Below are 114992 nucleotides of genomic sequence, written 5' to 3'. Positions count from 1 at the left end.
CAGTCACTCCATTCCTGGGAACTCGTTAAATGCCTTTGTGAAATTATTCACTAGAGGCTTCATAAGAAAAGGGCCCATTGGGGCCCCCTCGGTCATCTGGATTAAGCGTGTCATGTTAACGCTGTGTAAACAAGGGGTAATAGAGGCCAAGATGCCTCGAGACCGTGAGCGATGCATCACATTCAGTGGCGGCGTCCTCACATCTAGACGACTATGTCCGGTAGTGTGCCAGTGTGTCAAGGCCCCCTGTGAACCCTGAAGATCCCCGTGAAAATGCCGGCGAAAACCCCGGTGAGAATCCCCGCGAAAACCCCGGTGAGAGTCTCCCTGAAAATGCCGGCGGGCCTCCCGAAGCAAATTCGCTGCCGAATCCGGGCGAAGCCCCTGGCAGTGGCCTTGTGCGGCCTCGGGGAATTGTTGTCATCGCTGTGGTCGTGGCACTGGAAGCCACGGCGCTGCTCGTGGCTGCCGTCTGGTACGGGACCCAGCTTCTGACCGGGGCGCCGGTACTCTCTTTTTGGGGTGCCGTCTTTACGCTCTGCCTGCTGCTGGCCTTCTCCGTGTGGCTCTTTGCCGTCGCACGCTTCCTGCTGCGGGGGTTCCGCTGGCCGCGGGCCGGTGCCCTGGTGGCCCAAATCTTTGTGCTGACCATTGGCTTCCCCACCCTGACCGGCGGCTATCCGTTGGCCGGACTGGCCATGCTGATCCCCGCTGTGACGGCGATCGTGCTTCTGTTCGACAAGCGGGTCATAGCGTTCGCCTCACGGGCTGCCGGAGCCCCTCCCGCCCTGTAGAGGTCCGTCCCGTGCGGCGTGCCGCCCGGGGGAGATGTGGTCCGGGCCGCCGGCGGCGCGGAGGAGTGCCGCCCGGCCGGCCGGGCGGAGCGCAGCCAGCTGGACGGGCGTCGCGCGGCCGTCGGAAATGACGACGGCGCGTCCCGGCGGAGGACTGTGCTCCGGTTCGAACCGGACCCCGAACGGCTCACTGTCCATGAGCCCGCGCGGACGTATCAGGACCGCCCGCCCCTGGCCGCGCGCGATGGCAGCGAGATCCACCCGTTGCCCAAAGCCCGGGCCAAATCCCGCGGTGAGGATCACCCTCCAGCCCAGGCTGTTCAGGGACGCCAAGGCCCTGTTGGCCTCGGGTGAGAGCAGATCGGCGTCATCTGCGAGCGCAATCGCTGTCCGGTCCAAGGTGCCCGCGAGCGCGCTGGCGTGGAGCCCGGACCAGTACTGGCCGGAAGCGGTTCCCGGCCGCGGCGCGAGCCAGGCGCAAGCAGGGTTCATCCCCGGCAGCGCAGCCAGCAGCGTGCTTTTGCCCGAGCCGGGGCCGCCGAGGACCGCGAGAACGCCGCCGGAGGGCAACTGGATCCCCTGCGGGCGCAGTTCGTCGCCGCCGACCCCGAGGACCAAAGCAACCGCCGGGACCGGGACATCAGCCGGGCCGGGCATGGCGCCGGGCGCGGCAGCAGGCGCCGGAATCCTCTGCCCTGGACCGGAGCCGCACCGGGCCAGCACCTCGTCCACGGTCACCGACCCGGGCAGCGCGTCCACCCGGAAGGGCCTCGTCGAGACGGCCCCACTCGTGGGACGCAGCCCGTCCGCGGCCGCTGGTTCGAACAGCTGGGCCGCATGCCCGGTCGCCACAGGCGCGGGAACAAAAGCGCCGAACACGGCCACGCGGCCGGGGAGAGGCTCCAGCGCGGGAAGCCGCGGCCATGCAAGGCGGCCTTCGTCGGTAGAGCCTAAAGGGAAGAAAATCCGGTTGGGCAGGCCAGCGAAGAACCTCGCGGTCACGAGCTCAAGCCCGCCGGAGACGAGGACAGTGATCCCTGCCCGGGAACCGTCCCGCACGATGTCATGAACGAGGTCTTCTGCCCAGGCCAGCGGCCCGGACCGGAATGCCGAAACCCAGGCGCCCCAGCCGCTGACCACCAGGACCAGCCCGGGCCGCGGCCGGCCGGCAGGCGCACCGAGCCGTGACGTGGCTTCTTCGGCAATCCGCCGCAGCACCCTGGCAGCCCGGCGCACTTCGTGCAGGCCGGCTACGGCGCCGACCCGGGATTCCGCTGCGGCGCCGCTGAAAGCGCCGGCGGCGTCAAGTATGTACAGGTGCGACTCCACCCTGCCGGCCAGAAGCTGATCAACCGCGAGGGCCAATACTCGGTCCCCGGCACCTGCTTCAGCGCCGACAAGGCCCAGATGCCCATGCCCGGCGGGACTCCAGCCCAGCTCCGTGACGCGTTGGAGCTCCGGCAGGTCCACCCGCCCCAGCCGGACCATGTCCCGCCCGGCGTGCCCGGAACCTGGGTGCGGCAGCAGGGCCGGCAGCGGATCTGCCACCGGCCGGCGGGGCCTTCGTGTGCCGAGACCCTGCCACACGGCCGCAGCGGCGTCGATCAACGCCGCCGCCCCCTGCGCCGGAGTCAAGGCCGGAGCCAGCGCCGGAGCCGGAACCGGTGCCAGGGCCGCGCCGTCGTCTGCTTCGCGTCCGGCGGAGCCGTCGGCCCGGAAACCGGCGGCTGCCGGTGGCCGGGTCAGCTCGTCCGTGGCCGTGCGAACCGCGACCGTCCCGTCTGACCGCGGGTCGGCCCGGGGCGTCAGGGTGGCTGTCTGGAATTTCTCCGGAGCTTGTGCACCGCGGACCAGGAACGCCCGCCCGGGGCGTGCGATGGGAATCGCGGCCGCGAGCCCGGAGCCCATAACGTCGAAGGATTCGGGGCCGGACTGGACCCGGAGCGCGATGCAGGTGGTGACATTGGCCCTGATGTCGGCGTTCAGGGCTCCCTGCGGGCGCTGGGTGGCCATGATGAGGTGGATCCCCAGTGACCGGCCGATGGCGGCAATCCTCATAAGTTCGGTGAGGGCGCCGGGCGCTTCGTCCACCAGGATCCTGAACTCGTCAACGATGATGACCAGAGAGGGGACGGGCGGTCCGGCGGCCGGTGACGCCTCGTAGGCCGCGAGATCCGGGGCATTGGCCCGGGCGAGCAGTTCCTCCCTCCGGCGGACCTCGGCCCGCAGGGAAACCAATGTGCGCTCCACCTGCGCAGCGCTCAGATCGGTCAGCATGCCGACGCAGTGTGGGAGGCCGGTGAGCGGACCCAAGCCGGAGCCGCCCTTGAAATCTATGAAGAGCAAGTTGACCCGGTCCGGCGGATGGCTGGCCGCGAGGCCGGCAGCAAGAGTCCGCAAAAACTCCGACTTTCCGGAACCCGTGGTCCCCGCGACCAGGAAGTGCGGACCGTCAGCCTTCAGGTCGATCCGCACGGCACCCCGGGCCGCCACGCCGACGGGCGTACCCAGCCCGGCCTCCGCGCCGCTCCGGGACCAGCGCCGGGAGATGTCCTCTGCCGCGAGGGGAAGGACGTCGGCCAGGCTGCAATGCCGGGGGATAGCCGGCGGGGGAGCCGGCGGCGTACGCCGTGCGGCGCTGAACCCACGGCAAAAGCGGTCAAAGACCTCGGCCGGGACCAGATCCGGCACGAAGTCCACGGGCGGGGACCCAACCCTGATCAGGGCGCCGCGCCGGCCGAGGACAATGCCGGGGTGTACGCCGGGACCGGGCTCCGGCGAGCACTCGATCACCCTCCACCCATGCGCCGCCGCCATTGCCCTGAATGCCGGGCCGACGCCAGCAGCGCCTGGACCGGGCGCGGCGCCTGACTGCGCCGGAGTGTCCCAAAGAATGAGGACGCCGCGGTCAAATCCCCCGCCATGACCCGGAGGACCGCCGGGACCGCCTGGACCGCCGGGGCCGCCGGGGCGGCCGGGACCGCCTGGACCGCCTGGACCGCCTGGACCGTCGGGAGCGCCTGGACCGTCGGGAGCGGCGGAACCGGCGGCCAGCACGGCCGCAGTGGTGGCGTCATTCGCGGACAGTGTGACGCCGGGCAGGAAGCGCGCCGGCAACGGCACCGTGTCCGCAGGGCCATGCAGCAGCAGTCGGGTGCTGTCCGCCAGGGGATAGGCGGCCAATTGCAGGATGAACGAGCGCATCAGTCCGGCCGTCGCGGGCGCGGGGCCGTGGACGGTCACCACCGCCGGGACCGGGTCCAAGGTCAGGGGCACCTGGCCGAGCGACGGTGGCCGAAAGCCGGCGTCGGGTGGTTCGGGCCGGATATTCGCGCTCTGTTCCGCCAGCCCGAGCCGCAGGCAGATGTCCGGCGGCTCCCCGCCAGGCGCACGGGCTGCCGGGGGCACCGCAGCCGCGCAACCAATGGTCAGGTCAGCCGCGGAAGGTGCGGCGTGCCGGCGTCGTTCCCTGTCCTGCAGGGCGGCCTCCGCCACAGCGGCCTGGAACTCGCGGCGCTGGCGGCGGCCCGAGAGGAACGGGACCAGGACGGACACGCCAGAGACTGCGGTGAAGGCCAGGAACATCCACATGCCGGTGAGAAATGCCATGCCGACGCCGACCAGGAGCGGCAGCACCGCGGCCAGCGCCATGGCGGCCCGGTGGCCTTGGGCGGCGGTGCCGCGGACAACCAGCGGCGCGGCAACGCTGGAGCCTGCCAGCACCGTCACGGCGTCCGGGGCAGCACGGGGCACGCCCGATGGCCCGAGCCGGAGCGAGATAGTGGAATCGCCGCAGCGGATCGAGGACGCCGTGGTCACCGGGGCCGTTCGCACGCTCCGGCCATCGACGCTGGTGCCGTTCGCACTGCCGAGGTCCATGATCGTGACGTCCGAGTCCCCGACGTCCAGGCGCGCGTGCTCCCGGGAGAGCGCGGCATCAGGTATCACGACCTCGGTGCCCCCGCGTCCGATCCGGAAGCTTCCCCGCCGCAGGGCGACCAGCGTGCCCGCGCCGGGACCGCTGTCCACGGCGAGCAGCAACGTGGCAGTGTGCCGTCGGCCCGGCCCGGAGCTGAATCCCGCCCCCGATCCCGGCACGAGCCCAGCACCCTCAACCGGCACAGCACCCTCAACCAGCACAGCACCCTGGACCAGGGGAGGCATGCCAACGGTCATGGCGGCGACCGGCGCTCCGCGGACCGACAGCTCACCGGTCCCGTAGCACCGGGCGACGGCAGCCTCCAGGTCCGCGCCCGGGCACGGGTCGGGGACCTCGACGGACAGCTCAATGAGCTGCCCGTCCGGCGTCGTACCTGCTGCGGGGGCGCTCTGCATCAGGCTGCTGGGCGCGAGAGTGCAGTGGTAAATCATCCGCGGCATCCTTTCCGAGCGGCCGTCCTGTTCCACGGGTCCTGTTCCCCGGGTCCGGTTCCAGAGTAGGGAGGCTCCGGCCCGGCAGCGCCGGGGAAAATGATCCATGTGGAAAACGCTTCGCAGCGGCGCCGCTGCCCCCGCCATGCGGGGCTCCCGGACCCGTGACGGGGGTGCCATCTGATCGCGGGGGCAGCCGCGATTCGCCGGTACCCACAGGGTCTCAGGTAGGCTAGACCAGCAGACAATGCACAACATTGCGCTGCCCGCATTCGAACCAGGAGAGTTTGTGACCGCTGACCTCGTCATCGTAGGGTCGGGCTTTTTCGGCCTGACAATCGCAGAACAGGCCGCCACTGAGCTGGGCTTGAAGGTAGTCGTCATCGACCGCCGGCACCACATTGGCGGCAACGCCTACAGCGAAAAGGAAGAGCAGACCGGCATTGAGGTGCACCGCTACGGTGCCCACCTCTTCCACACGTCCAACGACCGCGTGTGGGAGTACGTAAACCGCTTCACGACGTTCACGAACTACGTCCACAAGGTCTACGGCGTGCACAAGGGCGAGGTCTACTCCCTGCCCATCAACCTGGCCACGATCAACCAGTTCTTCCGGGCCAATCTCACCCCCGGGCAGGCCCAGGAACTGATCAAGGAGCAGGCCGGCGAACTGGCCGGCACCGATCCGCAGAACCTGAACGACAAGGGCATCCAGCTGATCGGCCGCCCGCTCTACGAGGCGTTCATCAAGCACTACACCGGCAAGCAGTGGCAGACGGATCCGAAGGACCTGCCCGCGGGCATCATCTCCCGCCTTCCGGTGCGCTACAACTACGACAACCGGTACTTCAACGACAAGTACGAGGGCCTTCCGACCAACGGCTACACGGCGTGGATCGAGAAGATGGCCGAACACCCCAACATCGAGGTGCGGCTCAACACGGACTTCTTCGATGAGTCCCACGAGTACAGCAAGGGCAAGGTGGTCGGCAACATCCCGGTCGTCTACACCGGACCTGTAGACCGCTACTTCGACTACGCCGAAGGCGATCTGTCCTGGCGCACCATCGACTTCGAAGAAGAAGTGCTCGACGTCGGGGACTTCCAGGGCACGTCGGTAGTGAACTACAACGACGAAGACGTTGCGTACACCCGCATTATCGAGCCGCGCCACTTCCACCCGGAGCGCGACTACCAGACGGAGAAGACGGTCGTTATGCGCGAGTTCTCCCGTGCCGCGGAGAAGGGCGACGAGCCCTACTACCCGATCAACACGCCCACGGACCGCGATCGGCTCCTGAAGTACCGCGACCTGGCCGCGGCCGAGCAGGATGTCCTCTTCGGCGGCCGCCTCGGTACCTATAAGTACCTGGACATGCACATGGCGATCGGCTCGGCCCTGACCATGTTCGACAACAAGATCCGCCCGCACTTCGAAGGCGGCGCAAAGATTGAAAGCGGAGGAGTGGACGCATGAGCGCCGCAACCGACACCCAGGTAGATTCCGCCCAGCAGTGGGACACCCTGCAGCGGGTCATCCTGCCCAACGCCAGCCAGATGGACACGGTTCCCCTGTACATGGACATGGGTACCGCGACCGGCATCCAGCTTCCTACGGTCGGCAGCGGCGACGGCAAGAAGGCCCGGGCACAGTCCTTCAGCAGCTCCACCAAGGAAGCCCACGTTGAAGACTTCCTGTCCCGCAGCTCCACCAAGGTCCGTTCGGGGGAGCGGGTATCGTTCGGCAGCTACTTCAACGCCTTCCCGGCGAGCTACTGGCGGCGCTGGACATCGGTGGACAAGGTCCGGCTTCAGGTCCGCACCCAGGGCGCCGGATCCGTCATCGTCTACAAGTCCAACGCCCGCGGATCCCTGCAGCGCGTCGACACGCGGCGCGTCGAGGGTTCGGCGGAGAACACCTTTGAGCTGTCCCTTGCGCCCTTCGGCGACGGCGGCTGGTACTGGTTCGACCTCGTGGCGGGCTCCGAACCGCTTGTCATGGTCGACGCCGAATGGCAGGGCCCCGCTGTTGAGAGCACGCCCGGGTCTGTCACCCTGCAGATCACGACGCTGAACAAGACGGACTTCTGCCTCAACAATCTTCGGCTGCTGGCCGAGAACCCGGATGCCCTCAAGCATGTCCAGGAGATCCTGCTGGTTGACCAGGGCACGCAGAAGGTCGAGGACGCGGACGGCTTCGCCGAAGTCCGTGAATCTCTTGGCGGCAAGCTGCGGATCATCAACCAGTCGAACCTCGGCGGCTCCGGCGGCTTTGCCCGGGGCATGTTCGAGGCCGTCGAAAACGGCAGTGACTACGTCCTGCTCATGGACGACGACATCGTGGTTGAGCCTGAAAGCATCATCCGCCTGCTCACGTTCGCGGACCGCTGCAAGACGCCGACGATCGTCGGCGGCCACATGTTCGACCTCTACAACCGGACGGTTCTCCACACGTTCGGCGAGGTGGTCAACCCCTACCGCTTCCAGCCGTCATTGCCGAGCGAGGACATGGTCCTTGGACATGATTTCCTGTCCTCGAACCTGCGCCAGACCTCCTGGCTGCATCGCCGCTGCGATGTGGACTACAACGGCTGGTGGATGTGTCTGATCCCGACTTCGGTTATCCGGGAAATCGGCCTCTCGCTTCCGCTCTTCATCAAGTGGGACGACTCGGAATACGGGCTGCGCGCCAAGGCGCACGGCTTCCCCACAGTTTCCCTGCCGGGTTCGGCCGTATGGCATGTGTCATGGATCGACAAAGACGACCTCGTGGGCTGGCAGGCCTACTTCCACGCCCGCAACCGGATCGTGGCGGCGCTGCTCCACAGCCCCTACGAGCACGGCGGCCGCGTGGTGCGCGAATCGCAGTATGCGGACATCAAGCACCTCGTGTCGATGCAGTATGCGACCGCGCACGGCCGTGGCTGGGCGCTTGAGGATGTTCTCAAGGGCCCGACCGACCTGCCGGACCTGCTGCCCTCGAAGCTGCCCGAGATCCGGAAGATGATGGCCGGCTACTCGGACTCGATTTTCCAGGCCGACGCGGACGATTTCCCGACGCCGAAGATGGACAAGCCGCCGCGCCGCGGGCACGGCGTGTCGCAGCCGTCCAGGGTCACCCTCCTTCCCTGGGCTGCCAAGACGGTCGCACGCCAGTTGTTCCGCCCGGTCACCAAGACGAGTGCGGAACGTCCGCAGACCAACATTGCGCACCAGGACAACCGCTGGTGGCGGATCGCGCAGTTCGACAGCGCCATCGTCTCCAACGCTGAAGGAACCGGCGCTTCCTGGTACAAGCGGGACCCCAAGCGCGTGCGGGAAATGCTCACCGAGAGCAGCCGCCTGCACGCTGCCCTGCTCAAGGACTGGCAGTCGCTGAGCAAGCAGTACAAGGCGGCGATGCCGGAACTTACGTCCCTGGATTCCTGGAAGAAAATCTTCGAAGAACACACCCAGAGCGAAGTGAAATAGCGTGACAACCACGATTTCCGGGGAATTGACCCGCCCGGGTCTCGGTGGTGGATTTCGGGATCTTCGCCAGTCCAGTTTTCTGCTGAAACTGCTGGTCCGCAAGGAACTGAAAGTCCGCTACCGCGGCTCCGTTCTGGGTCTCCTTTGGTCCTATGTGAAGCCCGCTGTGCAGTTTCTCGTGTTCTATGTGGCCTTGGGCGTCTTCCTGGGCCTGGAACGCAGTGCACGGAACCCGGACGGCCTCTCGAACTATGCCGTGTATCTCTTCTCCGGAATCGTGCTGATCAACTTCTTCTCCGAAGCCCTCGGGAACTCCGCGCGATCGATCGTGAACAACGGCAACCTGATTAAGAAGATCTATCTTCCCCGGGAGCTGTTTCCGGTGGCGTCGGTCTGGGTATCGGCCGTGCATTTCTTCCCCCAACTCGTTGTCCTGGTAATCGGATGCGTCGTCGCCGGGTGGCACCCGGACGCGTTCCAGCTCCTGGCGGCGGTAGGCGGATTCGCCATTGTGGGCTTCCTGGCCACCGGGCTCGGGCTGTTGTTCGGGGCCGCCAACGTGTATTTCCGTGATTCGGAAAACCTCGTTGACATGCTCCTGATGGTGGCGACCTGGGCATCGCCCGTCATGTACTCCTGGACCATGGTGGAATCAAAGCTGGGACCCGGGCTCTTCGCCCTCTACCAGGCAAACCCCATCACGGTCGGCGTCGAGTTGTTCCACTATGCCTTCTGGTACCCCACAACTGACGGTTCTGCCGCGATGCCGCCGAACCTGTTCAGCCTGTGGCTGCCGGTCGGCATGATCATTTCGCTGGTGGTCCTGGCACTGGGACAGCTAACTTTTCGGCGGCTTGAAGGCCGTTTTGCCCAGGAGCTCTAGATGGCAAACGCGATTGAAGTTTCCAATGTCAGCAAGGAGTTCGTGCTCCGCCACACGCGTTCCATCAAAGAGGCGGTTGTCTGGCTCGTGAAGGGCCGCAAGGGGGATCTTTCCAAGAAGTTCCACGCCCTGAAGGACGTCTCCCTGATGGTGGAAACGGGGGAGACCGTGGCGCTGCTCGGCCTCAACGGCTCCGGCAAGTCCACGCTGCTCAAGCACATCTCCGGCGTGATGCTCCCGGATTCCGGCAGTGTCTATACACGCGGCCGCGTGGCCGGGCTGATCGAGGTCGGGGCGGGTTTCCATCCTGACCTGTCCGGCCGCGACAACGTTTACCTCAATGGAGCGATCCTGGGGATGACAGAAAAGCAAATCAACGAACGCTTCGACGCGATCATCGAATTCTCCGAGATCGGCGAATTCATCGACACGGAAGTCAAGTTCTATTCGTCCGGCATGTACCTGCGCCTGGCGTTTTCCGTGGCAGTCCACACCGACCCCGAGGTCTTCCTGATCGACGAAATCCTCGCCGTCGGAGATGAGCCGTTCCAGCGCAAGTGCATAGCCAAGATTCAGGAACTGGCCCAGCAGGGCAAGACTCTGGTGGTTGTCAGCCACGACCTTGACCTGGTGTCGCGGATCTGTTCCCGGGGTGTCTATCTCGAGCATGGCAACGTATTATTCGACGGACCTATTCATGAGGCCGTTGCCCGCCTCCGGGCCTAGGCAGTGCCGCAGCCGGTAACAGCAGCGCATCTGTTGGGACCATGTCCACTGGACATGGTCCCAACAGGTTCCAGGCAAGCGCACACAGCGCAAAATACCGATGACGTTGTTTGAAAACCGAAAGAGAACTGTGACCTCTGTGCCGTCGGCGGCTGTCCTGACCCAGCCCCAGGGCTCCCCCGAGCGGGCCAGGGCCGCCAGCAACACGGGCACTTCCAGGGCGGGAAGGAACGGCCGGCGACTGGACATCCAGGGGCTGCGCACCCTGGCCGTGGGCATGGTGATCATCTATCACGTCTGGCCCGGCATTCTCCCCGGCGGTTTTGTCGGGGTCGACGTCTTTTTCGTCATCTCCGGCTTCCTGATCGTGGGATCGCTCGTCCAGGAACTGGCGCGTACCGGACACATCCGGCTCTCTACCTTCTACGCGAAACGGATCAGGCGCCTGCTGCCGGCTGCCACCACGGTTCTGCTGGCGACCATGCTGGGCGCCGTGGTCCTGCTGCCGCAGAACCGCTGGCAATCCATTTCCCTGGACGTCATCATGTCCGCCCTGCAAGTGCAGAACTGGAACCAGGCCTTCAGCGTGGACAGTTACGCCGCGGCGACCGCCCTGGTGTCCCCGGTGCAGCACTTCTGGTCCCTGGCCGTGGAAGAGCAGTTCTACCTGATCATTCCCGTCATCCTGCTGGCGGGAGTGGCCGTCACCGTGAAACGGCGCCTCCGGATCGAAACCGTCTCCTTATGGATCCTGGCGGTGGTGTCACTGGCGTCGTTCGTCCACAGCGTCGCCTTCTCGTCCTCCCAGCACGACATCGCCTACTTTGCGACCACCACGCGGATCTGGGAGCTGGGCGCCGGGGGCATCGGCGCCCTGCTGATTCCCAAATTGCGCCTGGGCCCGGTGCGGGCCTGGCTTTCGGGCTGGATCGGCCTGGGCGTGATCGTCTATTCCGCGATGGCACTCTCCGTTGCGATGGACTTCCCGGGCAGCATCGCCCTCCTGCCCGTCGCGGGGACATTGCTGCTGCTCACCGCGGGTTCGCCGGCGGCCGAACCGGCCACTCCGGGCAGCCCTGCCGGTTACTCGGCAAGCCGGGTCCTCAGCCTGCGGCCAGTGACCTACATCGGCGATCTCTCATATTCCCTCTACCTGTGGCATTGGCCCGTCGTCGTGATCTACGTCTTCCACCTCGGGCGGGCTCCGGGCGTCATCCAGGGAACCGCCATGGTGGCCATCAGCCTGGCCCTGGCGGCCGCCTCCTACCACCTCGTCGAGCAGAAGTTCCGGCACGGAACCCCAGCCGCCCAAGGATCGACGCCCGGACGGTGGGGATTGCTGCGCCGGAATGCCTTCGTCCTGGCAGCAGGACTGATCGTGGCGTCGACGGTGGCAGCGGCGGTGCCGTGGGGCGTCGTGGAAGCCAAGTCGCAGCAGCTGAACGCGGCCATGAACCTGCGCGACTATCCCGGCGCCACGGCATTTGATCCCGTCCGGCCCGCCGCCGTCCCCGACGACGTGCCCGTCCGGCCCGATCCCGCCGTCGCCATGAAGGATGTGCCACTGACCTGGACGGAGACGTGCGGGAAGTTCAACCCGGCCGTCACCGGGGTTGACCAATGCGTTTTCGGCGCGCCGGAGGCCACCCAGACGGTGGTCGTCGTCGGGGACTCACACGCCGCGCAGTACGTGGACCCGCTCGTGATTGCCGGCGCAGACGGGGGCTGGAAGGTGCAGGCCATGGTCCGGAACGGATGCCCCTTCACGGCAGCGCCGGCCGCCAATGGCACCACGGTGTACCGCAGTTGCTCCGAACAGAACAAGGCCACATTGCAGCGCATCCTGACGCTGCGTCCACAGTTGGTGGTGGTATCGGGAATGGCGCCGGCCGGCTACCGCGAAGCCCTCAACTGGACGTGGGGCAGCCCGGAAGAACTCGTCAACGGCTATGTCCAGCTCCTGAAGCCGCTCCGGGAAGCCGGGATCCGCGTGGCCGTCGTGCCCGACACGCCGTATCCGGAATTTTCGGCACCGGACTGCGTCCAGGCCAATGGACCAGGCTCGCCCGCGTGCCAGTTCAGCGCATCCGACGCCGGCACCGCCGCAGACCCCCTGCAGCTGGCCGGAGCACGCGTGGCCGGCGTCGAGGTTCTGGATATGTCCGCCTATTTTTGCCGGCAGGGGATCTGCCCGGCCGTGATCGGCAACGTGCTCGTGTACCGGGACAACCACATGACCAACACCTTTGCCAAGACGCTGGCACCGGCACTGGCCCGGCAACTCAGTTTCTAGGCAGCGGGGTTCAGTTCCCGCAGGCCGTGACCTTGTAGAGCTTCGCCTCGCCCTGGCTGTCAATGAGCTGCACGCCGGGGTTCGCTGCGAGATTCCGCAGCCCGGCGGGAGTGTGGTCTCCGCCGTGGACTTCGACCGGGCCGAAGTCCAGGATGTAGTAGGCATTCGCCGCCCGGACTGCCTGGCACACGCTGGCGTCCGTCGTCACGTTGCCCATCGAATCGTAGATCCGCTGAACATCCGGGGAGACGTAGCTCATGACATGCAGCTGGGCGGACTTGCGCTCGCCCAGCGCGTAGGACAGCGCCGCGCCGGTGTAGGGGTTGTCGATCAACAGGGCATTTTCGGGAACAGTCTGGGGCAGGCGCTTCATGAGCTGGAGCTCGTCGGTGGAGACCAGCGGGGAATCGGCGGCGAGCCTGTAGTTTCTCGAGCCCTGTTCGACCTCCAGCTCCAGGCCGCCCTGTTGTCCCAGGGCGGTGGCGGCCAGCACGACGACGGTGACGGCCACGGTCCGGTAGGCCACGGTTCCGGCGCGCCCCCAGCGCGGAGAGCCGTCCAGAGCCAGCTCGAGGGCCTTGGACCGGCCGCGCATCGCCAGGATGCGGCGCCCTGCCCAGTCAACGCCGACGGCGACCAGCAGCACCGCGACCAGCGGCAGCAAGGCGGCAATCCGGTAGCTGTCGTTGTACCAGACGCCGGTCAGGAAGTCCCGGGTGTCTGACTTGGTAAAACCGGAGACCACAACGAACAGGTAGGTGAACAGTGCGAAGACGGCGGCTATCCACACCCGCTGCCAGCGGTCCTGGAAGCACGCCCAGAGGCCGAGGAATACCAGCGGGGCCACGAGCCAGGCCAGTGCCAGGCCATCGGGGGAGATGGTGACGGCTTCGCCAATGGCCTTCGGAATGCTCTGGTACGGGCCCCAGAACGAAGCCTCCAAGGGCGGGCGCAGATTGGTCCACAGCAGGTCGAAGGCGACGGCGTACCCGGCGACCGGCAACGCCAGCCTCAAGACGTACGAGCGGGCGCGGGCCTGCTTCCGACGAAGGGCAGCCGCAGAGCGCCACACCAGCGTCACCACCATGGGCAGTGTCCACGTCAGCCAGGCCATGAACGTCGTGGGATGGGCGACAATCAGGCCGGTGAGCGCCAGCAGCAGGGCAAGTATCGAGGCGAGATCGCGGCGGACAAGTCCGGGCGTCAACCCGGCACACGCCGCCGCCAGGGCGACGCTGGAGGGCAACACGCTAATGGCCAGCAGGTTGGGATACAGGACCCCAAAGTCCATCATGAGCAGCGGGAAGGCACCCAGCGACGCCGCCGCAATGCCTGCGGCGACCAGCGCGGCCGGGCGTCCCCCCACCACGGAACGCGCCAACAGAAGACATCCCAACGGCCAGAACACGGCCGCAAGGACGATGCTGGTGATATTGACGGCGAGCGGGACGCTCGCGCCCGTTGCCATGGCGACGAGGGTGGCTACAGCGTTCCAGCCGGCCGGGTAGGCGCCGCCGCCGGTCATCGCACCCAGGGTCAACGACGACGCCTGGCCGGTATCCAGGGCAAACCTGACCGAATTCAGGTGGAAGACGGCGTCATACGTCTGGGAAATGGCCTGCGGGCTGCCGATGAGATGGACGGTGTGGACGGCGAGGAGCCCGCCGGCGATGACGGCTCCGGCCAGCGCCGCGAGGTCGCCGCGGACGTCCGGCACCCTCAACGGATTCAGGCCGGTTGCGGCCGGGCCGGAGGGACGGAACCGCGCCGCCCACAAACCGAGCAGGGACAGAGCCGCCGCCACCACTGCCACGGGGAGCAGCCCGAACCTCACCTTCAGGAACGGGGCCAACGTGGACGTGATGACCACAACACCCACGGTCAACGCGGGGGCAAGCGCCAAGGCGCTGAATCCCCTGAATCGCAGGGCAACGGAGATGATCAGCCCGGGCAGGACCAGGACAGCGCAGGCGATCAGGACCTGCGGTAAGACAGACATCCACATGAAGGATTACGGCTCCAGGAGTCCGAGGAGGTAGGCACCGTACCCGCTCTTGACCAGCGGCTCGGCGCGCTGGCGGAGTTCATCGTCGTTCAGGAAGCCCTGGCGCCAGGCGATCTCCTCCGGGGCGCCGATCTTCAGGCCCTGACGGTTCTCGACCGTCCGGATGAAGTTCGACGCGTCGTTGAGGTCATCGAAGGTTCCGGTGTCCAGCCAGGCCGTGCCGCGGGGCAGGATTTCGACGCGGAGCTTGCCCATCTCGAGGTAGGTCCGGTTGACGTCGGTGATTTCCAGCTCGCCGCGGGGCGAGGGCTTCAGGTCCTTGGCGATCCCGACGACGTCGTTGTCGTAGAAGTACAGTCCGGGCACGGCGTAGTGGGACTTGGGCCGCTCCGGCTTTTCCTCCAGCGAGACGGCCTGGCCGGCGTCATCGAACTCCACGACACCGTAGGCCTTGGGGTTCTTGACCCAGTAGCCGAAAACAGCACCGCCGTCGATGTCTTCATGCTTGCGCAGCTGGGTTCCCATCCCCTGGCCGTAGAAGATGTTGTCACCCAGCACCAGGGCAACAGTCTGGTTGCCGATGTGCTCTTCGCCGAGGATGAAGGCCTGGGCCAGTCCGTCGGGGGAGGCCTGCTGTACATAGCTGAGGTTGATGCCGAACTGCGAACCGTCGCCGAGGAGGCGCTTGAACTGCTCGGCGTCATGCGGGGTGGTGATGATCAGGATGTCCCGGATGCCGGCCAGGATCAGCGTCGACAGTGGGTAGTAAATCATCGGCTTGTCGTATACCGGGACGAGCTGCTTGCTGATGCCGTGGGTGATGGGATGGAGACGAGAGCCGGTCCCGCCGGCAAGAATTATTCCGCGCATGGTATACATCCTCTCCTACGGGTCTGCACTCGGCCAAACCCGTGAGGCCCTGCTGGCCCGCGTGCCCGGTGGTGTCAGGCCGAATGACGGCGCCCGGTGCGACCGCGGAGGCCGTCGGCCGTGCCGCGGAGTGCCGAGCCGAGCCGGGCGGTGCGGCCGGGCGCCAACAGGGTCACGATCAGCAGGTGCCGCAGATCGCCCCACATCCCGCCGGCCACCCAGGCGGGATACCGGACCGCATACCGGCGGCCCGTGACCAGGCGGTTCCTGAAGATGTAGTAGTAGCGCCAGGTCGCGGCGGTGCGCACCTGCAGCGGGCGGCCGCCCGCCGGGACGGGCCGGCCAAACACCTTGGCCTCCACCATCGTTCCCAGTGAGTGGTCGAACTCCGCCGCCGCTAGGACGGTGGGCAGGCCCGCGGCGAGTGCGCGGTAATAGTACTCGGTGTCGACCAGGTCGATGAAGAGCTCTTCCCAGAACCCGCCAAGGACGTCGAGCGTGCCGGCCGGGATCAGGAGGCCCGACTGGATCGGCTCCCGGCCCAGGGCGACGCCGTTCCGGGTCCCGGCGCGCAGCACCGGGTTTCCGTGGATTCTGATTGGGGAGATGAGGCCGGGCTCGACGCCGGCGCCCCGGGCGTCCGCGGCGGCACGGCGCAGCGCCTGCACATAACCCGCGGGCAGCAGGGAGTCCTGGTCCACGGTCAGGATGTAGTCCGGGTTGCCGTGCCGGCGTGCCGTGCGGATGCCGGCGTTTAAGGCGGCGCCGATGCCGGCGTTCTCCGGGAGGCGCACGACTTCGGCGCCGGCCGCGGCCAGCGCGGCGAAGACCGGCTCGAAGCCGGGACCGCCGCCGTCGTCAACCACCACGACGGCGTCCACCTGCTCCCGCAGCGATTCGACATTGCCGATCAGCGCCGCCGTCGGCCGGAACGCGGTGACGACGCCGGTGACGCCGGTGGCAGGGACGGGGGACTCGCCGGTCACGTGGGGGTCGCTCACTTTCCGAAGGAATGCCGCAGGAGGATGCCGAGCGTCCCGGAGGCACTTTGCCGGAGCGTGCCGGCGAGGATCAGGAGTGCGTGCGCACGGGACGTGAGCCGCAGCCGGGCGGCGCGGGCCGCCTTGCGCCAGCCCTTTGCCGTGCACAGCGCCGCGGCCAGGTCGAAGAAGTCGCGCTCACCGACGAAGCGGGACCCGTCGACGAGTTTCGCGGACGACGCGCTGTGAGTGTGCCGGCGGTATTCGAAGCAGATATCCGGGACGATCAGCAGCTCTGCCCCGCCAAGCACCATGTCCATGACGAGGGCGAGATCCTGGATGACGGGGAATCCGTCACGGAAGTCGTAGTCCCGGATCCGGTCGAGGCGGAAGGCCAGGGACGGCCAGTAGAGCCAGTCGCCGTGCAGGAGGCTGACCGCCAGCCGCTCGCCGCCCACGAGCCGGGACCCGGTGCCGCGCGGTTTGACCAGCCGCTGCTTGACGATGTCCGCCAGGGGAACGGAGGGTTTGCCGTCCTCGTCGATGATCTGGACGCCGGGCTGGATAATCCAGGCGTCGGGGAATTCGGCGTGGGCGCGGAGCACGACGTCCACGAAGTTCGGCAGCAGAAGGTCGTCGCATCCCATGACCACCAGGACGTCCTGGCTGGCCAGCGAGACGCAGCTCCTGAAGTTCTCGGTGATGCCCTCGTTCTTATCCTTGCGGATATACGTGATCCGGGGATCGTCCGCGGCCTCGACGTAGCGTCTGACGTCGTCGCCCGGGTAAGCGTCGTCAACCACCGTCAGGCGCCAGTCCGGGCTGGTCTGGGCCAGGACGCTGTCGACGGCCAGTTTCATGTAGTTAACGTCGCCCCAGTAGGGGATAAAGATGTCCAGTGCCACCGGGGCCTCCTACTTCGTCGTCGGCGTCGCCGGAGCGTCGCCGTCCCGGGAGGACATGTCCTCGACCATGGTCCGGAGGATGGCCACTTCCTCCGCGAGGGTGCGGGTCTCGTCCTCGACCACGGACAGCTCCCAGGACAAGTGCAGGCAGACACCGAGCAGCAGCAGGATGCTGATGATGAACAGCAGATTGGACGGCAGCTGGACGCCGACGTGTTCGGCCACGATCGTCAGCAGGCTCGGAAACGCGGCCAGAACCAGCGTGCCGATGCCCACGAAGAGCCAGAGGGCTGCGTATTTCTCGCGAAGCTTCTTCCGGCGGAGCATCTCGAAGACGACGCCGACGATCGCCAGGGCAAGGAAAAAGGCGGGCCAGTTGCCCATTAGACGGCTCCTTTGGCGGCCAGCGCGGGGTCGGAAATGGTGGACCGCTTGCGGGTCAGCGCGAACATGAGGGCGAAGACGGACCGGCCGAGGTAGACGGCGGACTTGACGGGGTTGTGGCTGGGAGTCCCCCCTTGGCGCGGGCGCATTTCCACCGGGACCTGGGTGACCCGGCAGCCGGAGCGGATCGCCACCACCAGGGAGTCGATGGTGTCACCCAGATACTCCGCAGGGTAGTGGTCCAGGTACTGGTTGATGGCGCGCCCGTTCGCGGCCCGGAAGCCGCTGGTCACGTCCGTGAGCCGGGTCTTGGCCAGTCCTGAGATGACCTTGGCGAGGAGCTGCATGGCCCACTTGCGGGGCCCGCTGACCGAATAGTCGCCGCGGTCGGCAAAGCGGGCACCGATGGAGATGTCCGCGTGCTCCAGGCCGGCCAGGACCTCGTGGATATTGCGGGGATCGTGCTGTCCGTCGGCGTCCACCTGGATCACGCGCTGGTAACCGAGGCGCTGGGCGTACTTGAAACCGGCCCTCATGGCACCGCCGACGCCCAGGTTGAACGGCAGCGTCAGGACGGTGGCGCCAGCGTCTTTCGCGACCGTCGCGGTGGCATCCGCAGAGCCATCATTGACCACCAGGACATCGTAGGGCCGGCCGACGCTGAGCACTTCCCGGACGGTATTCCCCACGGACTCGGCTTCGTTCCACGCCGGCATTATGACCAGCACACGGGTCGAGTCAAGAATTTTCATAGTTCTCCAATATATCAACGGCCCGGAGGCGGCTGACGGAGTGGGCGGCATCCGGCTCGGGATTCGTGATCACCCGGGGGAATGCAGCGTTGACGGCGGCGACCGGCCGCGGGCATCCGGCGATCACGCTGCTGATCCTACCTTCCGGCCCCGGCCGCGGGCGCCCGCTGGCAGGATCCGGAGGGAAGGGCGCAGCAGGCCCAGGAACAGGAGGGCCTCGCTCACTGCCATGCCCAGGGCGATGCCGGGAACGTTGGCCGCCAGCCCGGCCGCCACCATGAGCAGCACGCCGACGACGGCGGAAACCGCGGTCCACATCAGCACCGACTTCTGGCGCTGGGCGGGGATCAGCACATTCCGGATCAGGGGCGTCGATGAGGAGATGAAGAAGAAGGACACCCCGTAGAACAGGCAGGTCAGGGTGTCCGCGCGGACAGCTTCGCCGAACATCACGCCGGAGACCCACGGGCCGAACAGTGTGAGGAAGATCCCGCCCGCGAGCCCCAGGGCCGCGTGGGAGGCCATGGCCGCGAAGTGGCGGCGGCGCGGGTCCGCGGCATCGTGCTCCAGGGTCCAGCCCTGGAACGTGTTGCCGAGCGCCACGATCGTGAAGAGCCCCAGGCGGTAGATGGCGTCCGCCGAGGCGAAACCGGCCGTGGCAGCGGCCGACGGCACCGTCGCGGTGGCGATCGGAACCGGGGACGAGCCGTAGGCGCTTCCCGTGAAGTTGATGCCGGCCGTGCCCGCGGTGGGCAGGATCTCCCGCACGACGTTCCGCGGGTTCCGGGGCAGCCAGGTCCGGGGTTCGCCGAACCGGCGGTGGAATGCGATCAATGCCACGAGCGTCGTAAGGGCCGAGACCAGCCCGTAGGTCCAGACTTGTCCGGTGAGCAGGATGACCGGGGCGCTGATGATGGCCGCGAAGAAGCGGGGGAGGGTGTCGTAGACGGCGAGGATCCGGGGCTGGCCGGTGCCGATGCCGTACCACGCGGGTGAGAAACCGGTTAGCGCCGTGGCCCAGGCCATGGTGATGGCATCGAGGCGGAAACCCTCCCGGGCCACGAGCGCGACGATCACGCTCATGACGGGCAGCACGACGACCGCGAGCAGGATCCGCGAACGGACGCTCCTGGAATAAAGTGCCGCCCGCAGCGGGAAGGCGCCGGCCCGGGCAATCTCGACCGGGCCGGAGATGTTCCAGCTCCAGAGAATGATGGTCGACGCAAAGATGCCAATGGCCTGGCCGGAGGTGATGCTGGACCAGCCGGCGGCCCCCACGACGCGCGAAACGACCGGGAGGAGCAGGAACGGCAGGACCAGCGCCAGCAGCGGCAACAGGGTGAAGCCTGCAAGCCTGAACAGAACGGGTCTCATGCGGTACGGTCCTCGTGCTGGGGGGGGCTTGACCTAACGATGATACGCGATTGCCCCGCTCCGGCCCCTGGCCCGGGAGTCGCCTAGAGTGGTTCGCATGAACGACGAGAATGGCCCCGGCGTGCCGAAGATCAGGGCCAGCGTGTGCATGGCCACCTACAAGGGTGCGGCCTTTGTCCGGGAGCAGATAGCGTCCATCCTCGCCGAGTTGGGTCCCGACGACGAGCTCGTCGTGGTCGATGATGCGTCCCCCGACGAGACTGCCGCGATCGTGGAGGGGATCGATGATCCGCGGATCCGCCTCGTCCGCTCGCCTGTCAACCGGGGGTACGTGCGCAGCTTCGAGGAAGCGATCCGGCTGAGCCGGGGGGAGTACGTGTTCCTGTCCGACCAGGACGATGTCTGGATTCCGGGCCGGCTGGAGCTGATGCTCGCTGCCTTGTCCGGTTCTATGGTGGTCGCCAGCAATTTCGACATGCTGGGCGGCGGGAGCCGGCCCTGGATTCCGCGGCTGAAGTCCGTGGACTCGCGGCGGCACGTGGCAAACTTGTTCGCCATCCTGATCGGGTACCGGGCGTACTACGGCTGCGGCATGGCCTTCCGCCGGGAGGCTGACCGCTACTTCACCCCGATTCCCGCTTACGTCCGGGAATCACACGATCTCTGGCTGGCCATCTGCGGCAATGTCGCCGGATCGATAACCCACCTTGACGAGTCGACCATTTACCGCCGGATCCACGAATCGAACCAGACGCCTGCCGGCCTGCGGTCGCTGCCCAAGATCGTCGTGGCCCGCGTGATGCTGGTCCGGCTTATGGTCGAAGCCCTCCGGAGGACCCGCCGGCGGGTCTGAGCCGGCGACGGCCTTTCGGTAAGCTGGCCTCATGCAGAAACTTCTCGTCACCGGCGGCGCCGGCTTCATCGGCTCCAATTTCGTCCACTACGTACTGGAGAACACCGACCACCACGTCACGGTCCTCGACAAGCTCACCTACGCGGGCAATGTGGAGTCGCTGGCGGGCCTGCCTGCAGACCGGTTCACGCTGGTGCAGGGCGACATCTGCGACGCCGCCGTGGTGGAGCGCCTGGTTGCCGGGTCCGACGTCGTGGTGCACTACGCCGCGGAATCCCACAACGACAACTCGCTGCACGATCCGCGCCCGTTCCTGGACACCAACATCATCGGGACCTACACCCTGATCGAGGCCGCGCGGAAGCACAACAAGCGCTTCCACCACATTTCCACCGACGAGGTCTACGGCGATCTCGAGCTCGATGACCCGGAGCGGTTCACCGAGAGCACGCCCTACAACCCCTCCAGCCCGTATTCCTCCACCAAAGCGGGCTCGGATCTGCTGGTCCGCGCCTGGGTGCGGTCCTTCGGCCTGCAGGCAACCATCAGCAACTGCTCCAACAACTACGGTCCGTACCAGCATGTGGAGAAGTTCATCCCGCGCCAGATCACCAACGTGATCGACGGCATCCGTCCCAAGCTGTACGGCAAGGGCGAGAACGTCCGTGACTGGATCCACGCCAACGACCACTCGTCCGCCGTCCTGGCGATCATCGCCGGGGGCCGGATCGGGGAGACCTACCTGATCGGCGCCGACGGCGAGAAGAACAACAAGGACGTCGTCGAACTGATCCTCAAGCACATGGGCCAGGCGCCGGACGCGTACGAGCACGTGGTGGACCGGCCCGGCCACGACATGCGGTACGCCATCGACTCCTCCAAGCTGCGCGAGGAACTCGGCTGGAAGCCGCAGTTCTCCAACTTCGAGGCCGGCATCGAAGACACCATCGCCTGGTACCGGAACAACGAGGACTGGTGGCGGCCCCAGAAGGCCGCCACGGAAGCGAAGTACAAGGAACAAGGCCAGTAGATTATGTCGATCGAGTTCTCGAAAAAGCTCACAGCGCACGAAACCCCGATCCCCGGCGTCGTCCTCTACGACCTTCCGGTCCACGGTGACAACCGGGGCTGGTTCAAGGAGAACTGGCAGCGGGAAAAGATGGTGGCGCTTGGCCTGCCCGACTTCCGTCCGGTGCAGAACAACATCTCGTTCAACGAATCCGCCGGCACTACCCGCGGCATCCATGCCGAGCCGTGGGACAAGTTCATCTCCGTGGCCACCGGCAGGATTTTCGGCGCCTGGGTGGACCTGCGCGAAGGCCCGACCTTCGGCGCCGTGTTCACCGCCGAGATGGACCCCAGCCAGGCCATCTTCATTCCCCGCGGGGTCGGGAACGCCTTCCAGACGCTGGAGGACAACACCGCCTACACCTACCTCGTCAACGACCACTGGTCCGCCGACGCCCAGGGCCAGTACACGTTCCTGAACCTCGCCGACGAGACCGCGGCCATCAGCTGGCCGGTGCCGCTGGGCCAGGCCGAGCTTTCGGACAAGGACAAGGCGCACCCGCGCCTGGCGGACGTCACGCCGATGCCGCCGAAGAAGGTCCTCGTGGTCGGCGCCAACGGCCAGCTCGGCAAGGCGCTGCGCCGGCAGTACGACGGCGACCCGTCCGTTGAGTTTGCCGGCCGGGACGATTTTGACCTCGGCAGCGAGGACGCCTTCGCCGGACGGAACTGGAAGAACTACTCCACGATCATCAACGCCGCGGCCTACACCGCCGTGGATGCCGCCGAGTCGGCCGAGGGCCGCGCGGCCGCCTGGGCAGTCAACGTCACGGCCGTGGCGCGCCTGGCCCGCACCGCCGTCGAACACGACCTCACCCTGGTGCACGTGTCCTCGGACTATGTCTTCGACGGCACGCGCGCCACGCACGACGAATCGGAGCCGGTGGCGCCGCTGGGCGTCTACGGCCAGACCAAAGCCGCGGGCGACGCCGTCGTCAGTGTGGTGCCCCGGCACTACATTGTGCGCACCAGCTGGGTGATCGGTGAGGGCAACAACTTTGTCCGCACCATGGCCTCGCTGGCCGAGCGCGGCATCGAACCGTCGGTGGTCGATGACCAGATCGGGCGGCTGAGCTTCACCGAAGACATCGCCGCCGGCATCCGGCACCTGCTGGAATCGGGCGCCGGGTACGGTGTCTACAACCTCAGCAACGACGGCGAGCAGCAGTCCTGGGCGGATATCGCCGCGGACGTCTACGAACTCTCCGGCAAGCCGCGGGAGGCCGTGACCGGTGTGAGCACCGAGGAGTACTTCAAGGGCAAGGCCGTCTCGCCGCGGCCGCTGAACAGCGCCCTGAACCTGGACAAGATCAAGGCGACCGGGTTCACCGTTCCTTCCGCGGCGGAGCGGCTGAGCGACTACCTCGGTTCCTGATTTAACGGTCTTCAACGGTCAGCCCCAGGCACCACAACGCAGACCGGCCCCCGCATGTGCGGGGGCCGGTCTGCGTTGTGCGTGGTGCGGCGTCAGCCAGGACCGCTAATAGGTGAGCGTTTGGCACCCCAGCAGGGAGTTGTTCAGGCTCAGCATCGAGACCGCGACGCCGTAGGCGCACACCCGGTACTGGCCGCGCTGGGTGATGGGGACCGATGACGTGAAGCCGTGGTTTCCGACCGTGTCGAGGGCCCGGTTGACGTCCGGGCGCTTCTGGTCGGCCATGAAGGCGTACCCCTTCCGGATGCCGTCAGGCGAGGTCACGTAGACGTGGTCCGGGATCGATGAGGCCGGGAAGGACGGATCCAGGGTCCAGCCGGATGCCTTGATGGAGGCTTTGCCGCTGGCGACCTGGATCGAGGCCGCATCCAGGTAACCCATGGTGGCGGGGGTCGGGGCCGCGCTGATGGACTTGCAGCCCAGCAGGGTGTTGCCGGCCGTGAGCGGGGCGATGCCGATGGCATAGGCGCACACGGTGTACTTCCCGGCACGGGTTAGCGGGACCGAGACCTGGAAACCGTGGTCACCGACCGTCTGCAGCGCGGCGTTGACGTCCGGACGCGGGCGGTTCGCGGTGAAGGCGTAGCCGGGATTGGTTCCGTTGGGCGACTGGACGTAGACGTGCACGGGCACGCTCTTGCCTGGCTGCACCGGATCCAGTGCCCATCCGCTCACCTGGAAGTTCGCGGCGTTGGGCGCCTGGGTGAGGGACACCGAATCGTAGGAGCCGAAGGGTGCGGGGTTGGCCTCGACGTTTGTGGTCTTGCAGGACAGCAGCACGTTGGCGTTTCGCCCGATCCCGTAGACGCACGCACGGTACGATCCCGGAACGGTGGCTTTGACCTGGTAGTCGAAGCCATGGGCCAGCCCCAGGCCGGTCGCGTCCGCGACATCCTTCCGGGCGACGTTGGCGCTCATCCGGTACCCTGTGGTTTTCCCGGCCGGGTCGGTGACGTAGGCGTCGGCGTAGCTGGAAGCCGAGGGGTTGGCGAGGTCGGCTGCCCAGCCCTTGAGCTGCAGCGTGACCTTGTCGGCCGTGCGGACCTGGCCGAAGCTGTCGAAGGACCCCGTCGGTGCCTCCACCCCGGTGGCCCGGAGCGACTTGCAGTCCAGGAGTGTGTTGCCGAAGGACCCGATGGCGTAGGCACAGACCTTGTACGTGCCCGAAGCCGTGATCCGGACCGTGCCGTCGAAGCCGTGCAACGGACCGTAACCGAGGGCCTGGTCAACATCGGGCCGGGGCTGGTTGGCCTGCCAGGCATAGCCCTTGGTGGTCCCGGACGGATCAGTCACGTAAATGTGGGTCTGGATCGAGGACGATGTTCTGGCCAGGTCTGCCGACCAGCCCCGGGCGCGCAGGGAGACCGCGGCGCCGTCGCGGGTTACGGAGAGGTCGTCGAAGGACCCGGTGGGCAGCGGCGTCCCGGCGAAGCGCTGGAGTGAGGCATAGTCGCCGTTCCAGATATTGGAGTCACCCACGAACGGCCCGGTGCTGCTGTATTGCCACATGCTGAAAACGCTCCAGCTGGAGGGGACGGGCCCGGCGTTGTCCGTGGCGGAGAGCGGGTAGGACGCGACCCACAGCGGGTAGTCGCCGAAACCCGCCGCGTTGGCCGTGCACTGGTTCCACCACGACGTGTTGGTGTAGATGACGGGAAGGCGGCCCGTGAGGGCCCGCATGGTGTTCCCGAAGTCGCGCACCCATGACGTCAGCTGCGAGGGGGACATGCCGTAGCAGGTGTTGCCGAAGTAGAAGCCGTTGATGGTGCGGCCGGCGTAGGGGTTGAATTCGAAGTCGAGGACCGGGGGCATGGTCCGGCCGTCGGCACTCCAGCCGCCGCCGTTCTGGACGAAGAAGCGTGCCTGGTCGGCTCCCGATGACCAGTTCGGGATCGCGAAGTGGTAGGCGCCCCGGATCATCCCGACGCTGCGGGCGCCGTCGTACTGGGCGCCGAAGGAATCATTGGTGAAGTAGTTGCCTTCGCTGGCCTTGACGTAGGCGAAGCGGGCCCCCATGTTCCACTGGCTTTGCCAGTTCACGCTGGTCTGGTGGCCGCTGACGTCCAGGCCTTTGACCCCGTACGACGGCGACCACGTGCCCTGCGTGGTGAGCGATTCAATGGCGGCGGACTCGGTGGTCGCCTTCAGAAGTGGTGACGGAGCGTTGACCCGGGCGGAGCGCTGGCCCATCTCGGCGCCACCGGGGCCGACCGCCGCGGCCATGGCCGCCCGGTCCTTGACGCCGCCCGGCGCCGCCGCGGACTGTGCGGCTGCCTGCGTTGTGGTCGGTGCCGGTGACGGGGCCTGCGTTGGGGTCGGTGCCGGGGCGGCCGGGCGGGCCGTTGCGGATGGCGCCGCCGCGGTGCTCGTGACCGTCGGCGACGGGCTGGCAGACGGCGTGGCAGACGCCGGGGGCGTGGCCGGCTGCTCGACGGCGGTTGCCGGCGACGGAACGCCGGTGATGGCCAGCAGGGTGGCGGCGAGGAGAATGGCCCCTGCCCGACGGCATCGGTGGCTGGTGGGGGGATATAGGGTGCGCTTCATGTTCCGCTCCGGGGCAATGGCACGCTGTGGGAGCCGCGCCACACGGTCTCGCGCCCGAGGGGCTACGAAGAGAGCTGGCCGGGCTGAGAGAATGTCTGACTTAACGCGCTCACCCTAACATCGGCCGACATCTGAGACCAGTGATTCAAGTGTTACCAAAGTGAAAGTTGTCATGTTGAAACCAGGCGGTTATCCACATGCACCCACGGCACCCCTTGCCGGGCCGGTTGCCCGCCCCTAGTTTTAACCCCATCGCGCCGGCACAGGGGCGGCAGTCATATGGGGGTCCAGGTGGAGGCTGTACGCATTGTTGAGGACGAGGTCCGTGAGCTGATCCGCCGGCGGGGCCTTGACCCCCTGCGGGAGTCCGGCGAAGTCCGGCGCCTGGTCGAAGCGGCTGTCAGCGACTACGACGAACGGGCCCTCCTGGCGCCGCTGCCCCCGCTGGGCCCGTTGGAGTCAGCCCGGAGATTCGTCTTCGACGCTGTGGCGGGCTTTGGTGCGCTCCAGCCGCTCCTGGACGATCCGGGCATCGAGGAAATCTGGCTCAACGCGCCGAATGAAATCTACGTGGCGCGCAACGGCGAATCGGAACTGACCTCCGTTTCGCTGACGGACCAGCAGGTCCGGGACCTTGTGGAACGGATGCTGAAGAGCTCAGGCCGGCGCCTGGACATGTCCTCGCCGTTCGTGGATGCGGCGCTCCCGGACGGCTCCAGGCTGCACGTCGTGATCCCGGACGTCACCCGGCGTCACTGGGCCATCAACATCCGCAAGTTCGTCGTCAAAGCCAGCCGGCTCGAGCACCTGGTGGAGCTGGGAACGCTCACCCCGCAGGCGGCCAGGTTCCTCGGCGCGGCCGTCGCCAGCGGCCTCAACATCCTGGTCTCGGGCGCCACGCAGGCGGGCAAAACCACTATGCTCAACTGCCTCGCCGCCAGCATCGGCACCCGCGAACGGGTCATCACGGTGGAGGAAATCTTTGAACTGCAGCTGCCGCTCCGCGACGTCGTCGGTCTTCAGTGCCGTCAGCCGAACCTGGAGGGGCAGGGGGAGATTCCGCTGCGCCGCCTGGTCAAGGAGGCCCTGCGCATGCGGCCGGACCGGCTGGTGGTCGGGGAAGTCCGGGAGGCCGAGAGCCTGGACATGCTCATCGCTTTGAATTCCGGGCTTCCCGGGATGTGCACCGTGCATGCGAACTCCGCCCATGATGCCGTGACAAAAATCTGCACGCTGCCGCTGCTCGCCGGCGACAACATCTCCAGCGCGTTCGTAGTGCCCACCGTCGCGTCCTGCATCGATCTGGTGGTCCATTGCAGCAGGCACGCCAGCGGGCGCCGACAGGTCACCGAGATCCTGTCCCTGGGCCGCCGGGTGGAAAACGGGATCATCGAGTCATCCATGGTGTTCACGATGTCGGACGGGCAGCTTCTGCCCAAGGCCAACTCCATGCCCGCCGCGGAAAAGTTTGCCCGCTCCGGGTACGACGTCGCGGCGCTGCTGGAGCAGCGGTGATGGCGCCGCTGGTCGGGATGGTGGGCGGCGCCGGCCTCCTGCTGATCTGGTGGTCCGCATGGGAGACGCCTGAGAGCGTGCGGCGCGGGCCCCGGACCAGCCGGCTTGAGGACCTCCTGCGGTCGGCGGGCATCGAAAAGGTCAGCGCGGCAGGGCTGCTCGCCTCGTGCCTTGGACTCGGGGCCTTCACAACGCTCGCGTTCTTCGCAGTTACCGGGTCTTGGCCGATCTCGGCATGTTTTGGCCTGTTCGGCGGCTGGCTGCCGATGGCGATGGTCCGGTGGCGTGCCAGAAAGCGCACGGCTGTCCTCCGCCAGCTCTGGCCCGACGTCGTTGACCATTTGCGCTCAGCCATCAGGGCCGGCCTGTCGCTGCCGGAGGCCCTTATCCAGCTGGGCGACAAGGGCCCCGTGGAGCTTCGCCACGTGTTTGTGGACTTTGGCTCCGACTACCGGTCGGGAGGCCAATTCGATCCCTCACTCACCCGGCTCAAGGACCGTCTGGCCGATCCCGTGGCGGACCGGATCGTCGAGGCCCTCCGGCTCACCCGGGAGGTGGGCGGTTCGGACCTCGGGAGGCTGCTGGGAACCCTCGCGGAGTTCCTGCGGGAAAGTGCCAGGACCCGGAGTGAGCTGGAGGCAAGGCAATCCTGGACCGTCAACGCCGCACGCCTGGCCGTCGCTGCGCCCTGGATTGTCCTGGTGTTGCTGGCCAGCCGTCCTGAGGCTGTGATGGCGTACAACACCCCGCTCGGCGCTGCCGTCCTTTTGGGCGGCCTTGCCGTCTCCCTGCTGTCCTACGCCATCATGCTGCGTATCGGGGCGCTGCCGGAAGAACAGCGGGTCCTCCGGTGACCGGCCTGATGGCCGGCGCCACGGTGTGCGGGGCCATGCTCGGGGCGGGCCTGTGGCTGTTCCTCGTCCGGCTCCCCTTCATGCGCCCAACGACGTTCGTCGAACGTATCGAACCGCAGCTGAGAACCCACAGCCTCGAATCCCGGCTTTTGCGCACCGCCCCGCGGAACGTCACACCGTTTGGGCCGCTCGAACGGATCCTCCGCCCGGCGTTCCGGGACGGTGCCAGGTCCCTGGGCCGGATCAACCTTGGCGCGACGGCGTTAAACCGCAGGCTCGCCCGCGCCGGCAGCGCCAAAACAGCCGTGGACTTCCGGGCTGAGCAACTCCTCTGGGCGGCCGGCGGATTCGTCCTCGCCGTCGGCGTCGTGGCGCTCGCCGGTTCGATCGGCCGCTTCAGCCCGTTCGTCGCCGTCGTGGCCGTCGTGGGCAGCGCCGTCGGCGGGTTCCTGCTCCGGGACTACCTGTTGGGCGCGCACATCAAGAAACGGGAGACGCGGATGATGGCGGAGTTTCCGAGCATCGCCGAACTCATGGCCCTGGCCGTCAGCGCCGGCGAAAGTGCCACCGGTGCCCTGGACAGGGTCTGCCGCAGCGCGCGGGGTGAGCTCTCGCAGGAATTCGGCCGTGTCCTCGCCGAGACCCGGTCCGGCAAGCCCCTCGTGGAAGCCCTCCACGAGTTCTCGTCCAGGACGGATCAAGGGCCGCTGCTCCGTTTCGTGGACGGGATGATCGTGGCCGTCGAACGTGGAACACCCCTCGCCGACGTCCTCCGGGCGCAGGCACAGGATGTCCGGGACACAGCCAAGAGGGAGCTCATGGAGTCCGCCGGCAAGAAGGAAATCGGCATGATGGTGCCGCTTGTCTTTGGCGTCCTGCCGCTCACGGTCTTCTTCGCCGTCTTCCCCGGTCTGGCCGCCATCAGTCTCGGACTCTAGGAACCTGGCGAACGACGACGACGGACAGCCGACGACGGACAGCCGGCGGCTGCCCACCGGCCGGCCCGGGCAGGACTCAAGAAAAGTCATACGAGGAGGGAACAGGATACGAAGGACGCCCTGCAGCTGGCCGGCCAGCCTGGGGCACACGGTGCACGATCTGCCGGCGACACGTCACGAACCATCAGATCCAAAAACAGGACTCCGGAAAAAAAGAAAACCAGAAAACAGAAAACCAGAGAACCAGGAAAGAGGACACGGTGAAGAACTTCGGAACCCGGGCGGCATTGGCGGCCTGCGCGCTCAGCATGTTGACCTGGTGGTCTGCTCCGTCGCAAGCGCGGGCGGGGGACCACTCTGACGTGGGAACCGCCCATCCCCAGCGCGGGGACGTCCCCGGCTGGGTCATGATCACCCTCATGTCGGCAGTCCTCGTGGCCGCCCTGCTCGCCCTCGCCGGTCCTGCGCTTGAGGGACTCTTCAACCAGGCCATGGACAAGGTCGGACAGTAGGCGATGGCAGCCCAGGGCGGGGGGACCGGGCGCCAGATCGAAAGCGGGGAAAACCGCAAGGGCGTAGAGCGGGGCGCTGCAGTGGTGGACTTCGTGCTGATCGGTGCGTTGCTCACCTTGCTCTTCCTCGCGATCGTCCAGCTCACCCTGGTACTTCACGTCCGGAATACGCTGATCGACGCCGCCGCCTCGGGCGCCAGATACGGCACGTTGGCCGACCGCAACGACGGGGACGCCAAGGAACGGACTGTCCAGCTGATCACCGCGGCGCTCAACCCGGATTTCGCGCGGGACGTGGGGACAAGCGAATCGACGTTCCAGGGCATCCGCACACTCGAGGTGACCGTCCGGGCACCCCTGCCGGTCATCGGCTTCATCGGTCCCCGGGCGCTCTTGGAGGTGAAGGGCCATGCGGCCATCCAGCGGTGAACGGCCGGAGCACGGCGCCTCACCGGAACAGGGGAGTGCCGTGGTCGAGTTCGTCTTCCTGTCCGCGCTGCTGATGGTGCCCCTGGTGTACTTCATCATCACCGTGGGCCAGATCCAGGGCGGCTCGTTCGCAGTCGTGGGCGCCGCCGACCAGGCCGCCAAGGTCTACGTGGCCCAGCCGGACGCGGCCAGCGGCCGGGCAGCGGCAGAGCAAGCCGTGCTGCTGGCGCTCGCCGATTACGGCCAGCCGGCGGAAAACGCCACCGTCGACACCCGCTGCGAACCTGCCGACTGCCTGGCTCCCGGCTCGGCGGTGACAGTCACCGTCCGCCTCACCGTGCCCCTGCCGTTTGTGCCGTTCAGCGACGCACTGCATCTGAACGCGAGCCAGCTCAGCGCGTCGGCAACCCAGCTGGTGGGCAGGTTCCGGTGAGGGGCCGGCCCGGGCCCCGCCCGCAGGAGGGGCAGGTGCTGGTGCTGAGCATCGGCTTCGTGCTGATTGCCCTGCTGGTCGCCACCGTCGTGATGGCGGCCTCCAGCGTCTACCTCGAACACAAGAAGCTGCTCTCCCTCGCGGACGGTGCCTCGGTGGCCGCCGCGGACAGTTTCACCCTCGGCCAGCTGGGCAACTCCGGCGGCACACCGTCCGCCGTCCTCAGCGGGGCGAGGGTTCGCAGCGCCGCCCTCGACTATCTGGGCCGCAACGGCGCGTTCGACCGCTTCAGCGCACTAAGCGTGGCGCCCTCCACGGGCAGCCCGGACGGCGCCACCGCCGTCGTGGTGTTGAGTGCAGCCGTCCACCCGCCGGTGGTGAACTTCCTGGTGCCGGACGGCATCCGGATCGAGGCGACGTCCACGGCGCGGTCCCGCCTCAGCCGCTGAGTTGCTGGCCCACCACTCCGGTTGCCCTGTCAGTAGATGCTGCCAACCAGGCCGTCGGGCAACCCAAAGTGACAGGGCAACCATCTATCGGGCAACCCGAAGTGATAGGGAAACCGGCAGGGTCGGGCGGCTAGGACACATAGCGTAGGCTTAAAAAACCATGGCAAACATTGATTTTCCCGCTGAAATCCGCGCACTGCGGGCCACCTACACGTCCATCGAGAACGTCTCGAACGTCGAGGCGCTCAAGGAAGACATCGCCGAGCTCAGCGAGCGGGCCGGTGAACCCAATCTTTGGGACGACCCCGCCGCGGCGCAGGTCATCACCTCGAAGCTCTCGCACAAGCAGACCGAGCTTGAGCGGCTCAACAAGCTCGTGGCCAGGATCGACGACCTCGAGGTCCTCGTGGAGCTCGGCCAGGACGAGGACGACGCCGACTCCATGGCCGACGCCGCCGCGGAACTCGAATCGGTCCGCAAGGCGCTGGCCGACCTTGAAGTCGTCACCCTGCTCTCCGGCGAGTTCGACGAGCGCGAAGCCGTGGTGACCATCCGCGCGGGCGCCGGTGGCGTGGACGCGGCGGACTTCGCCGAAATGCTGCTGCGCATGTACCTGCGCTGGGCCGAACGCCATGGCTACCCGACCACCATCATGGATACCTCCTATGCCGAAGAAGCCGGGCTGAAGTCCGCCACGTTCGAGGTCAAGGCGCCGTACGCCTTCGGCACCCTCAGCGTCGAGGCCGGCACCCACCGCCTGGTCCGGATCAGCCCGTTCGACAACCAGGGCCGCCGCCAGACATCATTCGCGGCCGTGGAAGTGATCCCGCTGATCGAGCAGACGGACTCGATCGACATCCCGGACAACGAGATCCGCGTGGACGTCTTCCGTTCCTCCGGCCCCGGCGGCCAGTCGGTCAACACCACCGACTCCGCGGTGCGCCTGACCCACATCCCCACCGGCACCGTGGTGTCGATGCAGAATGAAAAATCGCAGCTGCAGAACCGCGCCGCCGCCCTGCGCGTGCTGCAGTCCCGGCTCCTGCTGCTGAAGAAGGAACAGGAGGACGCCGAGAAGAAGGCGTTCGCCGGCGACGTCAAAGCCTCATGGGGCGACCAGATGCGCTCCTACGTCCTGAACCCGTACCAGATGGTCAAGGACCTCCGCACCGAGCACGAGGTCGGCAACACCTCGGCCGTGTTCGACGGCGAAATCGACGACTTCATCGACGCCGGCATCCGCTGGCGGACGGACAACCGCAACGCCGAGAAGTAGGCCCGGCGCCCGGCCGGGCACCTCCACTGGGAGGTCGCTGACAATCGTGCGACACGCCCCGCCGTTCCGGCGGTTCCGCCGTTACCCGTGCGTATAGTCGAGGGGCCGGAGCTCTACTTCCCCCAAACGAAAGCCCTTGCGCCGGCAGCAGAACCGGGCCCTCGCGGCCATGTCCTGCAGGGTACTAAGGGCCATGATCCGTTTCGAAAATGTCACCAAGGTCTATGACCAGAAGGCGCGCCCGGCGCTGGATTCGATCAACCTTGAGATCGACCGTGGCGAATTCGCCTTCCTCGTCGGCGCCTCCGGCTCCGGCAAATCGACCTTCCTGCGCCTGGTCCTCAAAGAGGACCGCGCCTCCTCCGGCGCCGTCTACGTGGCCGGCCAGAACGTCGCGAACATCTCCAGCTGGCGCGTGCCGCGCCTGCGCCGCGGAATCGGCGTCGTCTTCCAGGACTTCCGCCTGTTGCCGCAGAAGACCGTCTTCGCCAACGTCGCCTTCGCCATGCAGGTCATCGGCAAGAGCCGCAGCGTCATCCGCGACACCGTCCCCGAGGTCCTGAAGACCGTCGGCCTGGAAGGCAAAGAAAACCGTCTCCCGCACGAACTCTCCGGCGGCGAGCAGCAGCGCGTGGCGATCGCCCGCGCCGTCGTGAACCGCCCCGGCATCCTGCTGGCCGACGAGCCGACCGGAAACCTGGACCCCACCACCTCGATGGGCATCATGGGCGTGCTGGACAAGATCAACCAGAACGGCACCACCGTGGTGATGGCCACGCACGACGACGACATCGTCAACGAAATGCGCAAACGGGTGGTGGAACTGAAGAACGGGGTTGTGATCCGCGACGAGGCCAAGGCCCTCTACACCTCCATGATTCCCGTCGTGGGCCAGTCGCGCCGCCTGCGCGACGCCAGCGGACGGGACGAACAGCCGCAAGTTATCCCGCCCCGGGCCGGCTCGCGTGCCGAAGCCCGCGCCGAGTTCCGCACCGCAGGGGAGGGCCAGGCGTGAGGCTTGCATTCGTCCTGGGCGAGATCGGCAGCGGCCTGCGCCGCAACCTGTCCATGGTGATCTCCGTGATCCTGGTGACCTTCGTGTCGCTGACCTTCGTCGGCGCCGCCGGCATGCTGCAGCTGCAGATCAACCAGATGAAGGGCTACTGGTACGACAAAGTCCAGGTGGCCATCTTCCTCTGCAGTGACGGTTCGACGGCGCCCGGCTGCGCCACCGGTCCGGCGACGCCGGAGCAGGAGGACAACCTGCGCACGCTGCTGAAATCGCCCGCGGTGGCGCAGTACGTCAACGACTTCCAGTACGAGTCCAAGGACGACGCCTACAAGCACTTCAAGGAACAGTTCTCCAATTCCCCGATCGTTGACTCCGTGACCCCGGACCAGCTGCCGGCGTCCTTCCGGATCAACATGAAGGACCCGGAGAAGTACGAAATCATCAGCGAGACCTTCTCCTCCCAGGCCGGGGTGGAAACCGTGATCGACCAGCGGCAGCTGTTGGAGCGGCTGTTCTCGGCCATGAACGCCGCGTCCCTGGTGGCCGTGAGCATTGCCGGCGTCATGATCATCTGCGCCATCCTGCTGATCGCAACCACCATCCGGCTCTCCGCGTTCAGCCGCCGCCGGGAAACAGGCATCATGCGCCTGGTGGGCGCGTCCAAGATGGTCATCCAGCTCCCGTTCATCCTCGAAGGCGTGATCGCCGCGGTGATCGGTGCCGCCCTGGCGTCCGGCACCCTGTGGGCCGTGGCCCGCTTCTTCCTCGAAGGCGTCCTGTCCAAGCAGTATCCGGACACCGCGTTTATCTCGCCCGGGCAGACCCTGATCCTGGTACCTGCCCTGATTGGCCTGGGCGTTGTCCTGGCCGGAATTTCCTCCCTGCTGACCCTCCGCCGGTACTTGCGGGTCTAGCTTTGCGCAACGAAAAGGGAATGCTTATGACACCGATGGCCCGCCGCCCCCTCCGGCAATCCCTCCGGCTCCGCCTGGTGGGGCGCCGCAGCCGGATGATCAGCGCCACCCTGGCGCTGGTCCTGGCCGGGACCATGGGGGCCTCGAGTCCGGCGGCATTCGCCGACGACCTTGAGGACCAGCAGGCCGCGCTGCGCGAGGAGGCGGCCCGGGTCCAGCACTCCCTCGAATTCGTGGACGGCAAGATCGCCCAGGCTGCGGCAGACCTGGTCCTGTACCAGGGCCAGCTCCCCGGCGCCCAGCAGGCGCTCACGGACGCCCAGGGCCGGGTGGCCGGAGCGGTCCAGGAAGTGCAGGCCCTCGCGGCCCGCGTGGACCTGGCGCAGCAGAACAAGGCAAAAATCACGCAGCAGCTGGAAGCCGACAAACAGAAGATCGCGGACACCCGGAAACTGATCGGGCAGATCGCCACGCAGGCCTACAAGTCCGGCGGCGTCCCGTCCAATCTGTCCCTGTTCTTCGGCTCGAACCAGGGCAGCAGCCTGACGGACACCATCGACCTCGCGGACCAGGCCCTGCGCAGCCAGAACTCCGCGATGGACAAGCTCACCCAGCAGAGCGCCACCAACGTCAACGCGCAGGCCCGGCTGGCCGCCGTCGAGGCTGAAATCACCGACCTCAAGGCCAAAGCCGACGCCGCACTGGCCCGGGAAAAGGCCGCCCGGGACGAGGCCGCAGCCAAGAAGGCCGCCGTGGACAAGCTGATCGCCGACACCACCCGGCTCGACGCCCAACTCCAGGCCGCCAAGCCCGGCATCCAGAACCAGCTCGCCCAGGTCAAGGCCCAACAGGACGCCGTCGCCGCCGAGATCGCCGAACGCGACCGGAAGCTGCGTGAGGCCTGGCTGGCCGAGCAGCGGCGCATTGCCGAGGCCGCGGCGGCCGCCGCCCGGGCGCAGGGACAGGCGGTCCAGCCATATGTCCCGCCGGCCCAGGGCTCGCCGTCGGCCTTCGGGCTGCAGCACCCGTTCCCCGGCAATATTCCGATCACCTCCGGGTTCGGCTGGCGGGCGACGCCGCCGGGCACCATCGACTTCTACGGCCAGGGCGGCTACATGCACACCGGCATCGATTTCGGTGCCGCCTGCGGCACGCCCGTCTACGCCGCGGCTGCCGGCACCGTCTTCTCGGCCGGCTGGGCCAACGACGGCGGCGGCAACAACGTGAAGATCTCCCACGGGGTGGTCCAGGGCAACTCGCTGACCACGATTTACTACCACAACACTTCCGTGGCGGTCTCGGTCGGCCAGCACGTCAACCAGGGGCAGCTGATCGCCTATTCAGGCACCACCGGCAACTCCACCGGCTGCCACTCGCACTTCGAGACCTGGCTCAACGGCCGGGCCGTGGACCCGATGAACCTGCTGTAGTCCGGCCCGGGCCATCCGCTGAGGCGGGCGCACTGCCGTAAACTGGAAAGACTCCGCACCACCTGGCCGGAGTGAACCACCAACAAACCGAGGAGTCCTACCGTGCCCAAAGAAAGTGGCCGTAAGGTAGTGGCCACCAACCGCAAGGCCCGGCACGACTATCACGTCCTTGACACCTATGAGGCCGGCATCGCGCTGATGGGCACGGAAGTGAAGTCCCTGCGCGAGGGCCATGCCTCGATGGTGGACGGCTTCTGCACGTTCTACAACGACGAGCTGTGGATGGAGGGCATCCACATCCCCGAGTATCACCAGGGGAGCTGGACGAACCACGCCGCACGCCGCCGCCGCAAGCTGCTGCTGCACCGCGAAGAGCTCACGAAGATCTCGCACAAAATCCGCGAGTCGGGCTTCACGATCGTGCCGCTGCAGCTGTACTTCGTGGACGGCCGCGCGAAGGTCGAAATCGGCGTCGCCCGCGGCAAGAAGGAATACGACAAGCGCCAGACGCTGCGCGAACAGCAGGACAAGCGCGAGGCCCAGCGCGTCATGCGCGAACGCAACCGCCGCTAGCGCGTCGCAGGCTGTCACGGTCCCCGGGAATGTTTCCCGGAGGCGGTGCGTTATGATTGGTAGTCCGGGAAGGATCCGAAAGTATCCGGTCCGGGTTTGATAAAAAAATACGGGGATGATCGGTTTCGACGATGTTAGTCGCGACAGGTGAAGCGGGCCGAGGATGCAGAATTATCTCGTAAACGCTGTCTGCAAACCAATAAGTGCCGAATCAAAACGCACTGACTTCGCTCTCGCTGCCTAAGCAGTAAGACAGTCCGTCAGCCCGAGGTTGCTATTGCCCCGGATCCTGGCGTCATTTAGATAGCCACTGCTGTTTACCTCCGTCATCGGGGTAAACGGGACTCTTAGATGACTGGGCCCGGATCAGCCAGCTGTTTGCAGCATGGCTGGGGCCGAGAAAATCCGACGCAAACTGCGCCCGGAGAAGCCCTGACAACACGACATCGGACGGGGGTTCAATTCCCCCCATCTCCACATAGGGGCCCGGCAACGGCGCTCCACCCCGTATTGGGTTCACGAAACTCCCCGCCGGCTTCTGTCGGCGGGGAGTTTTGTGCTTAAGGCCAAAGAGGAGGGAAGCGTCTTCCGACACTTCCCTCCTCCTTCCAGTTGTTTGGCACTACATGCCGAGGACCTTCGCCTTCTGGGCCGCAAACTCCTCTTCGGTGAGGATTCCTTGCTCCTTCAGCGCCCCGAGCTGCTTGAGCTGTTCGAGGGCTTCGTTTGAGATGCCGCCGGCAGCCGGGGGAGGGGGTGGTGGCTGCTGGTAGACCGGCTGCTGGTAGGCCTGCGGCGGTGGTTCCTGCTGGGCCATCTGCGAATCGTAGGCCTCCTGCTGCTTGGCCGCGGTCGCGGCGTCCTTCTCGGCAAACTTGTTGGCCTGGCGGCGCTGGACGCGGCCGCTGACTGCACTAGCCGTTCCGGCAACGACTGCCGTCCGTGCCACACCCCTAAGAAGTCCCATAATTCTCTTCCTCTCACATCTCTTGTTCTGCGTCAGGTCTCAGGCGTCGGCAACCGGAGGTGCGGCGGCGTCAAGTGCATCAAGTGCTTCCATCACGTCCGGAGCAGGGATCCGCGTGCTCGCGATGAGTTCGCCCCCGCTGTCCCGAACGGCCGCCACGAACGGTGCCGCCCAGGTGTTCTCGTAGACGATCAGCGCGGCCACCGTCCCGGGGAGCAGCGCGGCCGAGGCCTCGGCGATGTCATCGTCGCCCAAAAGCCCGGTCCGGGCCCCCTCGAAGTAGGAGAACCCCGCCGCGGGACCGCCTGGGTCGGTGAGTTCGAGCACCTCGACAGATCCGTCGTCATTCTTCATGACGACGAGGAGATCGAAGAGGCGGATCACGCCCTGCTCGACGAGCTTAACGAGTTCCTCACTCGCCCGTCCCGTCAGTCCCGATACGGGGAACTCCAGGAGTACGAAGTCGACCGGCCCGTGGGCCTCAGTCTCCGGTGTGGTTGTCACTGGTATTCCTCCGGTCTGTGTCGAGCACGCTGTCTGGCGCACTGGTCTTAGTGTGGGCGGTCCCCCCCCGGGCCGTCACCACCCGCGTCGAATGATTCCGATGGGCCCCGCGCCGCTCAACGGTTGGAACTGCGTCGCGGACATGCCCCGGAATAGGACCTCTCGGTCGGATCCCAAGACCACTCAACCGCCAACGTGAGATTGTCACATCATCCATTTCGGGTGAGCCACCAGCCCGCCGGGACGTGTCAGGGCAACACGACAAGAGGCCGGAAGCAACGGCTTCCGGCCTCTCGATTTTTCAGCGCTTCTTGATGTGTGCCACTGGGTCGGTGTGGGCATCAACGATGTGTTTCGCCTTTTTCTCTGCCCGTTTTTCCTTGATGGTTTTAACCGACTTCTTCGACACGCTCTGGTGCGGCGTCTTGTCAGGCATGGTGCTCTCCCTCACGGCAGGGGCCAGGGGTAGCCCCGTCTTTTAAGCTACGCCTCGGGAACGGCGGCGTCCACGATCCCTGCGAAACGGCTGCCGACGCCGTCGTACACACTGCGCACGAGCCCGGGCCCGAGCACCGGGATCTCGCGTGCCTCGTGGTGCACGCAGCAGACGTAAGTGAACTCTGGCCACCATTTTTTGGGCCGGGCCGCTTCGGAGAATCCGCAGACGGCACAGGTGAGCTGGACCCAGACGGGCCGCTTGCCGGTGCGGTTTGCCTTGGACTGGACCAGCCACGCCGGCGGGTTGTCCAGCAGCTCGCCCAGCTCGGCCTCGGACAGCCGGGGCGGGATGCCGTGACGGTGCGCCATTTCCAGGGGAATGTCGAGGGTCTGGGCTGCTTCACGTCGGGTAACCATCCTTCAACGATACGGGAACGACGGCGGCCCGAAGCCACCAGGGCGCCCCGGTGTTACCCTCGACACACCGGCGGCGGGCTAAGGTTTTCAGCCCGCGAGGGCAAGCCCAAGCGCGGCGGCCGCGAGCCCCACGAGCAGGTTCGCGCCGATGGTGAGCGCCGCCGCCCGGTACCGCTCTTCGCTGACCAGGCGGACTGTCGCGGTGGTCCATGAGCTGAAGGTGGTCAGGCCGCCGGCGAGACCGGTTGCGATCGCGGCGTGCCAGTCGGTGCCCAGCTCCAGGTGGCCGGTCAGGCCGACGGACCAACCGATGATAAAGGATCCGGCGACGTTGACCGTGAACGTCGCCCAGGGCCAGTGCGGTCGGGAGCCCTGATGGTGCGCAAACCAGGAGTCGACGGCGAACCGCAGGAGTGCTCCCGCCACCCCGCACGCCCCGACCACGAGCGCGGTCATCATTGGGCACCGCCGCGGAGGTCTGCAATCGCCTTGCCGGTTTTCCAGCCGGCCGCCGCCGCCCCGAGGCCCAGGACCAGCGAGAGCCCGAGGTAGGCCAGCCACGTGGCATGGAAGCCGCCGCGGATCTGCTGGTCAATGGCGATCACCAGCGCCGAAAAGGTGGTGAAGGACCCCAGGAGGCCGGGGCCGATGCCGGCCCGCAGCCAGAAAGCCGTCTGCGGCCGCGCGATCCAGAGAGTGGTCAGGGTGGCCAGAACGAAACTCCCGGAGACATTGATCGCCAACGTGGTCCACGGCACCGCGCCGGTGCTTTCGGGAAAAATCAGGCCGGCGCCGAAACGCAGCTCGGTTCCGATCAGCCCGCCGACGGCGACGGCGGACCAGGCCTTCCACCCCGGCACGCCGGGGCGCGGCACGGCCCGGCGCTCGTCCAGCGCACCCTTCACTCAGCTCTCCGTGACGCTGCAGCCGGCGTGCCCGGCATCGCTGTGGACCCAGAGGGCCGAGGCGACCTCGTCGGCGAAATCGAATTCGCGCGGTGCCGCGGCGGAACCGATCCGCACTACCATGGGGCCACCGAAGGGACGCCGGCCCACCACCTCCACTTCGGCGTCGAGGTCGATGTCCTCTGCGGCGAGATAGCGCAGGAGCTCCGGGTTCTCGTCGCTGATCCGGGTGATCCGGCCGGTGTGGCCGTCGTCGAGTTCGCTCAGGCGGTGGGCGGCGGGCATCAGCACCGAGCCGTCGGCTGCCGGAATGGGATCGCCGTGCGGGTCCCGGGTGGGGTTCCCCAGCTTGGCCGCCATGCGTTCAATAAAGGTGTCCGAGACGGCGTGTTCCAGGAGTTCGGCTTCGTCATGGACCTCGTCCCAGCGGTACCCCAGCTCGCGGACGAGGAAAGTCTCGATCAGCCGGTGCCGCCGGACCATGGACAGGGCGAGCCGGACTCCATCGCTGGTGAGCGTGACGGCGCTGTAGGGCTTGTGGTCCACGAGGCCCTGGTCCTTGAGCTTGCGGACCATTTCCGAAACCGAGGAGTTGGCGACGCCCAGGCGCTGCGCCAGCTGCGTGGAGGTGATGGGCTTGCGCTGCCACTCGGTGAACGAATAGATGACCTTGACGTAGTCCTCGATCGAGGAGGAGGGCGTACTGGTCTTCACAGACCTAAGCCTACCGTCAGCTGCTTCCGGAGAAAGTGAGCCACAGCAGCACCAGGTTGAGAGCCACGACGAGCACCACGCTGATGATGGCGGCGACTCGGAGGGCCGGGCCGTCGGCGAACCGGCCCATCAGGGCTTTGTTGCTGGTCAGCACCACCAGCGGGACCAGGACAAAGGGAATCCCGAAGCTGAGGACCACCTGGCTCAGGACGAGCGCCCAGGTGGGGTCGAAGCCCACCGCCAGCAGCACGACGGCGGGGATGAGGGTCACGACGCGCCGGGCCATGACGGGGATCCGGATCTTGAGCAGGCCCTGCATGATGGTGCCGCCGGCATAGCAGCCCACCGAGGTCGATGCCAGGCCGGAGGCGAGCAGCCCGACCGCGAAGATCACGCCGACGATCGGGCCGAGATTGGCGGTGATGGCGGCGTGCGCGCCCTCGATCGTGTCCGTGCCTTCTTCGCCGCCGAGGGTGGAGGCGGCCAGGAGCAGCATGCCGATGTTGACCAGTCCGGCGATCGCGAGGGCGGCCACGACGTCGAACCGGGTGGCCCGGACCAGGCGCGCGATGGCCGCCGGGGGAACATGCAGGTGTTCGTCCGGCCGGTGCCGGTCCCGGGACAGGGCCGAGTGGACGTAGATGGCGTGCGGCATGACGGTGGCCCCGAGCATGCTGGCGGCCAACAGGACGGTGTCCGGGCCCTGGAAGCCGGGCATGAGCCCGGCCAGGGCGGCCCCCGGATCGGGCGGGCTGATGAACAGCCCGGCCAGGAAGCCGACTGTGATGATGCCGAGCAGGAACATGATGATGAATTCGAACGGCCGCTGTTTCTGCCGGGCCTGGACCGCGAGCAGGAGCATTGACACGGCGCCGACAATCACGGCGCCAAGGGGGAGGGGCAGGCCGAAAAGCAGGTACAGGGCGATTGCGCCGCCCACCACCTCCGCGAGATCGGTGGCGGCGGCGACAACTTCGGCCTGCACCCAGAAGGCGCGGCGCCAGAACGGCTTGAGCCGTTCACCAAGGATTTCGGGAAGGCTCTTGCCCGTGACGATCCCGAGCTTGGCGGACTGGTACTGGACGAGGACGGCCATGACGTTGGCGGCCACGAGGACCCACACCAGCAGATAGCCGTACTGCGCTCCGGCGGTCAGGTTGGCGGCCACGTTTCCGGGGTCCACGTAGGCGATCGACGCCACGAAGGCCGGTCCCAACAGGCCGATCAGCGCCCTCCGGGCCCCCGGGTGTTTGTAAGTGGGGGCGTCCTGCGCCGGTTGCCCGTGTCCCGTTAGCTCCAGCACTGCCAGCTCCTGTGATTGGCGCGTCGGCGTTGACGCGATGATCGGCGCCGGCCGGAAAACAGCCGGTGTCAAAGTTTCGTGTGCCTATAAGAATTTATTAGGCATACCGAAACAATAAGCCCGGCGGGCGCTGCGTGCAATCCGGGGGAATCCGGGGTGAGCGTGCATCAGGCCCGGAAGGCCCGCCACGTCTGGGTCAGGTAGGGCAGCCGGAGCACCTCGCTAGGGATGTGTCCCAGGTGCTCGTGCAGGTACCAGGCGAGGTTGGCGGTGACCTTGGCCCGGGTGGAGTCCGATGCCGCGAGATAGTAGCTGCGGGACTTGGCCAGCTCCTGGATGTCCTCCGTCGTGACGGAATCCTCCCAGCGCGTCAGGTGGCTCTCCAGCCCGGTGAACTCGGGGCCCACGGCCGGACGGAAGTGTGGTTTGTGGACGTCCCCGGCGTGCATGATCCGGGAGAGCCGGTGCACCCAGGGCACGCTGGTGTCCAGCTGGTTCCAGATCAGACCCAGCACGCCGTGCGGCCGCAGGATCCGGGCAATCTCGGCGCTTGCCAGGCCGGGGTCGCACCAGTGCCACGCCTGGGCGACCGTGACCAGGTCAAAGGACTCCGGCTCGAGACCGGTGTCCTCGGCGCTGCCCTCGATGGCGGTGACGTCCGGCAGGGTCCGGCGCAACTGCCCGAGCATGTCGGCAGAGGGGTCCACGGCCACCGTGCCCAGTCCGCGTTCCGCCAAAAGGGAGGTGAACTTCCCGGTGCCCGCGCCAATGTCCGCGGCGTCCCTGGCTCCCGCCGGGACCAGCCAGTCGGCTGACTCCTGCGGATAGCCGGGGCGGACGCGCTCGTAGTGCTCCCCGCCGTCCTGGAAGCTTTGTCCGAGTTCCTGGCGCCGCTCGCTGTGCAGCTTCGGTCCGCTGTGCAGCTTGGGTCCGCTGTGGAGCCTGGGTCCGGCGCTTGCCACGTGCGATCTCCTTCGGGAAGGTCCTGCTTGTTACAGATACCTTTCGAATTTACCGCACCCGCGCCGGGCCCTGATCCTGCGCTAGTCGAGGGTGCAGGGCGCAGCGCCGGCGGTGCCCGGGGTGTTCGGCGCCCAGTGGGGGTAGCTGCGGGTATCGTTGGCCGGCACCCAGCGGCCGGCGTCCACCACGTAATCCCAGCCGAGTCCGTTCTGCCGCAGCTGCTGCAGGCCGGCCAGCAGGCGTTCGGCGTCCTCCAGCCGTGAGCCGAGGCCGAAGCTGGCCCGCAGGGAGCCGGCGGGCAGGCCGAGCCGCTTGAGCAGCGGGTGGGCGCAGAAGCGGCCGTCGCGCAGGCCAATGCCGTGTTCGGCCGACAGGTAGGCGGCCACCAGTCCGGCGTCGTAGCCTTCCACGGAAAAGTTCACGACGCCGATCGTGCCGGTGTCCGGCTGATCGCCTCCAGTGGACGAAGCGGAGGAAGAATCGGAAGCCGAATCGGCAAAGATCCGGTGCACGGTTACCCCTTCGATGCCCTGGAGGCCCTCGACGAGGAAGGACCGGATGGCGTCCTCGTGGGCCTGCCACTGCTCCGGGTCCAGGGCTGCAATGACCTGGGTGGCGCGGGCGAGGGCCGCCGCACCGAGGACGTTCGGCGAGCCGCCCTCGTGCCGGGCAGGTCCCGTGGTCCAGCTGACGGAGTCGAGCCGGGCATCGCGGACCGCGCCGCCGCCGGCCAGGTGCGGGGTGCCGGCGTCGAGCCAGTCCGTCCGCCCCACCAGCACGCCGGCGCCGAACGGGGCGTACAGCTTGTGCCCCGAGAAGGCGAGGTAATCGACGTCGTCCGCGGCGATATTGATCCGCCGGTGCGGGGCGAGCTGCGCGGCGTCGACAACGATCCTGGCGCCGTATTCGTGCGCCAGTGCGGCCAGGGTCCGGATCGGGAGGATCTCTCCGGTGACGTTGGAGGCGCCGGTGACGGCCAACAGGCTGACGCCGCCGCGGGCGAGTTCGTCGCGCAGGCGGTCCACGGTGGCCGCGAGGGTGGCGGCGGCCACGACGCTGCGGTGCGGGACATTCTGCCAGGGCAGGAGGTTGGCGTGGTGTTCGATGTCGAGGTAGAGGACCTCGCCCGCGGGCCGCCCGTCGCGCAGCGGCAGGCAGCCGGCCAGCAGGTTCAGGGAATCGGTGGTGTTGCGCGTGAAGATCACGGAATCGCCGGGCCGGCCGCCCACGAAGTCCCGCACGATGTCCCGGGCGTTCTCGTAGACGGAGGTGCTGATCTGCGATGCGTAGCCGGCCCCGCGGTGCACGCTTGCGTAGTACGGCAGGATTTCGTTCAGGTAGGCCGAGACCACGGACAGGGCCGGGGCGGAGGCGCCGTAGTCGAGGTTGGCGTAGCGCGCGTGGCCGCCGGTGATCAGCGGGGCCTGGATTTCGGCCCCGGTGACGGCTGCCAGCGGGCGGGCCGCGAGGGCAAGCCGTGCATGGAATTCAGGGGCAACGGGGAAAATGGCAGTTGTCATGGGACCTCACTCGAACAGGACCCCACACAGTGGGAATCCGCGCTTGCCGGGTCCGTTCCGGACCGGCCAGGTCGTCACCCGGGGCACCCCACCGCGACTGGAGGGTTGCCGGCCAGCAAACCGGGGTTTAGCGCTGGCACTCGTGACCTGCATCGAGCGTAGGACATCGGCGCAGCCGGGGAAAAGGCGGCCGCCGATTGTGAAGCGGATTATTACGGGCGCGGATCAGTTGTTCGGGTGGGCCTGAAAGAGGTCGTCGAGTCCGGGGTTGAGCCGCTTGAGCACTTCCGAGTGCAGGATCGAATTGGTGGCCAGGGCGTTGCCGCCGAAGGGGCCGTCCTCGCCTTCGAGCGAGGTGAAGCGGCCGCCGGCCTCGGTCACGATCGGCACCAGGGCGGCCATGTCGTAGAGATTCAGCTCGGGTTCGCAGGCGATGTCCACGGCGCCCTCGGCCACGAGGCAGTACGACCAGAAGTCACCGTAGGCGCGGGTCCGCCACACTTCCTCGGTCAGGCCCAGGAACTCATCCAGGTTCCCGCGTTCCTTCCAGCCGCCAAGGCTGGAGTAGGACAGCGAGGCGTCCTCGAGATTGGAGACGTTGGATACCTTCAACCGTGTGGCGGCGGCGAGCGAGCGGCCCGTGTAGGCGCCCGCACCCTTGGCGGCCCACCAGCGCTTGCCCAGTGCCGGCGCGCTGACGACGCCGACCACCGGCTCGCCCTCATCGACGAGGGCGATCAGGGTGGCCCAGACCGGGACGCCGCGGACAAAGTTCTTCGTGCCGTCGATCGGGTCGATGATCCACCGGCGGGAACCGTGGCCCGAGCTGCCGAACTCTTCGCCCAGGACCGCGTCACGCGGACGTGACCGGGAGAGCTGGCCGCGGATGGCCTCTTCCGCGGATTTGTCGGCATCGGTGACGGGTGTGAGGTCGGGCTTCGTCTCGATCCGAAGGTCGAGCGCCTTGAAGCGGCTCATGGTCTGGGAATCGACCGAATCTGCCAGTACATGGGCAAGGCGCAGGTCATCGTTGTAGCTCGAAGCGGGTTGGCTCATGGTTCCAAACTACCGTCAAACCGGGCTGCCGGGCGGGAGGCCGCGGCTCGGCGCCGCCGCCCCGTTGCCGGTCCGGCTAGGAGACGGTGCCCAGTTCCTTGGTTTCCTGCGCTTCCATCCGCGGGTCCGTGCCCAGCAGCCGGCGCAGGGACGCGAGCCTGGCCGGTCCCGAGGGCCCCGCGTGCCCGGCCGCAACCCACTTGTCGACGCCGCAGTTGACGGCCGTGGAGTCATGCTTGCAGCCGCGTTCGCAATCATCGGTGCCGGGTTCCAGGTCCGGGAAGGAACGCAGGATCCGGTCCGGGTCCACGTGGGCCAGACCGAAGGACCGGATGCCGGGGGTGTCGATGATCCAGCTGCCGGCCGGGGCATCGTTGACTTTGAGCGCCAGTGCCGAGGAGGACGTGTGGCGGCCGCGGCCGGTTACCGCGTTCACGCCTCCTGTGGCCCGCTCGGCCCCGGTCAGGGCGTTGACCATGGTGGACTTGCCGACGCCGGAATGGCCCAGCATCACGGTGACCTTGCCGTCGAGGTAGTCGCGCAGCTGGGATACCGCGTCCTTGTCGAGCCGGGCGGAAAGCCCGTCGTCGGAGCGGGCGTCGATGCCGGAAGCGGCGGAGTCGGCGGTCTTGGAGATGATGACGGGGAAGTCGAGGTGCTGGTAGTTGGACAGCAGCTCGGCGGGATCCTTGACGTCGGCCTTGGTGACGAGCAGCAGCGGCTCAATGCCGGCGTCGTACGCGGCCACCAGCGCGCGGTCGATGAAACCGGTCCGCGGCTCGGGGTTGGCGGCGGCGACCACCACCACCAGCTGGTCGGCGTTGGCCACGACGGCACGTTCGATCGGGTCCGTGTCGTCGGCGCTGCGGCGCAGCAGCGTCTTGCGGTCCTGGATCTTGACCAGCCGCGCCAGGGTGTCGGGCTCGCCGGTGACATCCCCGACCAGGGAGACGAAGTCGCCGGCAACCACCGGGTTGCGGCGCAGTTCCCGGGCCCGGGCCGCGATGATCTTGCGTTCGTCCGCGGTCCCCTCGCCGACGACGGCGGTGTAGCGGCCGCGGTCAACGGTGATGATGCGTCCGGTGACGGCGTCGTCGTAGCTGGGCCGGTCCTTGGTGCGGGGCCGTGTGCCCTTCTTGTTCGGCCGGATCCGGACGTCGGACTCGTCCCAGGAATCAGTGCTGCGTGCCACCGGCGGTGTCCTCATCTGCGGCGGGTCCCTGGGCCAGCATCGCTTCCCAGAGTTGCGGGAAATCGGGCATGGTCTTGGCCGTGGTTGCGATGTCCTCGACTTCCACGCCGGGTACGGCAAGGCCGAGGATGGCGCCGGCGGTTGCCATACGGTGGTCCGCGTAGCTGTGCACCACACCGCCGTGCAGCGCGGCCGGGCGGATGATGAGGCCGTCGGGGGTTTCTTCGGCGTCCCCGCCGAGGCGGTTGATTTCGGCGACGAGGGCGGCGAGCCGGTCCGTTTCATGGCCGCGGAGGTGGGCGATGCCGCCCAGCCGTGAGGGGCCGGTGGCGAGGGCGCACAGCGCGGCTACGGTGGGGGCGAGTTCGCTGGTTTCGTCGAAGTCGCCGCCCTTGATCTCCGGGCCTCCGCTGACGGTCAGGGTGCCGCCGTCAACCGTCACCGTGGCGCCCATAGCGGTCAGGATTCCGCGCCAGAGATCACCCACCTGGGTGGTTTCCGCCGGCCAGTTCGGGATCCGCACGGTGCCGCCGGTGGCCAGGGCCGCCGCGAGGAAGGGGCCGGCGTTCGAGAGGTCCTGCTCGATCCGGACGTCGAAGGCGCGGATCGGGCCGGGGGAGACAACCCAGTGGTTCGGCACCGAGTCGTCGACCGCCACGCCCACGCCGCGCAGCACGGCCACGGTCATGTTGATGTGGTCCAGGCTCGGCACGGGCTTGCCGACGTGCTCCAGGTGGAGTCCCTCGGTGAAGCGCGCCCCGGCCAGCAGCAGGGCGGAGACGAACTGGGACGAAGCGCTGGCATCGATGACCAGGTGGCCGCCGCGCACCTCGCCCGAGCCGTGCACCGTGAACGGCAACGACGACGCCGGACCGCCGGCGGGTGCGGTCACTGCCACACCCAGGCCGGCGAGGGCCTCGATAATGGTGCCCATGGGGCGTTTGCGGGCGTGCGGGTCGCCGTCGAAACGGGACTCACCGCGGCGCAGCGCGGCCACCGGCGGGACAAAGCGCATGACCGTGCCGGCCAGGCCGCAGTCGATCGCCGTGTCAGCCGCCGCGGTGTCCATGCTGATCGGGACGATTTCCAGGTCGGGGCCGAAGGCGCCGTCGCCGGGCACTTCCGTGACGGTGGCCCCCAACTGCCGCAGGGCCTCAATCATCAGCGCGGAATCCCGGGAGTGCAGGGGAGCCCGCAGCCGGGAAGGTCCGTCCGCGAGGGCGGCGAGCACGAGGTACCGGTTGGTCAGAGACTTGGAGCCGGGAACGGTGACAGTGGCATCGACCGGCCGGGCGGCGAAGGGGGCGGGCCAGTGCGGGCCGGCGTCGGCTGCATGGGCGCCGGCAGGGTGGGACGGGGCAGCTGCAGAGGGGGTGGTGCCAGTCATTACCGTCTTAGGCCCCGGCAGAGTGGTCTACGGCCTTGCGGACGACTTTGTCGGCCTTCTTCAGCTGCTTGTTGGTGGTCTTGCGGGCATCGGCGGCGAGGTGTCCGGCGCTCTTCTTGGCATCGGCGGCCAGGTGCCCGGCGCGCCAGGCCAGGCTGGGCTTGCCGGCGGTATCGACCGCGGCGAGGAGCACTCCGCCGGTGAGGGAGACGTTTTTCAGGAGCTGTTTGCGGCGGGCGTCGCGGGCTTCCTTCGAGGAGATGTCCGCGCTGCGCCATTCGACGTAGCCGTTCAGGAGCGAAATGACGGCGAGCAGGGTGGCCGCCAGCCGGGCGGACTTGCCGAGGGCGAAGCAGACGCCGGCACCGATCTGGGTGCCGCCGATCACGCGTGCCACGACTTTTTCATTTGGCTGGAACGGCAAGGCGTCGGCCGCACGGCGCAACAGGGGGGACAGCTGGGCCGCAGTGTCATCCGCGTTCTTGAGCTTGTCCATGCCGGCGAGGACGAAACTGGAGGCGAGCATGGGCCGGGCGAGAAAGCGGACAAACGACATGAATTTCCTCCTGGATGGACGAACAGCGGCTTCACTGCGGGAGAACCGGTTCTAGTCTTGCACTTTTGCGGAATATTTGCCCGCAGGACGTGGTTGTGAAAGGCAGATCCCAGCAGGCTAACGAAGGCGGAGATTTGACTCTGGTCAAAGACAGGGCGGAACCGGAAGCCGGTTCCGGTCAATCATGGACCCTCGCGCTTCCGGCGGTTCCGGGTGCCCGGCGGAAGGTGACAGTAGACTTGAACGCAATGAGCACCATGGACCCGGCCGTTGCGGCCATGCACGAGGTTGCCGGAAACGACGCCACGCCCACCAAGACACCTGATGCCGGCACGCCCGCCGCTTTGGAGACCGAGGTGGACGGGAAGCCCCTTGATGTCTCCACCGAGTCCGCGGAAGAGCGCCGGGCGCGCTTTGAGCGTGACGCCATGCAGTACGTGGACCAGCTGTATTCGGCGGCCATGAGGATGGCCCGGAACCCCTCCGACGCCGAGGACCTGGTCCAGGAGGCGTATACGAAGGCGTTCTCCGCGTTCCACCAGTACAAGCCCGGAACCAATCTGAAGGCCTGGCTGTACCGCATCCTCACCAACACGTACATCAACCTGTACCGGAAGCGTCAGCGCGAGCCGCTGCAGTCGAATTCGGACACGATTGAGGACTGGCAGCTGGCCCGCGCCGAGTCGCATACGTCCTCGGGACTGCGTTCGGCGGAGGCTGAGGCCCTGGACCACCTGCCCGACTCGGATGTGAAGCGCGCCCTCCAGTCGATTCCGGAGGAATTCCGGCTGGCCGTGTACTTCGCCGACGTCGAGGGTTTCGCGTACAAGGAAATTTCGGACATCATGAACACCCCCATCGGGACCGTCATGTCGCGGCTGCACCGCGGCCGGAAGATGCTGCGGGACATGCTGGCGGACTATGCCGCCGAACGAGGATTCAGGGCCGCCACCGAGTCAAGCGCCGCGGCCGACAGCAACAAACAGGAGAACAGGAAATGAGCGACTGCCAGGGACTGGGCGATTGCGATGACGCCCGGATGCAACGTATCTATGAATATCTGGATGGTGCGCTCACGCGTGCAGACATCGCAGAGATCAAGGACCACCTGGACAGTTGCCCGGAGTGCCTGGAGCAGTATGACCTCGAATGTGTCATCCGCGTGATGGTCAAGCGTTCGTGTACCGAAGCAGCTCCGGAAAACCTCAAGAACTCCATCCTGGACCGGATTCACTCGATCCGGACTGTGGAAGCCTGAGCCGACATAAACGAATGACCCCGGAATCCGTGAGGATTCCGGGGTCATTCGTCTAAAGCTGTCATTCCAAGCTTTGCTTAGGCGTTGGGGCGCTTACCGTGGTTCGCGCCGCCACGCTTACGGTCACGACGTTTACGTGCACGTTTGCTCATAGCTGGCCTCCTTAATCTTGGTACTCAAAAGAGCTGCCCTCAAGTCTCCCACATCGCGGCACCCGCCGCGAACCGGAGGCCCGTGCTACGGGCCGCGGTCGGTCGGTCCCGGCCTCAGCCCTCCAACGAATTTCGGATCGAGATCCGGGCCTGGTCCAGCACGGTCCTGACCGTTTCGAGCGTGACGGCGGTGACCGGACGGCTCCCGGCATGACGCCGCAGTTCCACCCGCATGTCGTCGCGGAACGCCTGCACCAGCATTTCCGCCTCCTTCAGCCGCCGTTCGCCCTCCGGGGAGTACCACGGGCTTCCCGCGGCGCCGGCAGTGCCCGTCCCGCCGGCAGAACCGGCGGCGCGGGCCGAGGTCCGGGCCGCCTCGGCCGTGGCCGCAAGGTCGGCCCGGAGGCCGCGCATGTTGACGCGGATGTCCTGGCGCAGGTTGTCGGCGAGCCGGCGGACCGACGCCGAGATGTCGTTCTCGACGCCGGCGAGTTCGTCCCGCCGGCGGTTCAGTTCCGTGAGGCCGGCCGGAGTGATGCTGTAGTTGGTGCGGCGGCCTTCCGTCCGGGTGGCGACGAGCCCTTCCTCTTCAAGCTTGCCCAGGCGCGGGTAGATGGTCCCGGCACTGGGGGAGTACGTTCCGCCGAAACGCTCGCTGAGCGCCTTGATCAGCTCGTAGCCGTGCTTGGGGCCCGATTCGAGCAGGGCGAGCAGGTACAGCCGCAGCGCCCCGTGGGCGAAGACGGGAGGCATCAGAGGGCCGTTTCGGTGTCCGGGCTGGGCTGGCCGTGGAAGAGCGACGTCTTTCCCGAGACCGAGTTGGTCCGGACCAGCATCAGCTTGGCGTCCGGTCCCGCGATGGTCTGCACCGTGCCGCCGGGCTGGGCGTACCTCGTGTCATCGATGACCACCGCGCCGCTGGCGGACTTGGCAACGATGTCCACCCCGACGTCGTGCGGCAGCCGGATGGTGACGTCGCCGGAGACCGAATTGGCGCCAAAGTCATGGGTGAAGCCGTGCAGGTCGAAGTTCAGGTCGCCGCTGACGGTGTTCGCCCGGATGTTGCTGAATTCGCCCGAGGCCGTCACCTCGCCGGAGACGCTCTTGGCGGTCAGGACGCCGCGGTGGTTGCGGGCAATCACCTCGCCGCTGACCGTGTTGACGGACAGGTTCCCGGCGGTGCCGTCGGCCAGCACGGACCCCGAGACGGTGTTGAGCCGGGTGTGGCCGCTGAGCCCGGAAACCATGCCGTCGCCGCTCACCGTCCCGGCCTCGACCTCGACGCCGGCCGGCAGGGCGATGCTGATGACCACTGAGTTGCTGCTGCCGTTGTTGACGGTGCTCATCAGGTTCTTGAACCAGCCCTGCGGGCCGTGCAGCTGGTGGCGGACTTCCAGGCGGCCGTTGACGATCGAAACCGACAGCGGGTCGCCTTCGATTTCCGAGACCTCGATCCTGGCAACGTCCTCGTCATGGGTGACGATGTCGAAGCGGCCGCGGACAATCCCGAGTTTGAGGGAGTGGACGCCGTCGACGTCGATGGTCTGCGGGCCGGTCACGGTCCACGTGTTCTCTGACATGGTTCCTCCGGAAAGGCGAAAGGGCTGAGGCAACTAACGATATATCTCAACTATGAAGTCACGATATATCGCGCTTGCCGGCAGGTCAAGATATATCGCGAAATCCCTGGAGGGTGGGGTCCCGGCGCGGCCGGTTGCCTGCTTGCCCGCCTATTCCGGGGTGTCCAGGCCCAGCCACTGGAACCAGCCGCGGTGCAGCACGAGCCAGGCCATGAGGCCATAGCCGGCCTGGCCGGGCGTGCCGCCGTTGGCCGCGAGGTCCTGGCGCCACTGCTCGTGGTTCAGCAGCGGCGAGAACGTGTCGACATAGAGGTGCTTCCGGCGCGTCGTGACGTCGGCGAAGGCGGTGTTGAGCTCGCCGAGCCTGCGGTTCTGTGCGGGGTCAAGCGTGGGCGGCGGGCCCACGACGAAGACCTCTATCTTGTTCTGGGAGGCGGAGTCCAGGATGTTGGCCAGGTTCAGGCGGCTGCGGGCCGTGGACAGGCCGAACTCAATGTCGCGTCCTGACAGGCCGATCACCAGGCGGTTTTCGTGGTGGTTGCCGAATCGCCGGCCCGCCTCCTCGAGCCAGCGGGCCGCAATGCCTTCGGTGCCCTCTTCGGGGCATGGCAGGGAGTAGCACTCCAGGGCGACGCTGTCCTGCGGCGTGCGGGCCAGGACCCGGCCCAGCCAGCCCAAGGCGCGCGGATCACCAAGCCCAGCCAACAGCTCGTCCCCAACGGCTGCGATCCGCAGCTTCCGATCTTCCACGACTACCTCTTCACTTCAACGCTGTCCATCAAGCTGACCACTAATAGTCCATTAAACAGAACCGCCCGGCCGGAGTGTTGTTGTTTCAGTCTCCGGCCGGGCAGCAATGCCGCTATTTACGAGCGAATGCCTGCTTGAGCAGGGCGTCCTGTTCTGCCGCGTGGCGCTTCATCGACCCTGCCGCGGTGGAGGCCGAGGCGGGGCGGGAGATGAGGCGGACCCGGCGGTCCAGGGCGTCCGGCAGGTTCAGGCCGATGAACGGCCACGGACCCTGGTTGGCCGGTTCGTCCTGCGCCCAGACCACTTCGGCGTTCGGGTATTTGGCCAGCTCCGCGGCGATCTCGTCGGCCGGCAGCGGGTACAGCTGCTCGACGCGGACAATCGCCGTGGTCTTGTTCTCGGTCTTCTGCCGGGTGGACAGCAGATCGTAGTACAGGCGCCCGGAGACCAGCAGCACGCGTTCGACGGCGTCGGCCTGCAGCTGCGCGTGTTCCGGAATGACCGGGCGGAACGAGCCGGTGGTGAAGTCCTCCACGGAGGACGCTGCGGCCTTGAGGCGGAGCAGCTGCTTGGGCGTGAAGATGATGAGCGGCTTGCGCGGCCTGCTGTACGCCTGGCGGCGCAGCAGGTGGAAGTGCGAGGCCGACGTCGTGGGGTTGGCGACGATCATGTTCTCTTCGGCGCACATCTGCAGGAAGCGCTCGATGCGGGCGGAGGAGTGGTCCGGACCCTGGCCCTCGTAGCCGTGCGGCAGCATGAGGACCAGCGAGGACCGCTGGCCCCATTTCTGCTCGGCCGAGGAGATGAACTCATCGATGATGGTCTGCGCGCCGTTGACGAAGTCACCGAACTGCGCTTCCCAGAGCACCAACGCATCCGGGCGTTCCACCGAGTACCCGTATTCGAAGCCCATGGCGGCGTATTCGGAGAGCAGTGAATCGTAGATCCACAGCTTCGCCTGGTCATCCGAGAGGTGGGACAGCGGAAGCCACTCGTCGCCGTTGGCGCGGTCGTGGAAGACGGCGTGGCGCTGCACGAAGGTGCCGCGGCGCGAGTCCTGGCCGGCGAGCCGGACGGGGACGCCTTCCATGATGAGCGAACCGAACGCGGCCAGTTCACCGAAGCCCCAGTCGATGCCGCCTTCACGGGACATCGCCTCACGCTTCTCCAGCAGCTGCTTGAGCTTGGCGTGGACGGTGAAGCCGTCCGGGATATCGGTGTGGGCCTTGCCGATGCGGGCCAGGGTCTCCGCGGAGATCGCGGTGGATACCGGCGCGCTGACGCCGGAATCGGACTGCTGGGCCATGGGGCGTTCCAGGTCCGACACCGCGGCCGAATCGGCCGTGATGATCGGGATCGGGGACGTCTGGGCGGCGTGGGTTTCCGCGAAGACGCGTTCCAGGCGTTCCTGGTAGTCCCGCAGCAGCTGCTCGGCTTCTTCCTCGGTGATGTCACCGCGGCCGATCAGTGATTCGGTGTACAGCTTGCGGACCGAGCGCTTGGCCTCGATCAGGTTGTACATCAGCGGCTGGGTCATCGAGGGGTCATCGCCCTCGTTGTGGCCACGGCGGCGGTAGCAGACCATGTCGATGACAACGTCCTTGTGGAAACGCTGACGGAACTCGTAGGCAAGCTGCCCGATGCGGACCACGGCCTCCGGGTCGTCGCCGTTCACGTGGAACACCGGTGCCTGGATCATCTTGGCGACGTCCGTGGAGTACGTGGAGGAACGCGAGGACGACGGTGCGGTGGTGAAGCCGACCTGGTTGTTGACCACGATGTGGATGGTGCCGCCGGTGCGGTACCCGCGCAGCTGGGAGAGGTTGAGCGTTTCCGCGACCACGCCCTGGCCCGCGAAGGCGGCGTCGCCGTGCACCATGATCGGCAGCACGGGGAACGCCTCGCCCTGGTCCAGGCGGTCCTGCTTGGCACGGACGATTCCTTCGAGGACGGAATCGACGGCCTCGAGGTGGGACGGATTCGCGGCGAGGTAGACCTTGGTCTCCTTGCCGTTGTCCGAGGTGAAGGTGCCCTCGGTGCCCAGGTGGTACTTGACGTCACCGGAGCCCTGCACGGAGCGCGGGTCCTGGGTGCCTTCGAATTCGCGGAAGACCTGCGCGTAGGTCTTGCCCGCGATGTTGGTCAGCACGTTGAGCCGGCCGCGGTGGGCCATGCCGATCGCCACTTCGTCGAGTTCGTCGTCGGCGGCGTCGGAGATGATCGCGTCCAGCAGCGGGATCAGGGACTCGCCGCCCTCGAGCGAGAAGCGCTTCTGGCCGACGAACTTCGTCTGCAGGAAGGTCTCGAAGGCCTCGGCGGCGTTGAGCTTGGAGACGATGCGCAGCTGCTCGTCGCGGCTCGGCTTCGAGTACGGGTGCTCCAGCTGGTCCTGGAACCACTTGCGCTCGGCCGGGTCCTGGATGTGCATGTATTCGATGCCGGCGGTGCGGCAGTAGGCATCACGGAGGACGCCGAGGATGTCGCGGAACTTGAGCATCGGCCTGCCGCCGAAGCCGCCGGTGGGCCACTCGCGGTCCAGGTCCCACAGGGTCAGGCCGTAGGTCAGGACATCGAGGTCCGGGTGCTTGCGCTGGACGTACTCGAGCGGATCGGTGTCCGCCATGAGGTGGCCGCGCACGCGGTAGGCGTGGATCAGCTGCTGGATCCGGGCGACCTTGTTGATCTCGTCGGCCGGGTCCACCTGCAGGTCGGGGCTCCAGCGCACGGGCTCGTAGGGGATACGCAGGGACTCGAAGATCTCGTCGTAGAAGTTCTGCGCGCCCAGCAGCAGCTGGTGCACGAGCTTGAGGAACTCGCCGCTGCCGGCACCCTGGATGACGCGGTGGTCATAGGTGGAGGTCAGCGTGAGGACCTTGCTGATCGCGTTCTGCGCGATGATCTTCTCGCTGGCACCCTGGAACTCGGCCGGGTAGTCCAGTGCGCCGACGCCGATGATGGCGGCCTGGCCCTTGGACAGACGCGGGACCGAGTGGACGGTGCCGATGCCGCCGGGGTTGGTCAGGGACACGGTGGTGCCGGAGTGGTCGTCCGCGGTCAGCTTGCCGTTGCGGGCACGCTTGATCAGGTCCTCGTAGGTGTGCCAGAACTCGGAGAAGTTGAGGGTCTCCGCCTTCTTGATGTTCGGGACCATGAGCAGGCGGGTGCCGTCGGGCTTGGGCATGTCGATCGCGATGCCGAAGTTCACGTGCGCCGGCTGGACAGCCACCGGCTTGCCGTCGATCTCGTCGTAGTAGACGTTCATCGACGGGAACTGGGACAGGGCGCGGATGACGGCGTAGCCGATCAGGTGCGTGAAGGAGACCTTGCCGCCGCGGGCGCGGGCCAGGTTGGAGTTGATGACCACACGGTTGTCGATCAGGAGCTTCGCCGGGATGGCGCGGACGCTCGTCGCGGTCGGCACTTCCAGGCTGGTGACCATGTTCGAGGCGATCGCCTTGGCCGGGCCGCGCAGGACCGAGACGACGTCTTCTTCGGGAGCCGTCGGGGCCTTGAGGTTCTTGGGCAGCTGCGCCGGGATCGGCGCGGTGCCGGGGCCGGCGTCGGAAGTCTTGGAGCCGTCCCGGGCGACGGTGGCCGGGGCTTTCTTGGCGGCGGGCGCAGCCGGTGCGGGCGCAGCCGTGGCGGCGGGAGCTGCGGGGGCGGCGGGCGCAGGTGCTGCCGGAGCGGCGGCGGGCGCTACAACGGGAAGTTCACGGGTGGCAGGATGCACAGCTGTCGCGGTGCCGGACGTTCCGTTGGCGGGAGAGGCGTCACTAGCTTCAAAGGATTCGAACAGGGGCCACCACTTGGAGTCGACCGTGTTCTTGTCCTGCTGGTAACGCTCATACAGTTCGTCAACGAGCCACTCGTTTCCGCCAAATTCCTCTGGTAGACGGTGGCTAGGCTGCTCTGGCACTTGAAATACGCCTCTTCCGTGAGTTTGATTCCCTCTGGCTTCCACGGTGCCTCGGCACAACGATTGAGCCAGTCTCTGCGTCCAGTGAACCCAGACCCATGCCAGTCTAGTGAGGATTCTTGCCAAACCGCCAATAAGCGTGACCCAAATCATGATCCGCCCCGGCAGCCGCCGAATTGCGGTGAAGAAGAGTTGCAGAATCGGCCCCGGATGCGGCCCACATGCGGTGCCCTGCGCGAGGCCGGACGCGGTGCCGGAGTCGGTGCCGGCCCTGCCGGAAACCGCCCTAGAATGCAGTGAGAACCCGTTTGTCGCCGACGGTGCCAGCTGCGGGTGCCAGCAAAGGAGCAGCAGTGCGTTTCCTGAATGAGCCCACCACCGATCTGACCTACTCGGACCTCTTCCTGGTCCCGTCCCGGTCCGATGTCACCTCCCGCCTGGACGTCGACCTCGCGGCCGACGACGGGACCGGCTCCGCGATCCCGCTGGTGGCGGCGAACATGACGGCGGTCACGGGGAAGCGGATGGCCGAGACCATGGCCCGCCGCGGCGGCCTTGGAGTCCTGCCGCAGGACGTCCCGCTCGACGTCATCCGTGACGTCACGGCCTGGATCAAGGGACGCCACCCGGTCCTGGAAACCCCCGTCACGCTCGCGCCCACGGACACCGTCATTGATGCCCTCCACCTGATGGGCAAGCGGCCGCACGGGGCCGTTGTGGTGGTGGACGACTCCGGCGCGGTCACCGGTGTTGTCCGGGCCGCCGACTGCGAGGGCCAGGACCGTTTCGCGTCACTGGCCTCCGTCATCCGCCACCAGCCGCTGGTGCTCGACGCCGGACCGCTCGCCGGCGGATTGTTCGGGGGCGGGTCGGCGGCCGATGCTGCGCAGGCCCTCCGCCGCGCCTTTGAAGCGATGGATGCCGCCGGAACCGACTACGCACCGGTGCAGCAGGACGGGGTCCTGGCCGGCGTGCTCACCCGTAAGGGCGCCCTGCGCTCCACGCTCTACCGGCCGTCCCTGGACGACGACGGCAGGCTGAAGGTCGCTGCCGCCGTCGGAATCAACGGCGACGTGGCCGGGCGGGCCGCCGAATTGCTGGCGGCCGGCGTCAACGTGCTGGTCCTCGACACCGCGCACGGGCACCAGCAGAAAATGTTCGACGCCCTCGCCGCCGTGAAGGGTCTCAACCCCGGCGTGCCGGTGGTCGCCGGCAACGTCGTCACCGGCGATGCCACACGTGAGCTCATCGAGGCCGGGGCGGACATCGTCAAGGTCGGGGTGGGCCCCGGCGCCATGTGCACCACGCGCATGATGACGGCCGTGGGCCGCCCCCAGTTCAGTGCCGTCCTGGAATGCTCCGCCGCGGCCCGGGAAGCCGGCGGCCGGGTATGGGCCGACGGCGGGGTCCGCTACCCGCGCGACGTCGCCCTGGCCCTGGCCGCCGGGGCCAGCCAGGTCATGATCGGCTCCTGGTTTGCCGGTACGCACGAGAGCCCCGGGGACCTGCAGCTCGACGCCTCGGGCCGGCAGTACAAGGAGAGCTTCGGCATGGCGTCCGCCCGGGCGGTGCAGAACCGCAACCAACGCGAGGGCGCCTTTGAAATGGACCGCAAGGCCCTCTTCGAGGAGGGCATCTCCACCTCCCGCATGTACGTCGATGCGGCCCGGCCCGGCGTCGAGGACCTGCTGGACATGATCACCGCGGGCCTGCGCAGTTCCATGAGCTACGCCGGCGCTGCCGATCTCGCCGCTTTCCGGGAACGCGCCGTGGCAGGCATCCAGTCCGCGGCCGGGTACGAGGAGGGCCGGCCCGTCCCGCAGAGCTGGTGAACCCGGCGCGGCCGGTGACGCGGGCGGTCGGGGGCTGGCGGCGGTTGCTCCTGTAGACTGAAATTCTTATGGACAGTAAATCTAGGTGCCGGCCTGGGGGCTGTCAGCGGAGTACGGAAACCGTTCCCGCCCAGTCCACCCGCAGAGCCGGCAAACCCCGTTCACGCGCCCATCACTCTCCGGCCGCACGCCATTCCGGAGCTATCCAGGAAACAGGGTCGGCCGCCGCCGACCATCCTCCGCCAGGCCGGGCCTTCCCGCATTTGCGTCCCCTGACGCGGCACGTGCCATGCGCTGCTGCGGAAGCAGGCCGCTGACATGGAATGGCTACTCCTCGCAGCCGGTCTCCTGCTCATCCTCGGCACCGGCTTCTTTGTCGCCGTGGAATTTTCCCTGGTCGCCCTGGACCAGGCCACCGTGCAGCGCGCCGTTGACACCGGCGACACCGCCGCCGAGCCGTTGCTCAGATGTCTCAAGTCACTCTCCACCCAGCTTTCCAGCTGCCAGCTGGGCATCACCATGACCACGCTGCTGACCGGCTATGTCATGGAACCGTCCGTGGGCAAGCTGCTCGAAGGCCCGCTCACCGCGCTCGGCGTCCCGCCGGCGGCGGCGGCCTCGCTGTCCCTGGTCCTGGCAATGGCGGTGGCCACCCTGCTCTCCATGGTGATCGGCGAACTGGTGCCCAAGAACATGGCCATCGCGCTGTCCTTCCCGATCGGCAAGGCCGTGGCCCGGCCCCAACTGGTGTTCACCGCCATCTTCAAGCCCGCCATCGTGGTGCTCAACGGCTTCTCCAACAAGGTCCTCAACGTCTTCGGCCTGGAGGCCAAGGAAGAAATCTCCGGCGCCCGCACCCCGGCCGAGCTGGCCTCGCTTGTGCGCCGCTCCGCGGCCATGGGCACCCTCGACGCCGGAACGGCCAACTTCATCGCCCGAACCCTGAAGTTCTCCGGGCGGACCGCCGCGGACGTCATGACCCCCCGCATCCGCGTGGAGACCATCGATGCCGACCAGCCGGTCTCGGATATCGTCGAGGCCGCCAAGCGCACCGGATACTCCCGGTTCCCCGTGATCGGCGAGTCCTCCGATGACATCCGCGGCGTGGTCCACATCAAGAAGGCCATTGCCGTGCCCGCGGACCGCCGCGCCAAGCTGCAGGCGGGGGCCATCATGACCGACGTGCTCCGGGTCCCCGAAACCATCCACCTGGACGCCCTCCTCGCCGAACTGCGCGAGGGCAACCTGCAACTGGCCGTGGTCCTGGATGAATACGGTGGAACCGCCGGCATCACCACGCTGGAGGACCTCGTGGAGGAAATCGTCGGGGAAGTGGCCGATGAGCATGACAAGGTCCGGCCCGGCCTGCTCCAAAGCGCCTCGGGGGACTGGTACTTCCCGGGCCTGCTCCGGCCCGATGAACTCTCCGAACAGATCCCGGGCCTGACCGTGCCCGACGAGGCTGCCTACGAAACGGTGGGAGGCTACGTCATGAGCCAGCTCGGCCGCATCGCGGCAGTCGGCGACACGGTCGACGTCGTCGGCGGGACACTCAGCGTGACCCGCATGGACGGCCGCCGGATCGACCGGATCTGTTTCCGGCCCGTCCGGGTGTCCGGCGACGGCCAGCCCGCCAGCCAGGCAGGTGCCGCGTGAGCGACTGGGCCGGAATCCTCTGGCTTGCGTTCCTCCTGGTGGGCAACGCCTTCTTCGTGGCCGCCGAATTCGCCGTCATGTCGGCCCGCCGGAGCCAGATCGAGCCGCTGGCCGAGGCAGGTTCCAAGCGCGCCCAGACCACCCTGCGGGCGATGGAAAACGTTTCCCTCATGCTCGCCTGCGCCCAGCTCGGCATCACCGTCTGCTCGCTGCTGATCCTGCAGGTGGCCGAGCCCGCGATCCACCACCTCCTGGCCGTGCCGCTGGAAGCGGTGGGCGTCCCCGAGGAGGTCGCGAACATTGTGGCCTTCGCCGTCGCCCTGCTGTTGGTGACGTTCCTGCACGTCACATTCGGCGAAATGGTGCCCAAGAACATTTCCGTGTCCGTCGCGGACAAGGCTGCGCTGCTGCTGGCGCCGCCGCTGATGTTCATCGGGCGGCTCGTCAAGCCCGTCATTGCGGCGCTTAACTGGTCCGCGAACCACATCCTGAAGCTGATGCGGATTGAGCCGAAGGACGAGGTGACCTCCACCTTCACTCTTGAAGAAGTGCAGTCGATCGTGCAGGAGTCCACCCGCCACGGACTCGTGGACGACGACGCCGGACTCATCACCGGAGCGCTCGAGTTCTCCGAACACACCGCGTCCCGTGTGATGGTTCCGCTGGGCAAACTCGTCATGCTCAAGGCGGCCACCACGCCGGTCGAATTCGAAAAGGCAGTGAGCCGGACCGGGTTCTCGCGCTTCCCGATGCTCGACGACGACGGCATGCTGGCCGGCTACCTCCATATCAAGGACGTGCTGTCCATCCCGGACGCCGGGTACCACCAGCCGATTGCGGAAAGCCGCATCCGGTCGCTGGCGAACCTCGCCATGGACGACGAAATCGAGCAGGCCATGTCCGTCATGCAGCGCACGGGCTCGCACCTGGCGCGCGTGATCGGACCCGATGGGCTGACTCAGGGAGTGCTGTTCCTCGAAGACGTGATCGAGCAGCTCGTCGGCGAAATCCGGGACGCGACGCAGGCCACCGGCTACCGCAGGCTGGGCCAGGACCAGTAGGGGGCAGCCCAATATCGGGCAGCCAAGTAACGGCCGGTCCAGTAACGGGCAGCCCAGCTGCGGCCGGGCACCGGCGGGGCACGCCGTGTATCCCTAAATAGGAATGATTCCTATTTAGGGATACACTCGGGCTGTTGCTATTGCTCCTGATTCTCAATAACAGATCCGAGGTTTTCCGTGCGTCGTCCCGCTGCCCGAGTCCTGCTGGCTGGTCTTGCCGGCCTGGGCCTCCTGCTCACCGCGTGCAGTCCGACGTCCGGCAGCCCCCGGGGGACCGCGGGGGACGGCGTGGTCAACGTCGTCGCATCCACCAGCGTGTACGGCGACATCGTCTCCAGCATCGGCGGCGACAAGGTCCGGGTCAGCTCGATCATCAACCGCACCAGCCAGGACCCGCACTCCTACGAGGCCACCACGCAGGACAAGCTGGCCGTCTCCAAGGCCGAGCTGGTGGTGGAGAACGGCGGGGGATACGACGCCTTCATGGACACGCTGGCGACCGACACCGGCCTGGACCGCGGCAGCGTCATCAGCGCCGTGGATGTTTCAGGGCTTGTCTCCGAAAGCGGTGCCAGCGAAAGCCCGCCAGCGGCGAGCCCCGACTCCGCCGGCCACACCCACGGGTCCACGGGGCTGAATGAACACGTCTGGTACAGCCTGCCTGCCATGTCCCGCCTCGCGGACGCCGTGGCCGAGAAGCTGGGCTCGCTGGAACCGGCCTCGGCGCAGACGTTCCGGAGCAACGCGGCGGCCTTCAAGGACTCGCTCGGCGGCCTGGAAACGAAGCTCGCCGCCATCAAGTCCTCGGCGGGCCACGCGCCCGTGGCCGTCACCGAGCCCGTACCGCTGTACCTGCTCGAGGACGCCGGACTGGAGAACGAGACCCCGGCCGAGTACACGGCGGCGATCGAGGAGGACGCCGACGTCCCGCCCGCCGTGCTCAAGACCACCGTCGATCTCGTGGCATCCCGGGGCGTACGGCTGCTGGCCTACAATACCCAGACCGAGGGACCGCAGACGGCGGCGGTGAAAAAAGCCGCCGAGAACGCCGGCGTCCCGGTCGTGAACTTCAGCGAGACCCTCCCGGACGGCCAGTCCTACCTGCAGTGGATGACCGGAAACGTGGAGAGCATCGGCAAGGCCCTAGGATGATCGCAACAGCGGGAGCAGCCATCTCCGCGGAAAATCGAGGAAACCCGTTTTGACACCGGTAGTGAGCCTGCGCGGCGCCTCCCTGGCGTTCGGCCAACGGACTCTCTGGGAGGGCCTGGACCTGGACATCAACCCGGGTGAATTCTTTGCCGTGCTCGGGCCCAACGGCAGCGGCAAGACCACCTTCCTGAAGGTCCTGCTGGGATTGCAGGAACTGAGTACGGGAACGGCCGTGCTCGACGGCCACCCCGTTGAGCGGGGAAGCCGCCGGATCGGCTACGTGCCCCAGCAGAAATCATTTGACCCCGATACGCCCCTGCGCGCCCGCGACCTCGTGGCCCTCGGCGTCGACGGCCACCGCTGGGGCATCCGCCTCGGCGGCGCCAAGGTGAACCGTAAAGTCGATGAACTCCTGGAGCTTGTGGGCGCCACCGATTACGCCAAGGTGCCGGTGGGGCAGCTTTCCGGCGGTGAGCAGCAGCGCCTGCGCGTGGCGCAGGCCCTCGCGACCGATCCCAAGGTGCTGCTGTGCGACGAGCCGCTGCTCTCCCTTGACCTTCAGCACCAGCAGGGCGTCAGCGCGCTGATCAACAGGCAATGCCGCGACTCGGACAGTGCCGTGGTGTTCGTGACCCACGAGATCAACCCGATCATGGACTACGTGGACCGGGTCCTGTACCTGGCCGGCGGAAAGTTCCGGGTGGGCACACCCGCGGAGGTCATGACCACCGAGGTGCTCTCCGATTTGTATGACAGCCGTGTTGAGGTCATCCAGGCCAACGGCCGGCTGATCGTCGTCGGGCTGCCGGACGCCGCGACGCACCACCATCTGGACGCGCACTCAGTCGCGGGCGAGGCGGGCTAAGTGGATCTGGGCGACCTGCTGCACTCAATCTTCAACTTCGAAAACTACGGCGAGCTGCTGGTCCTGGTGCAGAACTCCATCTGGGCCGGCGCCGTCCTCGGGCTGCTCGGCGGAATCATGGGCACCTTCGTGATGAAACGCGACCTCGCCTTCGCCGTCCACGGGATCTCGGAGCTCTCCTTTGCCGGCGCGGCGTTCGCGCTGTTGATCGGCGCCGACATCATCCTCGGCTCGCTGGCAGGATCCGTGCTGGCAGCCCTGGTGCTGGGCGTGATGGGGGTCCGCGCACGGGACAAGAACTCGATCATCGGCGTCATCATGCCCTTCGGGCTTGGCCTGGGCATCCTCTTCCTGTCCCTGTACGAGGGCCGGGCGGCCAACAAGTTCGGCCTGCTCACCGGGCAGATCGTGTCGGTCGGGACCGTCCAGCTGCAGGTCCTGGCGGTCGCCGCCGTCGTGGTGATGCTGGCGCTGGCCGCCATCTGGCGGCCGTTGACCTTTGCCAGTGTCGACCCCGACGTCGCCACCGCCCGCGGCGTGCCGGTGCGGGCCCTCGCCCTTGGTTTCATGGTGCTGCTGGGGATCAGCGTGGCGCTGTCCATCCAGATTGTGGGCGCGCTGCTGGTGCTGGCCCTGCTGATCACGCCCGCGGCCGCCGCCATGCGCGTCACGTCCTCGCCCCGGCTGGTTGTCACGCTGAGCATCGTCTTTGCGATGACGGCGACAGTCGGAGGCATCCTGCTGGCCCTCGGCGGCCGGCTGCCGATCAGCCCCTATGTGACCACGTTGTCCTTCCTGATCTACGTGGCCTGCCGGATGATCGGTGGCGCACGGGCCAGACGGGGACTCAACGGCCGGGTGGTGCGGAGCGCCGCTGCGTCGGCTTAACGCTCTCACGCCACTGTGGCAGAATTTCCCCAGGTTTGCCGCCGGCCGCCGGCGGGTCCCTGCGCCCCGCCGGTGATTTCCGGGGTCACGAGGTCAAAGGTGGGGAATTTCAGCAGCTCCGGCTATTCGCCGGGCTGACTGGCTGTGCATTCGGGGCACAGGCCGAAGATTTCCACGGTGTGCTCCACCGCGGTGAAGCCGTGCTCATTCGCGATCCGCGCGGCCCAGGCCTCGACCGCCGGTGCTTCCACTTCCACGGCCTTGCCGCAGTTCCGGCACAGCAGGTGATGGTGGTGCCCGGTGACGGCGCAGCGCCGGTACACCGCTTCGCCGTCGGCGTTGCGCAGGACATCCACCAGCCCGTCGTCGGCGAGGGACTGCAGGATCCGGTAGGAGGTCGCGAGGGACACCGCGGTGCCGCGCTCCTGGAGGATGCGGTGCAGTTCCTGGGTGCTGACGAAGTCCGCCAGGTCGTCCAAGGCGGCACTGACGGCGAGGCGCTGCTTGGTGACGCGCTGTTCCTTGCCCTGCACGGGTGCCGAGGCCGGAGTCCGGCTGCTGCCGGTGGTAGCGCCTTGGGACATCGTGGAACTCGCTTCGTCAAAAGAATTCGCGGGTGGGACTCGCTGAGGGTGGCAATGTCCAAGATTACCAGCGCCCAAGATTGCCAGCGGCGCTTCGTGGACACTGTGACGGCTGGTGCCTAGGCTGGCCGGATGAAGCTGACCAAATTTACTCACGCCTGTGTCCGCCTCGAACAGGACGGCCGGGTGCTGGTGTTTGACCCGGGCACCTTTTCGGAGACGGACCAGGCCCTGGCCGGAGCACATGCTGTGCTCATTACCCACGAGCACGCGGACCATGTGGACGTCGACGCCGTCGCCGCGGCGTTGCAGTCGAACACCACCCTTGAGCTTTTCGCCCCGGAGGCCGTGGCCGCGACGCTCCGCGGCAAGGCGCCCGACGCCGGAAGCCGCATCCATGCGGCGGGCGCGGGTGAGGAATTTGAAACGTCGGGCTTCGCCATCAGGACCTTTGGCGGCCAGCACGCCCTCATCCATCCGCAGATCCCCGTGGTGGCCAACGTCGGCTACCTCGTCGACGGCAATGTCTACCACCCGGGGGACTCCTTCGCGATCCCCGACGGCGTCGACGTCAAGACGCTGCTTGTACCCATCCACGCCCCGTGGAACAAGGTGGGCGAAGTGGTGGATTTTGTCATTGGTGTCCGCGCACCACAGGCCTTCCCGATCCACGACGCGCTCCTGAACGAGCTGGGCCGCGGCCTGGTGGAGGGGCACGTGACCCGGATCGGCGCCAAGTACGGCACCGAGTACCGGCACCTTTCCAGCGGCGATACGGCGGAGGTTTAGCCGCCGGGGGCGCGTAGGCGGGCTTAGGCCGGCGTGCTGACGGGCGGGCGGGCCGGCTGGTTTAGGCCGGCCAGGCGCCGGTCCGGAAGAACTCGCGCAGCACGGCCTCGTGGGGTTCGGGATCCAGGCCGTGGGCCGCCAGCCACTCCGGGTTGTAGTAATTTCCGGCGTAGCGGTCCCCGGCGTCGCACATCAGGGTCACAACACTGCCCCGGCGGCCCTCCGCGATCATCCCGGCGATGAGCTGCCACGCGCCCCAGAGGTTGGTCCCGGTGGACGGACCCGCGTGCAGACCGGCGTGGTCCCTCAGATGCCGCATGGCCGCCACCGACGCGGCGTCGGGAACCTGGATCATGTGGTCGATCACGGCGGGCACAAAACTCGGCTCCATCCGCGGCCGGCCGATGCCCTCGATGCGGGAGGGCAATCCCGCCGCGGGTGCGTCAGCTGCAGTCCCGCCGCCAGCTGTCCCGCCGCCAGCTGTCCCGCCGTCGGGCCGGCTGTTCCGCCAGCCCGGATAGAACGCGGAATTTTCCGGGTCGACGACGGCGAGGCCCGTCTCGTAGCGGTGGTAGCGCAGGTACCGGCCAATCGTGGCGCTGGTCCCGCCGGTGCCGGCCCCGACCACCACCCAGCGGGGGACCGGGTGCTCCTCCAGGGCCAGCTGGCCGAAGATCGATTCGGCGATGTTGTTGTTCCCGCGCCAGTCCGTGGCCCGTTCGGCGTACGTGAATTGGTCCATGTAGTGCCCGCCCGTGCTCCTGGCCAGATCCGCGGCGGCCTCGTAGACCTCGGAGGCGTGGTCCACCAGATGGCAGGAGCCGCCGAACTGTTCGATCAGGGCGATTTTCTCGCGGCTGGTGGTCCGGGTCATCACGGCGATGAAGGGCAGTCCCAGCAGCTGCGCAAAATAGGCTTCGGAGACGGCGGTGCTGCCGCTGGATGCCTCCACGATCGTGGTGCCTTCCCGGATCCAGCCGTTGACGAGGCCGAAGAGGAACAGGGACCGCGCCAGCCGGTGCTTGAGGCTGCCGGTGCGGTGGGTGGATTCGTCCTTCAGGTACAGCTGCACGCCCCAGTGCTCCGGGAGCGGCACCGAGTACAGGTGGGTGTCGGCTGAGCGGTTGTTTTCGGCGTTGATCCGGCGGACGGCCTCGTCGGCCCAGGCCCGGTCCTGCAGGTGCGCTGTGTTCACCGCTACAGCCTACCCGGGGCGGCGGGACGCCAAAGATAGAGTGGGGAAATGGACACCCTTCTCGATGCTGCCGCCCTCAAGGACCGGATGGACGACGCCGGCGCAGCCGGCCAGCGCACAGTACTCCTCGACGTTCGCTGGGCGCTGGGGGATCCCCACGGTCACGATCACTACCTGCGCGGACACATCCCCGGGGCCGTCTTCGTGGATCTCGCCACTGAACTTGCCGGACCGGCGGAACCGGAACGCGGCAGGCATCCGTTGCCGCCGTCAGAGCAGTTCCAGGAGTCCGCGCGCCGCTGGGGCATCAACGACGGCGATGTGGTCGTAGCGTACGACGACAGCGGCAACATGGCTGCGGCCCGGCTGTGGTGGATGCTGCGCAACGCCGGCTTTAGTTCTGTGTACCTGCTCGACGGCGGCCTGGCCGCGTGGCGGGCTGCCGGGTTCGAGCTGGCGGCCGGACCCGAACAGCCCGCACCCGGAAACGTCACCCTGTCCGACGGCGCCATGCCCGCGATCGACGCCGGACAAGCCGCCAGTTGGGGCCGGCGGGGGCTGCTGTTGGACGCCCGGGCGGGGGAGCGGTACCGCGGCGAAATCGAGCCCGTGGATCCCCGCGCCGGCCATATTCCGGGGGCCGTCAGTGCCCCTACCACCGGGAACCTGCGCGCTGACGGGCGCTTCCTTGCCCCGGCGGAGCTGCGGGAGCGCTTCGAACAGCTCGGTTACCGGGACGGCGTCCCCACTGCCGTGTACTGCGGATCCGGAGTGACAGCGGCCCATGAAATCGCCGCCCTCGAGATTGCCGGCTTTTCCGCGGCCCTTTATCCGGGGTCCTTTTCGGAGTGGTGCCACGGTCCCGCGAACGATGTTGTCACCGGGCCGGAACCGTACGGCGAGGACGCGGCTTCACACTAAGGGCCAGCCCGAGCACCAGACGGCCCGCGCAGGCTGCTCAGAGCGCCTCCAGTTCCTCCCCAGGCAGACAATGATTCCTAGGCTGCGGCGGCCACTCTGGGCTTTCCACGCCTGAGCGTTTTGGCTTGGTGCCGGAGCTGGCGCCGGCGGCGGGAGCCCGGCTGGTCTGTGGCTGATGGCCGGAGCGGTGTTCCGGGCAGGGGCGGCGCGGTGGAACGGTACGTGTGGCCGGTGGGGGTGGTGAGCTCGATGGGGTGCCTCGCGCCGATGCTCGAGGCGGATCCGGGTGCGGCTTCGGGGCTGGGGCGTGCTTTCCAGCCGGGGGTTTCTTTGGTGTGGTTGCAGGCTTCGCAAAGTCCGGCGGCGTTGTCCGTGGTGGTCGGGCCGCCGGTGTGCCAGGGAATGATGTGGTCCAGGTGGCGGATGGGCGCGTCGCAGTACGGGGTGCGGCAGGTGTCGTCGCGGGCCTGGATGAAGCGGCGGTGCCCGGGTGGGAAGAGCCGGGCGCGGGAGTCCATCCCCACGAGCTCGCCGGTGCCGGGGTGGGTGTAGAGCCGCCGGAGCCGGGGGTTGAACGCGGGGTCATTGGCGCTCCCGGCGGCGCCGCCCGGTCCGGGGGGACGGCGGCCGCCCTCGCCGCTGAGTGCATCCTTTGTGCCGTTGATGAGGGTGCGGGCCCAGCCGGCGGGGACGGTGCCGTAGCCGGGGAGCCGGGCGGGTTCGGCGCCGGCCTGGAGGAGGGTGCGGTCGGTGATGATGAGGTGGATTTCGACGCCGGTGATCCCGCCGGGGGTGCCGGTGGTGCGTTCGACCAGGGCATCGGCCATGAGCTGCCCGCGGCCCCTCGGGTCCCCGGCGGCGCGGAGGGTGTCGGCGTGCCCGGTGAAGGCCTTGTAGACGGCGACGCCGGCGGTCACGGGCAGCAGGGCGGTGAGGTGGCACATGGTGTCGGGGGCCGGGCGGAGGCTGACGTGCCGCTCGGTGGCGGCGTGCCCGGCGCGTTCGGTGACGGAGCTGGGATCGCGCCGGTACGCGGCGGCCCGGGCCGCGGCGACCAGGGACCGGTCCCCGGCCCCGGCGAACGTCCCGGCGTCGGCGGCGAGTTCGGCGTCGACGGCGGCCCGGTCCGCGGCGGTCAGGCAGGCGGTTTCACGGACGAGCAGGGTGGCGCGCCATTCGTTCAGCTGCCCGGTTTCCAGGGCGGCGAGGGTGTGCGGCATTTCGGTCACGAGGGCTTTGGCCAGGCCCAGCAGCCGGCCGCCCCTGGCGGGGGATTCGTGCCGGGCCAGGGCGATCTGCGCGCCGATCCCGGCGCCGAGCTTCTCGGCCGGGACCCCGGCGCCGGGCTTGTTCGCGGCGTTGGAGCAGGTCGAAGGCCACGGCGAGCCGGGCCTGTTCCGCGGACGCGACGGATTACCAGTCTTCCAGTTCCCGGATCCGGTCAATGATCCCGGCACTGCCCGTGGGCGGACAGCCTAAGCCCATCGGCCCGGCGTCCAGCCGGCCCGCCACCTCCGCGGAGGCTGCCTCCGCGGTGCCCGGAATGGTGGCCGCGCCGCTCCCGGCGCGACTCGGGCCATCGTCGCCGTATCCTGCCGGAGCCACTTCGGGCCCCTGATTGCCGTCCATGAATCCAGTGTTTCAGGGACCCCCGACAATGATGGCCGCAGGGGTCCGCCCCGGGTGCCAACTGCCCGGCGGCGGCCAATTCGTTAGCGAATGATGGCGGTTGTCGGTGCGGAAGTCGTGGACGCAGTTGAGTATCCGGCCTTCCGGCCAGTTGCTCGTACGGCGTCCCCAGGGTGCCCCCGGTTCGTTGACGCACGACCAGTTGGGCAACGTGCCCGACCTGAGCGACGAGCCGTCGCCAGCGAGCCACCCCAAAGTGGAATACATCCCGGGACCGGGGGTAGCGTCAACGTATGACACCTGGACGTCCCGTACCCCCGCCCCTTGCCAAGCCGTTGCCGGATTTGGACACCACAGACACCAAATCCGCCACCGCGGACAGCGCCGCGCAGAACGCCGGCCCCACACTCGCTGCTGCGTATGGTGCCACCTCACCGGACAGCGGGCTCGTTCCCTTGACCGTGTCCCGACGGGCGCCGAAGGCGGACGACGTCGAGATCGCCGTCGAATTCTGCGGACTGTGCCACTCGGACGTGCACGCCACCCGGGGCGAATGGGGCGGCGACACCTACCCGTTGATCCCGGGCCACGAGATCGTCGGCCGGGTCACCCGGCTCGGTTCCGCCGTCGACGACTTCACGGTGGGTGAGCGCGTGGGCGTGGGCTGCATCGTGGACTCCTGCCGCGAGTGCGACAGCTGCCTGGACGGCCTCGAGCAGTACTGCGAAAACGCCGCGGTGGGAACCTACGGGGCGAAGGATGCCCGCAACGACGGCGCCATCACTCAAGGCGGGTATGCCACGTCGATCGTGGTGGACCGCCACTATGTCCTGCGGGTGCCGGAAGCACTGGACCCCGCCGCCGCGGCGCCCCTGCTCTGCGCCGGCATCACCACATATTCGCCCCTGAACCACTTCGAGGTCGAGGAAGGAGACGTCGTCGGCGTCGTCGGACTGGGCGGTCTCGGCCATATGGCCGTCAAGATCGCCAAGGCCATGGGGGCCGAGGTCAAGGTCTTCACGACGTCGGAGAAGAAGTTCGCCGCAGCGCGCGAGCTGGGCGCCGACGACGTCATCCTCTCCACCGACCCGGCCGCGATGGAAGCCGCGAACCGCAGCATCGACGTCATTATCGACACTGTCGCCGCACCGCACGACCTCAACCCCTACTTCCGCACGCTGGGCCTGGACGGTGTGCTGTTCCAGCTGGGCCTGCCCGCCGAAGCGATGCCGCCTGTCAACCCCGGGGTGCTGATCCGGCGCAGGATCGCCTATGCGGGTTCGCTGATCGGCGGCATCGCCGAGACGCAGGAGATGCTGGACTTCTGCGCCGAGCACGGCGTGGTGTCCGACGTTGAGGTGGTCGGCGCAGACCAGCTCAACGAAGCCTACGACCGCATGGTGGCAGGCGACGTCAAGTACCGTTTTGTCCTGGACGTCAGTACCCTGGGGTCCCCGGCAGAAAAGGCGGACGCATGAGCACTCTCTTCACCAAAATCATCAACGGCGAGATCCCGGGCCGCTTCGTCTGGCGCGAGGACGGCGTCGTGGCGTTCCTGACCATGGGCCCGCTGGCCGACGGCCACACCCTCGTGGTGCCCACCGAGGAAGTGGACCGCTGGACGGATGCCTCGCCCGAGGTCCTCGGCCGGGTCATGGAGGTTGCCCGCAAGATCGGCGCGGTCCAGGTGGAGGTGTTCGACGCCGCCCGGGCCGGGCTGATCGTGGCCGGCTACGAAATCAACCACATGCACGTCCACGTGTGGCCATCGAACTCGATGGCGGACTTTGATTTCGGCTCCGTGGACCAGCACCCGGATCCGGCCAGGCTGGACGCCAACGCGGAGAAGCTCCGCCAAGGCCTCCGCACGGCCGGCCACGCGGAGCACGTCCCGGCCGCCTAGGTCCCGCCCGGCCGCCAGTGCTGGCGCCGGCGCAGCACCCTCAGGGGTCTACGCCGGCGCCAGCACTTTGTTAAGGGCGGCCCGGATACGCTTTTCGGACACCGAATAGGCGGTCCCGAGTTCGACGGCGAAGAGGCTCACCCGCAGTTCCTCGATCATCCAGCGCACGTGGGTTAACTCCGCGCCCGCCCGCCGCCCGGGCAGCAGCGCGGACGCGGCGTCGTCGTAGTCGTCCTCCAGGGCCTGGACCGCGGCCATGTGCTGGGCGTCCCGCTGCACGTTGCCCGGCAGCTTCTCGAGGCGCTTTTCGATGGCCGTGAGGTAGCGGGGCAGCTGGCTGAGCTGGGCGTAGCCCGTGCGTGCCACGAAACCCGGGTACACCAGCTGCTCGAGCTGGCTCTTGACGTCGTTGAGCGCGCTGATCAGGGCCAGGCTCGTGGTGCCCTTGAGCTGCTTTTCGATCCGGCGGGTACTGGCCAGGATGCGTTCGACGACGGCGGTGACGGTGAAGACGGTGTCGATCAGCTCCGCCCGGACGCTCTCGTAGAGTGCCTTGAAGGAGGCCTCGTCCCACGGCAGCGGGGCCGGCGTGAGTTTGTCGATGGCGGCCAGGGCGCAGTCGGCGATCAGCGCGGCCACGGAACCGTGCGGGTTCTGGCTGAACGTCAGTTTCTCGGTGTTGTTCAGGTGCTCCAGGACATAGCGGTCCGGCGGCGGCACTTTCAGGGCCAGGAGCCGGATGACCCCGCCGCGCATGGCTTCCTGCTGTTCCGACGGCGTCTGGAACAGCCGCAGCGCCACGGACGTTCCCTCATCCACCAAGGCGGGATAGCCGGTGACGGTGTGCCCGCCAACGGTTCCCTGGACCTGGCGCTGGACGGTTCCAAAGGTCCAGTCCTTGAGCCCGGACATTTCGGTGAACCCGCCCGGCGCCGCGGCTGCGGCAGCGGCCAGGGCGGCCGACGGGGACGTGCCGGCCCGTGATGAACGCGCGCCATCCTTGCCGTTCGCGCCGGCTTTCGCCTTCGCCGCGGCATTTCCCTTGGATTGGGGTGCCGTGGTGCCCGGGGTGGCACCGAGGGATTCCGCGATGGCCCGGCGGGTGGCTGGGGCCAGCCGCTCCTGCAGCGCGTTCAGGTCCTTGCCCTCATCCAGCAACTTGCCGCGGGAATCCACCACGCGGAAGCTGACCCGCAAATGCGACGGGACGGCGTCCCAGTTCCAGGAGCCCGGCGGAATGACCTGTCCGCGGATCCGGCGCAGCACCAGTTCCAGCGACGGTTCGAGCTCGTCCGTGGCGGGATCGAAGTCCGCTTCCAGTGCCGCGACGGCCTGGCGGGCCACGTCCGGGGCAGGAACGAAGTTCTTGCGGATCTGCTTGGGCAGCGACTTGATGAGCGCCGTGACGAGTTCCACGCGCTGCCCGGGGATCAGCCAGCGGAACGCGGCATCGTCGAGCTGGTTCAGGAACAGCACCGGCACCTCGGCGGTGACGCCGTCGGATGGATTTGGCGGCGAACCGGGCGCCACGGGGTGAAACTCGTAGCTCAGCGGCAGCTCGAAGCCCTTGTGCAACAAGGTCTTGGGATAGGCCGAATCGTCCAGGGCCGCGGCGTCCTCGCTGATCAGCAGGGACTGGTCGAAGTCGAGCAGCGTGGGATCCTGCTGCCGTGCGTCCTTCCACCACTTGTCGAAGTGCCGCTCCGAGACGACCTCCGCGCCGATCCGGGCGTCGTAGAACTCGAAGAGTGTCTCGTCGTCCACCAGGATGTCGCGGCGCCGCATCCGGGCCTCGAGTTCCTCGACTTCGTGCAGCAGCGCGCGGTTGCGGTGGAAGAACTTGTGGTGGGTCTGCCAGTCGCCTTCAACCAGGGCATGGCGGATGAAGAGCTCGCGGCAGAGCTCCGGATCCACCTTGCCGTAGTTGATCCGCCGGCTCGGGATGATGGGCACGCCGTACAGCGTGACCTTTTCGTGGGCCATCACCGCGCCCATCTTCTTGGACCAGTGCGGCTCGCTGTAGCTGCGCTTGACCAGGTCGGGGGCCACCTGTTCGGCCCAGAGCGGATCGAACTTCGCCGCGACGCGGGCCCAGAGCCGGCTCGTCTCCACGAGCTCGGCGGCCATCACGAACGTGGGTGACTTCTTGAACAGTGCCGAACCCGGGAAAATCGCGAAGCGGCTGCCGCGGGCTCCGGCGTACTCGCGCTTGCGCTCGTCGAGGATGCCGACGTGGCTCAGCAGCCCCGAGAGCAGGCTGATGTGGATGCCGTCGTGGTTGCCCACCGGATCGGCAAGGCGCTTGTTGTCCAGGCTGATGCCCAGCGGGCGGGCCAGCTGGCGGAGCTGGGCGAACAGGTCCTGCCACTCCCTGACCCGCAGGTAGTTGATGAACTCGTTGCGGCAGAGCCGGCGGAACGCCGTGGAGGACAGTTCCTGCTGCTTCTCCTGCAGGTAGTTCCACAGGTTCAGGTAACCGGTGAAATCCGAGTTCTCGTCCCGGAAGCGGGCGTGCTTCTCCGCGGCGAGCTGCTGCTTGTCTGTTGGACGCTCGCGCGGGTCCTGGATGGTGAGCGCGGCGGCCAGGATCATGACCTCCCGGACACAGCCCCGCTTTCCGGACTCCACGATCATCCGGCCGAGCCTGGGGTCCACCGGCAGCTGGGCCAACTGCTGCCCGACGGCGGTGAGCCCGCTTCCGGGACGGCCGGAACCGCGGCGCTGCCCGCCGTCGCGCTGCCCGCCGTCGTCCGTTGGCTCCTGCCGCGCGGCGGTCAGGGCGCCGAGCTCGCGCAGGAGACTGACGCCGTCGTTGATGGCGCGCGAATCCGGCGGCTCGACGAACGGGAAGTTCTCCACGTCCTTCGGTCCGCGGGCCACGCCCATGGCGGTCATCTGCAGGATGACGGCCGCGAGGTTGGTGCGCAGGATCTCCGGATCCGTGAACAGCGGCCGCGACTCGAAGTCCTCCTCGGAGTACAGCCGGATCGCGATACCGTCGGAAACGCGGCCGCAGCGGCCCGAGCGCTGGTTGGCCGAAGCCTGGGAGACGCGCTCAATCGGCAGGCGCTGGACCTTGGTCCGGTGCGAGTAGCGCGAGATCCGGGCCGTGCCGGTGTCGATCACGTACTTGATGCCGGGGACCGTCAGCGAGGTTTCGGCGACGTTGGTGGCAAGTACGATCCGGCGCTTGCTGCCGGGGTGGAAAACCTTGTGCTGCTCCTGCAGGCTCAACCGGGCGAAGAGGGGAAGGACCTCGGTGCCCGCGAGGCGCCGGTTGGACTGGATGCGGGCGTTGAGGGCCTCCGCCGCGTCGCGGATTTCGCGCTCGCCGGAGAAGAAGATCAGAATGTCGCCGTGGGCTTCCAAGGCGAGCTCGTCGACGGCGTCGCACACTGCATCGAGCGGGTCGCGGTCCTCCTCGAGTTCGTCGTCCGCCGCGGCACCTTCTCCGGCTCCATCTTCGGCGCCGCCGGCCGGCTGGGAAAGCGGCCGGTAGCGGATTTCCACCGGGAAGGTCCGGCCCGACACCTCGATGATGGGGGAGGGCTCCTCGTCGCTGCCGAAGTGCTTGGCGAAGCGCTCCGGATCGATGGTGGCCGAGGTGATGATGATCTTCAGGTCCGGGCGCTGCGGCAGGATGCGCTTGAGGTAGCCGAGGATGAAGTCGATGTTGAGGCTGCGCTCGTGCGCCTCGTCAATGATGATGGCGTTGTACTTGCGCAGCAGCCTGTCGCGCTGGATCTCCGCCAGCAGGATGCCGTCGGTCATGAGTTTGACCTTGGTGGACCGGCTGACCTCGCCGGTGAAGCGGACCTGGAAACCGACTTCCTGGCCGATTTCGACGCCGAGTTCCTCCGCGATGCGCTCGGCCACGGTGCGGGCCGCGAGACGGCGGGGCTGGGTGTGGCCGATCAGCCCGTTCTCGCCCAGGCCGAGCTCAAGGCACATCTTGGGGATCTGGGTGGTCTTACCCGAGCCGGTCTCGCCGGCGATGATGGTCACCTGGTTGGCCGCGATGGCGGCCATAAGATCTTCGCGGCGCTCGGAGACCGGCAGCTCGGCGGGGTAGGAAATATGCAATGTCATGGCTGGAGACAGTCTACTGGGGTGGACTGTCCGCTGGGGTGGCGGCGGCTGTGCGGTCCTTCTATCGGGTCCGGCTGCTGCGGCCGGGCTGTTCCGTTGCTGCTTCAGGCCCGGCGCATAGTGAGGGCCCGGCTTGATGGGCCGGGCCCGATGGGCGTGTGGGCAAAACGTGCGCGGACTTAGAAGTTCCGCAGGGTGTAGTTGACGCTCGGCAGGTCCCGGGCCATCCAGTACTCTTCCGAGCGGACGGGCGGGGTGTGACCGAGGCCGTCCTTCCGCAGGGCGGAGATGGTGGCTGCGAGGCCGGCGATGATCAGGACGATGACGGCGATTCCGAGGAGTTCCATACCTCTATGGTTCTCCGGTCCAAGAACTAAAAGAAGTGGCAGAAATGCCCAAAAAGCTATAATTTCTGCCACTGTTCTGTCAGGATGAAATCATGATCAAATCAGTGGCAATGATCGTGGTTCCCAACTTCTCGATCTTCGAGTTCGCGACGGCTTTCGAGGTCTTCGGCATCGACCGCTCGGACCGCGGAAACGGCGTGCCCGCGTTCGATTTCCGCGTCTGCGCGCCCGAGCCGGGCGACGTCCCGCTCAAGTCCGGCCTGTCCATGCACGTCGGTCTCGGGCTGGAAGCAACTGCCGACGCCGACCTGGTGGTGATGGCGCCGTACGGCCGGGACGAGGACGTTCCCGAATCCGTCCTGGAGGCGCTGCGGGCGGCCCATGCCCGGGGCGCCTGGGTGATGTCCATTTGTTCCGGTGCCTTTGCCCTGGCCCGGGCAGGCCTGCTCGATGGCCGCCGATGCACCACGCACTGGCATTACTCCCAGGAACTGGCCAGCCGATACCCGGCCGTGCTGGTGGATGAAAATGTCCTCTACGTCGAGGACGGCCGGATCATCACGAGTGCCGGCACGGCCGCGGGGATCGATGCCTGCCTGCACCTGGTCCGCGTGGAGTTCGGCGCCAAGGTGGCCGCCGCCATCGCCCGGGACATGGTGGTCCCTCCGCACCGGGACGGCGGCCAGGCCCAATACATCGACCGGCCCATTCCGCAGTGCGGCTCGGAACCCATGGAGCAGCTGCTGCAGTGGATGGTCCGGCACCTGGACGAGGAACACGCAGTCAACGAGCTGGCGGCCAGGGTCCATATGTCGCCGCGGACATTTGCGCGGCGCTTCCGTGCGGAAACGGGGGCCACCCCGGCGGCCTGGCTCAATTCCCAACGGGTGCTCCGTGCCCAGGAGCTGCTGGAAACCACGGAGCTCAATATCGACGAAATCGCGAGGGAATCCGGCTTCGGACATTCGGTCCTGTTGCGGCACCACTTTACGAAGGCGCTGGACACCAGCCCGCAGTCCTACCGGCGCACGTTCCGCGGGCACCTGGCCACGGCGTAGCGGGCCCCGGCCCGGCAGGAGCGTCTAGGCAAAGCCCGGCGGCGCCGATTCCTCGGCCGCGGCCCGTGCGCATTCGACGAGGTCGCGCCACGGGCCCGTCAGTTCACGCTCGGGCAGGACCGCCCGCCGTTGATCGGCCCGGATGCTGTACATGAACCGGTCCGGCTGGCCGGATGTCCCGCTGGTCCCGGCGACGTCGTCCCAGGGGCAGGCCTCAATCAGCGGCTGCCACCGGTCGGTGTCCTCGGGCGGCTCGGGCCGGACGGTCCACGTCCTTTTCATTCCGGCCACGCCGCCACTGCGCTGGACAGTTATCTTCATCGGACTCGGACCTTCATCGGACTCGGATCTGCAGGGGCCTGGGCTTATCGTCGGGCTCCCGGGAGCTTGACCTTCACAGTTTCCCACGCGGAGCGCACGGCGTCATGTTCCTTGGAATCCTCGCCGAAAAGCTCCTTGGCAGAGGCGGCTGTTGCCTTGGCGAAGGCACCGAACGTGGCGGTGGGGGACAGCTTGCCGCCCGTCAGGGTCTCGTACCAGATCTGTGCCGGTGCGTCCCAGGCATTGCCGCCGAGGGCGGTGGCCACCAGGCAGAACGCGCGGTTGGGGATGCCGGAGTTGATGTGCACGCCGCCGTTGTCCGCGCTTGTGCGCACGTAGCCGTCCATCGAGTCCGGCTGCGGGTCCTTGCCGAGCACGTCGTCGTCGTATGCCGTTCCCGGAGCCTTCATGGAACGCAAGGCGGCCCCCTGCACCTGGTCCGTGAAGAGGCCTTCACCGATCAGCCAGCTGGCCTCCGCCGTCGACTGCTTCCGCACGTACTGCTCAACGAGGGCACCGAAGACATCGGACATCGATTCGTTCAGGGCGCCGGCCTGGTTGCGGTAGACCAGCCCGGCCGAGTACTGGGTCACGCCGTGGGTGAGCTCGTGGCCAATGACGCTCAGGGATTTCGTGAACCGCCCGAAGACCTGGCCGTCACCGTCGCCGAAGACCATTTGCTGGCCGTCCCAGAATGCGTTGTCGTACAGGCGGCCGTAGTGGACCGTGGCATCAAGGTGCAGGCCTTTGCCGTCGATCGAATTGCGTCCGAAGGCCTCGGCGTAGAGGCGGTGGGTGTGCCCCAGCCCGTCATAGGCCTCGTCGGCGGCGGGATCGCCGGTGGGCGGTTCGCCTTCTTTGCGGACCACGCTGCCGGGCAGCTTCTCGGTGGACTTGGCGTCGTAGACCGTCCGTTCCGGCGGGGACGGCTTGAGTTCCCGCAGGCCCGGACGGCTGCCGGGCCCGGGCACTGCGCGGGAGGCCTGGAACCCCGGGACGTGTTGCAGGGCCTGCTTTGCCCCGTGGGCGGCCCTGGAGAGCTCCGGCTTTTGCTGTGCGGCCAGCCTGCGGAGCAAATAGGGCGGAACGATGGAACAGTACACAGTTGAGAAGAACACTTGAGACCCCCTTCATGCTTCGGAGCCGGCAGGGTAGCCCGCCACCGATGAAAACAGCCTACGAGGGAGCACCGACAATCGGCAGGGGCAAAGCCGCTGGATTTCCGCGATCTTTTGGCGGGATTCTGGGCACAAAAAACCCCGCCGTTTCAATGAAACAGCGGGGTTTGCCGGCGATGCCGGTATTTTGTGCCCTCGATTGGAATCGAACCAACGACCTTCTGCTCCGGAGGCAGACGCTCTATCCCCTGAGCTACGAGGGCAGTCAGGGTTCCTGCCGTTACCGGCGGGACGTCCTAGAGCTTAGCAGGAAGGTGGCCTCCAACGGAAAACCATGGAAAACGGTCGCTCATTTGTGGAGTCAAGTTTCGGTCCAGCGCGGCCTATGTGCGGGGTCCGCAGCTTGGCCGATCCCGCGGATTGGCCGGTCCGCTCAGTAGCGGCGTCAGTAGCCGGTGAACGTATCCACATGGACCCGGCGGGCGCCCGCGCCACGCGCCGCGGCCCGCAGCGAACGCACGCTGGCGGGCGAGCCGGAGATGAAGACTTCCCGGCCGCCGATGTCCGGCACCAGGTCCTTGAGGGCCGCCGCGTCAATTCTTCCGGCGCCTGCGTCCTCCATGTTGGCCGGCGGCGCCGAACCGTCGGCCAGCCGGGCCACGATGCGCGCCCCCGAGCGCTGGAGCTCCTCGGCGTAGCCCAGTTCGGCGGCACTCTTGGCCAGGTACAGCAGGACAACGTCGCGGTCCCCGGCCGGGTTTCCGGCCGACGCCCCGGCCAGCTGGGCCACATACGGGGTGATCCCGATTCCGGCCGCGACGAGCAGCACGGGGGTGGCCGGGTCCCGGGGCAGGACGAAGTCGCCGCTCACCGTGGTGGCGGTGAGCCCGGCGCCGGGTGCCAGGGACAGCAGCGATCGCTTGGCTGAGGACACCGGTTCGGCCGTCCCCACCCCGATCGTCAGCAGGGAGGCTCCGGGGGCGCTGGTCAGGCTGAACACGCGCCGGATTCCCTTGCCGTCACCCTTTCCATCGCCCCTGGCGGCGCGAGCGTCGCCGGCCGTGTCCGGGGGCAGGTGGAGCTCCAGGGCCTGTCCGGGAGCAAAGCGCACCGGACGTTCCGGGCGGAAGCTGAATTCCGTCGTCGTGGGCGTCAGCGGACGGCTCGCGACGAACGCCAGCCGGACCCCGCCCCGCTGTCCGACGGCGAAGGCAAGCGCGTTGCCCGCGAGCAGCGCCAGCTCGGGGGAGTTGGCCACAAACCCCAGGTTGTAGGGGACGGCAAACAGGGCCCCGACGACGGCGGCCAGCGCCAGTTGCTGCCAGCGCCGCGGGGGCAGGGTGAGCGGCTCGGTGAGCATGAACCCGACGAAGAACAGCACCGGCCGCTGCGCGAGCGTCTGCCACAGGGCCTCGGGGAGATTCATCCCGGCCTGGAGCAGATCGGCGGCCACGATGGACACGGCAACCACGGCGAATACGGCGGCCATGGCGAACTTCCGGGTCCGGTAGAGCACCAGCAGCACCCCTGGCAGCACCAGCCAGAGCATGGCCGGCGTCGCGGCCCACCAGGTGGCAATGTTGAGCCCGGTCAGCCCGGCCAGGAACGCGCCGGCCGCGGCCGGATTGAAGATGTGCCGGCCGCGCCAGGCCAGCGCATACTTCGAGGCCGAGGCCAGTACGCAGGCCAGGGCGACGCCGGCGATCTCCGCCAGCTGGAGGCCCTGGGTTGGCTCGCTGGGCCAGAAAAGCTCGCTCGGCCAGAAAAGGAAGTACAGCAGCAGGCCGGTGATGAGTGAGGATTCCGTGTGCGGCCGCACATGGAACAGTGCGGCCAGCCCCTGGCTGGAGGCGTACGTCAGGCCAAGGCACAGGGCAAGGTGGGCCAGCATTTCCGGCAGCCCGAACGTCAGCCAGCCCAGCACATTGAGCAGCAGGCTGTAGCCGGCCAGGACGGCCAGGACCCACAGCACCAGCCGGTACATCGTGAGCCGGCCCAAGGCGGTGTCCAGCCTCGAGCCGAGGGCTGTGGTGGTGATGGCAGTCATGAGAACAGGGCCCCTTCGAAGTCGGCTGAATATTCCGCGTGCCCGTCCGCATAAACCGTGAGCCAGGCGCAATCGAACTCCTGCTCCAGCCGCGGACCGTCGACAAAGAACAACGCAGTGGCCAGCGCATCCGCCACCATCGCGGTCCCGGCCATGGCCCAGCTGGCGACAACGGTACGCACCGGAGCTCCCGTGGTGCCGTCCAGGACATGATGGAACCCGTCGCCCCAGGCGCGCCGGTTGGCGGCGGAAGCGCACAGGGCACCGGCCCCCAGCTGGACGGTGCCGATTGCCCGGGTGGGATCGTAGGGGTGCTCGAGGGCAACCGCCACCGGATCCGGCCCCGGATTCAGCAGGTCCCCGCTGGCATCGATGAAATGCCCGGCGCAGCCGCCGTCCCGCAGCTGGGCGGAGAGCAGATCGGCCAGCTGGCCCTTTCCGGCCGCGCCGACGTCGATCACCACCGGAACCGTGGTGGTCAGCGCGGTGCCCTGCCAGTCCAGCGCATCCTCCCACCGGGGCGCGGGAAGCGGCGCACCGCCCGGGCGCAGGGTGTAGGTGGCGTCGTAGCCCAGGCGCTCCAGGCTCCCGCCGATGAGCGGGGTCATCGCACCCCCGGTGAGCCGGTACAGGGTGCCGTACAGCTCGCCCAGGGCGGCCCCTTCGGCGGGCAGCTCAATGCGGCCAGGCGTCCGGGCTGCGTCGGCAATGAGCGCATCGGGGCGGAACCGGGACCACGCGGCGTCGTACTCCGCCACCGTGGCGAGCAGGCCGCGGCGGAGCTCGCCGGAGAGCCGGGACGGGGTGGAAATCTCCCAGCGGGTCCCGATCCCGTCAAAGCTGAAATGCGCCCAGCCCGGATGCGCCACGATTCCTCTGTCCCTTGTTGCGCTATTGGGCCTGTGACTTGATCTTCGCCACGGCCTGGTTGAAGCCGCCGCTGGTCAGCGAGGATCCGGCCACTTTGGAAACCTTGATCTCGTCGAGCTTCTTGCCAACAACCTGGGACTGGATGCCGCCGGCGAACTCGCCCTGGAACTTTCGGGTGTTCGGATTCGAGGGGTGCTGCGTGATCTTCACGTCGGACACGGCACCGCCGGCCAGCGTCAGCTCCACGCCCACGGTCTCAGTGCCGTTGGGGGAGGTGTAGTTCCCGTCGGCGCTGTACGTGCCGTCCTTGTAGGAACCGGTACCGGCGGTCCCGGAAGCTGCGGGCGGCGCGGCCTCTGCGGCCGGGGCCTGCGCAGAAGGGGCGCAGCCAGCCGCAGTTCCGGCCACGGAGAGGCCGGCAATGCCGACGAGGACGCTTTTGCGGAAGGCGGTATTCATGCGGGACTCGATTCTTTGCGGGGATCGGACAGCGAACAATGTGGAGGCACTGACACGGTTGCAGACGTTGAATTCAGGGTAACGGTTCACCCTTGGTGCGAGGCATCGAAGACCTTGGGTATTCCCGTAACCGGCCCCGCCGTCATGCCGGGTGCCAGATTCCGCCGCACTCCGGGCCCACCGGTAGGCTAGAACTGTGACCCCAGAAGAACTCTCCCTCGCCATATCCGCCTGCCTGAAGGACGCCGTCGCCGCCGGTGACATAGCCCTCTCCGCGGCCGACATCCCGGATGAGGTGCGCGTGGAGCGCCCCAAGAACAGGGACCACGGGGACTGGGCCACCAACGTCGCCCTCCAGCTGGCCAAAACGGCGGGCACCAACCCGCGGGAGTTCGCGTCCGTCCTGAGCGCCCGGCTCAAAACGATCGACGGCGTGTCCGCGGTGGACATCGCCGGCCCCGGCTTCCTGAACATCACCGTGGACGCCGCTGCCGCCGGTGCCCTCGCCAAGGCGATCGTCGAGGCCGGTGCGGCCTACGGCACCAACACCGCGCTCGCCGGGCACGTGGTCAACATGGAGTTTGTCTCGGCCAACCCCACCGGCCCGCTGCACATCGGCCACACCCGCTGGGCCGCCCTCGGCGACGCGATCGCCCGCGTCCTCCGGGCCTCCGGTGCCGACGTCACTGCCGAGTACTACATCAACGACGCCGGTTCCCAGATGAACGTGTTCGCGAACTCCGTGTTCGCCAGGCTGCACGGCCGGGACGTGCCCCAGGGCGGCTACCCGGGCCAGTACATCGCGGACCTCGGCCACGAGGTGCTCACCGAACACCCGGACATCCGCGAACTCACCGAAGTGGCGGCCCTGCCGGTGATCCGGGGCGCCGCCTACAAGGCGCAGATGCATGACATCAAGCAGACGCTGGCCGAGTTTGGTGTCGACTTCGATGTCTACTTCTCCGAGCAGGAGCTCCACGACGCCGGCGCGATCGAGGACGCCGTCGCCCGCCTGCGCGAACAGGGCCACGTGTTCGACGACGGCGGCGCGGTCTGGCTGCGCACCACCGACTTCGGCGATGACAAGGACCGCGTGATGGTCCGCGCAAACGGTGAGCCCACGTACTTCGCCGCCGACGCCGCCTATTATCTGTCCAAGAAGGACCGCGGCTACACCGAGAAGATCTACCTCCTCGGCGCCGACCACCACGGCTACATCAACCGGCTCAAGGCCATCGCGGCAGCCGCCGGGGACGACCCCGAGGTCAACATCGAGGTCCTGATCGGTCAGCTAGTCTCCGTCAACGGCGCCAAGCTATCCAAGCGAGCCGGCAACATCATCGAGCTCAAGGACCTCATCTCCTGGCTCGGCAAGGACGCCGTCCGCTACTCGCTGGCCCGGTTCCCCGCCGATTCGCCGCTGACGCTGGACCCGGAGCTGCTGAAGAAGCACAGCAACGAAAACCCGGTGTTCTACGTCCAGTACGCCCACGCCCGCTCCCGCGGCGCCGCCCGCAACGCCGTGGCCGCCGGCGTGGAGCGCCGTGTGGACGGCATAGACAGCTTCAACGCCGCCCTGCTGGAGCACCCCACCGAAAACGAGCTGCTCTCGCACCTGGGCAGCTATCCCTCGATCGTGGCCAAGGCCGCCGAGCTGCGCGAGCCGCACCGCGTGGCCCGCCACCTCGAAGTGATCGCCGGCGCCTACCACCGCTGGTATGACGCCTGCCGCGTGGCGCCGCAGGGCGAGGAACCCATCACCGACACCAACCGCACCAGGCTGTGGCTCAATGACGCCACCAGCCAGGTGCTGGCCAACGGACTGGAACTGCTGGGCGTCTCGGCGCCGGAACGGATGTGACCGCCATGAGCGCAAATTCAGGACAGTCCCCGCTCGCCCCGGACTGGCTCGAGGTCCCCGCCGACCTCAATGCCCTCCACGAACCGCTGTGGGCGGGCGGTGTTGCGCGCAACGACGACGGCGAGCTCACCATCGAGGGGCTGACGGTCAGTGAGCTTCAGCGCCAGTACGGCACGCCGCTGTTCGTGCTGAGCGAGACCGACTTCCGCGCCCGGGCCCGGGCGTTCAGCGACGCCTTCAACGACGCCTTCGCCGATATTTGCGGGGGAGTGGACGTCTACTACGCCGGCAAGTCCTTCCTGTGCACCTCCGTGGTCCGCTGGGTCGAGGAAGAGGGGCTGCGCCTGGACACGGCGTCCGGCGGCGAACTCGCCGTGGCCTTCCGCGCCGGCATCCCCGGCGCCGACGTCGCCCTGCACGGGAACAACAAGTCCGACGGCGAAATCCACCGGGCGCTGGACATGCAGCTGGGACGGATCGTGGTGGACAGCCTCGATGAGCTCGAACGCGTCGCGGCGATCGCCGCCAACCGGGGCGACACCGCCAGGGTCATGCTGCGGCTGACCCCCGGAGTGCACGCCCACACCCACGAATTCATCGCCACGGCCCACGAGGACCAGAAATTCGGCCTGTCCATGGCCGGGGACTCCACGGACCAGGCCGGACTGTCCGCCGCAGAGGAAGCCGTGGCCGCGGCCACCGGGCACGCCAGCATCGAACTGCTGGGCCTGCACTGCCACATCGGCTCGCAGATCTTCGAACCGGACGGCTTCGCCCTCGCCGCCGAGAGGCTGCTGGACTTCCTGGCAGCGATGCAGTCGAAGTACTCCATCGTGCTGCCCGAGCTTGACCTCGGCGGCGGCTACGGCATCGCCTACACCCCCGTGGACACCCCGCGCCCGGCCGCCGAAATCGCGCAGGCGATGGCCGCCGTCGTCCGTTCCAAATGCGCTGCCCTCGGCATAACCGCCCCCCGGATTTCGATCGAACCGGGCCGCGCGATCGTCGGAAGCACCACCTTTACGCTGTATGAGGTCGGCACGCTCAAGACCGTCCGGGTGGATACCCCGGCCAATGCTGGTGCCGCGGCCGGCGACGACGGAGCCGGGGACGTTACGCACCCGCGCCGCTATGTGTCGGTGGACGGCGGGATGAGCGACAACCCCCGGCCGGTGCTGTACGACGCGGATTATTCGGCGATTCTCGCCTCGCGGAGCTCCGACGCGGCGCCGCAGCTGTCCCGAGTGGTGGGCAAACATTGCGAGAGCGGCGACATAGTTGTTAGAGATGTATATCTGCCCGAGGACGTGGCAGCCGGTGATCTGCTTGCTGTACCGGGGACCGGCGCCTACTGCTGGGCCCTGTCAAGCAACTACAACTATCTGGCCCGGCCGGGCGTTATCGCTGTCAGCGACGGATCTGCCCGGCTCATTGTCCGCGGGGAAACCGAAGAAGATTTGCTCAACCGCGACATGGGAGTCTGAATGTCTGAATTGCGAACCCTGAAAGTGGCCCTGCTGGGCTGTGGCAACGTTGGGGCCCAGGTTGCGCGGATTCTCATTGACGACGCCGACGCCCTGGCCGCGCGCACGGGCGCCCGGCTGGAACTGCAGGGCATCGCGGTGCGCAACCTCGATGCCAAGCGCGACGTCGAGCTGCCGCAGGAGCTGTTCACCACTGACGCCGAAGTCCTCGTCAAGGACGCCGACGTCGTCATTGAACTCATGGGCGGCATTGAGCCGGCCCGGACCCTGATCCTGACCGCCATGCGGCACGGTGCCTGTGTTGTCAGCGGCAACAAGGCGCTCCTGGCCCAGGACGGCCCCACACTGTACGAGGAAGCGGACAAGGCCGGGGTGCAGCTGTCCTACGAGGCCGCCGTGGCCGGCGCCATCCCCATCCTGCGGCCCATCCGCGACAGCCTGTCCGGCGACCGGATCACCCGGGTGCTCGGGATTGTCAACGGCACCACCAACTTCATCCTCGACCAGATGGACTCCACCGGCGCGCAGTTCGCCGACGCGCTGGCCGAGGCCCAGCGCCTGGGCTACGCGGAAGCCGACCCCACGGCCGACATCGAAGGCTACGACGCCGCCGCCAAGGCCGCGATCCTCGCCTCACTGTCCTTCCACACGCGGTTCGCCCTGGAAGACGTCTCGTGCGAGGGCATCACGTCGGTCACCGCGGCGGACATCGCCGCCGCCAAGGAAGCCGGCTTTGTCATCAAGCTGCTGGCCATTGCCGAGAAACTGGTTGACGAGGACGGCAAAACCGGCGTCTCGGTCCGTGTACACCCCACGCTCCTGCCCCGCGAGCACCCCCTCGCCGCTGTCCGCGGTGCATTCAACGCCGTCTTCATCGAAGCCGAGAACGCCGGCGAGCTCATGTTCTACGGCCAGGGTGCCGGCGGCACCCCGACGGCGTCCGCCGTGCTGGGCGACCTCGTCTCCGCGGCCCGCCGCATTGTCCTGGGCGGCCCCGGCCGCACCGAAACCACCACGGGGCACGTGCCATCGCTGCCCATCGACGCGGCCGTCACCAGCTACTACATCGGACTCGACGTCGCGGACCAGCCCGGTGTCCTGGCCAGGATCGCGCAGCTCTTCGCGGAGCACGGCGTGTCCATCGAAATCATGCGGCAGACCATTCACCGCGACGCCGACTCCAACGTGGAATCGGCCGAGCTGCGGATCGTGACACACCGTGCACGCGAAGCCGCACTTGCAGCAACCGTCGAGGCCGTCAGGCGCCTGGACGTCATCAATTCCGTCACATCCGTACTCCGGGTAGAAGGAGTCTAAGTGGCTCACCAATGGCGCGGTGTCATCCGCGAATACGCCGACCGTCTTCCTGTCACGGAAGCGACCAAGGTCATCAGCCTGGGCGAGGGCGGCACCCCGCTCGTGCACGCCCGCCACCTCTCCGAGCTGACCGGCAGCACCGTATACCTCAAGGTCGAAGGCATGAACCCGACCGGTTCCTTCAAGGACCGCGGCATGACAATGGCCATGACGGCAGCGGTGGCTGCCGGCGCCAAGGCCGTGGTCTGCGCCTCCACCGGCAACACCTCCGCCTCCGCCGCGGCCTACGCGACGGCGGCCGGGCTGCAGTGCGCGGTGCTGGTCCCGGAGGGCAAGATCTCCATGGGCAAGCTCAGCCAGGCAGTCGCGCACGGGGCCACGCTGCTGCAGGTGGACGGCAACTTCGACGACTGCCTCGACATCGCCCGCAAGCTCGGCGAGTCCTACCCGGTGTTCCTGGTCAACTCCGTCAACCCGGCCCGGATCGAAGGCCAGAAGACCGGCGCCTTCGAAGTGGTGGATTCGCTCGGCGACGCCCCCGACTTCCACGTGCTCCCGGTGGGCAATGCCGGCAACATCAGCGCGTACTGGAAGGGCTACAAGGAATACGCTGCGGCGTTTGAGTCGTCCACCGCCGGGTCGCTGCCCGCCGTGTCCACCAAGACACCCGTCATGTGGGGCTTCCAGGCCGCAGGGGCGGCGCCCTTCGTGGCCGGCCACCCCATCACCGAGCCCGACACCATTGCCACCGCCATCCGGATCGGCAACCCGGCCTCCTGGGACACCGCCGTGGCGGCCCGGGATGAATCCGGCGGCGTGATCGAGGCCGTCACGGACGAGGAAATCCTGTCCGCGCACCGGTGGCTCTCCGCCCGGGAAGGCGTTTTCGTGGAGCCCGGCTCCGCTGCCGGCGTCGCCGGGCTGATCAAGAAGCACGCGGCCGGGGAGGTGCCGGCAGGCAAGACGATCGTGATCACGGTGACCGGTCACGGCCTCAAGGACCCGCAGTGGGCCCTGCGCACGGAGGACGGCAGTGACGTGCAGCCGGTCAAGGTCTCCAACGACGTCGTCACCGTCGCCGCAGCACTGGGACTGGAAGAAAAATAACGTTGGAAACAACCGTCACCGTCCCGGCCGAGTCAGCTGCCGGCTCCCCGGCTGTTCCGGCGGGCCAGCTGGTCACCGTGCGTGTCCCGGCCACGAGCGCCAACCTGGGCCCAGGGTACGACAGCCTCGGCCTGGCCCTCTCGCTGCATGACACGCTGACCGTGGAAACCCTGGCCAGCGGTGAACTTGAATTCGAGCTCAGCGGCGAGGGTGCCGAGTCCCTGCCCCGCGATGCGACGCACCTCGTGGTCAAGGCCCTGACCGAGGCCCTGCACCGCCTTGGGTTCCGGCACGAAGGCCTGCGGATCACGGCGGACAACGTCAACCCGCACGGACGGGGCCTGGGCTCATCGGCCTCGGCCGTGGTGGCGGCCGTCAGCGCCGCCAATGCCCTGGTTCCGGAGGCCTCCCGGCGTGGCCGCGACTGGATCCTGCAGCTCACAAGCGAAATGGAAGGCCACCCGGACAACGTTGCACCCGCCATTTTCGGCGGACTGGCGCTGTCATGGCAGGACAGTGACCAGTACAGCAGCACGTGCGCGTCCGTGGCGGCCTCGGTGATCCCCGTGGTCGCTGTGCCCGACTACGAGCTCTCCACTGAGGCCGCCCGGGCCCTTTTGCCCGCCTCGGTGGGCCACCATGCCGCGGCCATGAACTCCGGCCGCGCCGCCCTGCTGATCCATGCCCTGACCACGAACCCGGAATTCCTGCTGCCCGGCACCGAGGACTACCTGCACCAGAGCTACCGCGCCGAGGCCATGCGGCCCAGCGCGGAACTGATCGGCGCGCTGCGCCGGGCAGGGCACGCCGCCGTCGTATCCGGCGCCGGACCCACCGTGCTGGTCCTGGCCAACGGCGAAGCGGAAGCCCGTGAGGTTGTGGACTTCATCGGCGCCCACACCGCGGGCAACACGCCGGAAGTGGGCTGGCGCGTGATGAAGCTGGCCGTGGACGTTGAAGGTGCTAAAGTGGAAGTGCACCGGCGGTAAATACGCAGGCGGTAAATTTTTAACCGTTGTAAGACCGCGATGTTGGCCACGTAGCCTCTCTCATCTTTCACTGCGCAATATTTTCCGGTGCCACCTGCTTTCGGTCTGACGCAGGAATCAGCAGAATTGATCTGCCCCCTGAAACTCAGCCCGCCGTTCCTCATTTCTCGGATCGTGCATGGTGAAGCAATATCCGGCCCTGCTGGCCGATATACATCCGGCAAGGCCGAAATCCCGGCTGCAGATCTGAACTGCAGCCCAGATCAAATCACCGCGTCCAGCTCTTAGCCTGGACGCCGTCGAGGGGGAAGGATCCTTCGTGACCGAAACCACTGAGCTGTCTCCGGCTGTGGATACATCTTCTGCTGCCGAATCAACGGCAGCACCCGCCAAGAGCAGCGGCCTTGCAGGCCTTAAGCTCGCCCAGCTCCAGGCCCTCGCCAGCCAGCTGGGCATTTCCGGCGGTTCCCGCATGCGCAAGGGTGATCTGGTCACGGCCATTTCCGCCCACCGCGCAGGCACCCCGGTAAGCAAGGCTCCGGCCCGCGCTGCCGAAAAGGCGAGCGACAACGGCACTGTGTCCCACGCAGCGGCCCCGGCAGCTGCGCCCGCAACAGCGCCCGCCGCCGATGACGCCCCCGCCCAGGAAAGCCCCCGCGCCCGCCGTGGCCGCAGCCGCCGCGCAGGCAGCGACGGAGTCGTCACGGCGCCCGCCGTTGAGGCACCCGCCGCCGCCCCGGCTGAAGCCCCCGCGGTTTCCACCGACTCCGGCGCCTCCGCGACTGGCGAATCCGGTTCTGCCGTTTCCGGGACCGAAGGCAGCGACCGCACGAGGCAGCCGCGCACCCGCAACCGCCGCCGCGGCGAAGCCGCAGCCCAGGCCACCGAGGCCGGCCAGACCGCCGTCGAGGCCCAGGCCGAACAGCCCGCCATTGAACAGCGTGAACAGCGCACTGAACAGCGCGAACAGCGTGAACAGCGCACCGAACAGCGCGAACAGCGTACTGAACAGCGCACCGAACAGCGCGAGCCCGGCAGCGAAGACGGCCAGCGCCGTGACACCCGCACCCGTGGCGGCCGCGACGACTCGGCCGGCACCCGCGAAAACACCCGCGACAGCGATGATTCTGACGGCGGAAGCCGCCGGAACCGCCGCAACCGTCGTGACCGCAACGACCGCGGTGACCGCCAGGGCCAGCAGGACAGCCGCGAGAACTCCTCGCGCAACGACCGCTTCCGCGACCGCAACGACCGCCGCCGCGGGCGTCAGCAGGGACCCGACGTCGACGACGTCGAGGTCACCGAGGACGATGTCCTGCTGCCGGTCGCCGGTATCCTCGACGTGCTCGAGAACTACGCGTTCATCCGCACCTCCGGTTACCTGCCGGGCCCGAACGACGTCTACGTCTCCCTCGCCCAGGTCAAGAAGTACAACCTGCGCAAGGGCGACGCCGTCGTCGGCGCCATCCGTGCACCGCGCGAAGGCGAAGCCCAGCAGGGGAATCAGCAGCAGTCCGCCCGCCAGAAGTTCAACGCCCTGGTCCGCGTCACCTCGGTGAACGGCAAGACGCCGGAAGAGCTCAAGGACCGCGTCGAATTCGCGAAGCTCGTCCCGCTCTACCCCTCCGAACGCCTGCGCCTCGAGACGGACCCGAAGAAGATCGGCCCGCGCGTCATCGACCTCGTTGCCCCGATCGGCAAGGGCCAGCGCGGTCTGATCGTTTCGCCGCCGAAGGCCGGCAAGACGCTCATCCTGCAGTCCATCGCCAACGCCATCACCACCAACAATCCTGAGGTCCACCTCATGATGGTGCTCGTTGACGAACGTCCCGAAGAAGTCACGGACATGCAGCGCACCGTCAAGGGTGAGGTCATTGCCTCCACCTTCGACCGTCCCGCCGACGACCACACCACCGTGGCCGAGCTTTCCATCGAGCGCGCCAAGCGCCTCGTGGAAATGGGCATGGACGTTGTGGTGCTCCTGGACTCCATGACCCGCCTGGGCCGTGCCTACAACCTGGCAGCACCGGCCTCCGGCCGCATCCTGTCCGGTGGTGTGGACTCCGCAGCGCTGTACCCGCCGAAGCGCTTCTTCGGTGCAGCCCGCAACATCGAAAACGGCGGCTCGCTGACCATCCTGGCCACCGCGCTCGTCGAGACCGGTTCCAAGATGGACGAGGTCATCTTCGAAGAGTTCAAGGGCACCGGCAACATGGAACTGCGCCTGTCCCGCCAGCTCGCGGACAAGCGCATCTTCCCGGCCGTGGACGTCAACGCGTCCGGTACCCGCCGTGAGGAAAACCTGCTTTCCCCCGAGGAAGTCAAGATCATGTGGAAGCTGCGCCGCGTCCTGTCCGGACTCGAAACGCAGCAGAGCCTTGAGCTGCTGACCAACAAGATCCGGGAGACCCAGAGCAACGTCGAGTTCCTCATGCAGGTGCAGAAGACGACGCTTGGTGCGAAGTCCGATAACGACAAGTAGCTGGCTTTCGCCGCTCAAAATATGCCGGCCCCGCCCCTCCGCCGGGTGGCCAACGATCTGCGATCGTTAGCCACCCGGCTCCGGCAGGCCCGCAAGGGAGATGACGAGGGCCCCAACCCGAGCTTGCGATGGTTGGGAGTCATCGACTGCACTCCCTGGCCGGCATATTTTGAGCGGCTTCTGGTTTAACTCACCACCCCCTGGCCGGAGCAACGCGGGGTCACCTACGGCCCATCAGGGCCGCCGGAATGGGCGGTAAGTGACCCCGCGTTGCAGTAACTAGACTTGAGAGAGTCGAAAGAGGTTTGAAAATGTTTGAGTCCGTACAGGGCCTGTTGGATGAGCACGACTCTATCCAGGCTCAGCTGGGGGATCCTGCTGTCTATGCTGACCAGCGGCTGGCCCGGAAGCTGGGGCGGCGTTCTGCCCAGTTGAACGGCATTGTGGAGGCCTACCACCGCTGGGAAGGCATCCGCGATGACCTGGCCGCTGCCAAGGAAATGGCGGACGAGGACCCCGAGTTTGCGGCCGAGGTGCCCGAGCTGGAGGCCGCGCTGGAGCTGGCGGCGGCCAAGCTGCGCCGGCTGCTGATCCCGCGCGACCCGGACGACTCCCGCAACGTGATCCTCGAGGTCAAGGGCGGCGAAGGCGGCGACGAGGCAGCCCTGTTCGCCGCGGACCTGCTGCGGATGTACAGCCGTTACGCGGAATCCCGCGGCTGGAAGACCGAGATCATCTCTGCCACCGAGTCGGACCTCGGCGGGTACAAGGACGTCCAGATGGCCGTCAAGGGCAGCTCGAACGATCCGGCCGAAGGCGTGTACGCCCGGCTCAAGTTCGAAGGCGGCGTGCACCGGGTCCAGCGTGTGCCCGTCACCGAATCCCAGGGCCGCATCCACACCTCGGCCGCCGGCGTGCTGGTGCTGCCCGAAGTGGACGAGCCCGAGGAGCTCGAGATCAACCAGAACGATCTCAAGATCGACGTCTACCGCTCCTCCGGTCCCGGCGGGCAGTCGGTCAACACCACCGACTCCGCAGTGCGCATCACGCACCTTCCCACCGGAATCGTCGTCGCCATGCAGAACGAAAAATCGCAGCTGCAGAACCGTGAGGCCGGCATGCGCGTGCTGCGTGCCCGCATCCTGGCGCACCAGCAGGAGCTGATCGACGCCGAAAACTCGGCGCAGCGCAAGTCGCAGATCCGCACCATGGACCGCTCCGAGCGCATCCGTACCTATAACTACCCGGAAAACCGGATTGCGGACCACCGCACCGGTTACAAGGCCTACAACCTGGACCAGGTCATGAACGGCGACCTGGAACCGGTGATCCAGTCGGCCATCGAATTGGACGAGCAGTCCCGGCTCGACGCCATCGGCGAATAGGCGCGGGTCACTGGTGATGACTGCAGGTGATGGTCCGAGCCTCGCGGAGGCCGTCAGCGAGGCGACGGCGGTCCTCGCGGCGGCCGGCGTGCCCAGCCCGCGCGTGGACGCCGAGCTCCTGGCGGAGCACCTGCTCGGCATCGGACTGGGCCGGCTGCGCGCGCTGATGCTCGGGGACGCGCCGGCGCCGGAAGGCTACGCCGACCTGGTCGCCGAACGGGCGCAGCGGATCCCGCTGCAGCACATAACGGGCGTGGCGCACTTCCGCTACCTCGAACTCGCCGTCGGTCCCGGTGTGTTCATCCCGCGGCCGGAGACCGAATCCGTGGTGCAGCTGGTCCTGGACTGGCTCAGCGCTAGGAAACAACTGGACGGACTGGCGCACCCCAAGGTCGTGGACCTGGGCACCGGGTCCGGTGCCATTGCAGGCTCGATCGCCCATGAGGTTCCCGGCGCGGAAGTCCATGCGGTCGAGTTCAGCGAATTCGCGCACGCGTGGGCGGCGAAAAACTTGGCTCCCCTGGGCGTCCACCTCATCCGCGGCGACCTGCGCGACGCGCTGGCCGAACACAACGGCACGTTCGACGTCGTCGTCTCCAACCCGCCCTACATCCCCGCCGAAGCGATCCCGAACGAACCCGAAGTGGCGCTGCACGACCCGCCCGAGGCGCTCTACGGCGGGGGAGCGGACGGGATGGAACTTCCGACGGCGGCGGCCGCCTCGGCTGCCCGCCTGCTGGTTCCCGGCGGCTACTTCGTGATGGAGCACGCCGAGGTCCAGTCGGAATGGATCGCCGCGATGCTCAAACGCGCCGGGGTGTTCGCCGAGGTGACAACGCACCGTGACCTCAACGGCAAGGACCGCGCCACCAGCGCCGTCCTGGCACCGTCAGGGCCTACGGCCGCGAAAAATCGTGTGACAAGTGATGAAAGAATAGGCCAGTGACGACTAGCTACGATTGCACGGCGGCCGAGCAGCGCGCTGCGGGACTTGAGCACGCCCAACGGGCCATCCGGGAGAACAAGTGCGTGGTCTTTCCCACGGACACGGTCTACGGGATTGCGGCCGACGCCTTTTCACCCCTTGCCGTGACCCTGCTGCTCGCCTCCAAGGGCCGGAGCCGGAAGATGCCGCCGCCCGTGCTGATCCCCAGGCTGAACGCCCTCGATGGCCTGGCCACGGACGTTCCGGCCGAGGCGCGGCGGCTGGCCGAGGCGTTCTGGCCCGGCGGCCTGACCCTGATCCTGCATGCCCAGCCGTCGTTGGACTGGGATCTCGGCGAGACCAAGGGCACGGTCGCCCTGCGGATCCCGGCCGACGAGATCGCCCAGGACCTGCTGACGCTTACCGGACCCCTCGCGGTGTCCTCCGCTAACCGCACCGGGCACGCCGCGGCGCAGACCGCCGCGGACGCCGAAGCCCAGCTGGCGGAATCCGTGGAGGTTTACCTGGAGGGCGGACCCCGGCCCGCCGACGGCGCCGAGGCCCTCGCCTCGACCATCGTCGACGCGACGGCGCTGCCCTTGCGCGTCGTCCGGCAGGGAGCCATCAGCCTCGACCGCCTGCGCGGCGTGGTGCCCGGCGTCCTGGACATCGACGGCAACGCCCCCGATGCTGCGGACGCTCCGGAGCCGGCCGCAGAGTCCGCCGCCGCAGAGTCCGCCGCTGCGCTGGGCGACGCTGCCCCGGAGCCCGGTTCCGCATGACGCTGGAGCGTCAGCGCGTCCCTTTCCTCGACGTCGAAGCGACCCCCGTGACGGTGTCCGAGCTGACCGCGGTCCTCAGCACGTTCATGGCCGAGGGCCGGACCCGGATCGTGGTGGGGCACAACCTGCACAGCGTGACGCTGCTGCACTCCGATCCTGCCTTCCGCTCTTTCTATGAGCGCAGCGACGTGGTCCTGATCGACGGCGCACCGGTGCTCTGGCTCTGGGCGAAGACCGGCGAAGAGGACGACGGCAGGGAACCGGTGATGGACTACCGGCTGGGGTCGACCGACTGGATTCCCGCGCTCGGCAATGTCGCGGGACTGGAGCGCATTGCGGTCATCGGTGCAGGCGCCGTGGCCAACGCCGGTGCCGTGGCCAGGCTGCGGGAGATCGTCCCCGGGGCGCGGGTCGACGGGATGCCCGGCGAAGGCTGGAACAAGGAAGTTGAGGAAGCCGCGGTCGAATGGCTGAACCGGCTGCGCCCGCAGCTTGTGCTGCTGGGCCTCGGGATGCCGCTGCAGGAGCAGGTCATGGCCCGCCGGCTTGCCGCGCTTCCGCCTGCGGTCTACTGCACCGTCGGCGGCGCCATCGAACAGATTGCCGGTGTGCAGAAACTGGCGCCGCGCTGGATCGGCCGGCTCGGACTCGAATGGGCCTGGCGGCTCATGCTCCACCCGCAGCGGGTAGCCTACCGGGTGTTCGGCGAACCCTGGGTGCTGCTGGGCCTGCTGCTCCGCCGGCGCCTGCGCCGGCAGCCCTAGGCTGCCGGCGGGGCTGCGGGCGGGGGACCACGGTCAGAACTTCTGGTCCTCCAGCGGGCCGAAGCCCTTGCCGCGGAGCCCGGCAGAAAACGCGCGGAACCAGTCAGCGAGCCCGCGGAAGTCGCCGCTGCGCAGGAAGTAGCCGAGGTAGCCGCCCACATCCGCGATGAAGGACTTGACCCGGAAGTGGCGGCGGATCATGTACCCGCGGTTCCGGTAGTAGAAGTAGCGCTTGAAGGCGGAATCCGGAACGATCACGTGCCACCGCGCACCGAAGACGTGCTTGGTCTCAGCGAAGGCGTGCGGGTGCGTGATGGCGGCGGTGGTCACCGTGCCGAAGCGGATCCCGGCCTTCCTGAGCCTGAGCGTGAAGTCCACCTCGTCGCCACGGATGAAAAGGCGCATGTCCGGCAGGCCGACTTTGAAGAAGACATCGGAACGGATCAGGGCGCCGTTGAAGAAGTGCCCGTCGTCGGGCAGGAATCCGACCTTTTCCACCTCCGCGCGCTCATGCGTGACCTTGCCGTCCAGCCGGAAGAAAAAGGACAGCTGGTCCGGGTGGCCGGGGGCCACCACGAGGGGCACGACGGCGTCCAGACCACGTTCCTGGGCCTCACGGAGCAACGTGGCAAGGCAGTCGGGATCTGCCGGCTCGGCGTCGTCGTCCATCATCCAGATCCAGTCAGCCCCGCTGGCCACGGCCTTGAGGATGGCCAACGAGAATCCGCCGGCGCCGCCGAGGTTTGCCTCGGACCGGACATAGTCCACGTTGGCGTGCTGGCCGGCAACGTCCGTCGACGGCACGGTGCCACTGTCGACGAGGCAAATGGACTGCACTGGAGCGGTCTGGTTGTTGATGGCGTCCATCAGGACCGCCAGCTCCCTGGGACGGTCAAACGTCACGGCAGCGACTGCAACCGAGGGGGTCATCGCGGGGTCCTTTCAGCACGACCGTCAGTGGTTTTCCCGCCGGCAGAGGGCCGTGTGACGCGAAGACAGGTGGCCGTTGGCATTAGTATCTTGACTAGAGTCCACTGTAATACAGCCCTGTCAGGCACTACGCACTGCCTGCCCTGCGCACGGCGACGGAGAAGTTTCATTTTTCGAAAGACAGTTCCACCGCAATCGAATCCACCCCATTTCCGCAGCTCACCGGCGCGTCCGGTGCTGCGGGACGTGCCGGCGTGCGGTGCCTGTGCTGACGGTACTGACGGCGTTTGGCTGGTGGTCGTCCCGTGATCATGTACCTGCTCATGATGCTGACGGCAGCGATCGTGACCTACGCGGCGACATGGGGTGCCCGGCTCGCGGGCAACAAGCTGGAGCTGTATTCCCCGATCCGCAGCCGCGACATGCATTCCACCCCGATCTCCCGGCTCGGCGGCCTCGGCATCTTCGCGGGCGTGCTGGTTGCCCTGGTCACGGCGAGCAATTCGTTCTTCGTCAAGGACATCTTCCGGAACAACACGGCGCCATGGGGAATCCTGGCCGGGGCCGCGGTGATCGTCGTTGTCGGCGTGGCGGACGACCTGCTGGACCTGAGGTGGTGGGTCAAGCTGATCGGCCAAAGCGCAGCGGCACTGGTCGTGGCCACCTGGGGGGTCCGGATGACGATCATCCCGTTCATTCCAGAGCCGATCGTGATCCAGAACGAGGCCGTGAGCATTGTGCTGACGGCCGGGCTGATCGTCACCACCATGAATGCGTTCAATTTCATCGACGGACTGGACGGGCTCGCCGCGGGCGTGGCGATCATCGGCGGAGCGGCGTTCTTCCTCACGGCCTACTGGGTCCACCGCACAGCCGTCCTGCTGGACCGCTCGGACCTCGCCACCCTGCTGACCGCCGTCGTGGTCGGCAGCTGCGTCGGCTTCCTGCCGCACAACTGGTTCCCCTCCAAAATCTTCATGGGCGATTCCGGGGCCATGCTGATTGGCCTGCTGATGGCCTCGGCCGGCGTCGTCTCGACCGGCCAGATCAGCTCAGGCCTCTACGACCGGGCCAACGGCATTCCCACGATCATCCCCATCCTGTTGCCGTTCGCGGTGCTGTTCCTGCCGCTGCTGGACCTGTGCCTGGCGGTGGTGCGGCGGACAGCGCTGGGCCGGTCGCCGTGGTCGGCGGACCGCGGACACCTGCACCACAAACTCCTGGACATCGGATACTCGCACCGCGGCGCCGTCGTGCTGATGTACTTGTGGACCTGCATCCTTGCCTTCGGCGGCCTCGCTTTCGCGATCTTCCCCTGGCACATAGTCCTCGCCGTCGATCTGGCCGCCGCGGCAATCATGGCCGTGGCGACTGCTTGGCCGTACCTGCGCCAGCGCGGGCCGAGGCAGATGGCCCGCACTCCCGAATAGCCTGACCGGCATGCCCGGGGAACCCGCTCCGACGCGCTTTTCCGAATAATTTCTATCTAATGTAGAATTCAGGGGCGGTACTTCGCCGCCTGCCTTGACCAGCAATACGCCAGCGACGATTGGGATCTGATGACCTCCAACGCCGAACCGGAACCCGCTTCCGGCAACGGACCCGTTGGCGTCTCCGGCCCCACAAAATCCCTGTGGCTCAGGCTGCTGGCAATGAGCTCCGCGGCCTCCGCCGCAGCACTGGTGCTGACCGGCACGGCCGCCTTCATCTTTAACGGCGCCGTGGGGCTCTGGTCCGCCCTGTTCGGCGGCGCGCTGGTGATGGCCTTCTTTGCCATCAGCCTCGCGGTGGGCCACTTCGTCGGACGCAACAACCCCTCGGGAGCGATCGGACTGTTCGTCGCGACGTACTTCGTCAAGGTTGTCGGCTTCGCCGTGGTCCTCTTCGTCATCGGCGCCCCGGCCTGGCTGCACGGCCGCTGGTTCCTGATCGGCGCCGTCGTCACTGTCGTGTTCTGGCAGGCAGCCGAAATTTACGGTTTCAGCAAGGCCAGGCTCCAGATTTACAACGATCCCGAAACGCGAAAAGGCGGCACCGATGTTTAGCCGCAAATCCGGCCGCAGGCCAGTTGCCGGACCACGTACCGGACCAGAAAACCAGCCAGCCAAATCACCCAAAACTACGTCCGGTGCCCCCGGTGTATCGACCGACGGAAGCGACGGCGGATACAACGCCGGAATCGCCGTCTTCAGCTACATTGTTGGCGGAATCATCGTCTGGAGTTTGATAGGGTGGGGACTGGATAATCTGTGGGGAACCCGCTGGATTGTGCTCGCAGGCGCTCTGCTTGGAGCTGCGGGAGGGTTCTATCTTTCTCATATGCACGGCCTCACCAGTAACAGAACTTCAGCTGATGACGGCACTGCTGCACGTGGCCCGTCCCAGGACGAGGAACAGTAATGCCAAATAATTTCACAGGGGGAGAGGCGGGCACCAATGTCGCCGGTCCCCGCCCAACGCCCAATGATGGACACTGCAGAGAGGAAACGCGTTGATCGCGCTTGCGCTCCCGGCCCAAGATTCAGGAACCTTCACGCCTCCTGGAATTGAAGAACTTCACCTGCCGGCTATCATCCCCTGGGGTGCTGCCGACGGATTTTCCAAGCAGATGCTGCTGGTAATCCTGTCGGTCGTCATTATCGGTACATTCTTTGTGATCGCTGCACGGAAGCAGCAGCTGGTTCCCGGCAAGCTGCAGTTCGCTGGCGAGGCCGCCTATAGCTTCGTCCGCAACAGCATCGCCAAGGACATTATCGGCGGCCGGGACTTCATGAAGTATGTCCCGCTGCTGTTCACGCTTTTCTTCTTCATCCTCGTGAACAACATCTACGGTGCAATCCCGCTGATCCAGCTTCCCACCTTCTCGCACGTTGGCGGTGCCTATGTGCTCGCCGCGATCGTGTACGTCACCTGGATCGCCGTCGGCATCCGGAAGAGCGGCCTGAAGTACTTCAAGCTGGCCACGGTTCCGTCCGGTGTGCCGTTCTACATTCTCCCGATCGTCGTACCGATCGAGATCATCTCCAACTTCCTGGTCCGCCCGGTCACGCACAGCCTCCGTCTGTTCGCCACCATGCTGGCCGGCCACCTGATCATCATGATCTCCGGTGCGGGCATCGAATACCTCGTGATGCAGGAAAACGTCCTCCTCAAGGGCGCGTCCGTACTCGTCCTTGGCGGTGCGATCGCCATGTACATGCTCGAAGCGCTGATCATGGTGCTGCAGGCCTACGTCTTCACGCTGTTGACCGCGATCTACATCGAAGGCGCGCTGCACGCCGACAGCCACTAGGCGAAGGCCTTCAGGCGCACACGCCAGAAGGCACAACCCCAGCCGGCACAACATAGTCTTCCCCTCACGGGGATGAAGCAACCCAAACAACCTGCCACATGGGTGGCATCTTGAAAGGAAGAAAAATGGAAGGCTCCATCAACGGCTCCCTCAACCTCATCGGCTACGGCCTCTCCGCCATCGGCGGTGGTATCGGTGTGGGTCTCGTGTTCGCCGCTTACATCAACGGTGTGGCACGTCAGCCGGAAGCCCAGCGCGTCCTGCAGCCGATCGCATTCCTCGGCCTCGCGCTGACTGAAGCCCTCGCCATCCTTGGCCTGGTCTTCGCGTTCGTTCTTAAGTAAACAGAACAACCGAACATCCAGAACCGAGTAGATAAGGACGGGTGAAATATGAATCAAGCGATCATCTCAGCCGCCACCGAAGGCGGTACTAACCCCCTCGTTCCCAATCCTTGGGAAATGCTTGTCGTCTTCGCCGGCTTTGCGCTCCTCTTGTTCATCGTGGTCAAGTACGTTGTCCCGATGTTCGAGAAGACCTTCGCAGAGCGGGCCGAAGCCATCGAGGGCGGTATCGCCAAGGCCGAAAAGGCCCAGGCCGAGGCCTCCGCAGCGCTCGAAGAGTACAAGGCGCAGCTCACGGAAGCCCGCACCGAAGCCAACCGCATCCGCGAGGAAGCACGCGCCGAAGGCGCCCAGATCCTTGCAGAGCTGAAGGAGAAGGCGGCTGCCGAGTCTGCCCGCATCACCGCGCAGGCCCACACGCAGATCGAATCCGAGCGCCAGGCGGCCGTTGTGTCGCTCCGCGCGGAGGTCGGCACGCTGGCCACGACGCTGGCGAGCCGCATCGTCGGCGAGGCACTGAGCGACGATGCACGGTCGGCCCGAGTGGTGGACCGCTTCCTGGCAGATCTGGAGAACCAGAACGCGGGTGTAGCTAAGTAATGGCAGGTGTATCGAGCGAATCGCTGGCCGCTGCGCTGGCGGCACTGGAGGCCAAGCTTCCCACCGCGTCGCTGCAGTTGGCAAAGGAACTCTTCGGAATCCTGGGAACCGTGGACAGCTCGGCCGGCTTGCGCCGTGCTTTGACTGACCCGTCCCGCAGCGGTGACGAAAAGTCGGCGCTGGTCAAGCAGCTCTTCGGCGGGAAAGTATCCGCTGACGCTGTTGAAATCGCAGCCGGACTGGCCAGCTCCCGCTGGGCATCGGCACGGGATATCGGCGATGCACTCGAGACTCTTGCCGCTTCGGTGGTCATCGCTGTTGCCGAGAACAAGTCGGCCGTCTCTGCCTCCGGGCTCAGCGGACTGGAATCGCTGGAGAACGATCTGTTCTCCTTCAACCAGGCCGTTGAGTCCAGCCACGAGGTCCAGCGTGCTCTGTCCGAGCCGCAGGCCAGCCCGGCCGCCAAGGTGTCCCTCGCCGACAAACTCGTACCCGGTGCGAGCGAGGACGCGAAAGTCCTGATTGGGCAGGCCGTCACGGCTCCGCGCGGGCTTAAGGTCACCAGGCTGGTCCGCCGTTTCGCCGAGCTTGCCGCCAAGCGCCAGCAGCGCTGGATTGCAACGGTCGACGTCACCCGTCCGCTGACGGAGACGCAGATCAGCCGCCTGCAGGCGGGGCTGAACGCCCTTTACGGGCGCGAGCTCAAGATCAACATGAATGTTGACCCGGCACTGATCGGTGGCATCCGGATCCAGGTAGGTGACGAAGTGGTTGACGCTTCGGTCGCCGGCCGCCTGGGCCAGCTCCAGCGTCAGCTTGCCGGCTAGCCGGACAAGCACAACCTAACGACAAGAAACCCCGGTCATCGTGAGCAACGATGATCACGAAAACAGGAGAGCAGGGACTGCAGATGGCCGAATTGACCATCAACGCCGACGACGTCCGTAATGCGTTGAACGAGTTCGCGGCGTCCTACGAACCCGGAAACGCAGAGCGCGTAGAGGTCGGCCGTGTAACAACCGCAGGTGACGGCATCGCCCGTGTTGAGGGCCTTCCCTCGGTCATGGCGAACGAGCTGCTTCGCTTCGAAGACGGCACGCTGGGCCTGGCCCAGAACCTCGACGTCCGCGAGATCGGCGTCATCATCCTCGGTGACTTCACCGGAATCGAAGAAGGCCAGGAAGTCCACCGCACCGGGCAGGTTCTGTCCGTGCCGGTTGGCGACGCCTTCCTCGGCCGCGTGGTTGACCCGCTGGGCCAGCCCATCGATGACCTCGGCGAGATCAAGGCCGAGACCACCCGTGCCCTGGAACTCCAGGCACCCGGCGTGACCCAGCGTAAGTCGGTCCACGAGCCGATGCAGACCGGACTCAAGGCTATCGACGCCATGATCCCGATCGGCCGCGGCCAGCGCCAGCTGATCATCGGTGACCGCCAGACCGGCAAGTCCGCCATTGCCATCGACACGATCATCAACCAGAAGGCCAACTGGGCTTCCGGCGACGTGAAGAAGCAGGTGCGCTGCATCTACGTGGCGATCGGCCAGAAGGCATCCACGATCGCAGCCGTCCGCCAGACCCTCGAGGACAACGGCGCCCTGGAATACACCACGATCGTGGCTTCCCCGGCGTCCGACCCCGCAGGCTTCAAGTACCTGGCACCGTACGCCGGCTCGGCCATCGGCCAGCACTGGATGTACGGCGGCAAGCACGTCCTCATCGTGTTCGATGACCTGTCCAAGCAGGCCGAGGCCTACCGTGCAGTGTCACTGCTGCTCCGCCGCCCGCCGGGACGCGAAGCCTACCCGGGCGACGTCTTCTACTTGCACTCCCGTCTGCTGGAGCGTTGTGCCAAGCTCTCCGACGAGCTCGGTGCAGGCTCGATGACCGGTCTGCCGCTGATCGAGACCAAGGCAAACGACGTTTCCGCCTACATCCCGACCAATGTGATCTCCATCACCGATGGCCAGATCTTCCTGCAGTCGGACCTCTTCAACGCCAACCAGCGCCCCGCTGTTGACGTCGGTGTGTCCGTCTCCCGTGTTGGTGGCGCCGCCCAGGTCAAGTCCATGAAGAAGGTCTCCGGTACCTTGAAGCTGGAACTGGCCCAGTACCGCGACATGCAGGCCTTCGCCATGTTTGCCTCGGACCTGGACGCCGCATCGCGCCAGCAGCTGACCCGCGGTGCACGCCTGATGGAGCTGCTCAAGCAGGGCCAGTACTCGCCGTTCCCGGTCGAGAACCAGGTCGTCTCCATCTGGGCCGGCACCAACGGCCACCTGGACGAGGTTCCGGTTGAAGACATCAACCGCTTCGAGACCGAGTTCCTGGAGCACCTCAAGCACAAGTCCTCCATCCTGACGACGCTGGCCCAGACCAACGTCATGGACGATGACACCGCTGAAGCACTGAAGACCGCAATCGTGGACTTCAAGAAGGGCTTCTTCGGCGAGGGAGACAACCTCCTGGTCGGTGCGGGGCACGAGGAGCACGCCCCCATCGGCGAGGATCAGGTCGACCAGGAAAAAATCGTCAAGCAGAAGCGCTAGTTTCGCTGGCAGGGACTGCCGGGACCCGCACGGGTTCCGGCAGTCCCGGCCATCGGGATCTTAGGAAAGGATAAGTATGGGAGCCCAGATCCGGGTCTACCGCCAGAAGATCAGCTCGACGACGTCGATGCGCAAGATCTTCAAGGCGATGGAACTGATCGCTACCTCGCGCATCGGCAAGGCCCGCGCACGCGTAGCAGCTTCACTGCCTTACGCGAACGCGATCACGCGTGCCGTTTCTGCTGTCGCAAGCCAGAGCGAAATCGACCACCCCCTGGTCACCGAGCCGGCGCAGATCCGCCGGGCCGCCGTCCTGGTCATCACCTCGGACCGTGGCCTCGCGGGGTCTTACTCGGCGAGTGTCCTCAAGCAGGCCGAAGGCCTCAACGAGCTGCTCCACGGGGAAGGCAAGGAAGTCAAGACGTTCCTGGTCGGCCGCAAGGCGCAGGCGTACTTCGACTTCCGGAACCGTGAATACGCTCGCGTATGGACCGGCAACACGGATGCACCGGAGTTTGCGACCGCGCGCGAAGTCAGTGAAGCACTGCTGGCCGAATTCGCTAACGCCTACGAAGAGGGCGGCGTCGACGAAATCCACGTCGTCTACACCCGCTTCAAGTCGATGGTGACCCAGGAGCCGACGGTCGTCCGTCTGCTGCCGCTCGAGGTTGTCGAAGAGAAAGCCGCGTCCGAATCGGACCTGCTGCCCCTCTACGAATTCGAGCCGGAAACGGAGCAGGTTCTCGATGCCCTGCTGCCGCGCTACATCGAATCACGTATCTTCGCCGCCATGTTGCAGGCAGCAGCTTCCGAGCTTGCAGCCCGCCAGCGTGCGATGAAGTCCGCCGGCGACAACGCGACGGATCTCATCAAGAAGTACACGCGTCTGCGCAACACTGCCCGTCAGGCTGAAATTACGCAGGAGCTTTCCGAAATCGTTGCCGGTGCCGACGCGTTGTCCGCGTCCTAGCCAGCACGAGCCCGGATCCAGCTGTACCTGCACCAAAAGATAAACTTAACCCCACGCCATCTACTGAGTGAAGTGAGAGAGATGACTGCCACTGCTACCGATCACGTAGCCGCAACGTCCGGTGCTACCGGTCGTATTGCACGTGTTATTGGCCCGGTTGTCGACGTCGAATTCCCGGCTGACGCAATCCCCTCGATTTACAACGCACTCACCACCGAGATCACTCTCAACGGTGAGACCCGAACCATCACGTTCGAGGTTGCCCTGCACCTGGGTGACAACCTGATCCGTGCCATCTCCCTCCAGGCCACCGACGGACTTGTCCGCGGTACCAACGTGGTGGACACCGGTGCCCCGATCTCCGTGCCCGTGGGCGACGGCGTCAAGGGCCACATCTTCAACGTGCTGGGCCAGCCCCTCGACGTTGCCGAGTCCGAACTCCAGATCAGCGAACGCTGGCCTATCCACCGCAAGGCTCCGGCCTTCGCGACCTTGGAAGGCTCCACCGAGATGCTGGAAACCGGCATCAAGGTGATCGACCTCCTCACCCCGTACATCAAGGGTGGCAAGATCGGCCTGTTCGGTGGTGCCGGCGTCGGCAAGACCGTGCTGATCCAGGAAATGATCACCCGTGTTGCCCGCAACTTCGGCGGCACCTCGGTGTTCGCCGGTGTCGGCGAGCGTACCCGTGAAGGTAACGACCTCTGGGTCGAAATGGAAGAGGCCGGCGTCCTCAAGGACACCGCCCTTGTGTTCGGCCAGATGGACGAGCCGCCGGGAACGCGTCTGCGCGTTGCACTGTCCGCCCTGACCATGGCGGAGTACTTCCGCGATGTGCAGAACCAGGACGTGCTGCTCTTCATCGACAACATCTTCCGCTTCACCCAGGCAGGCTCCGAGGTTTCCACCCTCCTCGGCCGCATGCCGTCGGCCGTGGGCTACCAGCCCAACCTGGCTGACGAGATGGGCCTCCTCCAGGAGCGCATCACGTCCACCAAGGGCCACTCCATCACCTCGATGCAGGCCATCTACGTTCCCGCAGATGACTACACCGACCCGGCTCCGGCCACGACCTTCGCACACCTCGACGCGACCACGGAACTTTCCCGTGAAATCGCTTCCCGTGGTCTGTACCCGGCCGTTGACCCGCTGACGTCGACCTCACGCATCCTGGATCCGCAGTACATCGGCCACGACCACTACAACACGGCCGTCCGCGTCAAGCAGATCCTGCAGAAGAACAAGGAACTTCAGGACATCATCGCCATCCTTGGCGTTGACGAACTCTCTGAAGAAGACAAGATCGTCGTGTCCCGTGCACGCCGCATCCAGCAGTTCCTCTCGCAGAACACCTACACCGCCAAGCAGTTCACCGGCGTCGAGGGCTCCACCGTGTCCATCAAGGACACTGTGGAAGGCTTCACCGCTATCTGCGACGGCGACCTTGACCACGTTGCAGAGCAGGCGTTCTTCAACGTCGGTGGCTTGGACGACGTCGAGCGCCAGTGGGCCAAGATCCAGGAACAGACCAAGTAATATGGCTGAGCTTGAGGTTGAGATTGTCGCAGCGGACCACTTTGTGTGGTCCGGAGCGGCCAAGATGGTCAAGGCCCGCACCAGCGATGGTGAAATCGGAATCCTGCCCGGCCACTCGCCCCTGCTGGCGATTCTGGCCGAAGGTGAACTGGCAATCGAGCCGGTATCCGGTGACCGCATCGCTGTAGTTGTTGACGGGGGATTCTTCTCTGTCGACAACAACAGGGTGGTCATTGTTGCTGACAACGCCCAAATGGGCGAAGCGGCTACTGCGGGGATCCGCTAGCACGACCTTGATGAACGATATTGGTTTGCCGTTCATCGTCCTGGCAACTGCGTTTGGGTTGCTGGTATTTGCACTGTGCCTTTCGGGGGTGCGCCGCTTCAATCTGCGGCGCGCCCTGGGCACGGTGGACGCCTCCATCTGCACGGCTGGAAACAGCTGGCAGATGGGGGTTTGTCGTTATCAGGACAACGACCTCGAATGGTTCCGCCTGGTCTCACTCAGCGTCCGCCCCAAGCACACCTTCCGGCGCAGTTCGCTGGAGCTGCTTGGCCGGCGCAAGCCGACCGAATCCGAGCTCCTCAAGGTCCAGCCCGACGCCGTCATCGTGGAGCTCCGCTACGAGGGCCAGCAGGTCCTCCTGGCCATGCGATTCGATGCCTACACAGGGTTGTCATCCTGGCTTGAGGCCGGACCCGTCATCGGCGTCGGCACCTGGCGCTAGCCCCGGTGGACTACCTCGATGGCCTTAGCCTGGTCGACGGCCCGGTGGTGTGGATCGTGTGGGCAGCCGCCGCGGCGGGCCTGGCCTACCTCCTGACTCACGTTGCCCTCCGGCACACGGGTTTCCGGCGCACGGGCCGCCGCGCTCCCGGCGCGGCCGTGGCCGTCGCGGCTGCCATGACCCTGCTCGCCGCGGCGCTCGTCGCGGCCGTGCACTGGTTCCTGCTCTACGCCGTCACCGTCTTCCCTGCCGAACTGCCGTGGGAGACCCTGGCCTGGTCCGTTGCCGGCGTCCTCGCCCTGCTGCTGTGGCTCATGCGCCTGCTTGGACTCTGGGGCCGCGGACGGACCGGCACTAATCCGACCGGCACTAATCCGACCGGTACTAATCCGGGCCGTAGCCGTCGCTGGCGTTCAGGCGCAGCAGCCACGGCCGCCTTCCTGGCCGTCCTCGCGCTGTCCGCCGTCCAGATCAACATCTACTTCGGCCTGAACCACACTGTCGGCGACCTCACCGGAGCGGCCGCAGCCCGGATCCAGCCGCTCGAGGCCGGCCTGACGCGCGCCGCCGGCGCCCCTGCCGCCACCGGGCTCACCAACTGGCAGGCGCCGGACCACCTTCCCGACGGCGTCATCCGCAAGGCGGTCATCCCGGGCACCGTCTCCGGCTTCCAGAGCCGGGACGCCTACGTCTATCTCCCTCCGGCCTACCTGGGTTCCCCCCGGCCTGCGCTGCCGGTGCTGGTCCTCTTTTCCGGCCAGCCGGGCGGTCCTGCCGACTGGCTGACTGGCGGCGCACTCCGGAGCCGGCTCGACCGGTTCGCCGCGGAGCACGCCGGGGTGGCGCCCGTAACGGTGGTGGTCGATCCCAACGGCTCGGCGTCGGGAAACACGCTGTGCATGGACAGCCGGATTGCCCAGGCGGACACCTTCCTGGCGCGGGACGTTCCGGACTGGATCAAGCGCACGCTCGACGTCGACCCGGATCCCCGCCGGTGGGCCGCGGGCGGTTTCTCCTTCGGCGGCACGTGCGCCATGCAGATGGTCACGAGGCATCCCGGCGTCTACAGCGCGGCGCTGGCCTTCTCCAGCGAGGAGGAGCCGGCCCTCGCGAAGGTGCGGGCCAAGACCATTGAGGCCTCCTTCGGCGCCGACGCCGCGGCCTTCGACCAGCTGACCCCGCTGCGCGTCATGGCGGAACACCGCTTCGACGGCCACGGCGTGTATTTCGCCGCCGGAGACCGCGATCCGCAGTTCACCGGCTACATGGACGTGCTCTCCGAGGCGGCACGCCGTGCCGGGTTCAGCGTTGAAACACACCGGATCGCCAACGCTGGGCACTCCTGGGACGTGGCATCCGGCGGCCTTCCCGGCGGCCTGGACTTCCTGGCCCGACGCTGGGGGATCGCGCCATGAGCCAGGCCAAGACCGGGAGTAACCGGACCGCGGCGGCCCCGGGGCCGGAGATCCCGCCGCTGCAGGGTGTCTGGCGCCAGGGCCTGCGCCGGACGCTGGCGCATTTCCGTGCCGTACCCTTCACGCTGGCGGTCCTCGCGGCCTTCCTCGGTGTCGGGGCCGTCACGGGCAGCTTCCTGTCGGGCCCGCCCGACGCCCTGTTGCCCGTAGCGTCCGTCAACGCTTCGGGGCTGAAAGCGGGGCATTGGTGGTCCTTGTTCACCTCGCTGTTTTTCGCCACCAACCTGCTGGCCTACCTGGCCGCATCACTGATGATCCTCCTGCTGTTGGGTCTCGCTGAACGGCATCTGGGGACCCTGCGGACGGCCGTATTCTTCTTTGTAGGCCAGTTCGCTGCTGTGACGGTGTTCCTGCTGGTTACCCAGCTGGCCCGGTATGTCGGCGACGGCTGGCTGGGGCCCATGGTCAACGCCCGGCTGATTGGCCCCTACGCCGCCGTCCTGGCCGTGGCCCTGGCCGCCAGCGGCCTGCTACCCACGCTGTGGCAACGCAGGCTGCGGACCGCCGGCCTGTCCGCGTCCCTGCTGCTGGTGCTCTACGTCGGGCATCCGGAGACAGTGGTTGGGCTCGCCGGTGCCCTTGCCGGCCTGGCCGCGGGCTGGTGGATCCAGGGCGACCGGGGGACCCTGCACCGGCACCGTTCAACCGGACGCGAGACCCGCAACCTGCTGGCCCTCACGGTCGCGATCTTCGCGGTGGGGCCGATCCTCACGGCCGCCGTCAGCAGCCCCACCGGGCCCCTGGCCCTGTTGCGCGACGTCGTGCTGAACCCGCTGCCCACGCTGGGCCAGCTGGAGGAAAACTGCGGAGGGACGGTGGACGTCAGCTGCCTGGAGGCCGGCCGCGCCGGACTCGCCGGTCCGCTGGGCCTTGCACTGGCGGTTGTCCCGGTGGTCCTGCTGTTGATCTGTGCTGACGGCATGCGGCAGGGCCGCCGCCTGGCCCTGCGGATCGCGATCATCGTCCAGCTTGGCGTGACAGCCCTGGCCGCCGTGTACCTGGCCCTGTTCGCCCGGATTCCGCACTACGCCAGCCAGCCGCACACGGCCGTGATGGGCTCCGGCTTCGTCCGCGTCCTTCCGCTCGTGGCCGTCCCGTTGCTGCTCGTTGTGCTGCTCTGGCTTAACCGCCGGCAGTTCCGGGTCGAGACTGCTCCGCGGGCCAGGCGGATCCTGGGCATCGTGGTCGGGGGCACGTGGCTGGTGCTCGCCGGGGCCTATTCGGTGGCCTGGCTCGCCGCCGGCGGGATGGACCGCGACGGGGGATTGCTGGGCCTCGCGGCGGAACTCGCCCGGCAGTACCTGCCGCTGCCCATTCCGGGCGCCTACAGCAGGTTGTTCCAGAACCGCAACGCCGTCGAGTCATTTCTGTTCGCCTATGCCGGCATCATCTTCTGGGGGGTGGCCCTGGCGGCGGTCTGGCTGGTGCTGCGGCGGCGGCTGCACGGTACCGGACACAGCACCGACGTCGGCTCCGGGGACCGGGACACGGCCCGTGACCTGATCCGCCAAGGCGGGGACTCACTGTCCTGGATGGCGCTCTGGGAACCGAACAAATACTGGTTTACGCCGGACCGGCGCGGCGGCGTGGCCTATCAGCAGCACGGCAACGTGGCCCTGACGCTGGCGGGCCCGTTCGGATCCGCCGCCCTCCACGAGGAGACCGCGGCGGGTTTCATGCGCTACTGCGCCCAACACGCCCTGATCCCGTGTTTCTACTCCTGCACCGCCGGCCTCTGGCCGATGCTCCGGGCCCGCGGATTCCGCCGCGTGGCCGTGGCCCAGGAAACCAGGCTCGCTGTGCGCGAACTCGAGTTCAAGGGCAAGGAATGGCAAAACGTCCGCACCGCCCTGAACCGTGCCGCGAAGACCGGTGTCCAGGCCGTATGGGGGCGCTACAGCGAATTCCCGGCCCCGCTGCGGACCCAGCTCAGCGAGGTCTCCGAAGAGTGGGCGGCGCAAAAGCACGTGCCGGAGATGGGCTTCACGCTCGGCAGCATCGACGAGCTCGACGACGACGAGGTGCTGTGCTGCCTGGCGGTGGACGCCTCCGGACGCGTGCAGGGCGTTACGAGCTGGCTGCCGGTGTACGCGGACGGACAGCTCGTGAGCTGGACCCTGGACTTCATGCGCCGGCGCGGCGAGGCGTTCCCCGGTGTCATGGAGTTCCTCATTGCTTCCGCCGTGCTGGAGCTCAAGCGCACGGTTGAGGTGATCTCCCTGTCCGGCTCGCCGCTGGCGAAGGACCGTGACGGAGACAGTGCCGGCGGCGGCGACTCCGGAGGCGACTCCGGCAGCGACTCCGGCGGCAGCGACGCCGGGCCGGAGGGGCTGGCCGGGATCCTGGACGTGGTGGGCAGGGCCCTGGAACCCGTCTACGGCTTCCGCTCGCTGGCAACCTTCAAGTCGCGTTTCAAACCGGACTACCGCACGCTGTACCTCTACTACCAGGATCCGTTGCAATTGCCGGCGATGGGCCGGGCCCTGAGCCGCGCGTACCTTCCCGGGTTGTCCGTCCGGCAAAGTGCCCGCCTGCTGCGCACTTTGGTGCGTTAGGCAGGGCCCGGCGGGTTAGTGCCCCGGGTTAGTGCGGAATTCGGCTGAAGAATGCATCCGGGCCAATGCGGACAAGCTGAAACGCCGCGCCCAAGAATGCACAAAAAAATGATCCCCGGCATAAATGCCGGGGATCATTCCTGGTGCCGGAAATGCCCTAAAGCACTTCCCGACGGCAGACTAGACCAGCGTTACGCCGGTGGCCTGGGGGCCCTTGGCGCCCTGGCCGATCTCGAACTGAACACGCTGGTTCTCGTCGAGGGTCTTGAAGCCACCGGTCTGGATCTCGGAGTAGTGAACGAAGACATCGCCATCGGAGTCATCCGGGGTGATGAAGCCGAAGCCCTTTTCTGCGTTGAACCACTTGACGGTTCCCTGAGCCATTTGTTTCTCCTCATTGTGGATCTTGAATAAATCCGGCGCACTTCGCACCGGACTTGGTCACTCTGCGAGAAGAACCTTTGGCAACGGAACCGGATTCACGGACCGTGGCGGCAGGAGCTTCACGCTCGCAACATGTCTTGCGAGCATGAAAAAACACCTACACAAAGACTCGTATAAGAATTTCATGACACTTGCGTCAGGTCAACGGGCGAACGGAAGAATTGCATAAAAATTGTGCAAAGAACGTCTTAACGCGAATCGTCCCCGAGGAAAGCCTGCCGCAGGGTGCTTAAAAGAGCCGGGATTCGCTGTCGTCAACGCCGCGCATGGCGTCGTAGTCCAGGGTCACGCAGTCGATTCCGCGGTCCTTGGCGAGGACTTTGGCCTGCGGCTTGATCTGCTGGGCTGCGAAGATTCCCCGGACCGGGGCCAGCAGCGGGTCCCGGTTCAGCAGTTCCAGGTACCGGGTGAGCTGCTCGACGCCGTCGATGTCGCCCCGGCGCTTGAGCTCAATGGCCACGGTGGCGCCGTCCGCGTCCCGGGCCAGGATGTCCACGGGGCCGATCGCGGTGAAGTACTCCCGGCGGATCAGCGAGAACCCGGTGCCCAGCAGTTCGATCTGGGCGGCCAGGAGCCGCTGGAGGTCCGCCTCGACGCCGTCCTTGATCAGGCCGGGGTCCTGGCCCAGTTCGTGGGAGGTATCGTGCAGCTGTTCGTGGATGTTGATGATGAGCCGGTCATCGGTCTTGGCCGACTGGACCGTCCACTGTTCGACGACGCCGACCTCGACGTCGACCTCATCCGGTGTGGAGACCCGCAGGGACGCAGGAGGGCTCATCCAGTTCAGCGGCTTGTAGGACCCGCCGTCGGAATGGACCAGGACCGAACCGTCGGCCTTGACCAGCAACAGCCTGGTGGCCAGCGGCAGGTGGGCTTTGAGGCGGCCGACGTAATCAACGGAGCAGCGGGCTATGACTAAACGCACCCGGTCAACTCTACCGCCTGCGCGGGCGGCGGCCTGGCGGGGCGGCAATGAGGGGCAGCCGGACTGGGGCAGAATGGAGGCATGCCCCGTTCCAACCGACCCCGCCGCGCCGGTTCTGCGAAGACAGGCTCCGGCAAGGGCACAGTGCCCGGAAAGAGCAAAGCCGCCGGAGCCAAGCACGGCCCGGCACCGGAACTTGACCTGGAGCGCGCCCGCTCGGGTTTCGCCCGCCGCGAGAGCGCACCGGACGGCGAATGGATGGTCCGCCCCATCACCGCGGGCCGCGCCGAGAAGACCTACATCTGCCCGGGCTGCTCCACCGCCGTGCTGCCGGGAATCGCCCACCTGGTGGTCTGGTCCGAGGACCACCTCTTTGGCGCCGCCGCGGGTCTCGCCGAGCGGCGCCACTGGCACAGCAACTGCTGGACTTCGCGGAGCTACCGGTATCGCTAAGCTGGTCAGCATGAGCTTTGATCCCGCGTCGTACGTCTTCACCCAGCCCTCTGCTCCCACTGCCATCCGCGCCTCCACGGTCCTGCCTGCCCGCCGCGAGAACGTCGAACTCCGCACGTCGGACGGGCACCGGCTGGTGGGCGAGCTCGCCGTCCCGGAAACCGGCGGAATCAAGGCAACACTCATCACGCTGCACCCGCTGCCGACGCACGGCGGCTTCATGGATTCGCACGTCTACCGCAAGGCCTCCTACCGGCTGCCCGCCCTCGCGGGAATCGCCGTCCTGCGCTTCAACACACGCGGCACCTCATCGCCGCGGGGAACCAGCGGGGGAGCCTTCGAGGAAGGCATCGGCGAGCGTCTCGACGTCGAGGCCGCGGTGCAGTTCGCCGTGGACCGCGGCCTGCCGAACCGGTGGCTGGTCGGCTGGTCCTTCGGCACCGAGCTGGCCCTGATGTACGGCGCCGCCGAGCCCGTCGCCTCGGAAATCGAGGGGGCTGTGCTGCTCTCGCCCCCGCTGCACCGGGCCACGGAAGTGCACCTGAAGGAATGGGCCGAGGCCGGCAAGCCGCTGAAGGTCCTGGTCCCCGAGCACGACGACTACCTGCAGCCGGCGGCTGCGGCCGCGAGGTTCGCGCTGGTGCCGCAGGCTCAGGTGGTGGGGGTCGACGGCGCCAAGCACCTGTGGGTGGGGGAGAAGTACGCCGGGCGGGTTCTCAACGAAATCGTGGACGAGGTCATCCCCGGCGGCGCCACAGGGGGTGCCCGAACGGTGCTGCCGCAGGAATGGGACGGGCCGGTCGCCACGGCACACGCCTGAGCCGCCAACGGCGCGAAGAGAGAAAAACCGCACCGAAACAGGACAGCCGCACCGTGGACCACGGTGCGGCTGTCCTGTTTCAGTGCGAAAAACCGATCGGGGAGCCCCGTCAGCGGCTGTCCTGGCGCGCGATGAGGATTTCCTTGACCAGCAGCATGATGGCCGCCGCAGTGGGAATGGCGATCAAGGCTCCGAGGACGCCCAGGAGGCTGCCGCCGGCGATCACGGAGATGACGGCGACGGCGCCGGGGACCGCCACGGCCTTCTGCATGATCCGCGGAGAGATGAAGTAGGCCTCGAACTGGAGGTACGCGAAATAGCAGATAGCGAAGACGAGCGCGGTCTGCCAGCCGGCGGTTAGGGCAACGAGCGTCACCAGGCACCCGGCAATCATGCCGCCCACGAGGGGGATGAAGGCCAGCAGGGCCACCACGAACGCCAGCAGCGTTGCAAAAGGCACTCCGATGATCGACATCACAATGAACGCGAACGTCGCGTTCAGCACTGCCACGGCGGCCTGGCCGATCACGTAGTTGCCCACCGAACCGGTGATTTCCTCGGACAGGGCTTCTACCCGGGCCCGCCGCGAGCGCGGCGCGAGCCGGTAGCCCCATTTCTTCATCGCAGGGAGGGCGCCGAGGAAGTACAGGCTCAGGACCAGCACGATCAGGGCACCGAAGATCCCGTTTGCCACGGTGGAGCCGAAGCCCACAACGCCGCCGAAGATGCCGCCCATGGCGTCCGGGTTGTTGACGAACTTCTCCAGCTCCTGGCTGATGCGGTCCCGGATGCCGAACTGGCTGTCAATGCTCCGGAAGAAGTCCGAGTCAATGAAGTCCTGGACCCACTTGGGCGCCTGCTGCACGATCTGCGTCACCTGCTGCACGATCGTGGGGATCAGGGTGGCGAAAAATGCGGCGACGCCCAGTGCCAGGGTGGACACGGACAGGAGGATGCCGGCGGCGCGGGGGACATTCCGGTGTTCGAGCCACCGCACTACCGGGTCCAGGCCGAGGGTGATGAAGAGCGCCGTGATGATCCACAAAAGCAGCTGCGTCGTATTTGATCCGATCCAGTAGACCAGGAGGGCGAAGCCGACGCCGACCGTGCCCATAAAGCCCATGTACAAGGGGTGCTGGGCCGACATGCGCGGACCGGGACTGCCGAAGCGGGCATCGGCCGCGGACGTCTCCGCGTCCCCGGCCTCATGCTCCGGGGGCATCTCGAAGCGGATTCTCGGCTGGGCTCCGGGCAGGGGCTGGCGCAGGCGCCGGGCCGCGGACAGAAGGACATTTGCCGCGGCAATCCGGGGCCGGGAGGTTGTAGGCCGGGGACTGGAAACGGGTTGTTCGGGGCCGGGTTCCTGGCTGTCGGATTCCTGCGCTTCTTCTGGTCCGGCGGAGGACGAATCCGTATGTTCAGTCACTGCGTTAAATGCCCTTAATTCCTTGCTGCGCCACACTGGCGGCACTGGTGTGATGATCACCGCAAACACTATCAGCAGGCTTGTCACCAGAGGGGAAGAACGCCCCCGCGGGCACCGCCGCCGGGGGCCGTCCGGGTCCCCGATCTGACTCGCGGGTAACAAAATGGTTACTATTGAAGCTAACTGTCCGCTGATGATAGGTAGTATTTTGCGTTTCAAGACTGCAGTCGCCCTGGTGCTGCTTGGCCTCCTGACACTCCTGGCCGGGATTGGCCAGAAGACGTTCTGGGCTCCCCCGGAGACGATTACGGCCACCGCTCCGACCGGCACCGCCGCGCCGCTGACCGTCTTCGACCAGAAGCTGAAGACTCTGCACCCCGGGACCGTGAAGATCACGGTCAAGGGTGAAGGGGCCTTCCTGCTGGCCGCGGGACGCCCGGACGACGTCGACGCCTGGGTGGGTAAGACGGCCCACAACACCGTCGCCGGCGTCTCCGAGGACGGCAAGGCGCTGCAGCTGACGCATACCGACGGCGACGCTACCGCGCCGTCGCCCGCCGGATCGGATCTTTGGGTCACCACCGAGAACGCCACCGGCGAAATGGACTACTCGTGGAACGCGCCGGCCGACGGCGACTGGTCGCTGCTCCTCGCCGCGGACGGCACCAAGCCCGCCCCGGGCTCCATCACGATGACTTTCCCGAACGACACCTCCACGCCCTGGGCCATTCCGCTCATGGTGCTCGGCGGCCTGCTGATCATCGCCGGCGGGGCGCTGCTGGTCCTCAAGCCGAAGTCAGGCAACCGCACCGGGGGCGGCACCGGCGGCGGCAGCACGTTCGCCCGCCGCGCGCAGGCCAAGGCAGCGGCACGCCGCGGGGACAACGGCTCGACGGCAAGCACCCAGGATCCTGCCGCACCCGGCACCCCCGCACCCGAAACTGCACCGCAGCCGGCCACGCCGGAGAAAACAGGCCCGGAAAAAACAGCGCCGGAGAAAGCAGCGGCCGGCCAGAAGAAGGGCTCCGGCACGGTGCGCCGTTCCGGCATCGTGGTGGCAGTGCTGACCGCCGCCGCCGTCGCCGGAACGTCAGTGGCCGCCCAGGCCAGCCAGACGCCCGCGCCGCCGCCCAGTGCTCCGACCTCCAGTGCTCCCGCCTCCGGTGCCCCGGCCTCAGACGCCGCGACCCCGGGCAGTGAGGGCCAGACCGGCGATGCGCCGGTGCTGCTGGACGCGCAGTTCCGCCGCGTCCTGGAACAGGTTGCCGGTGCCGTCGATGCAGGAGACGCTGCCAAGGACGCCGCCAAGCTGGCGCCGCGGGTGGCCAAGTCCGAACTCCAGGTGCGCACACAGAACTACAAGATCCGCTCGCAGGTCGGTTCCTACGAGGCCCGCATGCCTGTCCGCTCCACCAAGCTGCTGACCACGGTGGTCACCAACAAGCGCAGCTGGCCGCGCTCGGTCATGGCCGTGACGCAGGGCGAGGGCAACGTCGTCCCGCAGCTGCTGACCCTGACCCAGGACTCCCCGCGGGATAACTACAAGCTGGTCAGCAGCACCCCGCTGCAGCCGGGTGCCACCTTCCCGGGGATCGGCAGGGCCGGTACGGAGACGCTGGCGCCCGCGGACAAGACCGGGCTCGCGTACAGCGGCGACGAAGCCCTCGCCGGGCTCGGTGACCGCCTGACCAAGGCCGACTCCACCTTCAAGGACAAGCTCGTCGAAGGCCAGTCCTCCCCGTACATCGCGGACACCCTCGCCTACCAGGCCGACGTCGTCAAATCAGGCGTCAACGGCACCTTCGCCTTCACGCACAAGGCGGCCGCGGACAACACTGTCGTGTTCCGAACCGCTGACGGCGGGGCCTTGGTCCTGGGACGGCTGAACTTCTCGTTCGACGGCACTCCGAAGGCTGACGGGGACAAGCTCACCATCGGCGACGACGCGGCCGCCCTGGCTGGCGGCAAGGAGACCAGTACCGGCATGGTGCTGGACTTCGCAGAGTCCGTGGCTGTCTATGTTCCGCCGGCCGGTTCCACGGACCCGATGAAGCTCGTGGCCGCCACCCGCGGCCTGGTCGGGGCGTCCTTCAAGTAGCCTTCGCCGGCGGGCATGGTGGCGCCGGGCGGGACTTCAATGGCTAGAGTGGAGCTATGACTACGCCAGCTTCCCGCCCGGTCCCGCCAGTTGCCGCCAGCCCGCTGAACCTGCGCGGCGCCGTCGATCTCTCCGCCCTGAAACAGCGGCCGGCACCGAGTTCTCCGGGACCTTCCCGTCCCGGCGCCGCAGCCCCCGGCCCGGCGGGGTCCGCCGGTTCTGCCGGTGCCCCGGCGGCCCCGGCATCCGGCCCGGCCGACCACGCGGGCCGGCCGTTGCGCGTGGATGTGACCGAGGGCAACTTCCAGGAGCTCGTGGACCTCTCGGCCCAGGTGCCTGTGGTGATC

Annotated in this window: 103 protein-coding genes, 1 tRNA gene, 1 other RNA gene, 1 pseudogene and 1 riboswitch (1 of these 107 cut by a window edge); of the genes and pseudogenes, 63 read left to right on the top strand and 43 right to left on the bottom strand. The window is 67.2% G+C overall.

Annotated elements, in window-relative coordinates; translation table 11 throughout:
- Window positions 1–434 precede the first annotated feature (434 nt).
- Window positions 435–794: a hypothetical protein gene (locus AC1DFR_RS09805; protein ID WP_476856692.1), complete on the top strand. Its 360-nt coding sequence runs from the start codon at window positions 435–437 to the stop codon at window positions 792–794.
- Here AC1DFR_RS09805 and AC1DFR_RS09800 read toward each other — a convergent pair.
- Entirely contained in the window at window positions 762–5165 is a 4404-nt protein-coding gene (locus AC1DFR_RS09800; RefSeq protein WP_476873208.1) for an FtsK/SpoIIIE domain-containing protein, read from the bottom strand. The two genes, AC1DFR_RS09805 and AC1DFR_RS09800, sit on opposite strands and share 33 nt — an antisense overlap.
- Window positions 5166–5454: 289 nt before the next feature.
- Between AC1DFR_RS09800 and glf the strand changes: the two genes are divergently transcribed.
- The 5 genes from glf (at window position 5455) to AC1DFR_RS09775 (ending at window position 12538) form a co-directional block, all read left to right on the top strand.
- The gene (gene glf / locus AC1DFR_RS09795) at window positions 5455–6642 is read left to right on the top strand and encodes a UDP-galactopyranose mutase (RefSeq protein ID WP_223916143.1); all 1188 of its coding nucleotides are present in this window, start codon (window positions 5455–5457) and stop codon (window positions 6640–6642) included.
- Window positions 6639–8636: a glycosyltransferase gene (locus AC1DFR_RS09790; RefSeq protein ID WP_476848793.1), complete on the top strand. Its 1998-nt coding sequence runs from the start codon at window positions 6639–6641 to the stop codon at window positions 8634–8636. The genes glf and AC1DFR_RS09790 overlap by 4 nt, the downstream gene beginning before the upstream one ends.
- Window position 8637: 1 nt before the next feature.
- Window positions 8638–9519 carry an ABC transporter permease gene (locus AC1DFR_RS09785; protein WP_476848794.1) on the top strand — a complete coding sequence of 294 codons (882 nt, stop codon included), beginning with the start codon at window positions 8638–8640 and terminating at the stop codon, window positions 9517–9519.
- Complete coding sequence (locus AC1DFR_RS09780; protein ID WP_243181203.1) at window positions 9520–10245, top strand: ABC transporter ATP-binding protein; 726 nt, start codon at window positions 9520–9522, stop codon at window positions 10243–10245.
- Window positions 10246–10375: 130 nt separating this feature from the next.
- Window positions 10376–12538 carry an acyltransferase family protein gene (locus AC1DFR_RS09775; protein WP_476873207.1) on the top strand — a complete coding sequence of 721 codons (2163 nt, stop codon included), beginning with the start codon at window positions 10376–10378 and terminating at the stop codon, window positions 12536–12538.
- A gap of 10 nt (window positions 12539–12548) precedes the next feature.
- Here the strand turns inward: AC1DFR_RS09775 and AC1DFR_RS09770 are convergent, their stop codons facing one another.
- The 7 genes from AC1DFR_RS09770 to AC1DFR_RS09740 form a co-directional block, all read right to left on the bottom strand.
- Window positions 12549–14537: a DUF6541 family protein gene (locus AC1DFR_RS09770; protein ID WP_476873206.1), complete on the bottom strand. Its 1989-nt coding sequence runs from the start codon at window positions 14535–14537 to the stop codon at window positions 12549–12551.
- A gap of 12 nt (window positions 14538–14549) precedes the next feature.
- Window positions 14550–15413 carry a glucose-1-phosphate thymidylyltransferase RfbA gene (gene rfbA, locus AC1DFR_RS09765; RefSeq protein ID WP_476873205.1) on the bottom strand — a complete coding sequence of 288 codons (864 nt, stop codon included), beginning with the start codon at window positions 15411–15413 and terminating at the stop codon, window positions 14550–14552.
- A gap of 74 nt (window positions 15414–15487) precedes the next feature.
- The gene (locus AC1DFR_RS09760) at window positions 15488–16414 is read right to left on the bottom strand and encodes a glycosyltransferase (protein WP_476873204.1); all 927 of its coding nucleotides are present in this window, start codon (window positions 16412–16414) and stop codon (window positions 15488–15490) included.
- Complete coding sequence (locus AC1DFR_RS09755) at window positions 16411–17298, bottom strand: glycosyltransferase (RefSeq protein WP_476873203.1); 888 nt, start codon at window positions 17296–17298, stop codon at window positions 16411–16413. Before AC1DFR_RS09755 ends, AC1DFR_RS09760 begins: the two co-directional genes overlap by 4 nt.
- A 9-nt stretch (window positions 17299–17307) precedes the next feature.
- Window positions 17308–17682, bottom strand: coding sequence for a DUF2304 domain-containing protein (locus AC1DFR_RS09750; RefSeq protein ID WP_476873202.1), 375 nt, complete (start codon window positions 17680–17682; stop codon window positions 17308–17310).
- Window positions 17682–18434 (bottom strand): glycosyltransferase family 2 protein, encoded by a 753-nt coding sequence (locus AC1DFR_RS09745; protein ID WP_476848800.1) that lies wholly within the window; start codon window positions 18432–18434, stop codon window positions 17682–17684. Before AC1DFR_RS09745 ends, AC1DFR_RS09750 begins: the two co-directional genes overlap by 1 nt.
- A 123-nt stretch (window positions 18435–18557) precedes the next feature.
- Window positions 18558–19808 (bottom strand): polysaccharide biosynthesis protein, encoded by a 1251-nt coding sequence (locus AC1DFR_RS09740; RefSeq protein WP_476873201.1) that lies wholly within the window; start codon window positions 19806–19808, stop codon window positions 18558–18560.
- A gap of 97 nt (window positions 19809–19905) precedes the next feature.
- Here AC1DFR_RS09740 and AC1DFR_RS09735 point away from each other — a divergent pair, with 97 nt between their 5' ends.
- Genes AC1DFR_RS09735 through AC1DFR_RS09725 form a run of 3 tightly spaced genes read left to right on the top strand, consistent with a single transcriptional unit; the run spans window position 19906 to window position 23104 of the window.
- Entirely contained in the window at window positions 19906–20661 is a 756-nt protein-coding gene (locus AC1DFR_RS09735) for a glycosyltransferase family 2 protein (RefSeq protein ID WP_476873200.1), read from the top strand.
- Between the two features lie 31 nt (window positions 20662–20692).
- Window positions 20693–21691: a dTDP-glucose 4,6-dehydratase gene (gene rfbB / locus AC1DFR_RS09730; RefSeq protein WP_243181211.1), complete on the top strand. Its 999-nt coding sequence runs from the start codon at window positions 20693–20695 to the stop codon at window positions 21689–21691.
- 3 nt (window positions 21692–21694) lie between these two features.
- Window positions 21695–23104, top strand: coding sequence for a sugar nucleotide-binding protein (locus AC1DFR_RS09725; protein ID WP_476873199.1), 1410 nt, complete (start codon window positions 21695–21697; stop codon window positions 23102–23104).
- A 105-nt stretch (window positions 23105–23209) separates the two neighbouring features.
- Here the strand turns inward: AC1DFR_RS09725 and AC1DFR_RS09720 are convergent, their stop codons facing one another.
- A complete protein-coding gene (locus AC1DFR_RS09720) occupies window positions 23210–25708 on the bottom strand; it encodes a lysozyme (RefSeq protein ID WP_476873198.1) in 2499 nt (832 codons plus the stop codon).
- Between the two features lie 291 nt (window positions 25709–25999).
- On the opposite strand from AC1DFR_RS09720, the gene AC1DFR_RS09715 reads away from it, so the two are divergent.
- The 13 genes from AC1DFR_RS09715 to ssrA all read left to right on the top strand — a co-directional run bounded on the left by AC1DFR_RS09715 (window position 26000) and on the right by ssrA (window position 36523).
- Window positions 26000–27223, top strand: a complete 1224-nt coding sequence (locus tag AC1DFR_RS09715; RefSeq protein WP_026266742.1) for a TadA family conjugal transfer-associated ATPase — start codon at window positions 26000–26002, stop codon at window positions 27221–27223.
- The gene (locus AC1DFR_RS09710; RefSeq protein WP_476873197.1) at window positions 27223–28077 is read left to right on the top strand and encodes a type II secretion system F family protein; all 855 of its coding nucleotides are present in this window, start codon (window positions 27223–27225) and stop codon (window positions 28075–28077) included. The genes AC1DFR_RS09715 and AC1DFR_RS09710 overlap by 1 nt, the downstream gene beginning before the upstream one ends.
- Window positions 28074–29015 carry a type II secretion system F family protein gene (locus AC1DFR_RS09705; RefSeq protein ID WP_476856704.1) on the top strand — a complete coding sequence of 314 codons (942 nt, stop codon included), beginning with the start codon at window positions 28074–28076 and terminating at the stop codon, window positions 29013–29015. Before AC1DFR_RS09710 ends, AC1DFR_RS09705 begins: the two co-directional genes overlap by 4 nt.
- Window positions 29016–29323: 308 nt before the next feature.
- Window positions 29324–29527 (top strand): hypothetical protein, encoded by a 204-nt coding sequence (locus AC1DFR_RS09700; RefSeq protein ID WP_476849007.1) that lies wholly within the window; start codon window positions 29324–29326, stop codon window positions 29525–29527.
- Window positions 29528–29530: 3 nt separating this feature from the next.
- Complete coding sequence (locus tag AC1DFR_RS09695; protein ID WP_476856706.1) at window positions 29531–29956, top strand: TadE family protein; 426 nt, start codon at window positions 29531–29533, stop codon at window positions 29954–29956.
- Window positions 29937–30389 carry a hypothetical protein gene (locus AC1DFR_RS09690; RefSeq protein ID WP_476856707.1) on the top strand — a complete coding sequence of 151 codons (453 nt, stop codon included), beginning with the start codon at window positions 29937–29939 and terminating at the stop codon, window positions 30387–30389. Before AC1DFR_RS09695 ends, AC1DFR_RS09690 begins: the two co-directional genes overlap by 20 nt.
- Before the next feature lie 35 nt (window positions 30390–30424).
- Window positions 30425–30838, top strand: a complete 414-nt coding sequence (locus AC1DFR_RS09685) for a pilus assembly protein TadG-related protein (protein WP_476873196.1) — start codon at window positions 30425–30427, stop codon at window positions 30836–30838.
- A 160-nt stretch (window positions 30839–30998) separates the two neighbouring features.
- Window positions 30999–32114 carry a peptide chain release factor 2 gene (gene prfB, locus AC1DFR_RS09680; RefSeq protein WP_223916104.1) on the top strand — a complete coding sequence of 372 codons (1116 nt, stop codon included), beginning with the start codon at window positions 30999–31001 and terminating at the stop codon, window positions 32112–32114.
- A 193-nt stretch (window positions 32115–32307) separates the two neighbouring features.
- Window positions 32308–33129 (top strand): cell division ATP-binding protein FtsE, encoded by an 822-nt coding sequence (ftsE, locus tag AC1DFR_RS09675; RefSeq protein ID WP_043435207.1) that lies wholly within the window; start codon window positions 32308–32310, stop codon window positions 33127–33129.
- The gene (gene ftsX / locus AC1DFR_RS09670; RefSeq protein WP_028276034.1) at window positions 33126–34040 is read left to right on the top strand and encodes a permease-like cell division protein FtsX; all 915 of its coding nucleotides are present in this window, start codon (window positions 33126–33128) and stop codon (window positions 34038–34040) included. Before ftsE ends, ftsX begins: the two co-directional genes overlap by 4 nt.
- A gap of 26 nt (window positions 34041–34066) precedes the next feature.
- Entirely contained in the window at window positions 34067–35470 is a 1404-nt protein-coding gene (locus AC1DFR_RS09665; protein ID WP_243181320.1) for a M23 family metallopeptidase, read from the top strand.
- A gap of 102 nt (window positions 35471–35572) precedes the next feature.
- Complete coding sequence (gene smpB, locus AC1DFR_RS09660) at window positions 35573–36043, top strand: SsrA-binding protein SmpB (protein WP_026266743.1); 471 nt, start codon at window positions 35573–35575, stop codon at window positions 36041–36043.
- Window positions 36044–36154: 111 nt separating this feature from the next.
- Window positions 36155–36523: a transfer-messenger RNA gene (ssrA, locus tag AC1DFR_RS09655) on the top strand.
- 142 nt (window positions 36524–36665) lie between these two features.
- Here the strand turns inward: ssrA and AC1DFR_RS09650 are convergent.
- The 14 genes from AC1DFR_RS09650 to AC1DFR_RS09585 all read right to left on the bottom strand — a co-directional run bounded on the left by AC1DFR_RS09650 (window position 36666) and on the right by AC1DFR_RS09585 (window position 47965).
- Window positions 36666–37010, bottom strand: a complete 345-nt coding sequence (locus AC1DFR_RS09650; protein ID WP_476873195.1) for an SHOCT domain-containing protein — start codon at window positions 37008–37010, stop codon at window positions 36666–36668.
- Window positions 37011–37049: 39 nt separating this feature from the next.
- Window positions 37050–37514: a DUF6325 family protein gene (locus AC1DFR_RS09645; protein WP_223916098.1), complete on the bottom strand. Its 465-nt coding sequence runs from the start codon at window positions 37512–37514 to the stop codon at window positions 37050–37052.
- Window positions 37515–37815: 301 nt separating this feature from the next.
- Window positions 37816–37950: a hypothetical protein gene (locus AC1DFR_RS09640; RefSeq protein ID WP_018775274.1), complete on the bottom strand. Its 135-nt coding sequence runs from the start codon at window positions 37948–37950 to the stop codon at window positions 37816–37818.
- Between the two features lie 47 nt (window positions 37951–37997).
- On the bottom strand, window positions 37998–38369 hold the full coding sequence (locus AC1DFR_RS09635; protein WP_028276038.1) for a hypothetical protein: 372 nt from the start codon (window positions 38367–38369) through the stop codon (window positions 37998–38000).
- A gap of 87 nt (window positions 38370–38456) precedes the next feature.
- A complete protein-coding gene (locus tag AC1DFR_RS09630; protein ID WP_230007707.1) occupies window positions 38457–38825 on the bottom strand; it encodes a fluoride efflux transporter FluC in 369 nt (122 codons plus the stop codon).
- Window positions 38825–39274, bottom strand: a complete 450-nt coding sequence (locus AC1DFR_RS09625; protein ID WP_476848813.1) for a fluoride efflux transporter FluC — start codon at window positions 39272–39274, stop codon at window positions 38825–38827. Before AC1DFR_RS09625 ends, AC1DFR_RS09630 begins: the two co-directional genes overlap by 1 nt.
- Window positions 39275–39988 (bottom strand): metal-dependent transcriptional regulator, encoded by a 714-nt coding sequence (locus AC1DFR_RS09620; protein ID WP_079553023.1) that lies wholly within the window; start codon window positions 39986–39988, stop codon window positions 39275–39277. It abuts the gene before it with no gap.
- A 16-nt stretch (window positions 39989–40004) separates the two neighbouring features.
- Window positions 40005–41291 (bottom strand): Nramp family divalent metal transporter, encoded by a 1287-nt coding sequence (locus AC1DFR_RS09615; protein ID WP_476848814.1) that lies wholly within the window; start codon window positions 41289–41291, stop codon window positions 40005–40007.
- Window positions 41292–41458: 167 nt separating this feature from the next.
- Entirely contained in the window at window positions 41459–42253 is a 795-nt protein-coding gene (locus tag AC1DFR_RS09610) for a class I SAM-dependent methyltransferase (RefSeq protein WP_476873194.1), read from the bottom strand.
- An 81-nt stretch (window positions 42254–42334) separates the two neighbouring features.
- The gene (locus AC1DFR_RS09605; protein ID WP_476858858.1) at window positions 42335–43774 is read right to left on the bottom strand and encodes an aminotransferase class V-fold PLP-dependent enzyme; all 1440 of its coding nucleotides are present in this window, start codon (window positions 43772–43774) and stop codon (window positions 42335–42337) included.
- 34 nt (window positions 43775–43808) lie between these two features.
- Window positions 43809–43922: riboswitch (SAM riboswitch) on the bottom strand.
- A 77-nt stretch (window positions 43923–43999) separates the two neighbouring features.
- A complete protein-coding gene (gene hisN, locus AC1DFR_RS09600) occupies window positions 44000–44830 on the bottom strand; it encodes a histidinol-phosphatase (RefSeq protein ID WP_028277489.1) in 831 nt (276 codons plus the stop codon).
- Between the two features lie 76 nt (window positions 44831–44906).
- The gene (rsgA, locus tag AC1DFR_RS09595; RefSeq protein ID WP_079553032.1) at window positions 44907–46022 is read right to left on the bottom strand and encodes a ribosome small subunit-dependent GTPase A; all 1116 of its coding nucleotides are present in this window, start codon (window positions 46020–46022) and stop codon (window positions 44907–44909) included.
- A complete protein-coding gene (gene aroA / locus AC1DFR_RS09590; RefSeq protein WP_476873193.1) occupies window positions 46006–47409 on the bottom strand; it encodes a 3-phosphoshikimate 1-carboxyvinyltransferase in 1404 nt (467 codons plus the stop codon). The genes rsgA and aroA overlap by 17 nt, the downstream gene beginning before the upstream one ends.
- Window positions 47410–47416: 7 nt before the next feature.
- Window positions 47417–47965, bottom strand: a complete 549-nt coding sequence (locus tag AC1DFR_RS09585) for a DoxX family protein (RefSeq protein ID WP_028277492.1) — start codon at window positions 47963–47965, stop codon at window positions 47417–47419.
- Between the two features lie 248 nt (window positions 47966–48213).
- Here AC1DFR_RS09585 and AC1DFR_RS09580 point away from each other — a divergent pair, with 248 nt between their 5' ends.
- Together AC1DFR_RS09580 and rsrA are read left to right on the top strand one after the other, a co-directional pair.
- Complete coding sequence (locus tag AC1DFR_RS09580) at window positions 48214–48966, top strand: sigma-70 family RNA polymerase sigma factor (protein ID WP_476848819.1); 753 nt, start codon at window positions 48214–48216, stop codon at window positions 48964–48966.
- Complete coding sequence (gene rsrA / locus AC1DFR_RS09575) at window positions 48963–49223, top strand: mycothiol system anti-sigma-R factor (RefSeq protein WP_018775287.1); 261 nt, start codon at window positions 48963–48965, stop codon at window positions 49221–49223. Before AC1DFR_RS09580 ends, rsrA begins: the two co-directional genes overlap by 4 nt.
- 77 nt (window positions 49224–49300) lie before the next feature.
- On the opposite strand, the gene AC1DFR_RS09570 is transcribed toward rsrA, so the two are convergent.
- The 5 genes from AC1DFR_RS09570 to AC1DFR_RS09550 form a co-directional block, all read right to left on the bottom strand.
- Entirely contained in the window at window positions 49301–49375 is a 75-nt protein-coding gene (locus AC1DFR_RS09570) for a 50S ribosomal protein bL37 (RefSeq protein WP_104061284.1), read from the bottom strand.
- A gap of 114 nt (window positions 49376–49489) precedes the next feature.
- Window positions 49490–50128, bottom strand: a complete 639-nt coding sequence (locus tag AC1DFR_RS09565) for a PadR family transcriptional regulator (RefSeq protein WP_476848820.1) — start codon at window positions 50126–50128, stop codon at window positions 49490–49492.
- On the bottom strand, window positions 50128–50955 hold the full coding sequence (locus tag AC1DFR_RS09560) for a DUF4097 family beta strand repeat-containing protein (RefSeq protein ID WP_476848821.1): 828 nt from the start codon (window positions 50953–50955) through the stop codon (window positions 50128–50130). Before AC1DFR_RS09560 ends, AC1DFR_RS09565 begins: the two co-directional genes overlap by 1 nt.
- Window positions 50956–51105: 150 nt before the next feature.
- The gene (locus tag AC1DFR_RS09555) at window positions 51106–51705 is read right to left on the bottom strand and encodes a GDSL-type esterase/lipase family protein (RefSeq protein WP_079553040.1); all 600 of its coding nucleotides are present in this window, start codon (window positions 51703–51705) and stop codon (window positions 51106–51108) included.
- Window positions 51706–51817: 112 nt separating this feature from the next.
- On the bottom strand, window positions 51818–55621 hold the full coding sequence (locus AC1DFR_RS09550; RefSeq protein WP_476848822.1) for a multifunctional oxoglutarate decarboxylase/oxoglutarate dehydrogenase thiamine pyrophosphate-binding subunit/dihydrolipoyllysine-residue succinyltransferase subunit: 3804 nt from the start codon (window positions 55619–55621) through the stop codon (window positions 51818–51820).
- A gap of 353 nt (window positions 55622–55974) precedes the next feature.
- Between AC1DFR_RS09550 and AC1DFR_RS09545 the strand changes: the two genes are divergently transcribed.
- The 6 genes from AC1DFR_RS09545 to AC1DFR_RS09520 all read left to right on the top strand — a co-directional run bounded on the left by AC1DFR_RS09545 (window position 55975) and on the right by AC1DFR_RS09520 (window position 63075).
- Window positions 55975–57453: a GuaB1 family IMP dehydrogenase-related protein gene (locus AC1DFR_RS09545; RefSeq protein WP_476873192.1), complete on the top strand. Its 1479-nt coding sequence runs from the start codon at window positions 55975–55977 to the stop codon at window positions 57451–57453.
- A 318-nt stretch (window positions 57454–57771) separates the two neighbouring features.
- Window positions 57772–59109: a hemolysin family protein gene (locus AC1DFR_RS09540; protein WP_476848824.1), complete on the top strand. Its 1338-nt coding sequence runs from the start codon at window positions 57772–57774 to the stop codon at window positions 59107–59109.
- The gene (locus tag AC1DFR_RS09535; RefSeq protein ID WP_028277499.1) at window positions 59106–60170 is read left to right on the top strand and encodes a hemolysin family protein; all 1065 of its coding nucleotides are present in this window, start codon (window positions 59106–59108) and stop codon (window positions 60168–60170) included. Before AC1DFR_RS09540 ends, AC1DFR_RS09535 begins: the two co-directional genes overlap by 4 nt.
- Before the next feature lie 177 nt (window positions 60171–60347).
- Window positions 60348–61322, top strand: a complete 975-nt coding sequence (locus AC1DFR_RS09530) for a metal ABC transporter solute-binding protein, Zn/Mn family (RefSeq protein ID WP_476856719.1) — start codon at window positions 60348–60350, stop codon at window positions 61320–61322.
- 49 nt (window positions 61323–61371) lie between these two features.
- Entirely contained in the window at window positions 61372–62187 is an 816-nt protein-coding gene (locus tag AC1DFR_RS09525; protein ID WP_476873191.1) for a metal ABC transporter ATP-binding protein, read from the top strand.
- Window positions 62188–63075, top strand: coding sequence for a metal ABC transporter permease (locus AC1DFR_RS09520; RefSeq protein ID WP_476848826.1), 888 nt, complete (start codon window positions 62188–62190; stop codon window positions 63073–63075).
- Between the two features lie 122 nt (window positions 63076–63197).
- On the opposite strand, the gene AC1DFR_RS09515 is transcribed toward AC1DFR_RS09520, so the two are convergent.
- Window positions 63198–63659 carry a Fur family transcriptional regulator gene (locus AC1DFR_RS09515; RefSeq protein WP_028277503.1) on the bottom strand — a complete coding sequence of 154 codons (462 nt, stop codon included), beginning with the start codon at window positions 63657–63659 and terminating at the stop codon, window positions 63198–63200.
- Between the two features lie 132 nt (window positions 63660–63791).
- Between AC1DFR_RS09515 and AC1DFR_RS09510 the strand changes: the two genes are divergently transcribed.
- The gene (locus tag AC1DFR_RS09510) at window positions 63792–64448 is read left to right on the top strand and encodes an MBL fold metallo-hydrolase (protein ID WP_476856721.1); all 657 of its coding nucleotides are present in this window, start codon (window positions 63792–63794) and stop codon (window positions 64446–64448) included.
- Between the two features lie 61 nt (window positions 64449–64509).
- Here AC1DFR_RS09510 and AC1DFR_RS09505 read toward each other — a convergent pair whose 3' ends face one another.
- Window positions 64510–65643, bottom strand: coding sequence for a PLP-dependent cysteine synthase family protein (locus AC1DFR_RS09505; protein WP_476873190.1), 1134 nt, complete (start codon window positions 65641–65643; stop codon window positions 64510–64512).
- A gap of 48 nt (window positions 65644–65691) precedes the next feature.
- On the opposite strand from AC1DFR_RS09505, the gene AC1DFR_RS09500 reads away from it, so the two are divergent.
- Window positions 65692–66564 carry a sulfurtransferase gene (locus AC1DFR_RS09500; RefSeq protein WP_476871295.1) on the top strand — a complete coding sequence of 291 codons (873 nt, stop codon included), beginning with the start codon at window positions 65692–65694 and terminating at the stop codon, window positions 66562–66564.
- A 77-nt stretch (window positions 66565–66641) separates the two neighbouring features.
- Here AC1DFR_RS09500 and AC1DFR_RS09495 read toward each other — a convergent pair.
- Window positions 66642–68193 (bottom strand): annotated as a pseudogene (locus AC1DFR_RS09495) (HNH endonuclease).
- A gap of 293 nt (window positions 68194–68486) precedes the next feature.
- Between AC1DFR_RS09495 and AC1DFR_RS09490 the strand changes: the two are divergent.
- Both AC1DFR_RS09490 and AC1DFR_RS09485 read left to right on the top strand, forming a co-directional pair.
- Entirely contained in the window at window positions 68487–69671 is a 1185-nt protein-coding gene (locus AC1DFR_RS09490) for an NAD(P)-dependent alcohol dehydrogenase (RefSeq protein ID WP_476873189.1), read from the top strand.
- On the top strand, window positions 69668–70096 hold the full coding sequence (locus AC1DFR_RS09485; RefSeq protein WP_476857530.1) for an HIT family protein: 429 nt from the start codon (window positions 69668–69670) through the stop codon (window positions 70094–70096). Before AC1DFR_RS09490 ends, AC1DFR_RS09485 begins: the two co-directional genes overlap by 4 nt.
- 48 nt (window positions 70097–70144) lie before the next feature.
- Here AC1DFR_RS09485 and hrpA read toward each other — a convergent pair whose 3' ends face one another.
- Together hrpA and AC1DFR_RS09475 are read right to left on the bottom strand one after the other, a co-directional pair.
- The gene (gene hrpA, locus AC1DFR_RS09480; RefSeq protein WP_476873188.1) at window positions 70145–74185 is read right to left on the bottom strand and encodes an ATP-dependent RNA helicase HrpA; all 4041 of its coding nucleotides are present in this window, start codon (window positions 74183–74185) and stop codon (window positions 70145–70147) included.
- Window positions 74186–74364: 179 nt separating this feature from the next.
- Window positions 74365–74532 carry a hypothetical protein gene (locus tag AC1DFR_RS09475; RefSeq protein ID WP_230007826.1) on the bottom strand — a complete coding sequence of 56 codons (168 nt, stop codon included), beginning with the start codon at window positions 74530–74532 and terminating at the stop codon, window positions 74365–74367.
- A gap of 92 nt (window positions 74533–74624) precedes the next feature.
- Between AC1DFR_RS09475 and AC1DFR_RS09470 the strand changes: the two genes are divergently transcribed.
- Window positions 74625–75590 carry a GlxA family transcriptional regulator gene (locus AC1DFR_RS09470; protein WP_079554497.1) on the top strand — a complete coding sequence of 322 codons (966 nt, stop codon included), beginning with the start codon at window positions 74625–74627 and terminating at the stop codon, window positions 75588–75590.
- Between the two features lie 24 nt (window positions 75591–75614).
- Here the strand turns inward: AC1DFR_RS09470 and AC1DFR_RS09465 are convergent, their stop codons facing one another.
- The 6 genes from AC1DFR_RS09465 to AC1DFR_RS09440 all read right to left on the bottom strand — a co-directional run bounded on the left by AC1DFR_RS09465 (window position 75615) and on the right by AC1DFR_RS09440 (window position 80405).
- Window positions 75615–75911 (bottom strand): protealysin inhibitor emfourin, encoded by a 297-nt coding sequence (locus AC1DFR_RS09465; protein WP_230007827.1) that lies wholly within the window; start codon window positions 75909–75911, stop codon window positions 75615–75617.
- 44 nt (window positions 75912–75955) lie between these two features.
- Window positions 75956–77029: a M4 family metallopeptidase gene (locus AC1DFR_RS09460; protein ID WP_476858842.1), complete on the bottom strand. Its 1074-nt coding sequence runs from the start codon at window positions 77027–77029 to the stop codon at window positions 75956–75958.
- A 190-nt stretch (window positions 77030–77219) separates the two neighbouring features.
- A tRNA-Arg gene (locus AC1DFR_RS09455) sits at window positions 77220–77292 on the bottom strand.
- 182 nt (window positions 77293–77474) lie between these two features.
- Window positions 77475–79076, bottom strand: a complete 1602-nt coding sequence (locus tag AC1DFR_RS09450; protein WP_476873187.1) for an FAD-dependent oxidoreductase — start codon at window positions 79074–79076, stop codon at window positions 77475–77477.
- Window positions 79073–79945 carry an FAD:protein FMN transferase gene (locus tag AC1DFR_RS09445; protein WP_476848837.1) on the bottom strand — a complete coding sequence of 291 codons (873 nt, stop codon included), beginning with the start codon at window positions 79943–79945 and terminating at the stop codon, window positions 79073–79075. Before AC1DFR_RS09445 ends, AC1DFR_RS09450 begins: the two co-directional genes overlap by 4 nt.
- 22 nt (window positions 79946–79967) lie before the next feature.
- Window positions 79968–80405, bottom strand: a complete 438-nt coding sequence (locus AC1DFR_RS09440) for an FMN-binding protein (RefSeq protein ID WP_476848838.1) — start codon at window positions 80403–80405, stop codon at window positions 79968–79970.
- 196 nt (window positions 80406–80601) lie between these two features.
- Here AC1DFR_RS09440 and argS point away from each other — a divergent pair, with 196 nt between their 5' ends.
- The 10 genes from argS to AC1DFR_RS09390 all read left to right on the top strand — a co-directional run bounded on the left by argS (window position 80602) and on the right by AC1DFR_RS09390 (window position 93501).
- Entirely contained in the window at window positions 80602–82266 is a 1665-nt protein-coding gene (gene argS, locus AC1DFR_RS09435) for an arginine--tRNA ligase (RefSeq protein ID WP_476873186.1), read from the top strand.
- Between the two features lie 5 nt (window positions 82267–82271).
- The gene (gene lysA / locus AC1DFR_RS09430; RefSeq protein WP_476873185.1) at window positions 82272–83750 is read left to right on the top strand and encodes a diaminopimelate decarboxylase; all 1479 of its coding nucleotides are present in this window, start codon (window positions 82272–82274) and stop codon (window positions 83748–83750) included.
- The gene (locus AC1DFR_RS09425) at window positions 83751–85067 is read left to right on the top strand and encodes a homoserine dehydrogenase (RefSeq protein WP_028276076.1); all 1317 of its coding nucleotides are present in this window, start codon (window positions 83751–83753) and stop codon (window positions 85065–85067) included.
- Window positions 85068–86174: a threonine synthase gene (thrC, locus tag AC1DFR_RS09420; RefSeq protein WP_476873184.1), complete on the top strand. Its 1107-nt coding sequence runs from the start codon at window positions 85068–85070 to the stop codon at window positions 86172–86174.
- A 2-nt stretch (window positions 86175–86176) separates the two neighbouring features.
- The gene (gene thrB / locus AC1DFR_RS09415; protein ID WP_476857521.1) at window positions 86177–87163 is read left to right on the top strand and encodes a homoserine kinase; all 987 of its coding nucleotides are present in this window, start codon (window positions 86177–86179) and stop codon (window positions 87161–87163) included.
- A 319-nt stretch (window positions 87164–87482) separates the two neighbouring features.
- A complete protein-coding gene (gene rho, locus AC1DFR_RS09410) occupies window positions 87483–89645 on the top strand; it encodes a transcription termination factor Rho (protein WP_476873183.1) in 2163 nt (720 codons plus the stop codon).
- 311 nt (window positions 89646–89956) lie between these two features.
- Window positions 89957–91030: a peptide chain release factor 1 gene (prfA, locus tag AC1DFR_RS09405; protein ID WP_079554478.1), complete on the top strand. Its 1074-nt coding sequence runs from the start codon at window positions 89957–89959 to the stop codon at window positions 91028–91030.
- A 16-nt stretch (window positions 91031–91046) separates the two neighbouring features.
- Window positions 91047–91976, top strand: a complete 930-nt coding sequence (gene prmC, locus AC1DFR_RS09400) for a peptide chain release factor N(5)-glutamine methyltransferase (RefSeq protein ID WP_476871075.1) — start codon at window positions 91047–91049, stop codon at window positions 91974–91976.
- Window positions 91973–92737: an L-threonylcarbamoyladenylate synthase gene (locus AC1DFR_RS09395; RefSeq protein ID WP_476873182.1), complete on the top strand. Its 765-nt coding sequence runs from the start codon at window positions 91973–91975 to the stop codon at window positions 92735–92737. The genes prmC and AC1DFR_RS09395 overlap by 4 nt, the downstream gene beginning before the upstream one ends.
- Window positions 92734–93501: a WecB/TagA/CpsF family glycosyltransferase gene (locus AC1DFR_RS09390; protein WP_476873181.1), complete on the top strand. Its 768-nt coding sequence runs from the start codon at window positions 92734–92736 to the stop codon at window positions 93499–93501. The genes AC1DFR_RS09395 and AC1DFR_RS09390 overlap by 4 nt, the downstream gene beginning before the upstream one ends.
- A gap of 33 nt (window positions 93502–93534) precedes the next feature.
- Here the strand turns inward: AC1DFR_RS09390 and AC1DFR_RS09385 are convergent, their stop codons facing one another.
- On the bottom strand, window positions 93535–94431 hold the full coding sequence (locus AC1DFR_RS09385) for a glycosyltransferase (RefSeq protein ID WP_476873180.1): 897 nt from the start codon (window positions 94429–94431) through the stop codon (window positions 93535–93537).
- A 305-nt stretch (window positions 94432–94736) separates the two neighbouring features.
- Between AC1DFR_RS09385 and AC1DFR_RS09380 the strand changes: the two genes are divergently transcribed.
- The 14 genes from AC1DFR_RS09380 to AC1DFR_RS09315 all read left to right on the top strand — a co-directional run bounded on the left by AC1DFR_RS09380 (window position 94737) and on the right by AC1DFR_RS09315 (window position 108479).
- The gene (locus AC1DFR_RS09380; protein WP_476848847.1) at window positions 94737–95861 is read left to right on the top strand and encodes an MraY family glycosyltransferase; all 1125 of its coding nucleotides are present in this window, start codon (window positions 94737–94739) and stop codon (window positions 95859–95861) included.
- A 129-nt stretch (window positions 95862–95990) separates the two neighbouring features.
- Complete coding sequence (locus tag AC1DFR_RS09375; RefSeq protein ID WP_230012011.1) at window positions 95991–96476, top strand: Cg1360 family ATP-synthase-associated protein; 486 nt, start codon at window positions 95991–95993, stop codon at window positions 96474–96476.
- Window positions 96469–96831: a hypothetical protein gene (locus AC1DFR_RS09370; protein ID WP_476873179.1), complete on the top strand. Its 363-nt coding sequence runs from the start codon at window positions 96469–96471 to the stop codon at window positions 96829–96831. Before AC1DFR_RS09375 ends, AC1DFR_RS09370 begins: the two co-directional genes overlap by 8 nt.
- 91 nt (window positions 96832–96922) lie before the next feature.
- Window positions 96923–97723: a F0F1 ATP synthase subunit A gene (gene atpB / locus AC1DFR_RS09365; RefSeq protein WP_223916023.1), complete on the top strand. Its 801-nt coding sequence runs from the start codon at window positions 96923–96925 to the stop codon at window positions 97721–97723.
- Window positions 97724–97848: 125 nt separating this feature from the next.
- Entirely contained in the window at window positions 97849–98067 is a 219-nt protein-coding gene (atpE, locus tag AC1DFR_RS09360) for an ATP synthase F0 subunit C (RefSeq protein ID WP_003804776.1), read from the top strand.
- A gap of 48 nt (window positions 98068–98115) precedes the next feature.
- Window positions 98116–98667 (top strand): F0F1 ATP synthase subunit B, encoded by a 552-nt coding sequence (locus AC1DFR_RS09355; RefSeq protein WP_223916021.1) that lies wholly within the window; start codon window positions 98116–98118, stop codon window positions 98665–98667.
- Window positions 98667–99494, top strand: a complete 828-nt coding sequence (locus AC1DFR_RS09350; protein WP_230008751.1) for a F0F1 ATP synthase subunit delta — start codon at window positions 98667–98669, stop codon at window positions 99492–99494. The genes AC1DFR_RS09355 and AC1DFR_RS09350 overlap by 1 nt, the downstream gene beginning before the upstream one ends.
- Window positions 99495–99577: 83 nt before the next feature.
- Complete coding sequence (gene atpA / locus AC1DFR_RS09345; protein ID WP_026266817.1) at window positions 99578–101215, top strand: F0F1 ATP synthase subunit alpha; 1638 nt, start codon at window positions 99578–99580, stop codon at window positions 101213–101215.
- Between the two features lie 76 nt (window positions 101216–101291).
- A complete protein-coding gene (locus AC1DFR_RS09340; protein ID WP_028276063.1) occupies window positions 101292–102185 on the top strand; it encodes a F0F1 ATP synthase subunit gamma in 894 nt (297 codons plus the stop codon).
- An 81-nt stretch (window positions 102186–102266) separates the two neighbouring features.
- Entirely contained in the window at window positions 102267–103721 is a 1455-nt protein-coding gene (atpD, locus tag AC1DFR_RS09335; RefSeq protein WP_018775710.1) for a F0F1 ATP synthase subunit beta, read from the top strand.
- A gap of 1 nt (window position 103722) precedes the next feature.
- Complete coding sequence (locus tag AC1DFR_RS09330; protein WP_018775711.1) at window positions 103723–104007, top strand: F0F1 ATP synthase subunit epsilon; 285 nt, start codon at window positions 103723–103725, stop codon at window positions 104005–104007.
- 10 nt (window positions 104008–104017) lie between these two features.
- On the top strand, window positions 104018–104449 hold the full coding sequence (locus tag AC1DFR_RS09325) for a DUF2550 domain-containing protein (protein WP_223916017.1): 432 nt from the start codon (window positions 104018–104020) through the stop codon (window positions 104447–104449).
- Window positions 104450–104454: 5 nt separating this feature from the next.
- A complete protein-coding gene (locus AC1DFR_RS09320) occupies window positions 104455–105864 on the top strand; it encodes an alpha/beta hydrolase (RefSeq protein ID WP_476858831.1) in 1410 nt (469 codons plus the stop codon).
- A complete protein-coding gene (locus AC1DFR_RS09315; RefSeq protein ID WP_476873178.1) occupies window positions 105861–108479 on the top strand; it encodes a bifunctional lysylphosphatidylglycerol flippase/synthetase MprF in 2619 nt (872 codons plus the stop codon). The genes AC1DFR_RS09320 and AC1DFR_RS09315 overlap by 4 nt, the downstream gene beginning before the upstream one ends.
- Before the next feature lie 180 nt (window positions 108480–108659).
- Here AC1DFR_RS09315 and AC1DFR_RS09310 read toward each other — a convergent pair whose 3' ends face one another.
- Together AC1DFR_RS09310 and nucS are read right to left on the bottom strand one after the other, a co-directional pair.
- Window positions 108660–108863: a cold-shock protein gene (locus AC1DFR_RS09310; protein WP_011692441.1), complete on the bottom strand. Its 204-nt coding sequence runs from the start codon at window positions 108861–108863 to the stop codon at window positions 108660–108662.
- Window positions 108864–109152: 289 nt separating this feature from the next.
- Complete coding sequence (nucS, locus tag AC1DFR_RS09305; RefSeq protein ID WP_026266819.1) at window positions 109153–109848, bottom strand: endonuclease NucS; 696 nt, start codon at window positions 109846–109848, stop codon at window positions 109153–109155.
- Between the two features lie 81 nt (window positions 109849–109929).
- Here nucS and AC1DFR_RS09300 point away from each other — a divergent pair, with 81 nt between their 5' ends.
- Together AC1DFR_RS09300 and AC1DFR_RS09295 are read left to right on the top strand one after the other, a co-directional pair.
- A complete protein-coding gene (locus tag AC1DFR_RS09300) occupies window positions 109930–110301 on the top strand; it encodes an ATP/GTP-binding protein (RefSeq protein WP_476848852.1) in 372 nt (123 codons plus the stop codon).
- Between the two features lie 10 nt (window positions 110302–110311).
- A complete protein-coding gene (locus tag AC1DFR_RS09295) occupies window positions 110312–111121 on the top strand; it encodes an alpha/beta hydrolase (RefSeq protein ID WP_476873177.1) in 810 nt (269 codons plus the stop codon).
- A gap of 109 nt (window positions 111122–111230) precedes the next feature.
- Here the strand turns inward: AC1DFR_RS09295 and AC1DFR_RS09290 are convergent, their stop codons facing one another.
- The gene (locus AC1DFR_RS09290; RefSeq protein WP_374706739.1) at window positions 111231–112547 is read right to left on the bottom strand and encodes an AI-2E family transporter; all 1317 of its coding nucleotides are present in this window, start codon (window positions 112545–112547) and stop codon (window positions 111231–111233) included.
- A gap of 193 nt (window positions 112548–112740) precedes the next feature.
- On the opposite strand from AC1DFR_RS09290, the gene AC1DFR_RS09285 reads away from it, so the two are divergent.
- Together AC1DFR_RS09285 and AC1DFR_RS09280 are read left to right on the top strand one after the other, a co-directional pair.
- Window positions 112741–114645 (top strand): hypothetical protein, encoded by a 1905-nt coding sequence (locus AC1DFR_RS09285; RefSeq protein ID WP_476873176.1) that lies wholly within the window; start codon window positions 112741–112743, stop codon window positions 114643–114645.
- Between the two features lie 56 nt (window positions 114646–114701).
- Window positions 114702–114992, top strand: partial view of a co-chaperone YbbN gene (locus AC1DFR_RS09280; RefSeq protein WP_476873175.1) — the beginning only. The gene runs 747 nt beyond the window's last position; 291 of the gene's 1038 nt are visible here — the first part of the coding sequence; it begins with the start codon at window positions 114702–114704; the stop codon falls past the right edge of the window.

The sequence above is a fragment of the Arthrobacter sp. 05T410 genome (genome assembly GCF_056396505.1).
The sequence above is the reverse complement of the archived record's forward strand: the minus strand, read 5'-3'. Positions and strand labels throughout refer to the sequence as shown.

Excerpts from the sequence above, each read along its gene's own strand:
- AC1DFR_RS09440 (WP_476848838.1), bottom strand. The coding sequence starts at position 80,405 with ATGAATACCGCCTTCCGCAAAAGCGTCCTCGTCGGCATTGCCGGCCTC.
- AC1DFR_RS09630 (WP_230007707.1), bottom strand. The coding sequence starts at position 38,825 with ATGACCGCGCTCGTGGTCGGGGCGTGCGGGGTGGCGGGAGCACTCCTG.
- AC1DFR_RS09800 (WP_476873208.1), bottom strand. The coding sequence starts at position 5,165 with ATGATTTACCACTGCACTCTCGCGCCCAGCAGCCTGATGCAGAGCGCC.
- prfB (WP_223916104.1), top strand. The coding sequence starts at position 30,999 with ATGGCAAACATTGATTTTCCCGCTGAAATCCGCGCACTGCGGGCCACC.
- AC1DFR_RS09375 (WP_230012011.1), top strand. The coding sequence starts at position 95,991 with ATGACCTCCAACGCCGAACCGGAACCCGCTTCCGGCAACGGACCCGTT.
- AC1DFR_RS09315 (WP_476873178.1), top strand. The coding sequence starts at position 105,861 with ATGAGCCAGGCCAAGACCGGGAGTAACCGGACCGCGGCGGCCCCGGGG.
- AC1DFR_RS09485 (WP_476857530.1), top strand. The coding sequence starts at position 69,668 with ATGAGCACTCTCTTCACCAAAATCATCAACGGCGAGATCCCGGGCCGC.
- AC1DFR_RS09635 (WP_028276038.1), bottom strand. The coding sequence starts at position 38,369 with ATGGTTACCCGACGTGAAGCAGCCCAGACCCTCGACATTCCCCTGGAA.
- AC1DFR_RS09690 (WP_476856707.1), top strand. The coding sequence starts at position 29,937 with ATGCGGCCATCCAGCGGTGAACGGCCGGAGCACGGCGCCTCACCGGAA.
- AC1DFR_RS09770 (WP_476873206.1), bottom strand. The coding sequence starts at position 14,537 with ATGTCTGTCTTACCGCAGGTCCTGATCGCCTGCGCTGTCCTGGTCCTG.
- AC1DFR_RS09425 (WP_028276076.1), top strand. The coding sequence starts at position 83,751 with ATGTCTGAATTGCGAACCCTGAAAGTGGCCCTGCTGGGCTGTGGCAAC.
- AC1DFR_RS09695 (WP_476856706.1), top strand. The coding sequence starts at position 29,531 with ATGGCAGCCCAGGGCGGGGGGACCGGGCGCCAGATCGAAAGCGGGGAA.
- AC1DFR_RS09390 (WP_476873181.1), top strand. The coding sequence starts at position 92,734 with ATGACGCTGGAGCGTCAGCGCGTCCCTTTCCTCGACGTCGAAGCGACC.
- AC1DFR_RS09295 (WP_476873177.1), top strand. The coding sequence starts at position 110,312 with ATGAGCTTTGATCCCGCGTCGTACGTCTTCACCCAGCCCTCTGCTCCC.
- AC1DFR_RS09285 (WP_476873176.1), top strand. The coding sequence starts at position 112,741 with ATGATAGGTAGTATTTTGCGTTTCAAGACTGCAGTCGCCCTGGTGCTG.
- AC1DFR_RS09515 (WP_028277503.1), bottom strand. The coding sequence starts at position 63,659 with ATGTCCCAAGGCGCTACCACCGGCAGCAGCCGGACTCCGGCCTCGGCA.
- AC1DFR_RS09465 (WP_230007827.1), bottom strand. The coding sequence starts at position 75,911 with ATGAAGATAACTGTCCAGCGCAGTGGCGGCGTGGCCGGAATGAAAAGG.
- rfbB (WP_243181211.1), top strand. The coding sequence starts at position 20,693 with ATGCAGAAACTTCTCGTCACCGGCGGCGCCGGCTTCATCGGCTCCAAT.
- AC1DFR_RS09790 (WP_476848793.1), top strand. The coding sequence starts at position 6,639 with ATGAGCGCCGCAACCGACACCCAGGTAGATTCCGCCCAGCAGTGGGAC.
- AC1DFR_RS09500 (WP_476871295.1), top strand. The coding sequence starts at position 65,692 with ATGGACACCCTTCTCGATGCTGCCGCCCTCAAGGACCGGATGGACGAC.
- lysA (WP_476873185.1), top strand. The coding sequence starts at position 82,272 with ATGAGCGCAAATTCAGGACAGTCCCCGCTCGCCCCGGACTGGCTCGAG.
- AC1DFR_RS09725 (WP_476873199.1), top strand. The coding sequence starts at position 21,695 with ATGTCGATCGAGTTCTCGAAAAAGCTCACAGCGCACGAAACCCCGATC.
- AC1DFR_RS09650 (WP_476873195.1), bottom strand. The coding sequence starts at position 37,010 with ATGGGACTTCTTAGGGGTGTGGCACGGACGGCAGTCGTTGCCGGAACG.
- AC1DFR_RS09560 (WP_476848821.1), bottom strand. The coding sequence starts at position 50,955 with ATGTCAGAGAACACGTGGACCGTGACCGGCCCGCAGACCATCGACGTC.
- atpD (WP_018775710.1), top strand. The coding sequence starts at position 102,267 with ATGACTGCCACTGCTACCGATCACGTAGCCGCAACGTCCGGTGCTACC.
- hrpA (WP_476873188.1), bottom strand. The coding sequence starts at position 74,185 with ATGACATTGCATATTTCCTACCCCGCCGAGCTGCCGGTCTCCGAGCGC.
- AC1DFR_RS09355 (WP_223916021.1), top strand. The coding sequence starts at position 98,116 with ATGAATCAAGCGATCATCTCAGCCGCCACCGAAGGCGGTACTAACCCC.
- prfA (WP_079554478.1), top strand. The coding sequence starts at position 89,957 with ATGTTTGAGTCCGTACAGGGCCTGTTGGATGAGCACGACTCTATCCAG.
- AC1DFR_RS09780 (WP_243181203.1), top strand. The coding sequence starts at position 9,520 with ATGGCAAACGCGATTGAAGTTTCCAATGTCAGCAAGGAGTTCGTGCTC.
- ftsE (WP_043435207.1), top strand. The coding sequence starts at position 32,308 with ATGATCCGTTTCGAAAATGTCACCAAGGTCTATGACCAGAAGGCGCGC.
- AC1DFR_RS09750 (WP_476873202.1), bottom strand. The coding sequence starts at position 17,682 with ATGGGCAACTGGCCCGCCTTTTTCCTTGCCCTGGCGATCGTCGGCGTC.
- AC1DFR_RS09475 (WP_230007826.1), bottom strand. The coding sequence starts at position 74,532 with ATGGAACTCCTCGGAATCGCCGTCATCGTCCTGATCATCGCCGGCCTC.
- AC1DFR_RS09665 (WP_243181320.1), top strand. The coding sequence starts at position 34,067 with ATGACACCGATGGCCCGCCGCCCCCTCCGGCAATCCCTCCGGCTCCGC.
- AC1DFR_RS09745 (WP_476848800.1), bottom strand. The coding sequence starts at position 18,434 with ATGAAAATTCTTGACTCGACCCGTGTGCTGGTCATAATGCCGGCGTGG.
- AC1DFR_RS09325 (WP_223916017.1), top strand. The coding sequence starts at position 104,018 with ATGAACGATATTGGTTTGCCGTTCATCGTCCTGGCAACTGCGTTTGGG.
- AC1DFR_RS09710 (WP_476873197.1), top strand. The coding sequence starts at position 27,223 with ATGGCGCCGCTGGTCGGGATGGTGGGCGGCGCCGGCCTCCTGCTGATC.
- AC1DFR_RS09700 (WP_476849007.1), top strand. The coding sequence starts at position 29,324 with ATGTTGACCTGGTGGTCTGCTCCGTCGCAAGCGCGGGCGGGGGACCAC.
- hisN (WP_028277489.1), bottom strand. The coding sequence starts at position 44,830 with ATGAGCCAACCCGCTTCGAGCTACAACGATGACCTGCGCCTTGCCCAT.
- AC1DFR_RS09565 (WP_476848820.1), bottom strand. The coding sequence starts at position 50,128 with ATGCCTCCCGTCTTCGCCCACGGGGCGCTGCGGCTGTACCTGCTCGCC.
- aroA (WP_476873193.1), bottom strand. The coding sequence starts at position 47,409 with ATGACTGGCACCACCCCCTCTGCAGCTGCCCCGTCCCACCCTGCCGGC.
- AC1DFR_RS09640 (WP_018775274.1), bottom strand. The coding sequence starts at position 37,950 with ATGCCTGACAAGACGCCGCACCAGAGCGTGTCGAAGAAGTCGGTTAAA.
- AC1DFR_RS09340 (WP_028276063.1), top strand. The coding sequence starts at position 101,292 with ATGGGAGCCCAGATCCGGGTCTACCGCCAGAAGATCAGCTCGACGACG.
- AC1DFR_RS09720 (WP_476873198.1), bottom strand. The coding sequence starts at position 25,708 with ATGAAGCGCACCCTATATCCCCCCACCAGCCACCGATGCCGTCGGGCA.
- AC1DFR_RS09585 (WP_028277492.1), bottom strand. The coding sequence starts at position 47,965 with ATGTCGTTTGTCCGCTTTCTCGCCCGGCCCATGCTCGCCTCCAGTTTC.
- AC1DFR_RS09470 (WP_079554497.1), top strand. The coding sequence starts at position 74,625 with ATGATCAAATCAGTGGCAATGATCGTGGTTCCCAACTTCTCGATCTTC.
- AC1DFR_RS09350 (WP_230008751.1), top strand. The coding sequence starts at position 98,667 with ATGGCAGGTGTATCGAGCGAATCGCTGGCCGCTGCGCTGGCGGCACTG.
- prmC (WP_476871075.1), top strand. The coding sequence starts at position 91,047 with ATGACTGCAGGTGATGGTCCGAGCCTCGCGGAGGCCGTCAGCGAGGCG.
- AC1DFR_RS09540 (WP_476848824.1), top strand. The coding sequence starts at position 57,772 with ATGGAATGGCTACTCCTCGCAGCCGGTCTCCTGCTCATCCTCGGCACC.
- AC1DFR_RS09385 (WP_476873180.1), bottom strand. The coding sequence starts at position 94,431 with ATGACCCCCTCGGTTGCAGTCGCTGCCGTGACGTTTGACCGTCCCAGG.
- atpA (WP_026266817.1), top strand. The coding sequence starts at position 99,578 with ATGGCCGAATTGACCATCAACGCCGACGACGTCCGTAATGCGTTGAAC.
- AC1DFR_RS09300 (WP_476848852.1), top strand. The coding sequence starts at position 109,930 with ATGCCCCGTTCCAACCGACCCCGCCGCGCCGGTTCTGCGAAGACAGGC.
- AC1DFR_RS09740 (WP_476873201.1), bottom strand. The coding sequence starts at position 19,808 with ATGAGACCCGTTCTGTTCAGGCTTGCAGGCTTCACCCTGTTGCCGCTG.
- AC1DFR_RS09605 (WP_476858858.1), bottom strand. The coding sequence starts at position 43,774 with ATGACAACTGCCATTTTCCCCGTTGCCCCTGAATTCCATGCACGGCTT.
- AC1DFR_RS09490 (WP_476873189.1), top strand. The coding sequence starts at position 68,487 with ATGACACCTGGACGTCCCGTACCCCCGCCCCTTGCCAAGCCGTTGCCG.
- AC1DFR_RS09735 (WP_476873200.1), top strand. The coding sequence starts at position 19,906 with ATGAACGACGAGAATGGCCCCGGCGTGCCGAAGATCAGGGCCAGCGTG.
- rfbA (WP_476873205.1), bottom strand. The coding sequence starts at position 15,413 with ATGCGCGGAATAATTCTTGCCGGCGGGACCGGCTCTCGTCTCCATCCC.
- AC1DFR_RS09330 (WP_018775711.1), top strand. The coding sequence starts at position 103,723 with ATGGCTGAGCTTGAGGTTGAGATTGTCGCAGCGGACCACTTTGTGTGG.
- atpE (WP_003804776.1), top strand. The coding sequence starts at position 97,849 with ATGGAAGGCTCCATCAACGGCTCCCTCAACCTCATCGGCTACGGCCTC.
- AC1DFR_RS09510 (WP_476856721.1), top strand. The coding sequence starts at position 63,792 with ATGAAGCTGACCAAATTTACTCACGCCTGTGTCCGCCTCGAACAGGAC.
- AC1DFR_RS09450 (WP_476873187.1), bottom strand. The coding sequence starts at position 79,076 with ATGACTGCCATCACCACCACAGCCCTCGGCTCGAGGCTGGACACCGCC.
- rsrA (WP_018775287.1), top strand. The coding sequence starts at position 48,963 with ATGAGCGACTGCCAGGGACTGGGCGATTGCGATGACGCCCGGATGCAA.
- AC1DFR_RS09370 (WP_476873179.1), top strand. The coding sequence starts at position 96,469 with ATGTTTAGCCGCAAATCCGGCCGCAGGCCAGTTGCCGGACCACGTACC.
- AC1DFR_RS09310 (WP_011692441.1), bottom strand. The coding sequence starts at position 108,863 with ATGGCTCAGGGAACCGTCAAGTGGTTCAACGCAGAAAAGGGCTTCGGC.
- AC1DFR_RS09580 (WP_476848819.1), top strand. The coding sequence starts at position 48,214 with ATGAGCACCATGGACCCGGCCGTTGCGGCCATGCACGAGGTTGCCGGA.